The organism is Mesotoga sp. Brook.08.YT.4.2.5.2. (assembly GCF_003351125.1).
GTDB lineage: Bacteria > Thermotogota > Thermotogae > Petrotogales > Kosmotogaceae > Mesotoga.
The window spans coordinates 115,344-230,686 of sequence record NZ_JPGZ01000006.1; the positions used below are offsets into that span (position 1 = coordinate 115,344).

General features: G+C 44.9%; 103 protein-coding genes, 2 tRNA genes and 1 pseudogene (2 of these 106 cut by a window edge). 70 read left to right on the forward strand and 36 right to left on the reverse strand.

Translation table 11 applies throughout. From position 1 onward, the window contains the following. The 5 genes in view from Q502_RS01425 to gltX are tightly spaced (at most 20 nt apart) and all read left to right on the forward strand, a layout consistent with a single transcriptional unit that may run on beyond the window. A protein-coding gene (locus Q502_RS01425) for a 23S rRNA (pseudouridine(1915)-N(3))-methyltransferase RlmH (protein ID WP_099830648.1) crosses the window boundary here: on the forward strand, positions 1-27 show its 3' portion. It extends 441 nt beyond the left edge of the window; only the last 27 of its 468 coding nucleotides appear in the window; the start codon falls outside the window, past its left edge; it ends in the stop codon at positions 25-27. A gap of 20 nt (positions 28-47) precedes the next feature. After that, the gene (locus Q502_RS01430) at positions 48-1,415 is read left to right on the forward strand and encodes a hemolysin family protein (protein ID WP_099830649.1); all 1,368 of its coding nucleotides are present in this window, start codon (positions 48-50) and stop codon (positions 1,413-1,415) included. Beyond that, the gene (locus Q502_RS01435; protein WP_099830650.1) at positions 1,369-1,761 is read left to right on the forward strand and encodes a cytidine deaminase; all 393 of its coding nucleotides are present in this window, start codon (positions 1,369-1,371) and stop codon (positions 1,759-1,761) included. Before Q502_RS01430 ends, Q502_RS01435 begins: the two co-directional genes overlap by 47 nt. A 1-nt stretch (position 1,762) precedes the next feature. Further along, the gene (locus Q502_RS01440; RefSeq protein ID WP_099830651.1) at positions 1,763-2,299 is read left to right on the forward strand and encodes an NUDIX hydrolase; all 537 of its coding nucleotides are present in this window, start codon (positions 1,763-1,765) and stop codon (positions 2,297-2,299) included. Beyond that, positions 2,292-3,740 (forward strand): glutamate--tRNA ligase, encoded by a 1,449-nt coding sequence (gltX, locus tag Q502_RS01445; RefSeq protein WP_099830696.1) that lies wholly within the window; start codon positions 2,292-2,294, stop codon positions 3,738-3,740. Before Q502_RS01440 ends, gltX begins: the two co-directional genes overlap by 8 nt. A gap of 35 nt (positions 3,741-3,775) precedes the next feature. Here gltX and Q502_RS01450 read toward each other — a convergent pair whose 3' ends face one another. The 7 genes from Q502_RS01450 to Q502_RS01480 form a co-directional block, all read right to left on the reverse strand. Continuing rightward, positions 3,776-4,735 (reverse strand): ABC transporter permease, encoded by a 960-nt coding sequence (locus Q502_RS01450; protein WP_099830652.1) that lies wholly within the window; start codon positions 4,733-4,735, stop codon positions 3,776-3,778. Then, complete coding sequence (locus tag Q502_RS01455) at positions 4,732-5,787, reverse strand: ABC transporter permease (protein WP_099830653.1); 1,056 nt, start codon at positions 5,785-5,787, stop codon at positions 4,732-4,734. The genes Q502_RS01450 and Q502_RS01455 overlap by 4 nt, the downstream gene beginning before the upstream one ends. After that, positions 5,784-7,325, reverse strand: coding sequence for an ABC transporter ATP-binding protein (locus Q502_RS01460; RefSeq protein WP_180977928.1), 1,542 nt, complete (start codon positions 7,323-7,325; stop codon positions 5,784-5,786). The genes Q502_RS01455 and Q502_RS01460 overlap by 4 nt, the downstream gene beginning before the upstream one ends. 140 nt (positions 7,326-7,465) lie before the next feature. Next, positions 7,466-8,488 carry a BMP family protein gene (locus Q502_RS01465; protein WP_099830655.1) on the reverse strand — a complete coding sequence of 341 codons (1,023 nt, stop codon included), beginning with the start codon at positions 8,486-8,488 and terminating at the stop codon, positions 7,466-7,468. Beyond that, entirely contained in the window at positions 8,485-10,809 is a 2,325-nt protein-coding gene (locus Q502_RS01470) for a hypothetical protein (RefSeq protein ID WP_099830656.1), read from the reverse strand. The genes Q502_RS01465 and Q502_RS01470 overlap by 4 nt, the downstream gene beginning before the upstream one ends. 18 nt (positions 10,810-10,827) lie before the next feature. Beyond that, positions 10,828-11,433: a uridine kinase gene (gene udk, locus Q502_RS01475; RefSeq protein WP_099830657.1), complete on the reverse strand. Its 606-nt coding sequence runs from the start codon at positions 11,431-11,433 to the stop codon at positions 10,828-10,830. Next, a complete protein-coding gene (locus tag Q502_RS01480) occupies positions 11,433-12,086 on the reverse strand; it encodes a redox-sensing transcriptional repressor Rex (RefSeq protein ID WP_099830658.1) in 654 nt (217 codons plus the stop codon). The genes udk and Q502_RS01480 overlap by 1 nt, the downstream gene beginning before the upstream one ends. 149 nt (positions 12,087-12,235) lie before the next feature. Here Q502_RS01480 and Q502_RS01485 point away from each other — a divergent pair, with 149 nt between their 5' ends. The 25 genes from Q502_RS01485 to Q502_RS01605 all read left to right on the forward strand — a co-directional run bounded on the left by Q502_RS01485 (position 12,236) and on the right by Q502_RS01605 (position 37,283). Continuing rightward, on the forward strand, positions 12,236-12,571 hold the full coding sequence (locus Q502_RS01485) for a hypothetical protein (protein WP_099830659.1): 336 nt from the start codon (positions 12,236-12,238) through the stop codon (positions 12,569-12,571). Next, complete coding sequence (locus Q502_RS01490) at positions 12,571-13,107, forward strand: DUF4416 family protein (protein ID WP_099830660.1); 537 nt, start codon at positions 12,571-12,573, stop codon at positions 13,105-13,107. The genes Q502_RS01485 and Q502_RS01490 overlap by 1 nt, the downstream gene beginning before the upstream one ends. Continuing rightward, complete coding sequence (rimO, locus tag Q502_RS01495) at positions 13,104-14,405, forward strand: 30S ribosomal protein S12 methylthiotransferase RimO (RefSeq protein ID WP_099830661.1); 1,302 nt, start codon at positions 13,104-13,106, stop codon at positions 14,403-14,405. Before Q502_RS01490 ends, rimO begins: the two co-directional genes overlap by 4 nt. Further along, on the forward strand, positions 14,392-14,931 hold the full coding sequence (pgsA, locus tag Q502_RS01500; RefSeq protein ID WP_099830697.1) for a CDP-diacylglycerol--glycerol-3-phosphate 3-phosphatidyltransferase: 540 nt from the start codon (positions 14,392-14,394) through the stop codon (positions 14,929-14,931). The genes rimO and pgsA overlap by 14 nt, the downstream gene beginning before the upstream one ends. Position 14,932: 1 nt before the next feature. Continuing rightward, on the forward strand, positions 14,933-15,505 hold the full coding sequence (thpR, locus tag Q502_RS01505) for an RNA 2',3'-cyclic phosphodiesterase (protein WP_099830662.1): 573 nt from the start codon (positions 14,933-14,935) through the stop codon (positions 15,503-15,505). Then, positions 15,489-16,538, forward strand: coding sequence for a recombinase RecA (gene recA, locus Q502_RS01510; protein WP_099830663.1), 1,050 nt, complete (start codon positions 15,489-15,491; stop codon positions 16,536-16,538). The genes thpR and recA overlap by 17 nt, the downstream gene beginning before the upstream one ends. Then, a complete protein-coding gene (locus tag Q502_RS01515) occupies positions 16,538-16,975 on the forward strand; it encodes a regulatory protein RecX (protein ID WP_099830698.1) in 438 nt (145 codons plus the stop codon). The genes recA and Q502_RS01515 overlap by 1 nt, the downstream gene beginning before the upstream one ends. Before the next feature lie 55 nt (positions 16,976-17,030). Beyond that, on the forward strand, positions 17,031-18,566 hold the full coding sequence (gene rny, locus Q502_RS01520; protein ID WP_099830664.1) for a ribonuclease Y: 1,536 nt from the start codon (positions 17,031-17,033) through the stop codon (positions 18,564-18,566). Positions 18,567-18,610: 44 nt separating this feature from the next. Beyond that, positions 18,611-18,686 (forward strand) — tRNA-Thr (locus tag Q502_RS01525). 42 nt (positions 18,687-18,728) lie between these two features. After that, positions 18,729-20,120 carry a tRNA lysidine(34) synthetase TilS gene (tilS, locus tag Q502_RS01530; RefSeq protein ID WP_099830665.1) on the forward strand — a complete coding sequence of 464 codons (1,392 nt, stop codon included), beginning with the start codon at positions 18,729-18,731 and terminating at the stop codon, positions 20,118-20,120. Positions 20,121-20,124: 4 nt separating this feature from the next. Continuing rightward, entirely contained in the window at positions 20,125-22,026 is a 1,902-nt protein-coding gene (ftsH, locus tag Q502_RS01535; RefSeq protein ID WP_099830666.1) for an ATP-dependent zinc metalloprotease FtsH, read from the forward strand. A 13-nt stretch (positions 22,027-22,039) separates the two neighbouring features. Beyond that, on the forward strand, positions 22,040-22,447 hold the full coding sequence (locus Q502_RS01540) for a thioesterase, FlK family (protein ID WP_099830667.1): 408 nt from the start codon (positions 22,040-22,042) through the stop codon (positions 22,445-22,447). After that, positions 22,440-23,915, forward strand: coding sequence for a radical SAM protein (locus tag Q502_RS01545; protein WP_099830668.1), 1,476 nt, complete (start codon positions 22,440-22,442; stop codon positions 23,913-23,915). Before Q502_RS01540 ends, Q502_RS01545 begins: the two co-directional genes overlap by 8 nt. Next, on the forward strand, positions 23,887-24,606 hold the full coding sequence (locus Q502_RS01550; RefSeq protein ID WP_099830669.1) for a response regulator transcription factor: 720 nt from the start codon (positions 23,887-23,889) through the stop codon (positions 24,604-24,606). The genes Q502_RS01545 and Q502_RS01550 overlap by 29 nt, the downstream gene beginning before the upstream one ends. Positions 24,607-24,610: 4 nt before the next feature. Beyond that, entirely contained in the window at positions 24,611-25,861 is a 1,251-nt protein-coding gene (locus Q502_RS01555) for a cell wall metabolism sensor histidine kinase WalK (RefSeq protein WP_099830670.1), read from the forward strand. Continuing rightward, positions 25,858-27,159, forward strand: a complete 1,302-nt coding sequence (locus Q502_RS01560) for a thymidine phosphorylase (protein WP_099830671.1) — start codon at positions 25,858-25,860, stop codon at positions 27,157-27,159. The genes Q502_RS01555 and Q502_RS01560 overlap by 4 nt, the downstream gene beginning before the upstream one ends. 12 nt (positions 27,160-27,171) lie before the next feature. Then, entirely contained in the window at positions 27,172-28,845 is a 1,674-nt protein-coding gene (locus tag Q502_RS01565) for a phosphodiester glycosidase family protein (protein WP_099830672.1), read from the forward strand. Between the two features lie 28 nt (positions 28,846-28,873). After that, a complete protein-coding gene (gene fusA / locus Q502_RS01570) occupies positions 28,874-30,946 on the forward strand; it encodes an elongation factor G (RefSeq protein ID WP_099830673.1) in 2,073 nt (690 codons plus the stop codon). 106 nt (positions 30,947-31,052) lie between these two features. Next, positions 31,053-31,331, forward strand: coding sequence for a DUF503 domain-containing protein (locus Q502_RS01575; RefSeq protein ID WP_099830699.1), 279 nt, complete (start codon positions 31,053-31,055; stop codon positions 31,329-31,331). A 16-nt stretch (positions 31,332-31,347) separates the two neighbouring features. Further along, positions 31,348-32,574: a hypothetical protein gene (locus Q502_RS01580; protein ID WP_099830674.1), complete on the forward strand. Its 1,227-nt coding sequence runs from the start codon at positions 31,348-31,350 to the stop codon at positions 32,572-32,574. Beyond that, positions 32,546-33,139 (forward strand): bis(5'-nucleosyl)-tetraphosphatase (symmetrical) YqeK, encoded by a 594-nt coding sequence (yqeK, locus tag Q502_RS01585; RefSeq protein WP_099830675.1) that lies wholly within the window; start codon positions 32,546-32,548, stop codon positions 33,137-33,139. Before Q502_RS01580 ends, yqeK begins: the two co-directional genes overlap by 29 nt. Continuing rightward, the gene (locus Q502_RS01590; protein ID WP_243392416.1) at positions 33,126-33,836 is read left to right on the forward strand and encodes a hypothetical protein; all 711 of its coding nucleotides are present in this window, start codon (positions 33,126-33,128) and stop codon (positions 33,834-33,836) included. Before yqeK ends, Q502_RS01590 begins: the two co-directional genes overlap by 14 nt. Then, complete coding sequence (locus Q502_RS01595) at positions 33,836-35,038, forward strand: LCP family protein (protein WP_099830677.1); 1,203 nt, start codon at positions 33,836-33,838, stop codon at positions 35,036-35,038. The genes Q502_RS01590 and Q502_RS01595 overlap by 1 nt, the downstream gene beginning before the upstream one ends. Positions 35,039-35,042: 4 nt before the next feature. Beyond that, positions 35,043-35,993: a GAF domain-containing protein gene (locus Q502_RS01600; protein WP_099830678.1), complete on the forward strand. Its 951-nt coding sequence runs from the start codon at positions 35,043-35,045 to the stop codon at positions 35,991-35,993. Positions 35,994-36,119: 126 nt separating this feature from the next. Then, positions 36,120-37,283 (forward strand): type III PLP-dependent enzyme, encoded by a 1,164-nt coding sequence (locus Q502_RS01605; RefSeq protein WP_099830679.1) that lies wholly within the window; start codon positions 36,120-36,122, stop codon positions 37,281-37,283. Between the two features lie 31 nt (positions 37,284-37,314). On the opposite strand, the gene Q502_RS01610 is transcribed toward Q502_RS01605, so the two are convergent. Genes Q502_RS01610 through Q502_RS01660 form a run of 11 tightly spaced genes read right to left on the reverse strand, consistent with a single transcriptional unit; the run spans position 37,315 to position 49,630 of the window. After that, the gene (locus Q502_RS01610) at positions 37,315-38,163 is read right to left on the reverse strand and encodes a rhomboid family intramembrane serine protease (RefSeq protein WP_099830680.1); all 849 of its coding nucleotides are present in this window, start codon (positions 38,161-38,163) and stop codon (positions 37,315-37,317) included. Between the two features lie 14 nt (positions 38,164-38,177). Continuing rightward, positions 38,178-39,098, reverse strand: coding sequence for a hypothetical protein (locus Q502_RS01615; protein WP_099830681.1), 921 nt, complete (start codon positions 39,096-39,098; stop codon positions 38,178-38,180). Continuing rightward, on the reverse strand, positions 39,095-40,783 hold the full coding sequence (locus tag Q502_RS01620) for an NFACT family protein (RefSeq protein WP_099830682.1): 1,689 nt from the start codon (positions 40,781-40,783) through the stop codon (positions 39,095-39,097). The genes Q502_RS01615 and Q502_RS01620 overlap by 4 nt, the downstream gene beginning before the upstream one ends. After that, complete coding sequence (gene ispE, locus Q502_RS01625) at positions 40,765-41,634, reverse strand: 4-(cytidine 5'-diphospho)-2-C-methyl-D-erythritol kinase (RefSeq protein WP_099830683.1); 870 nt, start codon at positions 41,632-41,634, stop codon at positions 40,765-40,767. Before ispE ends, Q502_RS01620 begins: the two co-directional genes overlap by 19 nt. After that, positions 41,595-42,173 carry an NUDIX domain-containing protein gene (locus tag Q502_RS01630; RefSeq protein ID WP_099830684.1) on the reverse strand — a complete coding sequence of 193 codons (579 nt, stop codon included), beginning with the start codon at positions 42,171-42,173 and terminating at the stop codon, positions 41,595-41,597. The genes ispE and Q502_RS01630 overlap by 40 nt, the downstream gene beginning before the upstream one ends. Positions 42,174-42,187: 14 nt before the next feature. Then, positions 42,188-43,285, reverse strand: coding sequence for a hypothetical protein (locus Q502_RS01635; protein WP_099830685.1), 1,098 nt, complete (start codon positions 43,283-43,285; stop codon positions 42,188-42,190). After that, a complete protein-coding gene (locus Q502_RS01640; RefSeq protein WP_099830686.1) occupies positions 43,282-45,876 on the reverse strand; it encodes a CBS domain-containing protein in 2,595 nt (864 codons plus the stop codon). The genes Q502_RS01635 and Q502_RS01640 overlap by 4 nt, the downstream gene beginning before the upstream one ends. Beyond that, positions 45,851-47,197 (reverse strand): sigma-54 dependent transcriptional regulator, encoded by a 1,347-nt coding sequence (locus Q502_RS01645; protein WP_099830687.1) that lies wholly within the window; start codon positions 47,195-47,197, stop codon positions 45,851-45,853. The genes Q502_RS01640 and Q502_RS01645 overlap by 26 nt, the downstream gene beginning before the upstream one ends. Beyond that, positions 47,187-48,482 (reverse strand): PAS domain-containing sensor histidine kinase, encoded by a 1,296-nt coding sequence (locus Q502_RS01650; protein ID WP_099830688.1) that lies wholly within the window; start codon positions 48,480-48,482, stop codon positions 47,187-47,189. Before Q502_RS01650 ends, Q502_RS01645 begins: the two co-directional genes overlap by 11 nt. Further along, positions 48,469-49,251: an S-adenosyl-l-methionine hydroxide adenosyltransferase family protein gene (locus Q502_RS01655; protein ID WP_099830689.1), complete on the reverse strand. Its 783-nt coding sequence runs from the start codon at positions 49,249-49,251 to the stop codon at positions 48,469-48,471. The genes Q502_RS01650 and Q502_RS01655 overlap by 14 nt, the downstream gene beginning before the upstream one ends. Further along, on the reverse strand, positions 49,232-49,630 hold the full coding sequence (locus tag Q502_RS01660; RefSeq protein ID WP_243392417.1) for a DUF123 domain-containing protein: 399 nt from the start codon (positions 49,628-49,630) through the stop codon (positions 49,232-49,234). Before Q502_RS01660 ends, Q502_RS01655 begins: the two co-directional genes overlap by 20 nt. A 118-nt stretch (positions 49,631-49,748) precedes the next feature. Here Q502_RS01660 and Q502_RS01665 point away from each other — a divergent pair, with 118 nt between their 5' ends. The 4 genes from Q502_RS01665 (at position 49,749) to Q502_RS01680 (ending at position 53,000) form a co-directional block, all read left to right on the forward strand. Beyond that, positions 49,749-50,810, forward strand: a complete 1,062-nt coding sequence (locus Q502_RS01665) for an alanine racemase (protein WP_099830690.1) — start codon at positions 49,749-49,751, stop codon at positions 50,808-50,810. Further along, positions 50,807-51,622: a GNAT family N-acetyltransferase gene (locus tag Q502_RS01670; RefSeq protein WP_099830691.1), complete on the forward strand. Its 816-nt coding sequence runs from the start codon at positions 50,807-50,809 to the stop codon at positions 51,620-51,622. The genes Q502_RS01665 and Q502_RS01670 overlap by 4 nt, the downstream gene beginning before the upstream one ends. Before the next feature lie 337 nt (positions 51,623-51,959). Beyond that, a complete protein-coding gene (locus Q502_RS01675) occupies positions 51,960-52,184 on the forward strand; it encodes a hypothetical protein (RefSeq protein WP_099830521.1) in 225 nt (74 codons plus the stop codon). Between the two features lie 201 nt (positions 52,185-52,385). Continuing rightward, positions 52,386-53,000 (forward strand): hypothetical protein, encoded by a 615-nt coding sequence (locus tag Q502_RS01680; RefSeq protein WP_099830522.1) that lies wholly within the window; start codon positions 52,386-52,388, stop codon positions 52,998-53,000. Positions 53,001-53,020: 20 nt separating this feature from the next. On the opposite strand, the gene Q502_RS01685 is transcribed toward Q502_RS01680, so the two are convergent. From Q502_RS01685 to Q502_RS01695, 3 genes are read right to left on the reverse strand one after another with little or no spacing between them, the layout of a single operon-like run. Continuing rightward, positions 53,021-53,833, reverse strand: coding sequence for a carbohydrate ABC transporter permease (locus Q502_RS01685; RefSeq protein WP_099830523.1), 813 nt, complete (start codon positions 53,831-53,833; stop codon positions 53,021-53,023). Beyond that, the gene (locus Q502_RS01690; protein ID WP_099830524.1) at positions 53,830-54,759 is read right to left on the reverse strand and encodes a carbohydrate ABC transporter permease; all 930 of its coding nucleotides are present in this window, start codon (positions 54,757-54,759) and stop codon (positions 53,830-53,832) included. The genes Q502_RS01685 and Q502_RS01690 overlap by 4 nt, the downstream gene beginning before the upstream one ends. Before the next feature lie 54 nt (positions 54,760-54,813). Continuing rightward, positions 54,814-56,046, reverse strand: coding sequence for an ABC transporter substrate-binding protein (locus tag Q502_RS01695; protein ID WP_099830525.1), 1,233 nt, complete (start codon positions 56,044-56,046; stop codon positions 54,814-54,816). A gap of 294 nt (positions 56,047-56,340) precedes the next feature. On the opposite strand from Q502_RS01695, the gene aglA reads away from it, so the two are divergent. From aglA to Q502_RS14540, 5 genes and pseudogenes are all read left to right on the forward strand, one after another. Next, entirely contained in the window at positions 56,341-57,759 is a 1,419-nt protein-coding gene (gene aglA / locus Q502_RS01700; RefSeq protein ID WP_099830526.1) for an alpha-glucosidase AglA, read from the forward strand. A gap of 140 nt (positions 57,760-57,899) precedes the next feature. Next, positions 57,900-58,463, forward strand: a complete 564-nt coding sequence (locus tag Q502_RS01705; RefSeq protein ID WP_180977929.1) for a DNA-3-methyladenine glycosylase I — start codon at positions 57,900-57,902, stop codon at positions 58,461-58,463. A gap of 361 nt (positions 58,464-58,824) precedes the next feature. Further along, positions 58,825-59,106: pseudogene (locus Q502_RS14955) on the forward strand (DUF5700 domain-containing putative Zn-dependent protease). 12 nt (positions 59,107-59,118) lie between these two features. Beyond that, positions 59,119-59,295 (forward strand): hypothetical protein, encoded by a 177-nt coding sequence (locus Q502_RS14535; RefSeq protein ID WP_243392397.1) that lies wholly within the window; start codon positions 59,119-59,121, stop codon positions 59,293-59,295. A 2-nt stretch (positions 59,296-59,297) separates the two neighbouring features. After that, positions 59,298-59,513 carry a DUF5700 domain-containing putative Zn-dependent protease gene (locus tag Q502_RS14540; RefSeq protein ID WP_243392398.1) on the forward strand — a complete coding sequence of 72 codons (216 nt, stop codon included), beginning with the start codon at positions 59,298-59,300 and terminating at the stop codon, positions 59,511-59,513. 7 nt (positions 59,514-59,520) lie between these two features. On the opposite strand, the gene Q502_RS01715 is transcribed toward Q502_RS14540, so the two are convergent. Continuing rightward, complete coding sequence (locus Q502_RS01715; protein ID WP_099830528.1) at positions 59,521-60,708, reverse strand: anaerobic nitric oxide reductase flavorubredoxin; 1,188 nt, start codon at positions 60,706-60,708, stop codon at positions 59,521-59,523. Between the two features lie 414 nt (positions 60,709-61,122). Between Q502_RS01715 and Q502_RS01720 the strand changes: the two genes are divergently transcribed. Next, a complete protein-coding gene (locus Q502_RS01720) occupies positions 61,123-61,782 on the forward strand; it encodes an HAD family hydrolase (protein ID WP_099830529.1) in 660 nt (219 codons plus the stop codon). On the opposite strand, the gene Q502_RS01725 is transcribed toward Q502_RS01720, so the two are convergent. The 6 genes from Q502_RS01725 to Q502_RS01750 all read right to left on the reverse strand — a co-directional run bounded on the left by Q502_RS01725 (position 61,763) and on the right by Q502_RS01750 (position 67,679). After that, on the reverse strand, positions 61,763-62,407 hold the full coding sequence (locus Q502_RS01725; RefSeq protein WP_099830530.1) for a deoxynucleoside kinase: 645 nt from the start codon (positions 62,405-62,407) through the stop codon (positions 61,763-61,765). The two genes, Q502_RS01720 and Q502_RS01725, sit on opposite strands and share 20 nt — an antisense overlap. After that, entirely contained in the window at positions 62,404-63,018 is a 615-nt protein-coding gene (locus Q502_RS01730) for a deoxynucleoside kinase (protein ID WP_258001808.1), read from the reverse strand. Before Q502_RS01730 ends, Q502_RS01725 begins: the two co-directional genes overlap by 4 nt. Before the next feature lie 102 nt (positions 63,019-63,120). Beyond that, the gene (locus Q502_RS01735; protein ID WP_099830532.1) at positions 63,121-63,618 is read right to left on the reverse strand and encodes a molybdenum cofactor biosynthesis protein B; all 498 of its coding nucleotides are present in this window, start codon (positions 63,616-63,618) and stop codon (positions 63,121-63,123) included. A gap of 15 nt (positions 63,619-63,633) precedes the next feature. Next, positions 63,634-66,117, reverse strand: a complete 2,484-nt coding sequence (gene pulA, locus Q502_RS01740; protein ID WP_374704100.1) for a type I pullulanase — start codon at positions 66,115-66,117, stop codon at positions 63,634-63,636. 82 nt (positions 66,118-66,199) lie between these two features. Continuing rightward, positions 66,200-67,156, reverse strand: coding sequence for a hypothetical protein (locus tag Q502_RS01745; RefSeq protein ID WP_099830534.1), 957 nt, complete (start codon positions 67,154-67,156; stop codon positions 66,200-66,202). A 109-nt stretch (positions 67,157-67,265) separates the two neighbouring features. Further along, positions 67,266-67,679, reverse strand: a complete 414-nt coding sequence (locus tag Q502_RS01750; RefSeq protein ID WP_243392399.1) for an antibiotic resistance protein VanZ — start codon at positions 67,677-67,679, stop codon at positions 67,266-67,268. Between the two features lie 91 nt (positions 67,680-67,770). Between Q502_RS01750 and rpmB the strand changes: the two genes are divergently transcribed. The 11 genes from rpmB (at position 67,771) to Q502_RS01805 (ending at position 79,610) form a co-directional block, all read left to right on the forward strand. After that, the gene (gene rpmB / locus Q502_RS01755) at positions 67,771-67,962 is read left to right on the forward strand and encodes a 50S ribosomal protein L28 (protein WP_099830535.1); all 192 of its coding nucleotides are present in this window, start codon (positions 67,771-67,773) and stop codon (positions 67,960-67,962) included. A gap of 39 nt (positions 67,963-68,001) precedes the next feature. Continuing rightward, positions 68,002-69,138: an alanine racemase gene (alr, locus tag Q502_RS01760; protein ID WP_099830536.1), complete on the forward strand. Its 1,137-nt coding sequence runs from the start codon at positions 68,002-68,004 to the stop codon at positions 69,136-69,138. Next, a complete protein-coding gene (locus tag Q502_RS01765; RefSeq protein WP_099830537.1) occupies positions 69,110-70,162 on the forward strand; it encodes a 3'-5' exoribonuclease YhaM family protein in 1,053 nt (350 codons plus the stop codon). The genes alr and Q502_RS01765 overlap by 29 nt, the downstream gene beginning before the upstream one ends. Positions 70,163-70,180: 18 nt before the next feature. Beyond that, complete coding sequence (gene topA / locus Q502_RS01770; protein WP_099830538.1) at positions 70,181-72,400, forward strand: type I DNA topoisomerase; 2,220 nt, start codon at positions 70,181-70,183, stop codon at positions 72,398-72,400. Continuing rightward, positions 72,400-73,311, forward strand: a complete 912-nt coding sequence (locus tag Q502_RS01775; protein ID WP_099830539.1) for a D-alanine--D-alanine ligase — start codon at positions 72,400-72,402, stop codon at positions 73,309-73,311. The genes topA and Q502_RS01775 overlap by 1 nt, the downstream gene beginning before the upstream one ends. Positions 73,312-73,313: 2 nt before the next feature. Beyond that, entirely contained in the window at positions 73,314-73,859 is a 546-nt protein-coding gene (hslV, locus tag Q502_RS01780; protein ID WP_099830540.1) for an ATP-dependent protease subunit HslV, read from the forward strand. Next, positions 73,859-75,247 (forward strand): ATP-dependent protease ATPase subunit HslU, encoded by a 1,389-nt coding sequence (hslU, locus tag Q502_RS01785; RefSeq protein WP_099830541.1) that lies wholly within the window; start codon positions 73,859-73,861, stop codon positions 75,245-75,247. Before hslV ends, hslU begins: the two co-directional genes overlap by 1 nt. Next, entirely contained in the window at positions 75,247-76,266 is a 1,020-nt protein-coding gene (gene dprA / locus Q502_RS01790; protein ID WP_099830542.1) for a DNA-processing protein DprA, read from the forward strand. Before hslU ends, dprA begins: the two co-directional genes overlap by 1 nt. 63 nt (positions 76,267-76,329) lie before the next feature. Continuing rightward, positions 76,330-77,274 carry a class II fructose-1,6-bisphosphate aldolase gene (gene fba / locus Q502_RS01795; RefSeq protein WP_099830543.1) on the forward strand — a complete coding sequence of 315 codons (945 nt, stop codon included), beginning with the start codon at positions 76,330-76,332 and terminating at the stop codon, positions 77,272-77,274. A gap of 13 nt (positions 77,275-77,287) precedes the next feature. Then, positions 77,288-78,517 carry an acetate kinase gene (locus tag Q502_RS01800; RefSeq protein WP_099830544.1) on the forward strand — a complete coding sequence of 410 codons (1,230 nt, stop codon included), beginning with the start codon at positions 77,288-77,290 and terminating at the stop codon, positions 78,515-78,517. Positions 78,518-78,593: 76 nt separating this feature from the next. Beyond that, entirely contained in the window at positions 78,594-79,610 is a 1,017-nt protein-coding gene (locus tag Q502_RS01805; protein WP_243392400.1) for a cyclic nucleotide-binding domain-containing protein, read from the forward strand. A 3-nt stretch (positions 79,611-79,613) separates the two neighbouring features. Here Q502_RS01805 and Q502_RS01810 read toward each other — a convergent pair whose 3' ends face one another. Both Q502_RS01810 and Q502_RS01815 read right to left on the reverse strand, forming a co-directional pair. Further along, positions 79,614-80,453, reverse strand: coding sequence for an N-acetyltransferase (locus tag Q502_RS01810; protein ID WP_243392407.1), 840 nt, complete (start codon positions 80,451-80,453; stop codon positions 79,614-79,616). Then, positions 80,446-80,835 (reverse strand): DUF3783 domain-containing protein, encoded by a 390-nt coding sequence (locus Q502_RS01815; protein WP_099830546.1) that lies wholly within the window; start codon positions 80,833-80,835, stop codon positions 80,446-80,448. Before Q502_RS01815 ends, Q502_RS01810 begins: the two co-directional genes overlap by 8 nt. Positions 80,836-81,015: 180 nt before the next feature. Here Q502_RS01815 and Q502_RS01820 point away from each other — a divergent pair, with 180 nt between their 5' ends. The 7 genes from Q502_RS01820 (at position 81,016) to Q502_RS01850 (ending at position 88,776) form a co-directional block, all read left to right on the forward strand. Next, entirely contained in the window at positions 81,016-81,990 is a 975-nt protein-coding gene (locus Q502_RS01820; protein ID WP_165775397.1) for a fumarylacetoacetate hydrolase family protein, read from the forward strand. Beyond that, on the forward strand, positions 81,990-82,850 hold the full coding sequence (locus Q502_RS01825; protein WP_099830548.1) for a DegV family protein: 861 nt from the start codon (positions 81,990-81,992) through the stop codon (positions 82,848-82,850). Before Q502_RS01820 ends, Q502_RS01825 begins: the two co-directional genes overlap by 1 nt. 265 nt (positions 82,851-83,115) lie before the next feature. Next, the gene (locus Q502_RS01830) at positions 83,116-84,105 is read left to right on the forward strand and encodes a LacI family DNA-binding transcriptional regulator (RefSeq protein WP_099830549.1); all 990 of its coding nucleotides are present in this window, start codon (positions 83,116-83,118) and stop codon (positions 84,103-84,105) included. A 26-nt stretch (positions 84,106-84,131) separates the two neighbouring features. Then, positions 84,132-85,208 carry a carbohydrate ABC transporter permease gene (locus Q502_RS01835; protein WP_099830550.1) on the forward strand — a complete coding sequence of 359 codons (1,077 nt, stop codon included), beginning with the start codon at positions 84,132-84,134 and terminating at the stop codon, positions 85,206-85,208. Then, positions 85,205-86,071: a carbohydrate ABC transporter permease gene (locus tag Q502_RS01840; RefSeq protein WP_099830551.1), complete on the forward strand. Its 867-nt coding sequence runs from the start codon at positions 85,205-85,207 to the stop codon at positions 86,069-86,071. The genes Q502_RS01835 and Q502_RS01840 overlap by 4 nt, the downstream gene beginning before the upstream one ends. Before the next feature lie 125 nt (positions 86,072-86,196). After that, positions 86,197-87,465 carry an ABC transporter substrate-binding protein gene (locus tag Q502_RS01845; protein WP_099830552.1) on the forward strand — a complete coding sequence of 423 codons (1,269 nt, stop codon included), beginning with the start codon at positions 86,197-86,199 and terminating at the stop codon, positions 87,463-87,465. Between the two features lie 75 nt (positions 87,466-87,540). Then, entirely contained in the window at positions 87,541-88,776 is a 1,236-nt protein-coding gene (locus Q502_RS01850) for a glycosyltransferase (protein ID WP_099830553.1), read from the forward strand. A gap of 43 nt (positions 88,777-88,819) precedes the next feature. Here Q502_RS01850 and Q502_RS01855 read toward each other — a convergent pair whose 3' ends face one another. The 3 genes from Q502_RS01855 to Q502_RS01865 all read right to left on the reverse strand — a co-directional run bounded on the left by Q502_RS01855 (position 88,820) and on the right by Q502_RS01865 (position 94,067). Further along, the gene (locus tag Q502_RS01855) at positions 88,820-90,043 is read right to left on the reverse strand and encodes a 6-phosphofructokinase (protein WP_099830601.1); all 1,224 of its coding nucleotides are present in this window, start codon (positions 90,041-90,043) and stop codon (positions 88,820-88,822) included. Positions 90,044-90,349: 306 nt separating this feature from the next. Then, complete coding sequence (locus Q502_RS01860) at positions 90,350-91,549, reverse strand: pyridoxal phosphate-dependent aminotransferase (RefSeq protein WP_099830554.1); 1,200 nt, start codon at positions 91,547-91,549, stop codon at positions 90,350-90,352. A 487-nt stretch (positions 91,550-92,036) separates the two neighbouring features. Continuing rightward, positions 92,037-94,067, reverse strand: coding sequence for an Ig-like domain-containing protein (locus Q502_RS01865; protein WP_099830555.1), 2,031 nt, complete (start codon positions 94,065-94,067; stop codon positions 92,037-92,039). A 306-nt stretch (positions 94,068-94,373) separates the two neighbouring features. On the opposite strand from Q502_RS01865, the gene Q502_RS01870 reads away from it, so the two are divergent. Then, positions 94,374-96,134, forward strand: coding sequence for an NADH-dependent [FeFe] hydrogenase, group A6 (locus Q502_RS01870; protein WP_099830556.1), 1,761 nt, complete (start codon positions 94,374-94,376; stop codon positions 96,132-96,134). 48 nt (positions 96,135-96,182) lie between these two features. On the opposite strand, the gene Q502_RS01875 is transcribed toward Q502_RS01870, so the two are convergent. Next, positions 96,183-97,094 carry a sugar transferase gene (locus Q502_RS01875; RefSeq protein ID WP_099830557.1) on the reverse strand — a complete coding sequence of 304 codons (912 nt, stop codon included), beginning with the start codon at positions 97,092-97,094 and terminating at the stop codon, positions 96,183-96,185. Between the two features lie 101 nt (positions 97,095-97,195). On the opposite strand from Q502_RS01875, the gene Q502_RS01880 reads away from it, so the two are divergent. From Q502_RS01880 to Q502_RS01900, 5 genes are read left to right on the forward strand one after another with little or no spacing between them, the layout of a single operon-like run. Continuing rightward, entirely contained in the window at positions 97,196-98,488 is a 1,293-nt protein-coding gene (locus Q502_RS01880) for a hypothetical protein (protein WP_243392402.1), read from the forward strand. A 13-nt stretch (positions 98,489-98,501) separates the two neighbouring features. Further along, entirely contained in the window at positions 98,502-102,959 is a 4,458-nt protein-coding gene (locus tag Q502_RS01885) for a hypothetical protein (protein ID WP_099830559.1), read from the forward strand. Positions 102,960-102,983: 24 nt separating this feature from the next. After that, positions 102,984-104,477, forward strand: coding sequence for an ABC transporter substrate-binding protein (locus Q502_RS01890; protein ID WP_099830560.1), 1,494 nt, complete (start codon positions 102,984-102,986; stop codon positions 104,475-104,477). 14 nt (positions 104,478-104,491) lie between these two features. Next, positions 104,492-105,445: an ABC transporter permease gene (locus tag Q502_RS01895; protein WP_099830561.1), complete on the forward strand. Its 954-nt coding sequence runs from the start codon at positions 104,492-104,494 to the stop codon at positions 105,443-105,445. 10 nt (positions 105,446-105,455) lie between these two features. Continuing rightward, entirely contained in the window at positions 105,456-106,286 is an 831-nt protein-coding gene (locus Q502_RS01900) for an ABC transporter permease (RefSeq protein ID WP_099830562.1), read from the forward strand. Here Q502_RS01900 and Q502_RS01905 read toward each other — a convergent pair whose 3' ends face one another. Continuing rightward, the gene (locus Q502_RS01905; protein ID WP_099830563.1) at positions 106,287-106,829 is read right to left on the reverse strand and encodes a glycerol-3-phosphate responsive antiterminator; all 543 of its coding nucleotides are present in this window, start codon (positions 106,827-106,829) and stop codon (positions 106,287-106,289) included. Between the two features lie 179 nt (positions 106,830-107,008). Here Q502_RS01905 and Q502_RS01910 point away from each other — a divergent pair, with 179 nt between their 5' ends. The 4 genes from Q502_RS01910 to Q502_RS01925 all read left to right on the forward strand — a co-directional run bounded on the left by Q502_RS01910 (position 107,009) and on the right by Q502_RS01925 (position 110,182). Further along, a complete protein-coding gene (locus Q502_RS01910; RefSeq protein WP_099830564.1) occupies positions 107,009-108,451 on the forward strand; it encodes an NAD(P)/FAD-dependent oxidoreductase in 1,443 nt (480 codons plus the stop codon). Then, on the forward strand, positions 108,448-109,686 hold the full coding sequence (locus Q502_RS01915; protein WP_099830565.1) for an NAD(P)/FAD-dependent oxidoreductase: 1,239 nt from the start codon (positions 108,448-108,450) through the stop codon (positions 109,684-109,686). The genes Q502_RS01910 and Q502_RS01915 overlap by 4 nt, the downstream gene beginning before the upstream one ends. Beyond that, on the forward strand, positions 109,683-110,057 hold the full coding sequence (locus tag Q502_RS01920) for a DUF1667 domain-containing protein (protein ID WP_099830566.1): 375 nt from the start codon (positions 109,683-109,685) through the stop codon (positions 110,055-110,057). The genes Q502_RS01915 and Q502_RS01920 overlap by 4 nt, the downstream gene beginning before the upstream one ends. Before the next feature lie 50 nt (positions 110,058-110,107). Further along, positions 110,108-110,182, forward strand: a tRNA-Asn gene (locus Q502_RS01925). Between the two features lie 27 nt (positions 110,183-110,209). Here the strand turns inward: Q502_RS01925 and Q502_RS01930 are convergent. Further along, positions 110,210-111,148, reverse strand: coding sequence for an asparagine synthetase A (locus Q502_RS01930; RefSeq protein ID WP_099830567.1), 939 nt, complete (start codon positions 111,146-111,148; stop codon positions 110,210-110,212). Positions 111,149-111,416: 268 nt separating this feature from the next. Between Q502_RS01930 and Q502_RS01935 the strand changes: the two genes are divergently transcribed. Both Q502_RS01935 and smc read left to right on the forward strand, forming a co-directional pair. After that, on the forward strand, positions 111,417-112,430 hold the full coding sequence (locus Q502_RS01935) for an elongator complex protein 3 (RefSeq protein ID WP_099830568.1): 1,014 nt from the start codon (positions 111,417-111,419) through the stop codon (positions 112,428-112,430). Next, positions 112,417-115,343, forward strand: the 5' portion of a protein-coding gene (gene smc, locus Q502_RS01940; protein WP_099830569.1) for a chromosome segregation protein SMC. The gene runs 598 nt beyond the window's last position; 2,927 of the gene's 3,525 nt are visible here — the first part of the coding sequence; it begins with the start codon at positions 112,417-112,419; the stop codon falls past the right edge of the window. Before Q502_RS01935 ends, smc begins: the two co-directional genes overlap by 14 nt.

A 115,343-nucleotide genomic window follows, 5' to 3' on the forward strand; every position in this document is an offset into this window, starting at 1 on the left:
CTTGACAACAGACCGTATCATTATTGATTTGGAGGTGCAAATAAGAAGTGGAAGACCCTACTAGTAGCGGGGACCCTGTTTCGCTTATACTGAATCTGGCACTGCTTGGCTTCCTTCTCTATCTTTCGGGCATCTTCTCTGGAACTGAAACGGCTCTCATGTCGATGAGCAAATTGAAGCTACGCGATCTTATGGATGACAAAGAAAAGCGGTTCAGCAAGTCTGTTAGGTATTTCGTAGAGAACCCTAATTCGGTTCTTACGGCTATACTTGTCATGAACAATGTTGTCAACATACTATCTTCATCACTCGCAACCTTGCTTGCACTGCAGCTCCTTCCGAGCAACTCCGCAGGCATTGCCGCAGCGCTTGTTACGGGAGTTATGACATTCTTAATACTTGTGTTTGGAGAGATCACTCCGAAGATCTTTGCAAGGGAAAACTCTGAAAGACTCTTTAGAAAAATGATAACGGTAATTTCCGTAATCACGATGATTCTGAAACCTCTTTTGTGGCTTCTGTTACGCATCTCGAATTTCTTTATAGTCTTCATTGGAGGTAAGAAAGCCGATTTTGCTCCCTTCATAACCGAAGACGAGATTAGGTCGGCCGTCGATGCCGGCCATGAAGAAGGGGTTCTTCAGTCGGAAGAGAGAATGATTATGAAGAGGACGCTCGAATTGAAGGACATCTCGGTGAAGGAGATTATGACTCCAAGGGTGGAAATCGTTGCACTTGAAGAGGAAAAGCCGCTAATTGACCTAATGGAATTAGTAGAATCGGAAGGCTATTCTCGCTATCCTATTTACAGAGAAAACATTGATAGAATTGTCGGAGTTTGCTACGCGAAAGATCTGCTAAATTTCTTACTCGAAAGGAAGGATAACGATGTCCTGCATAGCATTAGTGTCGAGGAAATTATGAGAGCACCGTATTTCGTGCCCGAGACGAAGAAAGTCGATGATCTGTTAAGAGAATTCAGAGAGAAGAAGAATCATCTCGCGGTAGTTATCGATGAGTATGGCGGGACAGCAGGGATAATAACAATGGAAGATGTAATTGAAGAGCTTACCGGTGAGATCCTGGATGAGTATGACGAAGAGTCCGAAGAGATTATGATAGAGAGGCTAGGAGAAGGCGAGTTCATTGTTGACGGAATGACACCAATAAATGATATCGAGAGAGAACTTGAGCACCATTTTCCAGATACTGAGTTTGAGACAATAGGAGGCTATCTTCTGGAAGTACTTGAAAGGTTTCCGGAAGTCGGAGAGAAGATAATTGTTAATGGCTTTACTTTTGAGATCCTCGCTGCTGGAAAGAATAAAGTTGAGAAGATCAGGCTCATTGTTGACAGGAGGAAGGTTGATGAAAGACAAATCAGAGGAGATAATGCTAATTCAGAAAGCTATTGAGGCAAAGGATAGATCCTATTCGCCATATTCAGGGTTTCCTGTTGGTGCGGCCTTGCTTACTGAGGAAGGCGAAGTGTTCGTTGGAACCAATGTAGAAAACAGTTCTTATGGACTTTCCATCTGTGCCGAAAGATCTGCGATTGTCTCGGCTGTCTCACAAGGATACAGGAAGTTCAGGAGTATTGCAATAGTTAGTAACAGAAAGGAACCGACTTCTCCGTGCGGGGCCTGCAGACAGTTCATGGCAGAATTTGGCAATTTCGAAGTGATTCTAGTGGGCGATGGAATAACCAAGAGAACTACTTCCTATGAGCTCCTGCCACTGCATTTTGAGATGGAGAAGTAAGATGGAGCATTCGATAAGAAAGGAGAAAATCTTTTCGGGCAGAATTCTTGATCTTGAAAGACACACCGTCTCAATCCAAGACGGTACTACGGCATTTAGAGAGGTTGTTCGTCATCCCGGTGCCGTTGCTGTCGTTCCATTCGTAGATGATAAATTGCTGCTCGTGAAGCAATACCGTTTCCCCGTTCAGAAGTTCATGCTCGAGATACCTGCCGGAAAGCTTGATGCCGGTGAGAACCCAGAAGACTGCGCCAGAAGAGAACTGCTGGAAGAGACGGGATATGTTACAAGATACTTACGCAAACTGACTACGATTGAGACTTCGCCGGGATTTTCCGATGAGATAATTCATATCTACCTTGCAGAGGTGGAAAGGGTTCAGGATCCCTGTCCCGATGAAGGAGAGTTTGTGGTGCCGATTCTGATCGACTCAAGAGAGGCGATCAGAATGATTGTTGACGGACAAATAACTGATAGCAAGAGTATTTCGGGGATTTTACTTGCTTTTGCTGGAAGGGAAAGTGATGATGATGATTAGAGTAAGGTTTGCGCCCAGCCCTACTGGATACCTTCATGTTGGTGGTGCCAGAACTGCGTTGTTCAATTACCTGTTTGCGAAGCATTACGGCGGCAAGCTCGTCCTTCGTATTGAAGATACCGACGTTTCAAGATCCACAAAGGAATTTGAGGAGCAACTCATGGAGTCACTTTTGTGGTTGGGGATCACCTGGGATGAAGGACCCGATGTGGGTGGGTCCTTTGGGCCCTATAGACAAAGTGAAAGAGGAGAAGTTTACAGCGAGATGGTATTCGATCTCCTTAAAAGGGGGCTAGCCTACAATGTCTATGCTTATCCTGAAGACATTGAAGCGCTTCACGATGAAATGCTTTCAAAAGGAAAGGCACCTCATTATTCTCAAGAGATGCTGGAGGTCTTCAACTCGCCAGAAAGGGTTTCGGAGTTCGAAGCCAAAGGACTTAATCCGGTTGTCTTCTTTAACATGCCACGCAAGGAGTACAGGCTTCCCGATAAAATCAAAGGCGAGGTTGTTTTCAAAGAGGGAGCAATTGGAGACTTTGTGATAATGCGGTCCAACGGTCAACCAATATATAATTTTGCGGTAGTTGCTGATGACATTTCTATGGAGATTTCTCACGTTTTACGAGGAGATGATCATCTATCTAATACCCTAAGGCAACTTGCTCTTTATGAAGCTTTTGGAGCACCAATACCATCTTTTGCACACTTGTCGATGATTCTTGGGCCAGATGGAAAGAAGTTGAGCAAAAGACATGGAGATACATCTGTAGAGCAATTCAGAGAGAAAGGCTTTTTGCCAGAATCTTTCTTCAATTTTCTTACTTTACTAGGGTGGTCACATCCTGATGGTAAGGAGATCTTACGACACGAGGAGATAATCGAAAGCTTTTCGATTGAGAGAGTGAATACGAGCGCTGCAATCTTCGATGAGACCAAGGCAAGATGGATGAACGGGGTCTACATTCGTGAATGCGATGTGGATAGGATAACCGATCTGACGATTCCGTTTATTGTGAGAGCAGGTCTAATGTCTTCAGAAGAAGTCATCGCCAATAGGAAGTGGTTGAGAAGGGCAATTGACTCCGTTCGAAAGGGAGTGGAAACCCTATTGGAAGTGCCGGAGAAAATGCATCTTTATTTCGAAGAGCCGGAAATCTCTACCTTCAACCCCTCTAGTGATATCGATAGGGGAATCTATAGGGCTCTTGAGGCCTTCAAAGACAGAATAGAGTATCTTGATGCATGGAACAACGATGAAATAGTCGGGACGATCAGAGCAGTTCTCAACGAATTCAAACCCGATAGAAAGGGGTTCTACATGTCCTTGAGGCATATTCTAACAGCGGCCGATGAAGGGCCAGAACTTGTTGATGTTATCTTTCTTCTCGGTAGAAACAAGACTTTGAACAGACTTCAACAGGCTCTGAGATTTGTGTAAAACAAGAGGTCCCGAAAGGCCTCTTGTTTTTGTAATCAGGATTCTTTTTCGTAAGGTATTCCCGAAGCAGCAGGTGATCGCGTCTTGCCAATAAAACCGCCCACCACTATCAGCGTGACAACAAATGGAATCATATTGAATAATGGTTTCACACCTGCCGATACCGACACAATTGAACTACTCTGTAACTGCAGGTTCATCGCTTCCGCCGCTCCAAACAGTATTGCAGCCCACATGGCCCCAACCGGATTCCAGTTTCCGAGGATCATAGCGGCAAGAGCAATAAATCCCCTTCCATGAATCATATTCTCAACGAATCTTCCCAGTTCACCGACCGAAAGAAAGGCCCCGGCAAGACTTGCGAAAACTCCACTCATTAGAACTCCGAAATATCTGATCTTGTAGACGCTTATTCCTAGAGTATCAGCAGCTTCAGGATTTTCTCCGACCGCTCTCATTTGAAGACCAAGAGGTGTTCTGTACAGTAAGAACCAGCTGGCAACAACCGCAATTACTGCGATATACGTAAAAGGACTCATAGAGCCAAAAATCTCGCCTATGAAAGGGATACCCTTCAACCAACCTGCGTCAAGGTATGGAACTCTTCCAATGAAATCGGTCTGGCCTTCGTTTCCAAAGATCGGAATCATCAGGAATGAAGTTGTTCCCTGAGCGATTATCACAAGAGCGGTAGCACTAACTATCTGATTAGCCGACCACCTAATACTTGCCCATGCGTGGAACCAGGTGAACCCCGTTCCTATGATGACGGCCATTAGTACACCGATCCAGGCGTTACCAGAAAGTAGGGTGAAGACGATCGAGGTAAAAGCTCCCATGAGCATAATACCTTCAAGAGCGATGTTCGTAACGCCGGTGACTTCGCTGTAAGTGCCTCCAAGAGCGGCGAATATTAAAGGAGTCGCAGAGAGCAAAGTGAGTTTATAGAATAGGGGGTTGACAAGTATTGCGAAGATCGCTTCGATCCAGCTCATATAGCAGTCACTCCTTTCTTTCGCTTCCACAGAATAAGAGTGGAGACAATTCTCTCAGCAGCCACAAGGAAGATTACTATCCCCTGAATGATCGATACGATGTCATTAGGGATTTGGGCTCTAATCTGCATCGCGTTGGAGCCTGTTCTTAAGGCTGCTATCAAAAGAGCCGCAAAAATTATTCCGATTGGGTGGTTTCTCCCAATTAACGCAATGGTGATACCGTCAAATCCTCTTCCTCCTGTGAGTTCGCCGACGAATCTATGAGGAGGTACTCCAATGAGGTCGACGATTCCTGCCATACCAGCAAGAGCACCACTAATTGCCATTGTGAGAATTATGCTCTTTCTAATACTAATACCGCCATACTCAGCCGCATGCTGGTTGAATCCTACGGCCTTTAACTTGTAACCGATGGTGGTCTTCTCTATCAGGATGTACATTATGATCGCTACAGCAATGGCAATGAAAATCCCAACGCTTAGTTCAGTAGCCTGAACTTTTAGTATTACCGGAAGCTTCGATGCTTCTGCAACTTCCGGACTCTTCGGAGTACCGGAGCCGACCGCCAAGGGTCCGGTCACCATATAGGAAGCAAGGTTAGCTGCAATCCAGTTGAGCATGATCGTTGAAATAACTTCATGCGCTCCAGTGAAAGCTTTCAGAAAACCAGCTATTGATGCCCAGAAGGCACCTGCGAGCATTCCGACTATAATTGAAAGAGGGATGGCAATAACCGAAGGAATTCCCCCGATATTCATGGCTACTATTGCACCTATTAGGGCACCCATCGTCATCTGGCCTTCAGCGCCTATGTTGAAGACTCCTGCTCTGAATCCGAACCCGACTGCGAGACCGGTTAGAATCAGGGGTGTCATCTTCATAATAGTATCTGCAAGTGCTTCCTGACTACCAAACGCGCCGTCAATCATTATGGAATATGCAGTAATTGGGTTCTTACCGATCATGATAATAATCACGGAAGCTATCAGGAGAGCTATCAAAACGGAGACGATCGGTACTAGTAATGCGTAGATCTTGCTGGTATTCATCCTTCATCACTCCGTTCCCTAACGACTTCGGCCTTTTTATGCCCTGCCATCATAAGTCCTATTTCCTCTCTGTCGACTTCATCTGGAGTAACTTCTCCCATAATCTCTCCTTCATAGAAGACAAGTATCCTGTCAGAGAGAGAAAAAATCTCATCGAGTTCCATTGAGATCAGAAGCATGGCAATGCCCTTGCCGCGCATCGAAATCAAAGTCTTATGAATAAACTCGATTGCTCCGATATCCAGACCTCTGGTGGGCTGAGAGACTACCACAACTTTCGGTTCTATCGGAACAACGCTCAGTTCTCGGCCCACGACTACCTTCTGTTGATTCCCGCCCGAGAGGTTGCCAGCGAGCATGTTTATGTTCTTTGGTCTCACATCGAAAGCATCTACTACGCCTCTTGAGAATTCCTTTACGTTTCTAAGGTTTATGAACCCCTCTTGAGAAAAGGGCTCTTCGTCTTGTTTACCAAGGATGAGGTTGTAATAGACTGGATACTGGGCTATCATTCCCCTTCTCAGTCTATTCTCAGGGATGTGTGTCAAACCAGCTTCTCTTATTTCAAGCGCCGTTTGATTAGTAAGATCAACGCCACTCAAGTATATGTTTCCTTTCTCAACTTTCCTAAGACCGGTGATCGCCTCGATAAGCTCTGTCTGACCGTTACCTGCTACGCCGGCGATTCCCACAATTTCCCCCTGACGAACCGAGAACGAGACACCATTGACCGTATCTAAGTTTCGATTATCCTTAACATGGAGATCTTTGACTTCTAGAACGGTTTCGCCGGCGCGTTTCTCTTCCTTTTCGACTCTTAGGAGAACTTCTCTTCCGACCATCATGTTTGCAAGTTGTCTGGGATTTGTGTCTTTGGTGTTCACCTTACCGGTTACTTTCCCGAGTCTCATAACTGTCACCCTATCGGTAATAGCCATGACTTCATTTAGCTTATGAGTGATGAAAATAATCGTCTTTCCATTATCTCTTAACACTCTAAGTATTTTGAAAAGCTCTTCGGTCTCCTGAGGGGTTAGAACGGCTGTCGGTTCATCGAAAACGAGAATCTCGGCACCCCTGAATAGGATCTTCAGAATCTCAACTCTTTGCTGCATACCAACTGGAATGTCTTCAATAAAAGCATCCACATCAACGGCTAGTCCGTACTTTTTAGACAAGTCCGTAACGATCTTACGCGACTTGTTAGTGTCCATGAACATTTTGAAGGGACCGTACTTCGGTTCTGAACCTAGAACTACGTTTTCAGCGACAGTCAGGTTATCCACCAACATGAAATGTTGGTGGACCATCCCGATTCCTATGTCAATAGCATCCTTTGGCCCGTTGATAACTGTTTTCTTACCATTTATGAAGATCTCTCCTTCGTCAGGAGTATAAAGCCCATACAACTGATTCATGAGAGTAGACTTTCCTGCTCCGTTCTCGCCCACAAGCGCATGTATTTCGCCTTTCCTAACAAAGAAATCCACATGATCATTAGCAACAACGGAAGGGAAGGTCTTCACAATTCCTTTCATAGCTACTGCGATACCTGAGAGATCGAGGCTTTCAACGTAGCTTTCTTCCACACGCTCACCTCCATCGTTCATGATACGAAAGATCGGGAGAGGTCGCTCTCCCGATCTTTGATATCACACGATTGTGTGAATTAATTCCATTACGGAAGGGTTATATCTGGAACAACGAACGCATCGAGCTTCTCTTGAGTATCAGGAACAATAAGCGTTCCGGCTTTTAGAAGACCCTTAAGGAACTCAACTTCGCCGAGAATAACCGGTCCAACAACATCCTTAGTGTAGGTCATCGGACTAATTCCAACACCTTCATCCTTTATTCCGAGTGTCTTTGCTCCGGGTTCGAAAGTTCCGAGAGCGATACTCATAACGGCTTGATAGGAAGCCATGTCAACTCTCTTGACAGAACTTGTTAGGACTCTTCCAGGAGCCATGTAATCCTGATCAACATCGACACCAACTGCAAAGAAACCTTCTCCCTTTTCTGCCGCAGCTTCAATGACACCATTTCCACACGCGCCAGCTGCATGGAAGACAATGTCGGCGCCTTCTGCGAACTGAGCGATGGCAAGGTCCTTACCCTTCTTAGGATCGTTGAAATCCATAGTGTATCCCTGAAGCATGCTTATCGTTTTTCCGTGTATCTCTTCGTAGACTCTTATTCCGGCCTCATAGCCGTAGCGGAATCTTTCAACTGGAGGAATTGGAAGACCTCCAACGAAGCCTACCATGTTGGTCTCTGTCATGGCCGCTACCACATAACCTACCAGGAAAGCTCCTTCTTGTTCTTTGAAGAGATACGTTGCTACATTATTCGGCATGTTCTCAACAGGGTCAATGTCTATGCCTACGAAGTAAGTATCCGGGAACTGAGGAGCAACCTTATACAGCGCATCGGCCATCATGAAGCCAACTGCGAAGATAATATCTGCTTCCTTTGCTGCGTTTGACAGATTAGGGATATAGTCGGACTGTTCCTTTGATTGTACGACTTCTCTGTCAATTCCCAGGAAGTCAGAGGCCTTGACAATTCCTTCCCAAGTTCCATCATTAAATGACTTGTCTCCGAGCCCCCCAACGTCAGTAATCATGATTACCTTCATTGCCATTACTGGGAGAGCAAACATGAGAATAAGTGAGAACACCAACAATAGTCTTAGTTTCATTCAACAACACTCCCTTTCTTATGAGATAGTAAGATCCATAGAACTGATAACACAATTATACCCGCAAAAACTACCAAAAACAAAATGTTTATCGAAGGTTCAATAGGCACACTCAGCATCGGAGAACCACCTTGGACAAAGAGATTTAGATCGCTCAGGCCCGGGAGCTGTATTAACAGGAATACTACAATTACTGCAAGGTGGATATAAGAGATAACAGGTTTCTTTACAACAAATAGCGTAATCGTCAGCAAAAAAAGAGCAACTACTAGCGCCGCAAACTCTGGAACTCTGTAGACTTTGACCGGGATTGGCGAGGGTTTGCTTTCTAGCAGCGGATCGATTCTTTGATGGTAATCGTCCAAAGCGATGGAAAGCTCAGGTCTTGATCCTAGAGTATCTTCAAGTGAAGTGGTGAAATCCTTTCTCATTGTTTGTCCAGCGTATTTGACAATTGTCTCTGAAGTGTCCAGCAATTTCGAAACGGCATTGGCGTAACCTTTACTATTTCTGTTGCTGTCTCTTATGAAGCTATTGATATCTTTTGTGAGGTCCTGCAACTCGGATGCATATACGGCCTGGTTCTCAATAGACAAATACTCACTAAAGGCCGGGGCCGTTACCCTCAATCTTCCGTTGGCGTCTATACTGTAGGTCAATCCTGCCTCGGATGAAAAAGAGTTCAGTTTGTTGGTGATGATTATCCTCAGGACTCTTTTCAGAGTGTTCAACTCGCTCGAAACAAGTGAGTTCAACTCTCTTGTCTGCAGGCTGATCATCGACTCAGGAGCAAGAAACACATCGCTCTTCAGAGTCGAATAGTAAACTGAATCGTAGAATCCATCGAAACTGTCCATTGAAAGCTCTGTTTGCTCGTTAAAAAGATTAAGGAATGGCAGAATGGCTATGAGAACAAGCATTAGCAGTTTCAAGAGCTGAACTCTGTTTCTCTTTCTCCTATTCATTAGCGAAGAAACGGTCAGAATGAACGCGAATGCAAAGGCGGGCAATGCCACTATTGAATGCAGAGAAAGATCGAAGATGCCAACAGCAATGTTACCAATGAAGAATATGTACAAGGTTTCAAGAATGATGATAGTACCTAACAGATACTTCTTGACAGAGTTGAAGAGAGTGAATCCCAGAACAACCAGCAATGCGTAGGCAACAATTCTCAACCACCAGAGATCGATTTTCTTTTCAACGCTTGAAACGAGGTTGGCTGAGAGCTCGTTCCTTATCCGACCCATTATGTTTGTTTGAATGGGTATGATCTTTCTCACTTCACTGGTGATGTCATTCTCGATTAGGCCGACCGGAGTGAATTGCTTAATCGAAAGCAGCTGGGCGCCCATCTGAATCTTTTCAAAGACTTGAGCCTTTATTTCTGGATTCTCATCAAGGACGTCCATTAGTTCTCGATACTCAGAGTCATCTGGTTCAGTGCCAAGCTCAAACCCTGCCAATTCTTTCGGTTTCACCGGGATCGACTCCGGGAAAAAGGGAGCATAATCAATCAGAGCCATAGATCTTAGAAGCCATAGCCGAAAGAGTTCTCTCCCAGATGCCATCATCTCAGGACCGGAAATCTGAGCTAGATCCATAGCAGTCTGAATTGCCAATCTGTTTACTTCTTCATCAACAAGTGTGTCCACTCGGTACTCTTTCGAACTCAAGGTCGAGATCGTAGAGTTAAGGGCTTCAAGTATCCTGGTATCTGAAAGACTCAGAATTTCTTGTTCCGACTCTGCAGGAGCGTCTACTGCAAGGTTGAAGGAAGAAAAAGAGTTTGTTATAGTCAGTTCCTCGGGAAACGCTTCAGGTTTGCTCTTCACGAGGCCAAGAGCGAATGCTATCCACTCCTTATAGACAGTCTCTGCCATGCTCCTGACTCTTGTCGTGTAGGAGTTGAAGACCTCAAGATATGCCGGCATCTCATTTAACGTATAGGTCTCAAAGGGTTTTCCTGAGATGTCTGTTAGAACCCATGCAAGAAAGGCGCTATAGGCTATCCTGTCGTCGTTATCGCGAAAGTCGTCAATGTCTGTGAAAGCTCCGAGATGCCTGGTCAGCAACCCGGCGATAGTCGTTGAACTCTCTTTCTTTTCAATGCTCCCAACCATCTGGAGTTTGTACATCCTGTAGATTGACAGATAATCAAGGTCCTGATTGAGCCTGACAACTTTGGGCAGCTGCGGCTCTTGGCTTACATAATCACTAATGTAATTCTCGAAATCCTCAATGATCACTTTCTGGCTAAAGGAAAAGGAAAGAATTGCGATTACCAGAAACACAATGACCGAGAGTATTCTATTTGGCACTCTACACCTCCAGCCCGATCACTTGTTCAACATGTTCTCAATGGCGTTGATTATGACATTAAGACCGGTAGTGTTCGCGGCCCCGTCAGGTAAAACTATATCACAAAAGTACTTCTGGGGTTCAATGAAACTTTCAAAAGACGGAGCGACAAACTTTCTATACTGTTCTATTATGCTGTCTACGGATCTACCTCGCTCTTTAGTATCACGTTCTATCCTTCTAATAAGCCTTTCATCTGCCGGCGCATCTATGTATATTGAGAAGTCGAAGAGATCCCTCATTTCCCTCTTGAACATTACCAGGAGCCCTTCGACGATAATCAGCGGTTTAGGCCTAAACTCTCTACAGATTCCTTCTTCTCGCCTGTACGTGACCATGCTATAGACTGGAACCATAATGCTTTTGTTCTGCTTAACGGATTTGAGGTGCTGTTCAAAGAGTTCAAAGTCAAAGGCTTTCGGAGAATCGAAATTGAACTCTCTCGGATCAGTTCCGGGATCCAGGTTTTTGTAGTAGTCATCCATCGAGAGAACAGCCGCTCTTTCGTTGAAGTGATTGAAGATTACGTTGGTTACGGACGTCTTTCCGGCCCCGCTTCCTCCGATTATTGAAACAAGAACCATTAAGCTCTTCTCCCTTTTCTGGAAGAACCGAATGTCATATTGAAAGCAAGTGATCTGAATGAGACAGAAATGTCAATTTCCTCATTGCTTATGCCAGGAGGCAGAGTAAGGCGGATTGGAGCGAAGTTGACAATCCCCTTGACACCCGCATCTGCCAATAAATCAGCGATGATTTGGGCCGCGTTCGCGGGAACAGTGATTACACCAATCTCTATTTGCCTTTTCTTCACAATTTCCTCTAACACTTCTGTTGATTCTATTACAAGATCGTTCGGCATTGGAATACCGATTTTGTTTGGATTGTTGTCGAAGAGCGCTTTTGCAATGAAACCGGAGTTCTCAAGTCCGGGGTAGTTGGCCAACGCCATACCGAGGTTTCCCATCCCCACTATACAGGTCTTCCACTTCTTCCTTATTCCAAGGATTTCGCTAATACTATCAAGAAGAAGCTTTGTACTATAACCGACACCCCTCTTTCCGAACTCTCCAAAATATGAAAGATCCTTTCTCACTTGACTGGCTTTAATCCCGAGCCTTTCTGCCAGATCATTTGAGGATACGCTTGCCACTCCTGAGATAACCATGTTTTCCAGGCACCTGTGGTATACGGCGAGTCTCTTTATAGTAGGTTTTGGGATTTTTGTGTTATCCATTGCTGATCAACCTCCCGGCAGGCGTATTTGTGAAAATTATATCACGATTATTTACATACATCTTTTGATGGCGCCACTCAAAAAATGTGCCATAGCAACGTGCTATAATTATCCGTAGAATATCCATAATTTCGACTGGAGCGCTTTTTATGGGAAAGAGAGCAAGACTTAATAGCCAGGTAGCATCGGTAGTACTGCTGATAATTTCTCTCTTCCTATTTGTAGAATCGCTTTACATTTTTAGATACATAAGAGAATCGCAGTCTACCGAATTTGAAGTCGGTTTTTTCGACCTCTCGTCTCGTCTCAGAATTCTTCTCGGTGATGAGGGGTATGTTCTTGAACCTGGTGAGCATTTGGTACTAAAGATAAGACGAAATGATAAATTGGTTGTTGAGCAAGATCTGCCCGGAAGGTATACGGTTAGGGGCGGAGGCGAGATGGTGAATGTGAGTATTCCACTGGCGGAAGTGAGTGTAAAGTGATGGGAAGCTATAGAGAAACGGAAATGGTCAATCTCGTTGTCTTCGCTTTCGGTTCATACATAGATTACAGGCTTCAGGAAATTCAACCTGTTCTTGAGAAGGAGTTTGGACCGGCAGACTATATATCGAAATCGCTGGATTTCGATAAATACACATCTTATTACAACGATGAGATGGGATTTGGTCTTAAAGGCAAGCTGCTTTCTTTTAAGAGGCTCGTACACCCTCAACAACTTTCCCTCATAAAGAGAATTACAAACGATATTGAAGAGAAATTCGGACTGGAAGGGAAGAGAAAAGTAAATCTAGATCCGGGCTATGTTCATCACGCTCAGTTTGTTCTCGCATCAACTAAGCATTGGGCGAATCGTATCTATATTGGAGACGGCATCTCTGCTGAGATAACTCTCATTTTCGTCAATGGTGCTTTTACACCACTTCCATACACTTATCCGAACTATCGGGATCGGGAGTATATTGAAGAACTCATGCGAATCAGGGAGCTGTACCTCTTCAAAAGAAAGGAAAGACTATGAAGTTTGGAGTTCTCTCTCTGGGATGCTCAAAGAATATTGCCGATATGGATAATTTCATGGGCATTATGAGAAGCAGGGGCCATGAGATAGTAAAAGATGCTTCGCGTGCGGATTTACTAGTTATAGACACCTGCGGGTTTATCGACGATGCAAAGAAGGAGAGCCTGGAAGAGATCTTCAGGGCCCTTTCCTACAAAGAGCACAATCCGAATCTAAGAGTACTTGCAGTCGGGTGCCTTGTTCAAAGATATTTCGAAGAATTGAAATCTGAGATCCGCGAAGTTGATGGGTTAGTTGGAGTCACAAGCCCGGCAACGCTCGCTGATCTTATCGAGAGAAATGAGGTATTCTTCATTGGTGAACCTGATGGAGTCTACGAGTACTCCACCAGAGTCGCTGAAAAATATAGTGCTTACGTGAAGATTGGAGACGGCTGCAACAGAAATTGTGCTTTCTGTTCAATTCCCAACTTCAAAGGTTTTGCGGCAAGTCGTACTTCAGAAAGCATAGTTAAAGAGACTCTTTCTTTGGTGCGACAAGGTGTGAAAGAGATCGTTCTAGTATCTCAGGACTGTACGCAATATGGTTTAGATCTGGATGAGGGAGTCACTCTTGCCGGACTTCTCGGTAAATTGAATGATCTTGAAGGAGATTTCTGGATACGGGTTCTTTATCTTCACCCCGATCATGTGGAAGATGAACTGATAGATTCGATTCTCTCGCTTTCAAAGGTAGTAGATTATTTCGATATACCTGTTCAGAGTGGTTCCGATGAGATCCTGAAGAGAATGGGCAGGTCAAAGAACTCTAGACAGTTACGCGATTTGCTCCTTGGAATCAGAGAAAAAGCACCTCATGCTGTGTTGAGAACGACAATAATGGTCGGATTCCCAGGTGAGAGTGAAGCTACATTCAACGAGACTGTCGATTTTGCAAGAAGTGTTAGGTTCGATAGACTCGGAGGTTTTGTCTACTCAAGAGAGGAAGGAACGCCAGCATTCGATAAGAAGCTTACTGTAAGCAAGAATGCAGCAAAGGAGATGCTTGAGCTTCTGCTTGACGAACAGGATCGGATTTCAGCGGAGCGCCTTTCAGACTTTAAAGGAAAGGTAGTTACTGTGTTGCTTGAGGAGAGCGGTGAAAGTTACACGCTGGGAAGAGCATATAACAGCGCTCCTGATGTTGATGGAGTGGTTGTTTTGAAGGGCCATAAGCAGGAAGGAGTTTTCTTGAAAGCCAGAATCACAGATACTTACGAGCATGACATGGAAGGTGTTGTTCTTGATGAACTTGCCTAACATTCTTACCCTGTCGAGAATGGTGCTCGCTTTACCTACCCTTCTATTGCTAATGAGTGGGAATGTCGTTGGTTACTACTTTTCATTCCTTGTCTTCGGAATTGCTTCACTTACAGATTTCTTTGACGGGAGAATAGCAAGAAAGCGTGGTCTCGTTACGGATCTGGGGAGGTTTCTAGATCAGATCTCTGACAAGATCCTTGTTACATCAGTCTTCCTGGGCTTCATGGCGATTTCGAGAGTCAGTCTCTGGTTCCTTTTCATACTGATCTTTAGAGACACGCTTGTCTCAGGGATAAGAATGGTTGCCTCGAGCAGGGGAAAAGTGATCGCGGCTGATGCTCTCGGAAAGGTTAAGACGTTCTCTCAAATGATTCTCTTGGTAATTCTCTACATGAATTTGCTATGGGATTTCCCCTCTCAAGCATTGGTGCTGTGGCTTGAGGTCTTCGTCGCAGGTGTCACGGCAGCGAGTGGAGCCAACTACCTGTTTAAGAATCTAGACATTTTCAAAGGGGGGGATTGACTTGCGCTCTTTTATCGCAGTTGATACAGGCGACAGGGTTTCCGCTATGATAGACAGTATCTCGGAAAGGCTTAGAAGGATGGGGTTCAAGGCATCATGGGTGCCGGGAGTAAACTCTCACGTTACTCTTGCATTTCTTGACAACATAGAGCCGGAAAGACTCTCTTTACTGGCATCGATGTTGTCGCGTAGACTGAGAGGGTTTCCTTCATTCACTCTGGAAACTGGAGGCATAGGTTACTTCAAACATAAGGACTTGCCAAAGGTTATTTGGGTAGGAATTGAAAGAAATCAGAGTCTCATTAATCTACAGAGAGAGACGCGAGTAGTTCTTGAAGCAATGAATCTGCCTGTTGAAGATAATTTTAGACCGCATTTGACTGTAGGCAGGATGAAATTCAGTCCGCCAATGTGGCGGAAATTCTTGAGTACACTTGATAGTGAACGAGTGATATTTCCTGTCGGAGAAGCCACAATATTCGAATCGATTCTCTCCAGGGAAGGAGCTAGGTACAGAAAGGTCTTCACATGCAGCTTTGAAGGAGGACTGATTGAACATGCTGTCGAAGGATAAGAAAAACGCACTTGATAGAGCAATAAAAGATATCGAGAAACAGTTTGGCAAGGGTTCGGTAATGCTTATGGGAGATAAAGAAGATCAGAAGAGTATAGAAGTGATCTCAACCGGCTCACTTGCTGTCGACATTGCCCTTACAGTGGGGGGTTATCCAAGGGGCAGAGTAGTTGAGGTTTACGGTGCTGAATCGAGCGGAAAGACGACAATTGCCTTGCATGCTATTGCAGAAGTTCAGAGGCGGGGTGGGATAGCTGCCTTCATCGATGCAGAGCACGCTCTCGATATCCATTATGCGCAGAATCTTGGGGTGGATGTTGACAATCTCTTGATATCTCAGCCTGATTACGGAGAACAGGCTCTGGACATTGTTGATGGCCTAATCAGGTCTAGTGCGGTCGATCTAATTGTAGTGGACTCTGTTGCAGCTTTAGTGCCTCGCACCGAGATTGAGGGGGCGATGGGCGAACTGCAGGTTGGTCTTCAGGCTCGGCTTATGTCACAGGCACTAAGGAAGATTTCTGGGAACGTAAGTAGATCGAAGTGCATCGTGATTTTCATTAACCAAACAAGAATGAAAATCGGGGTAGTCTACGGTAATCCTGAAACAACAACCGGGGGTGTCGCACTGAAATTCTATGCTTCGGTAAGACTTGAGGTTAGGAGGGGCAGTGCTATAAGAGAAGGGAACACAGTTCTTGGAAACGAGACAACCATTAAAGTTGTGAAGAACAAAGTTGCCCCGCCATTTCGAGAAGCCAAGGTTGACATAATTTACGGGCAAGGGATCGAGCATGCAAACGAGCTATTCAATCTTGCGGTTTCTGAGAACATGATAGATAGAAAGGGAGCATGGTACGCTTACATGACCCCTGATAATAGTGAAGTAAGCCTTGGGCAGGGCAAGGCTAATGGAGTAGAATTCTTGAAGGAAAACCCTGAGCTGATGCTCGAGATTGAAAACAGGCTAAGGACGAAGTTTGGTTTGCCGCTCCTGGAAGTCAAGAAAGAGGAGAAGGAAGACGACAAGTGATGGGTTCAGATCCAATGAAAGATGCTTTGAGATATTTGAAATACAGGTTGAGGTCAAGAAGGGAAATCGAAGTACAGCTCTTCAAGAAGGGGTATTCTGAGAAGGAGATCAAAGAGGTCATTGAAAAGCTGGAAGAGCAGGGCTTAGTTAACGACGGCATTTTCGCCAGACTCTATGTAAGCGACGGACTGAATGTGCATTACAAAGGCCCGTTCAGGCTTCGACAGGAGCTACTTGGGTTAGGAATCTCAGAAGAGGTAATTGACGATACAATTAAATTAGAACTGGACAGTTGCGACTTGAAAGAGATTGGAAAAAGAGCTGCAGGCAACACAGAATTGACTGATCCTGATAAGATAAGAAGAAAACTCTACAGAAGAGGGTTTTCCTCTTCGATAATCGATGAGATTATTGAGGAGATCAAAGAGAAATCATGAAGGGAGGGAGCTGGTTTCCTCGAAGGCTAGGTGAAAGGACCAGCGATGAGAAACTATGATGCTACTGATTGGTATAATAGCCGGCCTGGCAGCGGGTATTGCGCTGGCTTATTTTATACTCACCCCTTTGGCTGTGAAGAAGGCAAAGGATGAGCTTGAGCTTCAACTGAAATCCGCAAAACAGGATTCAGAGTCGATAATCAAGAGGGCTCAGGAAGAGGCGGATCATCTTAAGAAGAAGGCACTCTTAGAAGGCCGTGAAGAACTCCACAGGCTTCGTGAGGAGCAAGAGAAGGATTTCAAGAGAGATCGAGAAGAACTGAAGCAATGGGAAGAAAGGATTTCCAGAAGAGAAGATAACATCGATAAAAAGGAAGAAGCTATTGAGAGGACTCGACAACAGTTGGATATCGAAAGGGCTCGTGTTGAAGAGATGAAAGAAGAAGCAGAGAAGAAACTGTTCAGCCTTGCCGACCTTTCGATGGAGGATGCCAGAGAGATAGTCCTGAGGAGAGCTGAAGAAATCTACGAACATGATCTTGCTCAGAAGCTTAAGGAGATGAAAGATCACTACGACGAAGAAGGCAATCGATACGCGAAATGGGTAATCGTCAACTCAGTCCAGCGCTATGCGGCAGATTATACGGGCGATATAACTGTAAGCGCGGTAAGCCTTCCTTCCGATGAGATGAAGGGAAGGATCATAGGCAGAGAGGGAAGGAATATCAGAGCATTTGAGAAGTTGACCGGTTCGGATCTCGTGATCGATGATACACCTGAAGTTGTTGTGGTATCCTGTTTCAATCCTCTTAGGAGGGCGATCGCAAAGATGACACTGGATAGGCTCGTTGAAGATGGAAGAATTCATCCTGCCAGGATTGAGGAAATGTACGAAAAGTCAAAAAAAGAGATCTACAGTGAAATAAAAGAAGCGGGTCAGGAAGCTTTGATGAAAGTAGGTATTCCCTCGATGCACCCAGAGCTTGTCAAACTACTAGGAAGGCTTAAGTTCAGGACGAGTTACGGTCAGAACGTATTGCAGCACTCTGTTGAAGTTGCACATCTTGCAGCTCTAATGGCTTCCGAATTGGGTTTGAACATTGACAAAGCGAAAAGGGGGGCGATCCTTCACGATATTGGAAAGGCAATTGATCACGAAGTTGAGGGATCTCATGCGATTATTGGGGGAGAGATTGCCAAGAGGTACGGGGAAAAGGTTCAGGTTGTCAATATGATACAGTATCACCATGGTGAGACGGAGGCTTTGACCCCTGAAGCGGTTCTTGTGGCCGCTGCAGATGCTGTATCTGCTTCAAGGCCAGGAGCTAGAAGAGAGTCGCTTGATATGTATATTAAACGACTTGAAAACCTGGAGAACATTGCGACCGGATTCAAGCATATAGAAAAGGCCTACGCAATTCAGGCAGGGAGAGAGATTCGGGTAATTGTAGAGCCAGAAAAGGTTGATGATCTGCTGGCCGAGAAAATGGCCGTAGATATTGCCAAGAAAATTGAAGAGGAACTCGAATATCCCGGTGTTATTAAGGTGACTGTTATAAGGGAACGAAGAAGCGTCTCTTATGCGTCATGACAGATTGACATAGGAAAAGCGGTGATATAGAATTGGAACCAGGTGCCAACGTAGCTCAACCGGTAGAGCGGCTCATTCGTAATGAGCAGGTTGGGGGTTCAAGTCCCTTCGTTGGCTCCAGATGCGCCCCTTACGGGCGCATTATTATTGGTGGTGGTGCAAATGAGTGATTTCGAGAAGGAAGTCCTCGAATTCATCAAGAAATGGGACCTAATAGAAAGTGGTCAGAAAATTCTTGTAGCAGTTTCTGGAGGGAAGGACTCAATGTGTCTTCTCAATGTTCTGATAAATCTTAAATCGGAGCTGGGAATAGACCTCTTTGCCGCAAATCTCGACCATGGTCTTCGAAGGAAGGGACCCGTCGAGGAAGCAGGTATGATTGGCGATTTCTGTCGGGCGCGGTCGGTACCCTTCTTTCACGAAAGACGAGATGTTAATGAGCTTTTGAAAAAGAGGCGCGGTTTGTCGATAGAGTCTGCGGCGAGGGAAGTAAGATATTGTTTTCTGAGAGAAGTTAAGATGTCTATCGGTGCAGATTTAATCGCCGTAGGGCATAATCGAGACGATCTTGTAGAAAATATCCTGCTAAGAATCGTGAAGGGAACTGGCATGAAAGGTGTGATTGGACTGCGCCCGTTAGGTGGCGATTTGATAAGACCTCTGCTATTCAGCGATATGCAACGTATTATAGATTATGTTACAATTAACAGGGTTACATTTATGGAGGATGAAACCAACTCTGAGGATGATTTTGAGCGCAATTACGTTCGTCTGAGAATCATTCCGGAGCTTAGAAAGATAAACTCAGCACTTAATGAGGCCGTGTGGCGGTTCTTTGAAAACATCAATGATGGATATGCACTGATCCATGAAAGGGTTGAAGAGGTTCTGGAGCAGATCGAATTCGCAGACGGTGTTTTTTTTGTGGAGGCCTTGAAGCTTAAAGAAGTTGAAAGGGCCGTTTTGTTGGAGATGGTGAGAGAGATCGTTTCTATTCTTAGTTCTGACAAGTATCCACCCTCCAGAGAGCGAGTTGTTGCCTTTTTCGATCTCCTGATTTCTAGTAGAGGAGGGTGGACTGTTGAGTTTAGAGAAGATATCAAGGCCTCGAAGATCGGCAGATATGTCTTCTTCTACGGGGGAGAACTTAGATTCAAGCGGATCGAAAGGCAAAGTATAGACTCTCTCCCTTTCAGCCGTGAACTAGAAGGATGGAAGATTTCCCTGGAATGCAACGAAGAGGTTCCGGAAGCGATGATCGAAAGATTGGACGGTGCCTTTAATAGCATATGTTCGGGTGATAAGCTCTCCTTCCCTTTGAGCTTGCGGCCGATGGATGAAAGAGACAAGATCATCCCGTTTGGAATGTCAAGAAATAAGAAAGTTATCGATGTAGTTACAGAGAAAGGTTTGAAGGGCTTCTCAAGCAGAATTATGGTTCTTGAAAACGCTTTTGGAGATATCCTCTGGATTCCAGGTGTTGTCACGAGCGAGCTTTGCAGAGTTTGCCCCTCCAGTCTCGACAGCGTAGTTTTTTGCCTTGAAAGGAGGTAGTTCTGTGGATCAAAAGCCCAGGATTGGAATGATTCTCTTCTATGTTGTTTTGGGCATATTCCTGCTAATTGCACTCAGGGGCCTATATCCAACTGAGACAAGTGTTGTAGTTCCCTACACTAAGTTCCTGGATGACTTTAATAATATTATTGATATAGTTGTTTACGATAATGGAAAAGTCGTGTACATAACAGGAGATAACCCCAGAAGATCACTTGAGACGTATGTCCCCTCTCAGACTCTTATGACTCAAACTTTTCAGAATCACATAGACCGATTGGCGGAGAGAGGAGTAAACATCACATTCGAAAGAGGAAGCGATTCTCTCTTCTGGGTGAATCTTCTTGGAACTATGATTCCTCTCGCAATAATCGTGTTCATCTGGTTCTTCTTGATGAGATCTATGTCTGGCCGCAATTCACAGGCCTTCACATTCACTAAGAGTCCGGCAAAGAAATATGTCAACACTGACAAACACGTGACTTTCAAGGATGTTGCGGGAGTTGAGGAGGCCCAGCAGGAGCTAGCCGACATTGTCAGTTATTTGAAGGATCCCTCGGTGTTCACAGAAACAGGGGCAAGAATGCCCAAAGGTATATTATTGGTGGGTCCTCCGGGAACGGGGAAGACGCTCCTTGCAAGAGCTGTGGCGGGAGAAGCTGGGGTTCCCTTCTTCTTCATAAGCGGATCGGACTTCGTCGAACTCTTCGTTGGAGTTGGAGCGGCAAGAGTTAGGGATCTTTTCACTCAGGCTAAGTCTTCAGCGCCTGCGATTCTGTTCATTGATGAAATTGACGCCGTGGGTAGACACAGAGGAGCAGGACTCGGGGGCGGCCATGACGAGAGAGAGCAGACGTTGAACCAGATTCTTGTCGAAATGGACGGATTTGATGCCAGGACCGGAGTTGTAGTTATTGCGGCCACGAACAGACCAGATATTCTGGACAAAGCTTTGCTGCGCCCAGGTAGATTTGACAAGAAAATCTCAGTTGATCCGCCAGATCTGAAAGGAAGAACAGAGATCCTGAAGATACACATGCGAGGTAAACCTATAGACCCTGAAGTTGATGTCCAGCTGCTTGCCAGGAGAACTCCAGGGTTTGTTGGAGCTGACTTGGAGAATCTGATCAATGAAGCGGCAATTCTCTCTGCTAGAAAGAAGAAAAAGATGATTGGAATGGTTGAACTTGAGGAAGCTATTGATAGAGTTCTTGCGGGACCGGCTAAGAGATCTCGGAGAATAAACGATCGTGAGAAGAAGATACTTGCCTATCACGAACTAGGACATGCCGTAGTAGGTTTGATTCTTCCAAAAGCCTTCCCTGTGCACAAGGTTACAATAATTCCTCGCGGCACTTCGATTCTCGGCTTCACGGAAAGCCTGCCACTAGAGGACAGGTATCTAATAACTAAGTCTGAGCTGTTAGACAATATGGCTCAGGCCCTAGGAGGAAGAGCGGCGGAAGATCTGGTATTTGGCGAGATTACCACTGGTGCTGCAAGCGATTTGGAAAGAGCAAGTGCGATGGCCCGGAGTATGGTCACTCAGTTTGGAATGAGTGAGAGATTGGGACCAATCGCTTGGGGCAAAGAGGAAGAGGAAGTATTTCTCGGAAGAGAGCTCACAAGGATGAAGAACTATTCTGAAGAAATTGCCAGTGAGATAGATTCAGAGGTTAAGACAATAGTTCTGACGTGTTATGAAAGGGCGAAGAGAGTTCTTTCGGATTACAGGAAGAAACTGGATGAAGCGGCCGACTATCTTCTTCAGAAGGAGACGATTTCCGGCAAAGAACTGGCCGAAATCCTGGGACTTGAAACCGGCAACTATTATAGAGATGATATTGAGACTGTAGAGATTGCTCCTGGGGCGACAGCAAGCGATCCCGAGATCACAAAGGAGTAGAGGTGAAAGCGAAATGTTGAATTTCGAGCGGCTGAAGTCGCTACAGGGTAAGACTTTCACGCTAGCAGTTACTCCATCGGATGTTTCGCTTAGGTGGTCGGAACGGTATGACTTTGAACTATTGAACCTGCTGTCGACTAGTGGTTTGATGAAGATTATCCATAACTGCGGCCATTCACTGATCTCCGATTTTGAGTCAGAATCGTTGATTTCAGTGGTTTCCGAGACCTTTGTCAGGCATCATTCTCCGATATTGATGGAAAGAGAGATGGTTGTCAACATAAAGATCGAATCTGTCTCCGACAATGCTGAAGTCTGCTTTTCGGGGTCAGTTACTCAGCTTGGTTCTGAAGCTGGTTCTTTTGAGTTTTCGCGTAAATTCATATCTGCTGATTTTCTCAGGAGAGCCTTTAGTGCGTAAACCGAGAGACAAAAGAAGCTGGAGTGAGTATGAGCAAGTCTCTAGTTTGAAATTCAGAGAGCGGTTTGTTAGTGAAGTAAGTGGATTTGGCGATGTTAGGGTAGCGCTTATTTACCCAAATTCGTACGAAGTAGGAAGTGCAAGTCTGTCTACGCACGTTTTGCTGAGAAAGCTTAACGAATTAGGCAGCGTGAGGGCAGAGAGGTTCTTTTACAATAAGGACTTTTTGAAGTATTATTCTTTTGATTCACTCACGCCCCTAGACGAGTTCAAGATTTGGGCTTTTTCTGTTCACTTTGAGCTTGATTTAATGAACGTCTTTGACATTCTTAATAAGTTCTCTGTTCCACTTAGAAAAGAGGAGAGAAATGAGTTTCACCCGGTGATCATTGCTGGTGGAGCCATGACTTACTTCAATGATAACCTCCTCACAGAAGTTGCCGATGTGGTTCACAGGGGAGACTTAAGTGAGGAGTTCCTTGATGGTCTATCCGCTGTTGACCACTGGATGCACAGAAAGGAGATAATTGCTTCTCTAGAGACGGAACATGTGACTCCTTTCTTTTCTGATGTTCTTGGTGAGAGTGTATTTATCAGTCCCGATTCAGTATTTGGAGACCGGTACCTAATTGAGGTAGGCAGAGGATGCTTTAGAAAGTGCAGGTTTTGTGTGGCTGGTCACAGATACGGAAGACCAAGATTCAGAAAGTCTGATGAGGTATTTGACCTGATGGATTCTGTAGCTGACTTCACGAATAGATTTGGACTTGTGGCAGCAACCGTTACTGACTATCCGGGCATCGATGAAGTAGCCGAACACTGTATTGAGAAAGGGTACGAATTATCAGTTTCTTCTCTTAGGCTCGATTCCGTTTCGGATACTCTAATGAAGTCACTCAGATTGTCCAATCAGAGTATTTTCACTATTGCCCCAGAAGGTGGAAGCCAGAGAATGAGAGATGCCTTTGCTAAAGGAATAAGCAGAGGAGATATCCTCAGCGCTTTGGAGCTAGGCAGAAAGCACGGTTTCCGTAGAGTGAAGATGTACTACATCTATGGAGCCGTCTTTGAAAGGCGTGAGGATAGACAAGAGATAGCCGAGATGGCGTTACAGGCTTCAAGCATGGGTTATACAAGTGTGGTTCTTAGTTTGAACCCTTTGATTCCGAAACCGGGTACTCCATTTGAAGAGATGCCGATGGAGTCTCTAAGCGGACTGAGAAAGTACGAGAAGGAGATCAGATCGGAGTTGTTGGTTGAGGGCGTAAAGCTTGACTTCGAGAGTTTGAAGGAATCTCAAGTTCAGTTTGCTCTTGCGAATATCGATAAGAGTCATTCCCGGGAGCTATTGGCACACGTGGAGCGTGGAGTTGATCCAACACCTATTCTGAAAAAATATGCAGAGGAAGTGAATTCGAAACGGAAGGAGTGGAAGAAGCATGGCAAAGAAGAGTATTCTGGTTGTTGACGATGAGCCTTCGATCGTGGAACTCCTTACTTTTAACTTGAAAAAGGAGGGCTATGACGTCCTGAAAGCATATGATGCTGAAGAAGCGCTTAAGATCGCCGAGGACAATGAAACTGATATGTTCATCGTTGATATTATGCTTCCAGGAATGGATGGGTTCGAACTGGTCAGAAACCTGAGAGCAACCGAAAAGTTCAGACAGACACCTGTTATATTCTTGAGTGCTAAGAGCGAAGAATTCGACAAGGTATTGGGACTCGAGCTCGGAGCAGACGACTATATTACCAAGCCTTTCAGCGTGCGAGAAGTTCTGGCTAGAATAAGAGCGGTTTTCAGAAGGATTCAACAGAGCGCACAGGCAAAAGAAGAAAGGCCAAAGAAGATACTTGCGAAAGACCTAGAGATCGATACCGAGAAATACGAAGTAAGGGTAAAAAACCGAATGGTCAGCCTTACTCCTCTGGAATTTGAACTTCTAAGATTCCTGGCAGAAAATGAGGGCAAAGTCTTCAGTAGAGACGTTCTCTTGGACAAGCTGTGGGGATATGATTACTACGGTGACACAAGAACAGTTGATGTCCATATTAGACGGCTAAGAACTAAGATCGAAGAAGATGCCTCTAATCCAAAGTACATAATCACCGTTAGGGGTAAAGGTTACAAGTTCAGAGATCCTGGAAAGGAAGATTGATCCGTTGTTCTATGCTGTCCTCGCTACTGTTGCGGTGATAGCTTTTCTCTTCTTGATTCTGTTCAGACATGAAAGACAGAAAAACAAGAGATTAGAAGCCGCCAAAAGGCGCTTTGCGGACCTTGTAGAAGTTCCGAGAAGCGCCGAGTTTATTTTCATCTATAAGAAGGTTCAGCAGCTTGTTTCGAGCATTAAAGAGGAAGTAACTTCTTTAAATGCAAGAATCGAAGATCTTGTGACGATTTTTGATAATCTGAGTGATGCCTTCTTGATAGTATCAGAGGATGGAAGGATTGATTACGCTAATAAAGCCGCGCAAGAGCTTTCGAGCAAGAAGCTAATTGGAAGGAAGATAAGTGAAGCGATAGACAATTATTACATTGGCGATTTGTTTGAAGATTCGGTAAGAACTAGAGAGAATCAGGAATCTGAGATAACGATCTACTACCCGAAGAGAACGATAAGAGAGTGTAAGATTATGAGAGTCTCCCTGAAGAACGATGTGAGATATCTCATCCTTCTTAGGGATATTACCAAGGAGAAGGAAGTTGAGGCGATGAGAAGGGATTTCGTTGCCAATGTCTCTCATGAGCTTAGAACCCCGCTAACATCTATTCATGGATATGCTGAAACGCTTGCAGAAGATGATCTTGAGGACAAAGATACAGTTTACAGATTTCTTTCAATAATCGAAAACGAATCGGCAAGAATGACAAGATTGATAAACGATTTGCTTGACCTTGAGAAACTCGAATCGGGCGAAGCCTCCTTCAGCAAGGAGGACGTAGAGCTCGGAGAAGTCGTCAAATATGTTATTCGAATTGTCGATCCTCTTGCAGGTGAGAAGGGTGTTATAGTAAATGTTGACGTAGAAGAAGGGATTTTTGTAGAAGGAGATTTTGATAGACTTGTTCAACTTCTTCTGAACCTGATCGATAATGCCGTTAAGTACACCTCCGCTAAGGAGCACGGGCCTAGAGAGATATGGCTAAGATCTTATGCTCAAAATAACCATGCAATGATTGAAGTTGAAGACACTGGTGTTGGAATACCTGAAGACTCTCTGAAGCACATATTTGAAAGGTTTTACAGGGTTGATAAGGCTCGATCAAGAAAGATGGGTGGTACAGGTCTTGGGTTGGCTATTACACGCTTTATAGTCGAAAAACACGGCGGAGTTATTTCCCTTGAGAGCGAGTATGGTACAGGAACGATTCTGAAAGTTAAGTTACCACTGAAGAAGGTGTTTAAATGAGAACTTACGACATAATCATCAAGAAGAGAAACGGCTATTCCAACACTAGAGATGAACTACGATCGCTGATACGGGGTTTTGTAGATGGCTATGTTCCAGACTATCAGATGGCGGCGTGGTTAATGGCCGTGTATTTCAATCATCTTGATGCAGAAGAAAGACTTTGTCTGACAGAGATCATGACTGACTCAGGAGAAAAGATCGATCTTTCGTCCATTAGTGGCATAAAAGTCGACAAACACTCTACCGGAGGAGTGGGCGACAAAGTGACTCTGGTAGTTGGACCGATCGTTGCGGCAGCAGGACTGGTTTTCGCAAAGCTGTCGGGAAGAGGTTTGGGTCACACAGGAGGAACGATCGACAAACTGGAATCGATTCCGGGCTTCAAGACTTCACTTGATATTGATGAATTCAAGCAGCAATCAGAACGAATAGGAATTGCTCTTGCAGGTCAAACCGCACAGGTAGCCATCGCTGACAAGAAGCTCTACGCTTTGCGAGACGTTACGGCCACAGTTGATGAGATTTCACTAATCGCCTCAAGCATAATGAGCAAGAAACTAGCTATCGATTCCGATGGAATTCTTCTTGACGTCAAGATCGGTTCGGGCGCCTTCATGAAAGACCTTGAAGAGGCTAAAGAACTTGCGTTGGCGATGATAGACATTGGAAAAAGAAAGGGAAGAACCACGAAGGCTGTAATAAGCGATATGAACCAGCCACTGGGAATCGCTGTAGGAAACTCGCTTGAGGTAGTGGAAGCAATAGAAACTCTTAAAGGGAAAGGTCCAAATGATTTCAGCTCGCTTTGCAGAGTGATTGCAAGCCAGATGTTGGTAGTTGGCGGTGTTGCAGACGAAGATGATGCACAAGTAATCGTTGATCGCATGATCGACTCTGGTGAAGCCATCGAAAAGTTCAACGAATTCGTCGATGCTCAAGGAGGACCAAAGGATTTCTCGGAGAACTATGAGAGTTGTTTTGACAGGGCCGCCATCATCGAAGAGGTGAGATCTCAGGTGAGCGGATATGTGAAATCGGTTGATGCCGAATCAATTGGATTGATCTGCATGAGGCTTGGCGCAGGGAGAGAACGAAAGGAAGATAGAATAGACCCGGCTGTGGGTATGAGAGTTCTTAAGAAGATTGGAGACAGAGTTGAGAAGGGGGAAACGATCGCCATAGTCTATGCTAATCAAAGGGATAGGTTTGAGAGGGAAACTGTAGCAATTCGCGATTGTTTTTGTGTTTCGGAGGAGAGAGTGCAGGCTCCTCCGATAGTCTACGAGGTACTGTAGGGAGTGCATTCAATGAGACGTATCCTGTTCATTTGTTTCCTGCTAGTTTCATTGGTAACTTCAGCAAAGAATCTGATCTACCTTGACGATAGAGGACAGACAAGGGTCTTCACCGATGCGGTAGTTGTTGAGCGTTCAATGGATTTTGTAAAACTGGACATAATTGGTGAGTTGATAAGGGGGATAGTTGTTTCTCAGTCTCTTCGCCAAGAAGAGACGATAATGATTCTTCCGTCAGGGATTATCGTCTCACTTTCACATGAGACAAAAAGAGCAACCGTGGAGTTTGGAAGCGAATTTGAGAACTCACTGATTATCAGAGATAGCAAGGTTCTAGTCAACGCAGAGTTGCTTGCAGCTATTACAGACAAATCTTTCTTCAGCGAAGCAGAGGCGCTGATCCTCTATTCTCAGCCGGTAACTGTGAAGGGTATTCAAAACACACAGGAAGCGATCTATGTGACCCTTGATAGAGATGTTCTCCCGGACTTTTTCACAATTTGGTGGACCGGAAGCGGATCACTTGCCCTCACTCTGAAGCCCGCGAAAGTAGATCCATTTCTTTCATACGAAGGGATATCTGTGACGACCGGGAGGGGATTTGTGAAAATCTCTGCTGAGAAACCGTGGTCGGACGTTGAGTATGAGATCAAAGGAATGACGCTGATTATAAGAGGTAAAAGTGGTATGGGAAGAACAATACAACAGGAGGCCAGCTTAGATTTCGACCTAAACGTATTCGAGTCTTACTCGGGCGGCCAGAAGTTCACAATGTCTTATCTCGAAATGGACGGCTCGAAGTTCTCTTTTGGAGTTGAACTCGCTAACAATGAAATTGCAGGTCTTGAGAAGGCAACGGATACTCTGAAAAGAAGCGGTGCAGAGATAATGATTAATGGCGGATACTTTGATCAGAATCATAATCTACCAATAGGTCTCCTTGTTCGGGATGGCAAAGTGCTAGGCCTTCCAACTCTCGGAAGACCGGCGATTTACTTCACTGAAGGTGGTGAAGTATATGTTTCAAGAATGGATGTATTCTACACGGCCAAGTTTGGAGACCGTTTTCTTCAAATCACGGGAGTTAACTCTCCGTATAGAGGAGAAGCCGTCTTGTACACAGATGAGTATCGAAACAGTATCCCTGATTTTGATGACTTCACCTATCTTGTAATAAGGGATGGCATGGTTACCAAAAAGGGTTTCGTATCCCGTGTGGAGAAGGGTTCAGATGTGTTGGTTCTTTCGCCATCTTCCGTACAGAAGATAGGGAATAAGGCTTCAGTTGGAGAATTTGTTTCATTTGAGTTGTTGAATTCATATGGAAAGAAGGTAACAGGAGCTGTTGAAGGAGGTCCGATGATAATACATGGAGGCGAGCCTGTAACCAGTTACGAGCGAAACTACTATTCAGCATCTCTGCTGGATGTTAGAGCTCCAAGAACGCTTGTTGGAGTTAAAGAAACCGGAGAAGTTGTTTTCATCGTAATTGATGGCTACCAGCAGACTAGCTATGGCTTAACCTTCAAAGAGATGATAGAATTCTTCAAAGACAAGGGATTTGAATCCCTCATGTGTCTTGATGGAGGGAAGTCATCGATACTATCTGTCAATGGTAAAATAATCAATTCGCCGTCCTCGGGAGTGCCTTCTCTTCCAGTAATTATAACTGGATCGCGAAAGTAGACTGAAATAGATTTGGAGGTGGTCAGATATGGACAAGATTCCTGTCGATGCCAAGAGAGATATTACACTAATTGGGCACCACGGGTCTGGAAAAACTCAAATTGTTGATGCGATGCTTTATAACGCTAAGTTGATTGATCGTATAGGCATCCTTGCAACCGATTCTGAAGAAGTTGAAAGAGAGAAGAAAGCAAGTTTCTCAATGGGGGTAACAAGTGTTCGCCACAACGATAGCAGGATATACGTCATCGATACTCCCGGTATGTCGGACTTCTATGCTGAGACTGCAAACGGAATCTTAGTGTCAGAGAACATCGTGGTGGTAATAAATTCTACTGCCGGGATTGAGATACAAACCGAAAGGTTTGGTTCGGTCGCCAAAGAGCATGGAAAAGGGATAATTGCATTCTTCAACATGCTGGACAAAGAGAGGTCCGGTTTCGCAGATACACTCGCCGATCTAGGAGACACCTTTGAGAGAACACCGGTTCTTGTGCAGCTTCCAATAGGCAGTGAAGCTGGTTTCAGAGGTCTGATTGATCTAGTGAAAATGAAGGCGTTCATTTTCGAAGATGGTGGCGTATTCAAAGAAGAAGATATCCCGGCAGATCTCAAATCAGCTGCCGAAGAGGCTAGAACAAAAATGATCGAGGACATCGTTCAGAACGATGAGGAGCTGATGATGAAGTATCTAGAGGGAGAACCCCTCTCGACAGATGAGCTTACCTCGGCTTTCAAAAAGGCCTATCTTGGAAATGAAGTGATTCCGGTTCTTCTTGGTTCGGCGGCAAAGAATATCGGAATTTCGCAGCTACTCGATTTTGTGATCGAAGTTGGAAAGAAGCCATCAGAGACATCGCCGAAGGCAGCCACACTTCTTTCCGGAGAGAAGATAGAAGTCAACGCTACCGAAGAAGAGCCGCTTGTGGCTTACATTTTCAAGTCAGTCGTCGATCCCTTCGTTGGAAAGCTGACTTTCATGAAGATACTTTCAGGGACACTCAAACAAGGAGACACTTTCATCGTGGTTGATCAAGAATCCTTGGAGAAAGTCGGACATGTTATGCTTCCCGAGGGTACAAAGGAGATTGAGGTAGATGAGGCTACTGTCGGGGATATCGTCAAGTTGAGTAAGCTCAAGAAGAGCGCTGCAGGTAATACGGTAGCTCACAAGGACAGACAGCTGAAACTCGAATTGCCGGAAATGCCTGAACCAATGATTTCTAAATCGATTCAGCCCAAGTCAAAAGGAGACATCGATAAGATTAGCGGAGGTCTCGCGAGACTTGCAGAGTCCGACCCTACGTTCAAGTGGGAAAACGATCCCGAAACCAATGAAACGGTTATCAGCGGTCTGGGTTCTGTGCATCTAGACATAATGATAGAGAGGCTGAAAAAACTCTTCTCCGTCGATGTCGAAGTAGGAAAGCCGAAAATCGCCTACAGAGAGACAGTGAGAAAGACCGTTGAGGCTGAGTATAAACACAAAAAGCAAACCGGTGGTCACGGTCAATACGGACACGTTCAGATCAGAATTGAGCCTAATGAACGTGGTGCCGGTTTTGAGTTCATTGATAAAATCGTCGGCGGAGTCGTTCCGAAAAACTATATCCCTGCAGTTGAGAAAGGTATCGTTGAGGCAATGAAAAAGGGCGTGCTGGCTTCTTATCCGGTAGTCGATGCAAAAGTAACGCTTTTCTACGGTTCTTACCACGATGTAGATTCTTCAGATATGTCTTTCCAGATAGCTGCCAGGCAGGCGTTCAAGAATGGTATGGGAGAAGCCAATCCGGTAATTCTTGAACCTTTGATGGATGTCGATGTCTTCGTCCCCGAAGAAGCGACAGGGGATATAATGGGTGAGATAACTTCTAGAAGAGGCAGACCGATGGGCATGGAACCTCAAGGGAAGGGCACTTCGAAAGTCGTCGCTCAGGTCCCACTTGCGGAAATGCTTGATTTTGCTAACAAGCTGAGCTCTATAACTAGCGGAAGGGGCTACTTCACCATGAGATTCAACTCTTATCAGGAGACCCCACCAGATGTCCAGCAGAAAATCATTCTTGAACGACAGAGGGAGCTTGAAGAACAGCAGAAGTAATGCTTTTCAGATTGACTAAGCGGGGGGGGGGGTTATCCCCCGCTTTCTTTTGAACGGCAGTCAAGCGCCAGATGTCATAGATTCGAGAGAACTTGGAGGAGACAAGATGCACGTAGGTTATGTGACCTATCTATTGAGACTTTACGGAATAAGTTCATTGAAGGAAAAACGGTCCATCATAAGGCCGATCCTTAGCGACCTTCGAAGAAATTTCAACGCTTCCGTTGTGGAGACGGGAAAACACGATTCGAAGCTGGAAGCAGAGATTACCGTAAGCATGGTTGCGTGCAAAAGAAGCGAGCTGGACTCTCTATTTCAGTCTGTTTGGCAGCGAATGATCTGGAACGGTGTCGAAGTCTATGGAGAGGAAGGAGAGATCTGGTGAAAACTGGAGGTGGGGTATGAAAAGGTTTCTGATTCTAGTTGTTTTCATTATCGGAGCATTTGTCGCATTTTCTGAGCAACTCTACATTTTCAATGGTTTCTCGATTCTCACCGGGGAGGTAGCTTTTGAGAAAGGAAGAGCGGTTATTGAGGTTCCTTATGGTGCCCAAGTTCAACCAGAAACCTTCTCTGTATTTGGGGTGCCTGAGTCTACTACGATCAACTTTGTTCCAGGTGACAGCGTGGAATCGCTATACGAAAGAAATCTGGGAAGACCTGTTAAGTTTGTTTATGAAGACGGTAGAGTTGAGAGACTTGAGGTTGTCTCGCCTCTTCCAGTATTCAGAAATTCATATGGCGAAATCATCGTGAATCCAAAAGGGTATCCCGTTTTCTCCGATGAGTTCAGCCCAAACGCCCGTTTTCTGTTGAACTCCCAGGATAGCTTCAGCGGTCACTCTTCATTTGCGTATCAAGTTAGGAACAACAGCTGGACCACGAGGTACTCGCTCTCACTTAAGGATTTCTCTCTAACGGGTCTTATGATAGTGCATCTTGAAATGGAAACCAATGAAAACGTGACTCTGGTCTCATCAAATCCAGGTTACGGTTATGCAACCAGGGACATGGCGGCAAAGATGGTAAATGAATCTTACTCAGTATCTCCTACTACTTCCGATGCTGAGACGAGACTTTACGAGATTTCCGTTCCTCTGAAACGTGGCACCAACTATATTGCGTTTCTCTCCGAACTCTTTTCTGGAGATAAGAGGCTAGTCTTCAGAGCAAGTAGAGGCGGAAGTAACTTCACCGGAGTTGAAATTGACGTTTATCTGAATGAAGTTCCAATTGATCTTCCGTCCGGCGTCATGGAGGTCTGGAGCGAATCTGTATACTTAGGTTCTGCAGGAATTGGAAATATTGCAAAGGGAGAGAGTGTTGTTCTTCAAAGCATAGCAAGATCAATAGAAGTTTCGGGTAGAAAGACGACTGTGACAACGCTTGGTGATTCAAAGTATAGATATTACAAGAACACTTATTACGTTAGGAACCTTTCCGAGGAGACTGTAACAGTTGAAATTGAAGACTACCTTGGTCAGAACGCCGAACAATTCCACCTGAATTGCGAAGATTGTGATTTCGACTACATAAAAGAAACAGGTATGTGGACTTACACGGTATCGGTCGATCCAGGCGAGGTAGCGGAGGTAGAGGTTGAATATAGGGTACGATATTCTAACTGAAGTTGTTCGTGAGAAGGCAGAAGAGACTTGCTCTCCTGAGAGACTAGAACACATTTCGGGGGTCGAGAGATTGGCAAAGAGACTCAGCGTTGTACATAACTCAGACCCTTTTAAGGCAGCACTCGCAGCCTTGTCGCACGATCTCTTCCGAGATGCGGATGGAGATGAACTTATGCGAAAGGCAGTCTCATACGGGATAGAGCCATCAGATATCGAGAGAAACTTCCCAATTCTTCTTCATGGCAAGGTTGCTGCCTGTTTTCTAAATGAAGAGTTCGGACTGGAAGGTGACGTGTTTGAGGCAGTGTACTGGCATGTCAGCGGGATTCCCGGTATGTGTGTGCTTGGAAAGATACTTATGATTGCCGATATTAGCGAGGAAAGTAGATCCTTTCCCGAGGCCCTCCAGATTCGTGTGGCGGCCGAAGCAGATCTGGAAAAATCGTTTGTTGACGTGATAAGATTGAAAATAACATGGGCCGTAAAGTCGGGCAGTCTCTTGCTTCCTGAGACTGTGTGGACGTGGAATGAATTACTTGGAGGTGCCAATCATGTCTCTAATTAAGCCAAAGAAACGACGTGGTCCGAAGTTGTTGTGGCTGATTATTCTTATCTTAGTAATCGTTGCTGCCGGTGCCGGTTATGTGTATTTCACAATCAGCTCAGTCAGCGGAAGCGATGAGATGAAGGCAAGTTATGTGGACTATCTCTTCCACTGGCAGGAGGGCAGTGAACACGTGTACTACTATTTGAGAACCACTGTGAGCGCCCGGACTTCTGTGGTAACTTTTCCGGTATTTGCAACGATCGAGAACTCCAAAGAGGTTCTTGATCCTCAACTTGGCGCAGAGGCAATGAGATTGGTGCATAGTTGGTTGAACACCAACAGTGACTTCTCATACTTCGTGAATCTTAGTCCTAAGCTGATAAGTGAACTCGCATCGGGATTAGGTGTGAATGCTTCGAATCCCGTTCAGTTAATTGATGCAATGGCCTTAAGAGGGTTCAAGCTGTTCGATTACTGGAAGATAAATGGACTTGCAGAAACAGTAAAGGAAAACGACGGTTCCACTACTCTTACATCTAGGGGGATTGCCGTACTTCTCGACAGACTTGGAAGCTCTTCAAGGATGGCGTATCAGCTGGAAACACTAACTCAGTTTCCTTTGAAGATCTCTGTAGGGGTTGGAGGAGAAACCGTTAGCCGTCTATATCTAAAGCCCGATTCTCTTGACAGTGTGAAGAGAGCACTCTCAAACTGATGAAGTCTGTTCACTTTACCCTTGCAACCATTTCGGTTCTTCAGGTCTTTCTCTTCTTCTTCCTAGTTTTTCTGGTTTTCAGGGATGCATACGGTTCTATGACTGGAAGAGACCTTGTGGGAGAGACAGTGCTGATAGTTGGCATAGATTCTGGAGGTAACTCAAAGGCTGCCGTTGGCGGAAGAACTGACTATATTTCCATAGTCTACTTTGGATCCTCTGGAAAACTTCTCTTGAAAAGTATTCCGAGAGATACAGTTATTTCTTATGGATCAGAGAAAAGGAAGATCAATTCACTATACAACTCATTCGGAATGGAGGCACTTATCAAGGGAGTCGAGGAACTCACAGAAAGAGAAATAACCGGTTGGGTAGTTGTTGATTTCAGCACTGTGACTGAACTGACAAGGTTCACCGGTCCTATAAGAGTTGAAGTGAATTCCTTGATGCATCACGATGACTTTCAGCAGGGACTCCACATTCACTTTGAACCTGGAATACACTTTCTTGAGGGTGAAGATTTGCTCAAGTTTCTGCGTTATAGGCAGGCGGATTCTGGGGATTTGGGCCGGATAGAGAGGCAGAGACTGGTGGTGGAGCAGCTCTTGAAGAACCTTGTTAACGCAGGACCCTCAAAGATAGTCGAGATGATTGACTTCTTGCTCGAAAAGACAGATATCAGCATCGACAAGAAGTCTCTCACGGATTTCGCCGTCGGCTTTTTCACTGGACCGAGGTCTGTCAGCTTTGCCCAGATAGACTACTACATAGATGGAGAAGGTCGGATAATACCTACAGGACCGGGAAGTGATGATCCAGAACCTACAAGGGGTGCAAGCTCTTCACCAAAAATTCTTGTGGTCAATAACATTCCTGATTACAGCACTCGTTTCGGAGATTTTGCCGAGACAATAAAGGCTCAGTGGTCTGCTCAGGCAGGCGTGAAGATAGATGCAACGGGTCTAGTTCCAGAAATAAATGGGATTGAAAAGAGAGGTACATATCTCTTCATTAATAATAGAGCAACGGAAATCAGGGAGCTATTCTCTAAGGCTCATGTATATCATAGACCTATAGTAATGGTTACTTCAAGCTTTGGGGGACTGGACTACTACTACGGCCTGATCGATTCGCTTTCTGAAAACAGATTCTACCCGTCCAATTATGATGCTTATGTATTGCTTGGCGTAGGAGGAAAGTAGCTAGATGAGGAGCATTTTCAGGGATTTCACTTATGACTATTTCAGTATTCTAAGCTATCCGAAGGAAAAGTGGGGAGACTTCTGGGCTGCATACAGAGAAAAGCATCCAAGGGTACTCGAAGAATACATGTTCAAGAACAATCTAGATGACAGAACCCTCTCAGGAGAGATTGAGAAACTGGAAAGAAGGGAGATAGACAGACTTTCTCATTATTGGGAAAGTCATGGTCCTATCGAGAAAGGGAGGGTCCTTAAAAATCTTGGAAAGATATCGTCACAGCTTCACCTGGAAAGGGAAGACTTTGTGATCCACATTCTGGGTGCTCTGGGAAAACAAGAGCATCTTATCGTTCCAACTTCAAAGGGAAATGTAGTAATGATAGATCTTCTTCATTGCTGGAGTGAAGGCAACATAAAAGACTTCTCTGCCGTAGCCATGAGGGCATTGGAAGACTTCATAGAGTATTCCGAAATGAACGTTCGCATTAGTATGTCTATGGAGGAGAAGGTACAGAGATTTGACCGTTTACTCAAGTACATAGAGATGAGCACTAAGGGATGCGGTTTCGATGAGAAGATGACGATTGTTTCGAAGCTTCTCGACAAGTATGTAGACTACTATAACTGGACAGGCTTCTATCTTTCCGATGGAGATAACTCCCTCATACTGGGACCGTATGTGGGCGAACCCACCGAACACGTCAGGATAGGCTTCGGTAGCGGAATTTGCGGCCAGGCGGCCGAGACGAAGAGTGTATTTCTCATACCAGATGTTTCACAGGAGACCAACTATCTTTCGTGCAGCGCGCGTACCAAGTCAGAGATCGTACTACCCTTGATTGTCGATGAAAGAGTCATAGGTGAACTGGATATTGACAGTCATTTTCAAAACAGTTTCGATGATCTTGATCGGGAATTTCTAGAAAAAACTTGCAGACTCCTCATAGAAAGCTGAAAGCGCCTATTATTGGGCAATATGGTTTTGTAACGTTATTAAACTATAAATGACATTTTATCTTTGGCATTCCTTCATAGTATCGATGCTACAATAACTTGATTATTTTATAGGAGGGATGCCGTAGTGCACATTACCCCTGAGGTAAGAAAGGCCGCAAGAGAAGTAAAGACACCATTCTTGATAATGGATATGGATTACGTTAGAAACAACTATTTCGACATTGTAAGCCATGTTAGGAATGTTCAGGTGTTTTACGCGGTTAAAGCGAACTCACACCCCAGGATTATCGAGACTCTTCGGGACCTCGGCAGTAATTTCGACGTAGCATCGCGCGGAGAGATTGAGAAACTTCTCTCACTTGGAATTGGTCCAGAAAGAATGAGTTTTGGAAATACGATCAAGAAAGTAGAGGATATTGCGTACGCTTATTCCGTTGGAATAGACTACTATGCTGTCGACTCGGAAATGGAAGTGGAGAAGATAGCCGCCCACGCTCCCGGAAGCAAAGTGTACGGAAGAATCGCTACGAGCGGGGGCGACTGCGACTGGCCTCTCTCAAGAAAGTTTGGAACCGATGTGAACCATGTCATTTCAATAATGGAATACGCCGATCAGCTTGGACTTGACGCTTACGGAGTAAGCTTCCATGTTGGTTCTCAGAATTACAACGTCAATAGCTGGGACGACGCCATAAGAGATGCCTCGGAAGTATTCAAGACTCTGCGCTCGAAGAATATAAACCTTCGCATGCTCAACCTTGGTGGAGGGATGCCCGTTAGGCATGTTAGAGAAATCAAGTCTGTTAAGTCATATGGCGACATAATTAACAAAGCACTCGACAAGTACATGTCTTCAGTTTCTAATCTCGAGCTCTTCATAGAACCAGGAAGATCGATGGTAGGAAATTCCGCTGTTCTCGTTAGCCAGGTTATTCTTAGAAGTAAAAAGGGTGAAGAAGAGTGGGCGTACATTGATGCCGGTGTATTTCACGGTCTTACCGAAACGATTGAAGGCTTCAGATACGAGGTGTTGACAGAAGGAAAGGTCGATGATACAAAGATTTCTTTCCATCTTGCAGGTCCCACGTGTGATTCCGTGGATACGATCTATCATGAAATCGATCTTCCGAAGAACATTGGTTACGGAGACATAGTATACTTCATCAATGCCGGTGCTTACACAACCGAGTATGCTACTAATTTCAACGGTATTGACGCTCCCCGAGTTCTCTTTGTAGAAGACTTTGTGGATGCTGAGATGCATATCGACGGCGACTTCATAGAATGAAAGAGCCCCGAAAGGGGCTCTTATTGTAATGTCAAAGAAATCTTCTCAAGCGTTCGAACTCCTCTTCTGAAAGTAGATCACGTCTGTAGAGCTCCCAGAGAACTTTTGAGGCTACTTCCTGATCCTTCAGACTGCTCAGCTCACTTCTCAACTGAACGATTCTCAACGTTCTCTCTTCTGATTTCACGTTTTTGAGATCGTTCAGAACAGGAATATACCTTACAAGAATATCTCTGGAGAACTCTTCGGGACTCTTCTCCTTCACTTTCGTAAAGACTTTTCTAGTACGGGCGAATCTAGCATAAGCAGGCTTTGCGAACCAACCGATTATCGCACCGGCCACAAGGCCACCAATATGAGCTGCGTTGCTTATCCCTGGAATACTGAAGCCGAGAAACAAGTTGATCAATATGATAGGAAGTAGGGAGTAGCCGGTTATCGAGCGTAGCGCGACAGGAGTGTCATCTTTAAGTCCCAAAGTGAAAAGGATACCTACGAGTCCGAAGATAGCGCTGCTCGAGCCAATAGTGAATGCATTAGAAAACGCAGCAGCACTCAGGCTCCCGCTAATTCCCGTAATGAAGTAGAAGATGAGGTACCACTTCATACCATAAACTCCTTCAACTATGTGTCCAAGCTGAAATAGAGCCCACATGTTGAAGAGAATGTGCATCAGATTTCCATGAAGGAAGAGAGCGGTCAGAGGGGTGTAAATGAGGCCATTTGAAAGAGCAAACCTGCTCACCCCACCATAAATCGTTATCAAGTCGCGATAACTGACGCCCATTGGGCCCCTGAAAAGCCCCATGATCATAACAAAAAGATATACAACGACATTTATTATTATCAAAGTTATGGTTGCACTTCTGAATCGGATCAATTTCCTTCCTCCTGCTAAACTAAAAGTCTTGTGAGCCTGTTGAACTCATTTTCCGTAAGTAACTGCCTCGAAAGTAGATTATTGAGCAGAGATAAAGCCTGGTCGGATTTCAGATCGCCCAGATCTCTGAATAGAGAAGCGATAATCTCTTTTCTTCTTTCGCTTTCGCCGGTCGTGGCAAGACTGGAAGAGTATTTCTCCAGGATTTCTTTGTCTTTCGTTTTTGGACTCTCTATTTCCTCTTGCTGATGCTCCTGAATCGCCTTTCCCTTAAATGAAATATCTAGCTCGTCAAGCTTCCTCTCGATCTGGTTGTGAAATCTTTGTATAGCGGCCAACCTGTATCTCATGAACCAGCTAAACAGGCCGTAGGTTACGAGCGTGAAGACTACCATCACAACTATAGACAGTGGCTTGACAATCAACTCAGGGATGTTCCTGTGTTTGCTCTCAAGTGACTGTATCTTCATCTCGTCGTTGTACAGCATTGTGATCAGCTTCCCATAAAGAAACAGAGAAGCGATTCCTGTCAAGAAGAACAACCAGCTGGAGAGAACGTAGCCAGTGCCGAGCAGCGTCATCAGTTCTTCCATGCTGGGAACATCGAGGTTGATGTCTATGTTTTCAACAATGGCCTTGACGATATAAAGACCCGTCAAGTTCATTGTCAAATAGCTGGCGGAGTACACAATTACCCAGACTCTGGAATTACTTGTGATTTTGAGCTCAAGAATTTGCTCCGGCCTAACGAGGCCCTTTGTTTTCATATTCTTTATGTGTCTATCGCGATTCCAGGCAAGAATATACCAGATATAGAGGCTTATTGTCATTCCGATAACCGACATCGTCATCGACACGGAAGCACTCGAAAAGAAAATCGAAGCGTAAGTTAGGAAACCCCCTAGAAAAAAGATATATGGAGGAAGCTTTATCATTTTTTTGGTAACACCTCTTTGGTGAGATCTACTGTAACTGTTTCCGATTTTTTATATAGAACCATCCCTGGCTTAGCTCCTTTGGGCTTTCTTATGTTTTGAACTTCGGTATATACTACTTCCACCTTCCCAGATTGCTTTCCTCTTGAATACATTGCTGCAAGAAAAGAGCCGTAATGGAGAGCATCTGAAGTGATCTCTTTTCCCGCTCTTTTAAGTATAACATGGGCTCCGGGAATGCCTCGGGCATGAAACCACAGATCATTCCTGGAAGCGTTTTTCGTTATGTCGTCATTCTGAAGATTGTTTCTTCCCACGAGGTACTTCATTCCATCTCTTTCGAAGACTCTCGGTCCGTAATTCTGAACCTTCTTTTTCTTCTTTCTTTCGCTCTTGCCTTTGTGAATTATTCCTGCTTCTTCCAATTCCGATGAGAATTCCTGAATATCGTCAATTGTTTCTGCCTGAACGATCATCTCTTTCAGCTGCTCCAAGTAATCGCTTTCAGCACGAAGTATTCTCAGCCGTTTCTTCACTTGAAACTCTTTCCGCCGTGACTTGCTGAAGTACTTGAAAAAGAGTTGCGCGTTTTCCGATGGCGTCAGTCTCTTATCGAGCGATATTTTAACCTTGCTAGAGCTTTCCCAGTCATCAAGCTCCACTTCTGACTGTCTTTCCTTCAACCGGTAAAGATTTGCGACGAGTAGCTCTCCGTATCTTCTGAATTCTTCATAGTTTTCCACTTCTGCAAGCTCTTTCTCAAGCTTCTCGGCTAATAGGAAGAGTCTCTTTGAAGCTCTCTCGATTTTTCTGAGAATCGTTGACTTTCTCCTGTCAATCTCGGTTTCAACCCCTATCGATTCAAGAGTCTTGCTGATCGCCAGGGATGCCGGAATCTTCTCACAATGACCCTTGAAATCAAGAGGGATTGGAGAAAGCTCAGTTCCGTTCTTGGCTTCAAGAGTGAAAAGAAAGTCGTCACTGGAGTTCTCTACCAGACTCTTCAAGAATTCGGCAGTCTCGCGGAGCCTTTCCTTTCCAAGTGCAAGAGGAGGAACGTCTTCAAGCTGAAGATATCCGACTATGTTTTCAGTTGTTGCTCGTGAGAGGCCAGTAAAGGATACGCTGATTGCCTTCGAAAGAATCTGATTAGACTCTTGAAGAGTGGAGACAATTTCTTCAGCTGACAGTTCTCTCAAACACCTTCCGGGGCTTTCGGGAGAATAATACTTAAGTCCTCTAACCAGAGACCTCTTAGAAGTAATCATCTCTTTGAATGTTTGCTCTATCATGCCTTCTTCATCAAGCACTATCATATTCGAGCCCGGGCCAATGAATTCAGTTACAATAGAGTACTTCGTCCTTTCGCCAAAGGCATCCCTTCCTTCGAAGTCTAGCCTCAGTATTCTGTCCATTTCCTTCTGCTCTATTCCTGTGACAAAGAAACCGTTCAAATGTCTTCTCAAGAAGATGCTGAAAGGGGTTTCTAGCGACGGGGAGTTCCGATCTCTTTCAGATGCAATTACATATGGAGAAGAGGGGTTTACGGAAATCTCGATTCCCATCTTTGACAGCTTAAGAAAGAATTCCGTCTTTCCAATCTGATATACCTGCCGAAGCTGCGTTCCAAGACCAGTTGAGATCTCTGCTAAGACTCTCTGAAGAGTCAACCCGTCGAATACCATACTCTATTCAGCTCCTCTGAACTAATGAACCTGTACTTTCCAATTCTGCCTTGAAAAAGTGAGAAGATGGTTGATCCTGATCCTGTCATCATCGTTACGACTGCATTAGGTTTCTCTGACGAGGATTTAGAATAATGCTCTTTGATCTCCGCAAAGCAACTGAAGATGGGATTCTGAAATGAATTTAGAGAAAGATTCTTTATCCCAAGGCTATCACGAGCTTTCAGGGCTTTATAGTATTGCTCGGCCCCTCTCTCATCAATTCCAGGAAAGAAATCCCGTTCATCTATTAATCTGTATGCCAGTACTGTCAAGACCTCAACCTCCGGAAAGCTCAAATCAACGGAATATCCCGTTACATCGCCAGGATAACTAAGAATCTCGCCTCTTCCCGAAGCTATTGCTGTTCCACCTCTAAGAAAGAAAGGGACATCGCTACCGACCATCGATGCCATTTCGATCAGTCTTTCAGGTTCGATTTCGAATATCTGAGCAAAGAATCTCAGTAAAGAAGCGGCATCTGAACTACCTCCACCCAAACCTCCTCCTGGAGGAATCCTCTTCTTCAGTTCCATTCCAATTTTGATCTTTCTCCCAGTCTGCCTTTCAACTTCAGTAAGCGCTTTGTGAAGAGTGTTCTCTTGATTCCAGCTAATGTCGGTATTGCATTTGAAGTAAGTCTCACTGACTCCTGGAGTAAGGATCAGCTCATCAAATAAATCTATTGTCTGGAAGACGGAGCTTATGTTATGAAATCCGTCACTTCTCCTCTTATCTACTGCAAGATACAGGTTTATCTTTGCCGGACATTTCAACGAGACAGAAGATATCCCAAAACGATTTGAGACCATGTTTCCATCTTCTCCCTATATTTGTAAAGCATTGCCAGGTCGACCATCTCACCCGTGAACTTTTCTACTTCGTTAAATCCGTTGAAATCCACCTCTGCCAAGTATACAATACCCATGTGGACCCTGCTTACAGCCGTCTGAAGGTCATTCAAGATTCCCAAGTATTCAATTGAGTGAATTTCCACCGAGACTTCTTCTCGGATCTCCCGTTCGAAGCCATTCTCAAATGCCTCCCAGGGATACGCTCCGTCTTCTGGATTGATGTGACCCCCGACACCTATCGAATACATGTCGTGAAGACGCGCCTCTCCTTGCTTCTTAGTTCTCTTCATGAGGAGGTGTTCATTTCCATTCTTGAAGACCGCATAAGGTATTATTTGCCTCATTGATTCATCATGCTCTGCATCGGAACGCGGTACGAACCTTCCGAATCTCCTGACGCGTTCTCTAATTTCATCCAAAGGAAGAGCCAACAACCCGTTACGGGTTGCCAGCTCTCCTAGACAGTCAACATCGACTACGAGAACTCTCTCTTCCAAGCCTTTCTCCTTTGCTACCAGATCATCTCGGCAGCTTTGATTACATATGGATCAGTTATTACCTGGGGTGCTACACTGTCATAATTCATAACTACAACTGCAAAATAATTATCCTCACTCCAAAGTGTTCCATATTTCGATTCGTGAAGGTACGCTGCGGGAACAATTGCCTCTTCTCTAAAATCGCCGCTTACTTCAGAAAGATAGAATTCATTTTTAATATTGTATATATGAGTTGCTCTGTAACTTGAACGATCGATTTTCACAAGATATATTAGAGTGTCTGGACTATCCAGAACAGCCTGAGAAACGTTCAGTGATACTATCCAGTCTCTTACTCTCCATCCTGAATCTAGTCCTACAAGACTCTGCGGCTCGATTCGCATCTTGAATCGGTTGTGATCAATATCCACAAGCTTAAACCAGTTCTCCATGGTTGTAGAAACAGATGTCGAGGTGCTGTTTACAACGTATTCAGCATCGCCATGAAACACCACTTGTGCAGCCGGAAGAATGCTTTCATTTTTAGGGTATACTCCCCAACCGATTCTGTTGTAGTAAGCAGTTGAGTGCAGAGCCTTGCTGAGTTTAAAAAACACAGGAGTCCTTACCGAACTTGATCTACTACCATCCAAATAATCCTCAAACCACAAGTCTGGTGTATTGAACCCAAGACTCTTCTCGAAGACCTCAACCAATACATCGGGTATTTCGCTTACGTGTTTCGTAATCTCTGAGCTGTAGTTCGCATGATCTCCACTTGCACTGGTTCCAGAGATTTTTGCGGTAATCTTGATTTCGAAGTTTTCGTAAACAGGAAGGTAAACGACAACTTTCGAGTTTCTGTCGCTCGGGATTACTTTGACCAGGTCATTTCTCGATATCCAGTTAGAACTCCCTTGAGGTTTGGCATCTACTGACCACTGGTAGTTCGACGATTGATCTGGCATGAATAATAGTGCGTTGGCTTCAATAACGACCGGCTTTCCGGGTTCCCATCCGATTCTCTGCGCTAGAAGCAGGATGGTTCCTTTAATTGGGAAACAAGAAGAAACTGTGAACGCAACTACTACTAATACACTCAATATCAAGAACAATTTCGCTCTTTTCATTTCGATCCCCTCCCTTTTAGGTATTTCCTGACAAATTCATCTTCCTCTTGTTCAGCAAGACCGTCCAGTCTCGCACAGAACAGTCTGTCAAGCGCTTCCCTGATCTCCGGTCCTTCTTTCATGTCGTATTTCTCTATTAGCGTGTTTCCGTCGACTGTCAATCTTGTTTCGCTCAGTCTCTTCAGATAAGAGAAAAACAGGAGGTCATAATCATCATCGAGGTGGCTGTCAACGAAGTTCAGGGTTTCCGGTTTCCTTGTTCTAAGCAAAACATGAAAATGAGAAGGCGTTTTGGGCTTCTCATTTACTATTCTACCAGCAGTGTCTATTGCATCAGTAAGCCTGTCGAGAAAGTTTCTCGTAAGTCCGTAGCGTTCGATACACCATTCAACAGCCTCATTATCGCTATTTCTTAGCATAATCATCAAGAGAGTGTAGAATATTTTGTCTTCTCCTATGATCGAAGCGTTTCTGTCTCTTCTGCAGAAGTACCTGTCAAGCATTATATCGGTTTCTCTATCAAATTTCGACTGTGGGAAGAGCTTCTCAGTTACGCCAAACCCCGAAAGCCTTCTCAAAGCCTTCAAAGGAAGAGGTTCATAGAGAGTCTTGATCAACTCATCCCTAAGCCGCTGACCTGTCACTCTATCAAGATAGCCTTCTGCAGCGCACTGCTTCAATAGTTCGGCAGTTCTCACTTCAATTTCGAATCCAAAGCGTTGTTCGAACCTGACGGCTCTGAGAATTCTGGTCGGGTCCTCAATAAAACTAAGTGGATGAAGCGCCCTTATCACTCCTTTTGAAAGATCCCTTCTTGAACCAAAAAAATCGATCAGAATCCCAAACTCTTCCTGGTTAAGTTTCACTGCCATTGCGTTTATTGAGAAGTCCCTTCTATATAGATCTTTCTTGATCGTGCTCATTTCCACTTCCGGAAGCATTGCAGGCTTCTTATAATACTCAGTTCTAGCGGTAGCTACGTCGATTCTCAGCCCATCGTTGAAGAACATCGAGCTTGCAAGGAACTCTCTGTGTTCTACGATCTTGATGTTGAAATATTTCTTGAAAGTCTCGGCAAAAGCGTTTGCGTTTCCCTCAACTACAACATCCAGGTCAAGATTCTGTTTGTTAAGAAGTAAATCTCTGACAAAACCCCCAACGATATATGTCGGCATATTCAATTCGCTCCCGACCGCTCCAAGAAATCTCAACATTGTTACTATTCGCTTTTCCACACGTTCCTCGATGAGATCTTCGATAGGAAACTTCGAATAACTCTGATCACTGTCATTGCCTCCAGGGTCGATTATCCTCTTTCTTCCAAAAGCGCTTTTCAGCAAATCAGTTCTAGTAACGATTCCAATTAGTATGCCGTTGTCGATAATCAATATTGCGGTTGTATCGTTCTCTACCATCTTGTCAGTCGCCGATTGAACTGAATCATCAGCAGACGCTGTAACGAAAAAGCGGTCCATGACTTCGATTATTCTTCTTGTTGCAAGTCCGTGGCGAACGGCTTTTTCAACGTTTCTGTACTTCGAGACACCCACTATCTTTTCGTGGTCTACCACTGGAAGTGTGTGATGACCGGTTCTGTGCATTATCTTGAAGACGTCCTCCACTTTCATCTCGGCTAGTACTGTTCTTACAGGAGAAGACATTATTTCCCTGACTTTTATAAGACGATCGATGTTGTCTTCGAAGTTCCTGATTATCTTTTCTTCGGCATCTTCAACAGAGCAACCTTCAAAGTAGCCGAGAGTGTAAGACCCGCCGCCGTTCCTTAGAACTCCCTCGAGTTTTGCCGTGTCTAGACTCATGTATCGTGATCTCATTGTGAAATAGACTCTGTTTTTGGTCTCGAGCAAGACCACTAGATTCTCGACCCCCAGAAACGACCAGAGCTTCTCCACAACGAGACTGAAGCCGCCGGGTAGAGAGTCTCTCTTTGCAGTTGCGATATTGACTTCCACGCCCCTGACGAGTTTGCTCTTCAAACCCAGGATCAGCGATTCAACAAGTCTCTGCTGGGCCGAACTTAACCTGTAACTGGAGTAAACTCCCAGGTCGTCCGGCTGGGCACCGATATCTATAAGCCACGCTGCCGTTCTGAGATCCTGTGCTTTGGTCGAGGCATGGGTGAAGTTTCCCGTTTCCCTGTAGATGGCCGTTGCAAATAGAGTTGCCTCATTTCGGGAAATCTCCTTTTTCTTCTTCCGCAATTGGTTGCACAGTAGAGTAGTGCAGGACCCCAGTTCTCTGAAAACCCCGATCTGATTGCCCGAAAGATTTGTCCTGTGATGATCGAAAAACCTTAATTCTGTGTTCTTTCCGATTATTCTTTGCAAAGAAGAGGGAATCCTCTTTATATCTGATGTGTCAACAATAACCACAGAGGAGAGATCGGAGATCTTCAGCTCGTTGATGTAGTAGAAAGACAGCAGAAGGCTTTTCGAAGAAAGGAAGCTCTTCAACGCAGGAACAAGCTGCCCTCCAAAGACGATAATGTGATCTGGATAGAGCTTCTGAGCTGCAACCGCAGATGCGAACGCATCGAAATCCGGATTACGGTGAGTTGTTATTACTTTCAAAGATGTTCCACCTCTTAAGTTTTTCGTAAAGCGTGCTCTTGCTTATCCCGAGAATCTTCGCAACTCTTGTTTTGTTTCCTTCGTTTCTCTCAATTAGCCAGTAAATGTAGCGCCTCTCCAGCTCGTCGAGAGATACTTCTTCGAATCTAAAATCGTCTTCGAGAGCATGCTTACGTTCGGGAGTTGTCGAACGGGAGAGGCTTTTCAAGGTACCGTTCACCGCAAGGATTGACAACAGCCTGTTACGTAGTTCACGCACATTCCCTGGCCAATCGTAGTCCTTCATGCTTTCGGTAAACTCTTCGGGTACTTTTGAGATCCTCTTCATGCCAAGCTCGTCACAAAGCGTAGGCAAAAAGTGACTAATCAGAAGTGGGATATCTTCTCTCCTCTCCCTTAAGGGGTCAATCTTCAGTCTCACGACGTTCAGTCTGTAGAAGAGGTCACTTCTGAAGACACCTTCAGCCACGGCGATCTCCAGGTCTCTGTTCGTTGCCGCTATTACTCTCAAATCAAGCTTGCGAGAATTGGTACCTCCCAGTCTCTGGCTGCTAGATGTCTCAAGCACTCTCAAGAGCTTCACTTGCATAGGAAGAGGCATCTCCGATATCTCGTCCAGAAAGAGTGTTCCGCGATGAGACTCCTCGATCAAGCCGGGTTTTGAGTTCATTGCTCCGGTGAAGGCTCCTTTCTCATAACCGAAGAGTTCGCTTTCGAATAGATTCTCAGGAATAGCACCGCAGTTTATCGGAACGAACTTCTTTCTTCCGCTTTTTTGATGAATGGTTCTTGCAACGACTTCCTTTCCGGTACCGCTTTCGCCTTCAAGGAGGACTGTCACCTTCTTTGGAGCAATCATTTCAATCGTTTCCTTCATGCGAATAACGCTTTTGCTATTTCCAAGTATCTCTACGGGTGGTTCCGCAACTACCATTTCTGCAAGGTTATCTCTCTCCCGAGAAACCTCCGAGAACTCTATTGCTCGCTTCACTTCAAGGAGTGCGTGAGTCAAGTCGAAGGGTTTCTCAAGGAAATTGAAGGCGCCATTTCTTACGGCTTCAATTGCAGTGTTGATGTCTCCGTGTGCTGATACTACTATTACAGGTGTATTCGCCGAGGCCTCAGGAAGAATTTCAAGTCCCGAACCGTCGGGCAGTCTCACGTCAAGAATCAGACAGTCGAAGATTTCTTCGGATATCTGCTTTTTTGCCTGCGCCAGGTTATATACCTGTACAACTTCGTATCCCTCTTCTTCCAATGCTGCACCCAGCAGTCCGTTGAAAGCGAGATCGTCGTCAACTAATAGAATTCTACTCCTCATTTACTTGCCTCCTGAAGGTCAAAGCAAATACTGTTCCCCTTCCGGGTGAGCTCCTCATTTTCAATCTTACATCGTTCTCTTCGCAGAAACTGTGGACGAGGTACAGTCCGAGCCCCGATCCCTCTGACTTAGTTGAGAAGAAAGGTTTGAATATCTTTTGCTGAGCCTCTGAGTCTATCCCCTTTCCGTTGTCGGCTAGAATCAGCGTCAGAAGTTCTCTTGATGCCCTTACTTTTACGAGGATCAGACCTTTTCCATGAGTAGTTGCTTCTACAGCATTCATGAAGAGGTTTTTTATCACATTCTCGAGTCTACCTTTTTGTATCAACACAGTTCCCTTATCAAGAGAGACTAAACTAAGCTGAATCTTTTTTTCGGAGAAGATTGATGACATAAAGCTGGCGATTTTGCTCACCTGCTCTGACAGATCGACTCTTTCAAACTCTTCTCCATATCTGAAGATCTGTAGAATACCCCCAACCCTGCTTTGAAAAGAATTTAGCTCTCTCGACAGAGTCTCAATGTATTCAGCTTTATTTGTTCTCTTGAACAGATCAAGTGCCAGTCTAACATTTGCGAGAGGTTGTTTGAGTCCATGTGCAAGGTCGGCGACTGTCTGAGCGTCTACTGCGTATCTTCTTGTCTTTTCAAGAAGCTGTTTTGTCTTCCACTGACTGGTCTTGTCGGTAAGAGTAAGCAAGAAACCGCTCTTTTTCTTATGTGCTACTGAAACTTGGTAGCGTTTTCCGAGTTTCTTACTGTAAACTTCGTACTGCCCTTCTTGAAGAGGAAAGACTAGGCCTGTTCTTCTTGTGAATCTGTCGATTCGCAGATACCTGGCACCCTGGCTTCCATAGGAAAAACTCTTGATGAATGCCTCGTTCACTAGGTCGAAATTCCCTTTCTCGTCAACCGAAACAACGGCAATATCGAGAGTATTAAGGAGTTCCGAGTAATCCATGTATAGTTTCTCATAGTAGTTTCTCTCTTCTTCCACCTGGAGAGAGAGATTCCTGTAGAAACCATATATCTCGTTGAACTGACCATCAAGCTCTCCAATAGTCTTTTTCTCACCTGTACGGACAAGCCTTATTAGCCTTTCGAGTTGCCTAACTAGTGTGAAATAAACGGTAACGGTCGATGTGGCCGCCAAAACAACTACTAGAAAAACTCTCTCGAGACTGAAACCGTATAAGAGGGAGAACAGGAATCCTGCGCCCAGCACTACTCCGCCTACGATGTAGTGATAGCCTGGTTTGAACAGACCTCTATCAGACTTTGACAAGCGTTATGGGTTCTCCTTCTTCAATAGAAAGGAAATGCTGTGCGCTTCCCTTGTTCACAGTTATCTCCAAAAAACCGGCTGAATCGAAGTGAGCCATCAGGTTTCCCGGGTTGACATCGTAATAAGTGTTTCCAAAGGTCAGCTTGAAGGGTCTTCTCCCTTTAACTATCTCAAGAGTATCGCCTTCTTCCAGATCCTTTCCAAGAGATGCTGGAATATTGGTCTCGAGGTTCCCAAAGTGATCATAGAAGGCGGTCTCTCCCATAATCGTATTTCCATCTCTGACAGGCTTCTTGTATTTCAAGTACTCGAAGTTCATAAGTCTTGAACCAAGCTTTTCTGGCTCGACTCCCGCATCCACATAGGCAGCCACTGGAGCGAAGATATCTCTACCGTGGAAGCTTCTCGAACTGCCTCTGTGGTATTCTCTGTTTTCCAATTCACGAATCTCGTGAATACCATACTCTTCCCCAACAAATGTGAACAAACCGTTGTCGGGACCAACAAGCCGCCTTCCATCCTTAAGAATCATCATTATTGGCTTTCTCGAAGTTCCCACGCCGGGATCGACAACTGCGAGGAAGACTGCATCCTTGGGAAGATCCCTTATTACTCTTTGCACGACGTATGCTCCGTGTTTAATGCTGAAAGGTTTGATATCATGGCATATATCTATTATCTCCGCCTTTCTATTTACTTCTTTAATCGCGGCTTTAGCTACACCAACATAGTAGCTGCTTAGTCCCCAGTCACTCAAAAATGCTATCACAGTTATCCCTCCATAATAGGACGATAGAAGAGAACACTCTTTCTACGCCTTCTGATTCCAGCTTATAAAGATTTGAATCGGTCTTACAGTCTGTGGCTCCGAAGCCGGGAACTTGTTTGCCGTAATTCGAGACGAACCGGGAAAGCTGTTCTTCTCTACGGTGCTCAGATGGAAGTAGCAACACTGCAACAACCTCTGCCTTTTCTCTCAGGAAATCGATGTGCCAGTGCCGTTTCTTTCGCTCAACGAGGTGCCTCTTAACTCGTTCTGAAAGAGATTTCATTGCCGATCCAACGTAAAGATAGTATCCCGTTTCCAGAGACCAGGCCTTTCCACGAGAAGAAATCTCTTCCGGCTCCTTCAAAAAAAGTAGAATCAAATAGCTTCCCTTATTTTGATACATGATGTAGATATTATACGACAACAAGTTAGTCAGATAAGGAGATGGCAGCGAACGGAAGAGGAGCATAATATATAATTTACTAGAGGTGATTTGAATGGCTTTTGTTGAAGTGATGAGGGACAGTATCGCAGAGAATGTAAGAAGGATTAGGGAACTGGCTAAGAACAGTGGGGTAGAAATTGCCGGAGTGACTAAGGTCGTGTGCGGCGATCCCAGCATAGTAGATGTACTGTTGAAGAACGGCATTTCTGAAATTGGCGAGTCAAGGCTGGAGAACATATCGAGGATTAAAGGCTCTGGAATGAAGGCCGATTACCTCCTGCTCAGACTTCCTGAACAGGCTAGATTCAGGGAAGTAGTGGAGCTAGTAGACACGGTTCTGATAGGGAATTTGGAGACTTTGGTCAGACTCAATGAAGTATCGACTGAAAGCGGCAAAGATTTGAAATTCATATATATGATCGATACCGGAGACCTCAGAGAGGGAGTCATGTATTACGAGGCTGAGGCAATTCTTATGAAGGCATTCGAGATTGCCGGAACGAATCTCGATGGAATTGGGACAAACCTCGGGTGTTTCGGCGGAGTGATAGCCTCTCCCGCCAAATTCGAGATACTTTTAGACCTGGGAGAGTCGCTTAGAAAGGCAACCGGATACTCCATGAGGAGATACTCAGCAGGAAACACCGCTTCGCTTCCTCTTCTCGAAGATGGAACGCTTCCCAGAGGCATAAATCACTTCAGATTGGGTGAATCTATCATGTGTGGAACAGATGTCACTAACAACCGAAGAGTTCCGGGAACCCTACAGAACACATTCACTCTCGTAGGAGAGATTATTGAACTTGCAGAGAAGCCTTCCATACCAATTGGCGATATCGGTCATGATGCCTTTGGTCGGGTTCCAAGGTTCGTAGATAAAGGGAAGAGAATGAAGGCAATACTTGATCTTGGTGAACAAGATGTGGTTCCCTCCGGATTGACACCTTTGGTAAGTGGATGTGAAATAATCCATGCTTCGAGCGACCATCTGATAGTGGATGTAACCGATTCCGAGAAGTCCTTTGCTGTTGGTGACTCGATTCCCTTCAGAATGTCTTACGGAGCTCTGTTAAGAGTTATGACATCTCCCTATGTGAGGAAGGTGTACTTATGATAAAGCTTCTGAAAAAGAGCGATCGGAGCAGAGTTGAGGAGATCGTAAAGACGATCTGGGAAGGAGATGACTATATCCCCCTGGTTTTTGACAAGTGGGTAGACGACCCCTTTTGCTATTTCATGGGTTTTTGGAGTGAAGGAGGATTAATTGGAATAGATAATCTAAGGCTCTTCTCCGACAAAGTGGGCTGGATGGAAGGGATGAGAATAGACCCCGCCTTTCAGGGAAGGGGATACGGGAAAGAGTTGGGCAAAGAGATGTTGCAGTTGACCAGAGATCTGGGGCTTGAAAGGCTTTATTTTGCAACTTACTTTGACAACACGGCTTCGATCAAGATGAACGAAGCTTTTGGCTTCGAACGAATAGCTGTCTTCACAAATCTGGAGAAGGAGATTGACGAATTGACTCCCTTTTCCTTCAATCTTCTGGAAAGCGACGAGATTCCGGAAATCGATGATCACATCAGCGAAGACTGGTCATTTATTCCAAAAGAAGTTCCAAACAAGACCAGTTTCCTGATACATCCTGTGCAACTTTCAGATGGCGCTAACTGGGCGGTTTTGTCGATAAACTCCAAGTTCAATGATTGTCTTGACATCAATTTCATTGAAATGGAGGACAGGGAGAGTATTGAGGTTTTCGTGAAGGAGCTTGTTTGTTACGCGAAGGCGAGAGGTTTCGGCCGTATGCATACCATGGCCAGCGAGGATTTTGATCTAGAACCCTTTCTAATGAATGGATTCAAACCTTTCGAGAGAACAAAGGATGTATTCCTTTATTACGCCGATGGTTCAACTCTTCAAATCTGATCTCCATAAGTCATTTTAGACTGTATCTGGTGATCGTGGTTCTCGACGATCTTGGATAGTTTTTTCATTTCGAGAAGAGACGGTGTTGAGCTGAGTGTGGAGCTGAATGGCTGTTACAAACTCTGATTGCGTCAGTTTCGGATCTAGAGCCCGGGATATCCTACAATTACCAGGATGGTTTTTGATGGCGTCAATTGTCGGGACTCAATGCAGTAATGAAATCTACACAAAGAGTCAGTTTTGCTTTGATTGCAATCTTTGGTATGATTCGATAATTGGTGTCTGTATCAAGATTCTTTCTGTTTCATAAAGACACACTCTGAAGATGAGATGGAAGATGAAGGTCGAAAGTGACAAGCAGATCCAAGTGATGGCAATAGTCCTTATGACATCAGAGCTGAATCAAAGTGCAAATCAGAAGCCCCACAGACACCACCCTCTCTGTTTGGATACAGAGAACTTCATTCTAGGCAATAAGGTACGCTTTCATGAGCTTGAAAGGTTATTGAGAGATGGAACACCGTCCTATTTCTTCTTCACTTACATTCTTAGCCATTCATGACCTGGTCTCAAGCCAATTGGATTTCCGCCATTTCTCGAAAGATACGAACCGGGTTTGCATAGGAGCGGTTTGAACAGGGAGATTAGGGGGTTCTCGAGTTCGGAACTCTGGAGAAACTCCAGGAAAGCCAGAAGACGCTATAGAATGAGGTTGAGAAAGACGCTATCGAAGCTTTGATCGGTAATAGTATTGAGAGAGTTAGTGGCGGTTTTTTGGAATAATTACAAAGAACTTATTTTCGCTCCAAATCCGCTTTTCCCTGAACTTGTTTCTCTTGGTGCATCTGGATCTGACTGGCTCTACAGTATTGCAAGATATCCAGGTAGAGCGACCGAGAAGTGGCCCTATGAGCCAGGGGTCACGGCGCCCGATGAAGAATTCTCCAGTTATCTTGAGAACTTCGTCTGGTCTAGAATCGTTGCTTTTAACGAGTTCTGTCACCCGCTTGCAGACCTCTTTCTCTCGCGGATTGCCGAACTCGTCAAAAGACTCGAGCACTCACCTTTCGCACTTGGAATTCTCGAGTCTTACGGAGAGAAGCATCCTTCCCGGGAGGATATGTTCGCCGAGTTTCTTATCTTCGGGATGACATATGCCCATCTGCTGGACGAATTTGGAGAGGAAGTTACAGAAAGCTTCCGTAAGACCATGGAAGACAAAGCAGGCTTCACGATGAGCAATGTTGTTGGAAGACAGCTTCACCTTTACCTGAAAGCTTCAAAAGATGGTGAGGAATGTGGATTTGAAGATGAGCTTGCCGAGATTTCGGCACAGAATAGACAGCATCTTCTCGACAGAGCTCTGAGTGTTAACTGAGAAGGATCGCCTAGAGTTCTCTAGCCTTTGACAGAGCCCGCAAGAAGTCCTCTCAGGAAGTATTTACCAAGCAGTACATAGACAACCAGCGTTGGTAGAGCAGCCAGCAGCGCTCCAGCCATCTGAACATTCCATTCAACAACCTGACTCCCGGCAAGATTGACCAAAGCGACTGTAATTGGCTGCTTTGTGGGATCACTCGTTACAGTTACCGCGAAGAGAAACTCGTTCCAGATATTAGTGAACTGCCAGATCACAACTACTACGAAGCCGGGTAGAGAAATTGGAAAGAGAACTTTCAGGTAGGTCCTGAATATACCGGCGCCATCTATTCCAGCCGCTTCAATTAGCTCCGTAGGTACTTCACTGTAGTAATTGCGGAAGATCAAAGTTGTTATTGGCAATCCATAAACTACATGGACCAAAATCAATCCCCAAAGTGAGCCGTAAAGACCTATGTCTTGCAGGAAACGAATAAGAGGGAAGAGGACACTCTGGTAAGGAATAAACATCCCGAAGAGAACTAGAGCGAAAAGCAAATCGGAACCTCTGAATTTCAGTTTCGATAAAACGTAACCGTTAATAGAGCCAATTATGGCTGATAAGAGCGTTGCAGGAATCACCAAAATGAATGAATTCCTCAGGTTAGGAGCGAGACGGTTGAAAGCCTTTGCGAAGCCATCAAGAGAGGGTTCCTTAGGCAGGAACCACATTTTCTCCAGGCCGACTTCTCTGAGAGGTTTGAGACTTGTCGCCAGAAGGACATAGATTGGCATCAGAAAGAACAATGCAAATACAACCAGAAGAATGTAAGTGACGATTTTCTTGATCATACCCTCTTCTCCTTTCTGAAAGCCGAGGCAAGATATGGGATAATTACAACGGCTACCAACAAGAGCATAATGATAGCTATTGCCGATCCAGTTGCGTATTTGTTTGCTCTGAAAGTCGTTTCAAACATATACAGCGCAGGCATATCGGTTACGTTGTTTGGCCCGCTTCCGGTCATCGCATAGACCAGATCAAATATCTTCAACGATATGTGACCGAGAATGATCATCGCACTCAAAGTGATCGGCCTGAGAATAGGAAATTTGATTTTCCAGAAGATCTGCCAGCCCGTCGCTCCGTCCACTTCAGCTGCCTCGATCAGATCTTGCGATATTCCGCGCAACCCTGCAAGGTACATTGCCATAGTATATCCTGACATTTGCCAGACAGCGGCAACTATTACAGGAATAAGCGCAACATTGAAGTTCAGGAAGCTCTCCGTACTTGTGAACCACTTCCACTGCAAGAGATCGAGCCCAAAAATATCGAGAAGAAGGTTCATGCCCTGAGGGCTATTTGGAAGTATTCCAGGAGCGAATATCCATCTCCAGACGGCACCGGTTACTACAAACGATAGCGCCATCGGGAAGAGATATATGTTTCTGAAGATACTGGATGCCTTGAGGTTTCGATCGATGAGTGTAGCAAGAATTATCCCTAGAATCAAGCATCCCAATATGAAGAAAAGAGTGAAATACAGGGTGTTCCATAGATCCGTCTGGAACCTCGGATCTTCGAAGAGTCTCAAGTAATTTCTTAATCCGACAAATTCAAATTCGCCTTTAAGGAGTCTCGCGAAACTGTTCCAGTTGGAAACAGATGTTCTGATCGTCTGACCGATGAAAAAATAGACGAAGATTCCTATTGCTGCGAATGTTGGTGAAAGAATCAGGAAGGAGATAATTCCACGTCTTGTCTTCCTCTTGATTTAGAACACCCCCAAATAAGGGGCCTGCTACTTGCAGGCCCCTACTAACAAGGATTAATCAATATAGTCTTCAGCGGCATTTCTTATTGCTCTCATCAAGGCCGCTCTGTCCTTTGTGGTTATGAAGATGTTCACTGCATCGTTCAACTCCGTTACGAACCCTTCCGGAGCGGCTGATCCATGGGCAATAGAGGGACATAGAGCGTTGGTCGAGAAATCCTCCATCGACCAGATTAGATAGGGATCATAGAGAGACTTGTCTGCATCGAGTCTTGCCGGAATCGAACCCTTTATCGGGTTGAAGGCATCCTGCCCTTCTACCGAAGCGACAATTTCTAACCACTTGAGAGCATTCTCTCTATTTGGTGCGTTCATAGGCAGTCCAAAAGTATCCGTAACAACCATGAAGGAGCCCTCTGTTCCTGGAACTGCCATCCAGCTGAACTCTACTCCCGGTGTCCAGCCAAGCGTCTTCAGGTAACCTTCTGCCCAGTCTCCCATTACATTGAACGCTACCTTTCCTTCAAAGACCATTCTTGTTGCGTCCTGCCAGGTGAGAGCGGCATGATCTTCATTCACATACTTGATCAATTCTTCAAACACGACTATTGCTCTTTCAACCCCTGGGTCACTGAAGCTTGTCGCGCCGTTCCACAAACCATTATAACCATCAGGTCCGAGAGTTGAAAGCAAGATCGTCTCAAAGAGATGCCCAGCTTCCCACTTGTCCTTGTCTCCTAGCGATAGGGGTATATACCCTGCTTCCTTAATCTTTGCACATACTTCAAGGAAGCCGGGTACATCGGTAGGCACTTCGTCGATTCCAACCTTGTGGAGGATTTCATTGTTTATGAAGACCACGTTTCCTCTGTGCACGTTAACGGGAATCGAGTAAACCTCGCCTTCGTAGCTACAGATGGTCATAATGTCCTCAGGGAACTTGTCAAGTATTCCCCAGCTTTCGAGAATGGCGGTAAGAGGTTCCATCATTCCCGTAACAACGTACGTGTCGATCAATTCCATGCCCCCATGGACCTGGAATGAATCGGGAGGATTACCACCGAGCATTCTGGTCTTCAAGACTGCCTTAGCATTCGTCCCTGCTCCGCCGGCAACCGTTGCGTTGATTATCTCTACGTCTGGATACTTAGCTTTGAAGACATCGTAGATTGCGGCTAGTCCTTCCTCTTCCCCTCCACCGGTCCACCAGCTGAAGATCTCAACACTTCCCGAAGAAAAAAGCAGACTTACGGACAAAAGAAGAACTGCCAACAAACACTTTTTCATCTAAACACCCCCTGTTATTCGGCATAAAGCCGATTGATAGTCTTCTTCGTCCCTCAAACCGAATACAGCTCACTAGATATTATACTACGGTTAATATTGCAATAAGCATTTGCTTTGAAAAAGGTTTTAAAAGGTCCTGAATGAGACACGTCTTTCTGGAACATCTACAGCAATTTGACCGAGCGACGCATTTGTTTGTTTAACTGTCCATAAGTTGTCTACATGGTCTTGAGTTTCTGAGCAGCAGTTAATTAGTGGTATCATTTATCTAAACGACGACTGGGAGGGATTGGTTTGTCTGCAGTGAATATCTGCATAATAGGTGCAGGAAGCGCAGTGTTTTCGCTTAGGCTAGTGAGCGATATTTGCAAGACAAAGGGACTTCACAAAAGCAAGGTAACTCTAATGGACATTGATGAGGGAAGACTTGAAGCGGTGCATGTTCTAGCCTCGAAATTAGCTGCAGAGATGAAAACTGATCTCAACTTTTCGAAGACAACGGAGCTAGAAGAAGCGGTCGCGGGAAGCGACTTCGTGATTAATACGGCTCTAGTAGGTGGACACGGATTCCTGGACAGAATCAGGACAATCGGAGAGAAGCATGGTTACTATAGAGGGATAGACACACAGGAATTCAACATGGTTTCAGACTACTACACACTGACAAATTGGAATCAGCTTTCGTTCTTTTTGAAGATTGCCGAGACCATGGAAAGACTGGCGCCGGAAGCATGGATGCTTCAGGCGGCTAACCCGGTATTCGAAGGGACCACGCTCATAAGAAGAAAATCAAAGATCAGAATGATCGGATTCTGTCACGGTCATTACGATGTTATGGAAGTTGCAGAGACCCTTGGTGTTCACAAAGATGAATTAGACTGGCAGGTTGCCGGTGTCAACCACGGAATATGGCTCAATAGGTTTAGAAGAAGAGGAGAGGACTTGTATCCATTATTCGAGAAATACGCTTCGAAATTCGATGCGAGTGAGTTCAGGCCGTCTAATCCTTTCAATGTTCAGATGTCTCCCGCGACGATTGACATGTATTCATTCTATGGTCTGGTTCCTATTGGAGACACGGTTCGAAACAGCAGCTGGAAGTACCATTATGATCAAGATACTCTGGAGAAGTGGTATGGAAGTCCGTGGGGCAGTCCCGACTCAGAACTGGGGTGGAAGTGGTACAAGGAGCAGCTGGGTGAAGTCACGAACGCAACCATAGCGCTTTCGAAAGCTATCGAACAGTTTCCCGGAGCGAGTCTGGAGAAGCTTATAATCGAGGGATCGAAAGGTCTTTCGGGCGATTTCACAAGAGAAGCTGCCCAACTATATGATAGGAATTCAATGAGCGGTGAGCAGCATATACCTTTTATTGATGCGATTGTCAACGGAAACTCTGCGAGATTCATTGTCAACACTCTTAATCAGGGTGCGATTAAAGGGATTGATGACGATGTTGCCGTTGAAGTTCCGGCAATCGTTGATAGTGATGGAATCCATATAGAAGAGATTGAACCTGCCTTGCCTGAGAGAGTTGTTCAATGGTATCTGAAACCAAGAATACTGAGAATGGAGTGGGCACTTGAGGCATTCAACGAAAGAAATCCCGAACTTATAATCGAAATACTGTTGAGAGATCCTAGAACGAAATCCTACGAACAGGCCAAAGCGGTTGTCGGGGAGATATTCGATTCAGAAGGTGAATATGTATAGATAGATGAACCTGTTCTTTCAAAAACTAGATGATCACATGAAAATGATCTCTTCTCTTCTTGGCGTGAATCTTCAACAGATGCCCCAGCCGAGTCATTTGGAAAAAGTATTTGGGTGACGGAGTGATTACTATGTCGGAAATTGAACGCTGTCCATGGTCAGAAGTAGACGAATTGTATATTGAATATCATGATAGAGAATGGGGAGTTCCAGTTCATGACGACAAGAAGTGGTTTGAGTTCTTAATTCTTGAAGGGGCCCAGGCTGGTCTTAATTGGCACACTGTGCTCAAAAAGCGAGAGAGCTATAGAGAAGCCTTTGCTGGATTCGTTCCTCGTGTGGTGGCTGATTTTGGAAGTGGCGAAGTCGAAGAGTTGTTCAAGAACGCGGGTATAATCAGGAACAGGAGAAAGATTGAATCGGCAATAAACAACGCAAAGAGATTTTTAGAGATTGAAGCTGAATTTGGCGCTTTCGATACTTACATCTGGGGTTTTGTCGGAAATAGACCTATAGTCAACAAATGGGAAAGTCTTTCTGAGATTCCGCCTCTTACTGAAAAGTCCGCTGAGATATCTCGCTCACTCAAACAGCGCGGATTTACTTTCGTTGGGCCGACAATCGTCTATGCTCTTATGCAGGCAACCGGGTTGGTGAACGATCACTTAGTGCATTGTTTCAGGTACACAGAGGTGTGGGACTGACCCGCTAGCTTCTATGCCTCGCCAAGATTGATGGTATAGTATCTCTTGCCTATTGACGACTTCACGGGGGGGATTCAATTGAGCTGGATTCATACAGAGGAGATCTTCGCTCTCATTGATCTGGTAGATTCCGGTAGAGGTTCTTGCAAGGAGAAAGCGAGTAAGGTTCTCGATTCACCTCTTTCGAACATGTTTACACAGTTTCATGTGCACGCTTCTGAGACAAAGGAATGCTTGCTTGCTGCCATTTCCCGGAGGGAGGACACTTTCGGGTCTTTCGAAGGATTGCACAGAGCTCATAACATAGTTGGACAAGATCAGGGAGAGAAGGCCCGAGTTGAGGGTCTTTCTGGACCTAATTGTGAAAAACGAATCAAAGATAAGATCTTCAGCCATCTCAAAGGCGAAGATGTACCTTCCGGATCAAGTGTCTTTTGAGGGTTTTAACGTCTATCTCATTCCGATGCCTTACAATGCGAATGCCGATCATAGGGGAGTCTAGTTCGATCCTGTTTTTGCCTTGGATATAGGTTTCGATGCGATTGAGGAAGTTTTGGCTCATGAGGCACATCACATCGGAAGAAACTCTATCACTGACGAAAGGATTGTGTTTGACGAGACTCCTCTTGATCAGCTCGTGTAGAGATTTGTGAGTATGGAGTACGAAGAAATAGCGAACCTTGTTAGTGATTCATCGAAGATACCTGCGATGAGACGTGTTACACTGTCGAGATCGAAAGTCATGGAAGGTTTTGAGAAACATCTCGAGTTGCTTCAGGAAGTCTTCCTTAGTCTTGTGCAGAAGAGTATTTCGACGATGAAGCTAGAATGATTATGGAGAGAAGTTGGTTCGGTATCGGTAGTTTGGTTCCGGTGGGGATGAAAATGGCCATGGAAATAGAGAAAGAGGTAGGCAAGAAAAGACTTGTGGAGACAATTGGCGACGCAGTCGCATTTCTAGAAGCATACCAGGAGGCGGCACTGAAAAAATCTTACTACCTCCTGGAAGACGAAACGTTTCACAAATTGAGAACACTACTCAAAGCTTAGGGGTATATCAGAGCTTAGAAGCAAATTCAGAACCGAACTCTCTGCAGTCGGTCAAGTTTGCGTCGTCGGGGGACCACATTTTCTTCAGGCCAGCCTGGACTACTTCAAATCCGGCTTCTTCCACCATCTTTCCCAGGACTTCTACTGATTCTCCACTCCATCCATAAGTGCCGAACACCGCTGCCTTCTTGTTCTTAAAAGCCAGTCCCTTCACTTCATGAAGCATGCCGGAAAGAGGTGCGAGGATTCCCTTATTGACTGTCGGAGAGCCAAAGAGAACAGCCTTCGACTTGAATATCTCTGTTACAATGTCGTTTTTGTCTGTTTTACCAGCGTTGTAGAGTTTCAAAGCCGTGTTTTTGCTTACTCTTCCTATACCATCGGCAATGGCTTCAGCCATCATCTTCGTGCCTTCCCACATAGTATCGTAGACGATAGTCACCTGATCTTCCTGGTAGTCGTTTGCCCACTGCAGATACTTTTTGACTATCTGTGTCGGATCTTCTCTCCAGATAATCCCATGGCTAGGGCATATCATGTTCACCGGTAAATTGAAGGAAAGAACTTCTTCTATCTTTCTGATTACGAGCTTGCTGAAAGGAGTTAGAATGTTGGCATAATACTTCACTGCCTCTTGATACAGCTCGGCTTGATCCACAAGATCGTTGTACAGAAGCTCTGTGGCGTAGTGCTGTCCAAATGCGTCATTACTAAACAGTATCGCATCTCCGTCAAGGTACTCGAACATTGAATCTGGCCAGTGAAGCATAGGCGCTTCCACAAAGGTTAGGGTCTTCTTGCCGAGAGTGAGAGTGTCGCCCGTCTTCACTGTCACGAAATTCCAGTCCTTATGGAACTGCCCTTTAAGAGACTTCACCGCATTAGCCGTGCAGTAGATTGGCGTGTCTGGAATCTCTCTCATTAGTGCAACGAGACCGCCGCTGTGATCAATCTCCCCATGGTTCGCAATGACATAGTCAATCTCGGACAGATCAATCTCCTTCTTCAGGTTCTCCACAAATTCCTCTGCAAAGGGTGCCCATACTGTATCTATCAGGGCTGTCTTCTCGTCCCATATTAGGTAAGAGTTGTAACTTGACCCTCTGTGAGTCGAATAATCTTCTCCGTGAAACTTCTTAAGTTCCCAATCGATCTTGCCGACCCATGTAACGCTATCTGTTATCTTCCTTCCCATATCGACACCTCCCGTTTGTTCATTAATACTCTACCAAAAGTGACAGCTTTACTCGGTAACATTTGTTACGTGTATTTGAGTCATACGTTGAAGGAACTCTTCTCCTATATTGCTCAGAAAGAGTGATGATGCCATTATCTGAGAGCATGAATGAAGTTACTCGTCTCTTGACTGTGTCACTCACTTCAGCTTGCTCAGCGAAGAGCTCTGTTCATTATCCTCTATTCTTGCTGGTCTTGCCGGGTCAATGTCTGAACTGAAAGTGAAGAGATCTTCACTGTCAAGGTGGAAGGTCTGGCAGTATATGTCCGATCATGATAATCTTAAAATGTGAAATGTTTCTATAGGGACTGCCGGAAATTGTGATTTCTTACAGGCATTTGCGAAAAAGAAACTTGCGATAGGAGTGGAGATTTGAAAAGGTTAACAACATATCTGTTTGATCTTGATGGGACGCTAAGTTCTGTTTCTGACGAGGATTTTGCCAGACGTTATTTTCAGCTAATAGCAGACTTTGCTGAGGGTAGAGTCGATTTCGAAAGATTCATGGCATCTCTGCACACATCGCTGAAGAGTCTTTTCGGTGAAAGAGACGGACTAGTAAATAACTACGATCATTTCATGGAGAAGTTCACCGATTCTATGGGGCAGTTTGACAGGAACAGGAAATGGTATGAACTGTTCTTCAACAACTTCTATGACAGTGAGTACAATAGGCTTCAGGAACTGATTGTACCGCGCGAAAGGGTTGTTAAGTCACTTAAAAACCTGAAAAGGGCAGGAAGCGAGATTATTATCGCTACAAATCCGATATTCCCCGAGAAGGCTATTAACAAAAGATTACAGTGGGTAGGATTAGAAAGCGGATTCATCGATTATGTAACTACAATGGAAAACTCTCATTATGTGAAACCCGATGTTAGATACTATCGTGAGATTCTTGAGATAAATAACCTCGAGGCAAAGAACTGCGTGATGATTGGGAACGATATTACCATGGACGGTGTTTGCACGGCTGCAGGAATAGAATACATAGATGTATCTTCAATTGAAGCTATCTGGAAAACAACCTAGACTGCACTCCTGCCACAAGCTCAGCCGTGAACCTTGAAATCAGGTGAAGAACGTCTTCTCTGTCTTGAGGACTCTCTATGAAATCATATCTATCTCCGTCAATAACTAACTTACGACAGAAGGTGACGCTGTTGATCCATTCGCTGTAAAGACCATTCAGTCTTTCGATGTAGTCCTCGCTGACACCACTCTCGAAACCACGCCCTCTCTTCCTTATTCTCTTCAACAACACGTTCTTCGAGCACTTAAGATAGACAATTCCGTCTGGGGCCGTCAGATGTTCAGAAAGTGTCTGGTAAGTGTCCATGTATAATTGCCAGTCCCTTTCATCGATATAACCCATAAGCTGAAGATTGCGAGCAAATATCTCAACGTCCTCATATATAGTTCTGTCTTGAAGAATCACTGCGCCCTCTGTCACGACTCTCTTGAGGAAGTCGAATCTCTTTATCAAAAAAAATAGTTGCGAGTGGAAGGCCCATCGCTCCATGTTGGAGTAAAAATCCTTCAGAAACGGGTTTTCATCCACTGCTTCGTAGACCCCTCTGAATCCCAGAGTCTCCTCAAGAAGCGAGGTGAGAGATGATTTTCCTGCTCCAATGTTTCCGCAAATTCCAATAATCATAAACATGCCTCTATTCTGTTGAAAATAGTGTTAAGGTCATCATGGTTCCTCACAAAGTCGATGTTTGACGTATCTATCCTGAGCACTTTGCTTTCCTTCACGTCTTTCATATATTCTTCATACGCGTCTCCAAGCATTGCTATGTAAGTTCTGTCCATTCTTCTCTCGAAGGGTCTGTCCCTCAAAGCGATTCTGTTCATCAAAATGTCTACCTCAGCAAAGAGATAGACTATGAGGTCGGGATGGAGGACCTGCTCTTTAAGAGCATTGAAGATCTTCTCATAGAGTCTTAGCTGTTCGCCTTTCAGAGTTAGCGAAGCGAACAAGTGATCCTTCACAAATGCATAGTCGGAGATTACTCCTTGGCCTTGAGAAGCCGCCTTTTTCAGTAGTGACTGTTGATCAAATCGGCTTATCAAGAAGAAGAGTTGAGTTTGAAAGGCCCACCTGTCCATGTCTTCGTAGAAGTTCGTGAGAAAAGGATTTTCCTCGACTACTTCCAGTACAGTGGGCATCGTGTACTTCTGAGATAGCAATTTGACCAGGGTAGTTTTACCAACCCCGATTACACCCTCAACAGAAACGTATTTTCCACTAACTTTTGAAAACATCATATGAATTCAGTACTCCCTTACACTCAAGACTTAGTAAAGATCTATATCAAAAATCCGAAATGACAATAAGAAGCGATTTTCTCGTGATTGCTCACCGTATCACAAATTTACATTGACATCATTGCCAAGAATCTTCTCCGGCGCCCTCAGTCCATCAAAAAAAGGTTTCAGGTAATCCAGAACAGCCTCCAGATAGTAATGAACTGTCTCATGATATCCTGGTACAGAAAGTACTATTGAGTCTTTTATCGTTCCTGCTCCCACCCTGTAAAGACACAGAGATGGATCGGCAACAATTGCGTTTCTCAACATGGCAGTCTCGATTCCTGTTGCTCTCTTGTCTACAAGAGATAAGACAACCTCAGGACCAATGTCTTCTCTGTATAGACCAGTTCCTCCAAGAACCAGAACAACATCGTTTGAACAGGAGTCTGCATATATCGCTTCTTTCAGGTCGCTCATTACTGGAGCGACATCAGTGGAGCCGGTATACGTGAAATCATGGTCTTCAAGAATTCTCTTTGAGATTTCTATTGACCGAGAGATTTCCTCAAAGAAGCCTGACTCAAGTATTCTGATTATCTTGCAGCTGTACATAACACACCTCCGAAATCACTTGTGAAGGATATAAGTGGATACCGGTGCAAGTATTACCTTTCCGGACAGCCTTTCAAACGCATCTTCTGAGACTCTGTCTTTGTCAGCAACAAGATTCCAGCTTTCATCTGGTAAGTTTATCTCGCTTGGTTCAAGATTACCGTTGAAGATTACGAGAATTTCATCCCAAGAATCGCCTACCGCTCTGCCATCTATAGTGAAAGCGACTATGTTCCTAGGAGCGTCTAGGAATTTGAGATTTTTGCTTATTTCTTCGGCTGAGCCCATCCTGAATGCGGGATGATTGTTCCTCAGGTGTATCAGAGCCTTGTAGTACTCGAACAGGTCAATGAATTCCGCTTTTCTGGAATAGTCCATCTTGTTCAGCTCTACCCCAGCGTTGTAACTGTTCTCGTTTCCGTATTTCGTGCGCGCAAAATCAACTCCTCCATGTAGGAACGGAATCCCCTGCGAAAGAATAACAATGGCGTTTGAAAGCTTCTGAGCACTAATCAGGAGCTCTTTTGGGGCATCGGGCATCGCTGCACTGTTCTTGTCCCAGAGTGTCTGATTGTCATGAGCCGAAACATAGTTTATTGTCTCTGCCGGGTCATCAGCAAAGTCCTTAATATCGTTGCTGTAATCAATACTACCTACAATTCCACGCATTATCCTTCGTTCTTTTGCGCGGCTTCCAAGTGCAAAACCCTTTACCTTTGGATCGAAAACGCTACCTCTTATCGCATCGCGAAGATTATCATTGAAGACCGCTACTCCGGTACCCCTCTGATCTCCCTTGCCAAAGGTGATCGTTGCTCCCCAGCCTCCCCAAGGTTCACCGTATAGGAGAATCGATTCATCAATAGCATGTAGTTCTCTGTCTATTGCAAGAACAGTGTCGCGGTCTATCAAACCCATCAGATCAAACCTAAAACCGTCGATTCGGTAATCTTGGACCCACATCTTTACTGTATCGAGAATATGCTTCCTCATCATCGGCCTTTCGGTAGCTATTTCGTTTCCAACCCCAGTTCCATTAAGATAGTCGCCTGTTCTGTCCGTTCTGTAGAAGTAATAGGGAACAGTCTGGTCAAATGGTGAGGAAGAACCTGTTGTTGCAGTATGGTTATATACTGTATCAAGAATCACCCTGATTCCATTATCGTGGAAGGCTTTGATCATCATTTTCGACTCAGCAATCCTGCTTAGTGGGTCATAGGGATCTGTGCTATAGTGTCCTTCCGGAACCATGTATAGATATGGATCATACCCCCAGCCGTATTGTCCGTCAACGCCCTCATCGATATAGTGAATGTCATTGAATGGCATAATATGAACGTGAGTTACGCCAAGTTCAATTATATGATCCAGTCCGGCGGTGACCCCATCAGGCCCAGTCTTTCCTCTTTCGGTTAGTCCCAGGTACTTTCCTTTACTCTCTATGTCGGTATTTGAGTCTGATGTCATATCGCCAACATGGATCTCGTAAATAACCGCGTCCTCCGGCTTCGCAAAAGGCGGGATTTTATGGCCTGTCCAGCCATCGAACACTGCCTTGTTATGATCGATTACGACTGATCTCTCGCTGTTTCTAGTTACTGCTCTAGAGTAGATGTCTACAGTCTCTCTTTCCTTACCGTAAGAGAAAAACCGGTACTTGTAGGCTTTTAAATGCTGATCACCCTCAACCGTCGCTTCCCACACACCTGCCTCGATTTTGCTCATGGGGACCTCTGTGTAGACTTCGGAATAGAGGTCTTCAAAGAGTATGACTGTAGCCGAAGAAGATACGGGAGACCAAACTCTGAATACTGTTTTACTCTCCGAGTAGATTGATCCAAGTTCTTTGTCGTAGTAAAACTGTGGATCATCCAGCGCCTTTCTAATGATCACTTCGCTTGACAGAAACCCTTCGATCTCTAGAGAGAGTTGTTTGTTCACGTTTTCAGCGGCAATCGGTTCGGAAAGCACAATCTTCACGTAGTTTGTGGTTGATATGTCTGTCGGATCAGCCTTCTCAAACCTCTCGATTTTGAGAACAGAGCCGTTCAAGGTAACTTTTGGAGCTGCCGTTTTAGTGTCAACCGGGGCGGATAGAGAGGCCAGAATCTCAGTCAATGAATCCAGGAAAGCGATCTTAACTTTTGGTGTAAGATCTATCTTTTCCGGATCGAACAAGAATTCTTCTTCACCCTCAACTACCCAAATCTCTACTACACCGGATTCAGGAATATCTACAAATCTATCAACGGCTATGTCCTTTTTTTCCCACTCGCGAAGTCTAACAATGAATCCGAGTCTCGAATGTTTGTCGGGAAGCCTTACTATCGAAGTGACTCCGAAATCGTCGATTTTGTCGAAAGAATATGACTTTCCATCCATGCTCTTTGGTTTATCGGGCCATACCCAGAGATTCCAACCGTCGTAGTTGTTATCGTACCTATGATAGTGGATTATAATTACAGTTTCTGCGCTGTAATCAGCTGAACTTTTCCCCATGCTTTCTCCTGTAAAAGCAAAAATCGTTGTTCCGAAGATAATTACCAAGAAGAACAACACTCTTTTCATTATAAAGCCTCCCTCAGTTAAGTGGGGTTACAATGAAGCCACTAATTCTTCTATCGTATTCATATTCGAAAAGGGTTTCGCTACCACTTGGAGCCCTTACCCTCAGGTAGCCTCCTCTAGGATCAAGGAAGCTTTCCCAGAGAAAATCATACTCATAAGAAACGGTTCGTGATCTGTCAAGTGTTACAAGTATTGTTATTTGCTCGTGGACTTCAGCCTCTTTTCCTGAAGCGAAGAAGAAGACATCCTCATCAACACTTCTATCTGACTTTGAGACTATCGAGATTGAATAACCTTCTGAACTTCCTCTCTCTTCAGCGGCTAGGACTATAAGGGCATACTCGCCGTTATCGAAGATCTTGATTTCTGAAATCACGAGTTTTGCATTCTGGACTGACGAGTCTTGGACAGGCGGCTGATCTTCTTGCCCATAATCTTCTTCTATTCGTGATTCCAGAGAGTTTGCTTCATCTGCCCAGATACCCAGTTTCTCCTTGGAAGCGTATTCCTCGGCATAACTCAGTTCGATTTCTCCATCTGCAACGGAAATAGCAAGACCGCTTGATACGATTATTGATTGAAGTAGATAGACTTCATCTTCGATCGAGATCCATACGTAAGCAGAAGAAGGTTCTTCAGAAGATATCTTCTGGATCCTTGCCCAAGACCCTATTGTACTTCTTAGAAGACTAAGAAGCGCTCTGCTATGAAGTCTTGACCAGTCATACTTCGGAATCTCGATTCCTTCCAAAACTACTCTTTCAAGAAGACCTTCTTTCAAAATAAGGAGATCAAAGTTGTTCACAGTCCCTACTATGAGGGCTGGAAACCCGGAAGGTGTAGCATCCGGAGAAACATAATGAGTATTAACCATAATAGATGGCTCTGCCATAACGACCATGGGCGAAAGGCTTATCATAAACGATATCAGAAAGATTGATAGCAACTTCACTGAGTTTCTCTCTTTCAAGAATTACACCTCCCCTCACGATCAAAAAGAAGTATATCATCTTAGCTTATTAGAAGAATAATTTGAAGGTCTGCGTTGAAAGTTGGACGTTGCTGATCAAGTGGTTTTATCAATGAGAATCTCTGTTTTTCAGTAGAACCATGCAGCGTTCAACAATCGAAAAAACGGTTGCAGGAACAATCCAGCCAAGGTAGTTGAACAAGATATCCAGAGTGTCGAACTGTCTGTAAGGAGATATGATTTGAAGAGATTCGAGGACTAAAGGTCCAATCACCAAGAAGAACCCAAGGGCAAGCCTGTTCAGACGGCTGGCTCCGATTCTTGAAATCAGAATCAGAAGAACACCTCCGGAGAAGAATCCTACGAAATGAAGGAACTTGTCGCTTCCAACTACAAAAGTTTGTACTCCCGGTCTCAAATAAAAGTAGACTGTTGCAATCACGTATGTGATTGACAGAATCGCAGGTATTATCTTCTTCATAACTAAGATTATGCTTGTGACAAACATGAAAGTCAACGACATTTCAAGAAGTGAAACCTCCCAAGCGAGTTGAAAAGCTGATCTTTCTTTACTATAATGAATTGTATTGCGAATCGAGAGGAGGACAAATCAAATGTCCAAAGTTTGTGAAGTTTGTGGTAAGGCACCAAGAACCGGAAATATGGTCTCTCACTCAAATAAAAAGGCCAAGCGCTGGTGGAAGCCGAATGTTCACAAAGTCCGTGCCGTAGTTGATGGTGAGGTAAAGAGAATTAATGTTTGTGTGAAGTGCCTTAAAGCTGGGAAAGTCACAAGAGCAATTTAGTTATAGCATACCGAGCGTGTTTTGCCAAAAAGGTATTCCATGAATAGTAGAAAGACCTACGCCTTAGTAAATCTGTCTGCCTATAGACAGAATCTTCTTTATTTAGCTGGGAAAGCATATCCAGCGAGACTGATGGCAGTTGTGAAAGCAGATGCGTACGGCCATGGCGCTGAACAGCTGTCCAAAGTAGCCGAGGAAGCTGGCGTTGAAAGGCTTGCAGTTGCTTTTCTTGAAGAGGGGATAAAGCTTCGAGAGAGCGGAATATCTCTTCCGATTCTTGTCCTGAACTATGTGGATAATGAAGAGATACTTGCTGCAAAGGAGTACGGTCTTACATTGTCGCTCTTTTCCTCCGGTCAGCTTGATAGCATTTCTGGCCTCAACGAAACCCTTCCTGATTTTGAGATTGCAGTAGATACAGGGATGAGACGGCTTGGGATGAAATGGGAAGAATCGATCAAGTTATATGAGTCGGCGGTCGCTAATGGAATTAAGATAACGGGTGCTTACACACACTTTGCTACCGCCGATGAAAAGGATAGCGATTTCGTTTCCGAGCAGAGTGAGGAGTTCAGAAAGTTCCTCCAGGGCATTGGTAAGAGCAGGGGCAGGGACTTCGTGGTTCACATTTCGAATAGTGCCGGTACCATCTTTCTTGATAACAAAGACTACGATTATGTTAGAGTGGGTATTGCAACATATGGTCTTCAGCCATCGAGCGTTATTGACTACAATCTCAAGCCGATAATCGAGTGGAAAACCTGCATTTCCTTCCTAAAGAAGATTCGAGCCGGTGATTCGGTTAGTTATGGAAGAACCTTTGTTGCCGGACGAGAGATGCTTGTTGCCACTATTCCTGTTGGCTATGCAGACGGCTTTAATAGACTGCTCTCTAACAGAGGTTGTGTTATTATTGCGGGCAGGAGATGTAGAGTCCTGGGTAGGGTTTGCATGGATCAATTTGTGGTTGACGTATCACATGTCGATAGTAAGCTGTCGGTGGGAGACGAAGTAGTTATAATCGGTTCACAGAAAGAAGAGACGATAACTGCGGAGGAAATTGCAGAACTGTGCGGTACCATAAATTACGAAGTGGTTTGCTCTATCACTTCTAGAGTTCCCAGGATCTATTGGAAAGGAGAAGATTATGAAACTCCGCGACATAATAGGAAATGAGATTCTTAGTCAGATAAATGACGACCAGGATAAAACTAATAAGGACGGTCTTCCGTTTGTTTCAGACCTGCGCCCGGGAAGTTCTGTCCTTTCAATATTTAAGGTTCATTCTAAGAGAATTCAGGAGGCTCGAGATGGGAAGAAATTCCTTCTTCTCACTCTTTCTGACAAGACAGGCGCGATAAGAGCTATCGATTGGTTCAACGCAGAGCACAACGATGACACTCTGGAACAGGGAACCGTTGTAAGAATCTCGGGGCGGGTAGTTGTATATGAAGATAGGCAGCAGCTGAATCTTGATTCGGAAGGTATTCAAGTTCTAGAAATCGGACAGTATGATCCCGAAAGATTCATGGCTGTAACAACCAAAGATATCCCGCAGATGTATGATGAACTTTTGGGTCTTATAAACAATATGAGTGAAGAGCATATCAAGGCCTTGCTGAGAGATATCTTCGAAAACGATAAGAAGTTCATTGAGAAGTTCATTATCTCCCCTGCAGCGGCAAAGGTACACCATGCTTACAAGGGTGGTCTTCTGGAGCATACAATGTCTGTTGCAGAGCTTTGCGTTTTCTTCGCAACGAAGTACAGTGATTCTATAGACGGGGATCTTCTGATAGCAGGTGCATTGCTGCATGATATAGGCAAAGTTTATGAATACGCGGTAACGCCTGCCGGAATCGATCGAACTAACGACGGTGAGCTTGTTGGTCATATCGCTATGGGAATTGAGATGGTAGGCAGAGCAATAGCGAAGATACAGGGCTTCCCGCGCTATCTTCAAACCGAGATCAAACATCTTCTTCTATCTCATCACGGAGAGATGGAGTGGGGTTCCCCTGTTATTCCAAAGACAACTGAAGCGATTGTTCTTCACATGGCCGACGACCTCGATTCCAAAGTTGCCCAGTTTCGTGAGATTGAAGAGAGAGAATTCAACGGGTCAACGGCTTCTTGGAGCAACTATGATCGTTTTCTGAATAGAAGGGTCTTCATGAAGAACAGAAGATCAGGTGACTGAGGAATTGGGAGTGATATCTTGCCTGACAAGCTTGTTATAGTTGAGTCGCCCGCAAAGGCGAAGACGATTGGTAGATACTTGGGAAAAAACTACGAAGTTGCAGCTTCAAAGGGACATGTTAGGGATCTCCCCGAATCTAATCTCGGATTGAATCCTGAGAATTTCGAACCCACATATGAAGTCCTGAAAGGGAAGGAAAAAGTTGTACAGGAACTCAAAAAGAAGTCAAAAGGCAAGAAAGTCTTTCTGGCTTCTGACCTTGACCGTGAAGGAGAGGCTATTGCGTGGCATATTTCAGAGCTTCTTGGCCTTCCCAGAGATGAAAAGAACAGGATAGTCTTCAACGAGATTACTGAATCTGCAATAAAGAGCGCAATTCTTAGTCCAAGAAATATCGACATGTCAAAGGTTGAAGCTCAAGTAGCTAGAAGGGTTCTGGACAGAATTGTGGGCTACAAGATAAGCCCGCTTCTATGGAGAACTATGACTAAGGGTTTGAGCGCCGGCAGAGTTCAGTCGGTGGCTCTGAAGTTAATGGTTGAGCTTGAGAAGAAGATCGCAGTCTTTGTTCCGCACAGATTTTTCAAGATTTTTGCTAAGACTGCCGAGGATCGGTTCGCTCTTTCGCAAATTGAAGGAAAGAAGTTTAACAACAAATCCGTGACTACTGAAGAAAAGAGAGATGAGATCATTGAAGAGCTCTCGAAAAGCGTTCTCCGTGTTAAGGATGTTAAGAAACGAACTTCCAAGAGAAGCGCTCCGATGCCTTTTATTACTTCAACTCTTCAACAAAGCGCGAATGGGGAGCTAGGATGGAGCGCCAGCAAGACCATGAAAGTTGCTCAACAGCTGTATGAAGGAATTGAGACGGATCAGGGCCAGATAGCCTTCATCACATACATGAGAACAGACTCCACAAGGATTTCGAGTCAGGCAAGAGATAAGGCAGTAGAGATAATCAGCAACAGCTTCGGAAGCGAATACGTCGGTCCCGTTAGATCAGGCGGTAAAGGTAAGAAAATTCAGGATGCTCATGAAGCGATCAGACCAACATATCCCGAAAATGATCCGGAGATGGCCAAGAAGCTACTGTCAGGAGATAATCTCCGTCTCTATGTCCTAATATGGAATAGATTCATTGCTTCTCAGATGGCGAGTGCAGAGTATGCGGTGACAGATGTTGAATTGGCTGACGAAAGCGGCAAGTACATTCTGAGTTTGACCGGAGAAAGAAAACTATTCGACGGGTTTGAAAGGATTATCTCAAGATCCTCAAAGAGCGAAATTGGCCACGACTACAAAAAGGGAGAATTAGTCAAGCCTTCCAAACTAGAATGGGAAGAGGATACAACCAAACCGCCTTCCAGATTCAGTGAGGCCTCCCTGGTTAAAGAACTTGAGAAGAGAGGTATAGGGCGTCCGTCAACATATGCAACGATAATTTCCACACTTCTCGACAGGAAATATGTGCTGAGACAATCTAGAGAACTAAGACCGACATTGCTGGGCTCTATTGTTAATGAGTTCTTAAACGAGTATTTTCCGGATGTTGTTAACACGAATTTCACAGCAAACATGGAAGAAGAACTCGATGGTGTTGAAAACGGATCAAAAAAGTGGCGAGATGTTGTTCACGATTTCTATGAAGGTTTTAGAATAGATCTTGATCAGATTGACAAGAAGATCAAGAAGGGAGAGCTAAGAATCGAATTCGAGACCGATAGGGAGTGTTCTTGCGGCGGAGCCTTCAAGGTTGTATTCGGAAGGTACGGCGGATATCTTAAGTGTCAGTCTTGCGACAAAAACGAGTCTGTGGACATGACGTCCTTCACCTGTGTTATCGATGGAAAAGTTCTTCTGAAAGATGTTGCCCCGAATCAGAAATTAGAAGTTGAGATAGATGAAAGCTGTCCCGAATGCGGATCCAATTTGGTTAAGAGAAAAGGAAGATACGGAGAATTCATTGCCTGTTCTGCCTATCCGAAATGCAAGTACACAAGGAACGTCAGGATTGATGCACATTGCCCGAAATGCGGCGGGGTTGTTGAAAAGCTTAGAAGCAAGAAGGGGAAAAACTACTACAAGTGTTCCAGTTGTGGGGAAATGTTCTGGAACGAACCTACAGAAGAGAAGTGCGAGATCTGTGGCTCCAATCTCTTCCTCAAGGTGAAGCGAGGCGGAAAGAGAGTCAAGTACTGTGAAAACTGCAAGAAGGAATTCGAGGTGGGAGAAGCTTGATGCAGCGAAGGGTTGCCGTTGTTTACGGCGGGCTTTCTAATGAGAGAAACGTTTCGATTAAGAGCGGAATGAACGTAGTAACTTCTCTTGAGAAGCTCGGTGTGGAAGTAGTGCCCTTTGATCTCAGAAGGGAGACGATTCCTGCTCTTCTTACTTTAAAGGTAGACCTCATGTTTTTGGCTCTACATGGTAAGTTCGGTGAAGATGGGACGCTTCAGGGTATGCTAGAGCTGGCAGAAATGCCCTACACCGGCTCTGATTCCAGGACCAGTTCAATTTGCTTCGACAAGGAGATTACATACAGGCTTGTCAGGGATATCGTCGATCTGCCCGTATGGAGAAGAATTGGCGGCGAGGTCGATCTTGAGGGGTGGGAGACATTTCCCTGTGTGGTGAAGCCGGTAAGAGAAGGATCGAGCATCGGCGTATTCATCTGTGACGACCTTGCGGTATTGAAGGAAAGAACAAGGGAACTTCTTGGCACTTACGATTTTCTTCTCCTTGAAGAATACGTAGAAGGAAGAGAAATCACCATATCTATCATTGATTCGGAAGATGACCATATGGTTCTTCCGATTCTAGAGATAAGACCGAAGAGACGTTTTTATGATTATGAAGCTAAATACACGGCAGGGTTGACGGATTTTGTGGTCCCGGCTCCAATGAATAATGACGTGTATGAAACGATTATCGAAAAGTCTGCTGCAATCTACGATCTTCTCGGATGCAAGGATCTTGCCAGAATTGATGGAATACTGAGGGATGAGATTTTCTTCTTTCTCGAGGTAAATACTATACCTGGAATGACTGACCTGAGCGATCTTCCTATGTCTGCCAGGGCTGCGGGTATGTCTTTCGAGGACATTGTTCGGGGAGTGATTGAGTCTGCTGAGAAGAGGAACAGGAGGTAATCATGAAGACGATGCACGGTACAACGATACTGGTTCTGAGAAGAAACGGAAATACTGTTATGGTAGGAGATGGTCAGATCACGATCGGAGATACAGTGATGAAAGGCACAGCCAGAAAAGTAAGGAAGCTTGGCGATGGAGCGGTATTAGCGGGTTTCGCGGGTTCTGTAGCCGACGCAATGACTCTCTTCGAGAAATTCGAGGAAAAGCTCAAGGAAGTCAACTCAAATCTTAAGAGAGCAGCCGTGAATCTTGCTAAGGAGTGGAGAACAAACAAGATTCTTAAGAACCTTCAGGCTCTTCTACTCGTTGCTGACAAAGAGAGCATTCTTCTCGTATCTGGAAATGGCGAAGTGATAGAGCCCGACGAAGAAGTGCTGGCAATTGGTTCTGGCGGTTCTTACGCACTTGCTGCTGCAAGAGCTCTGATGAGGAATAGCGATCTCGATGCAGAAGAGATAGCAAGGAGGTCAATGACTATAGCCAGTGAGATATGCATCTACACCAACACGAATTTCACTCTGGAAACACTTGGAGGAGATAAGTAATGAAGAGAGAAGAATTGGATGAGTTGACTCCAAAGAGAATAGTCGAAGAACTCGATAAGTATATAGTAGGTCAAGACAAGGCTAAGAGAGCTGTCGCAGTAGCCATGAGAAATAGGATCCGTAGACAGAAACTTCCTGAAGAGATGCGAAAAGACGTAATACCAAAGAACATACTTATGATGGGCCCTACGGGGGTTGGCAAGACTGAAATAGCAAGAAGACTGGCGGAGTTGACTGGTTCTCCGTTTACTAAGGTCGAAGCAACTAGGTTCACGGAAGTTGGTTATGTTGGAAAGAATGTTGAGTCGATAATAAGGGAGCTCGTTGAAGTCGGGGTCAATATGGTCAAGCAGGAGAAGATCAGCGAGGTTGAGGGGAAGGCGATCTTCCAGGTTGAGGAGAGAATCCTTGAAGCCCTGGTTCCCGGTCCTCAGACGAAAGGAAGTGGACCGAGGAACATTCTTGAGTTATTTCAGGGACAACAGCAGTCTAAACCCAGTCAGGAGGAACTTGAAAGAATAAAGGACCGCAGGGAAGACTATAGAGAGAGATTGAGAAGCGGAGATCTTGAAGATCTCGATATTGAGGTTGAGATAGAGGATCACAGTCAACCGATGATAATGATTCCCGGTATGGAAGACATGGGAATCGATATGTCGGGTGTTCTGGGAGGTATGGTGCCGAAGAAGACGAAAAAGAGGAGAATGAGAATTGTCGATGCTCGAAGGGCACTCTTACCGGTTGAAGCTGAAAAACTTCTTGATATGGATAAGGTCATAGCAGAAGCGATTGAAAGAGTTCAAAATAGAGGAATTGTATTCATTGATGAGATAGACAAGATAACTTTCCGAAGCGGTTCCCATGGACCAGATGTCTCTCGCGAGGGTGTTCAGAGGGATTTACTGCCGATCATTGAGGGAACAACTGTCACAACCAAACATGGCCAGATAAGAACCGATTACATACTTTTCATTGCGGCAGGAGCTTTTCATGCGGCAAAACCCTCTGATTTGATACCTGAATTTCAGGGAAGGTTTCCTATAAGAGTTGAGCTTGACGCGTTGACCCAGGGGGATTTCTTAAGAATCCTGGTTGAGCCTAAGAATGCAATAACGAAACAATACGTTGCTTTGCTGGAAACTGAAGGTGTAGAAGTAAAGTTCACCGAAGATGGCCTCAATGAGATAGCCAGGGTATCCCACAATCTTAATGAAAGTATAGAGAACATAGGAGCTAGAAGATTATACACGGTTGTTGAGAAGGTTCTAGAAGAGGTATCGTTTAAGGCTCCGGACGTTAGTGATGAAGTTCTTATTGATTTGAAGTATGTTGATGAAAGAATCGGCGAAATCGCGGCCGACGAGGATCTCAGTGCTTTCATTTTGTGATGGATAGACTAGAATATGCTGCAATTGCGCTTTCGGGCGACTTCAACCCTTCTGAAATGGAGAAGATAGAGAGTTCTGGATTCGATAGCTCTCTGCTTTTTCGTTCGCCAATAGAATTGAATAGAAACAAACTGAAGAATTTCGCAAGGAATTTCTCCAGTGTTATTAGAACTCTTTCAACATACGGCAACTTCATAACTCACAGGGATGAGGAGTATCCCGATTCTCTGAAGCACATCTTCGAACCGCCTTCAGTGCTTTTCTTTCGGGGAAAAGTCTCATTGCTCGATTCAAAAAGCGTCTTAGCGGTTGTCGGATCAAGGAAGGCCGACAAGTACGGAACTTCAGTTGCCAGAGAGTACTCAAGGTTGCTTTCCGAAAGAGGAATCACGATAGTCAGCGGTCTTGCTGTCGGAATAGATGCCGAAGCTCACATTGGTGCTCTTGACGGATCTGGAACGACTGTAGGTGTTTTGGGAACGGGAATCGACGTCTATTACCCTGCGTCAAACAGCTCTCTTATCAGATCGGTCATGGAAAAAGGTTGCGTAATTTCGGAGTATCTGCCTGGAACGCCCCCCTTGAAACAGAATTTCCCAAGAAGGAATAGAATAATTGCCGGTCTAGCTAGGGCGGTCTTAGTGGTACAGGCGACTATACGAAGTGGCTCCTTGATCACCGCTAGGCTCGCGCTTGAAAATGGAAGAGATGTCTACGCTGTTCCCGGGGATATCAACCGAAAGAACTCTGAGGGAACAAACTGGCTCATAAAGAATGGTGCAAAGCTCGTTGCGGAATTCGGTGACGTAATTGAAGAATTCCCTGAGATTGACATTGGAGAGTTACACGAAGGGAGTGTAGATTCAGAGGTTCTAGAAGTTCTCGGAACCGGTTCCCTAACGTTTGGAGAGCTTCTTCTCAAAACGAAACTACCTAGCAAAGATTTGATAGTTGAGTTAACGAACCTTCAACTCGAAGGTTACGTTTATGAGGAAAACGGGCGATGGAATAGAACTTAGCCGTTTTGAGCTGGTATAATCTTGATGAAATGTTGATCTAGAGACGAGATTGGAGGGAGAAAAATGCCTTACGTTAACACAAAACTGATACTTGATAGGGCTAACAAAGAATCCTACGCGGTACCAGCACTAAATATCAACAATCTAGAATTCCTTCAAGCGATTATCGATGCTGGAGTTGAAGAGCGCTCTCCAGTGATAATCGAAACCTCTGAAGGTGCAATCAAGTATGCAGGAAACGGCAATGTTATGCTGGGAGCAAGGCTTTTTGTTTCGATGGTAAGGAGTTATGCGGAGACCGTCGATATTCCAGTTTCACTACATGTCGATCATGGAAAGAACTTCAAAATACTCATGGCCGCCATTCAGGCAGGCTATTCTTCTATAATGATTGATGCTTCCGAATTTCCCTTTGAGAAGAACGTTATAGAGACGAAGAAAATGGTGGAAATTGCCCACAGTCTTGGAGTATCGGTTGAAGCGGAACTCGGCAGATTGGTTGGGATAGAGGACAATGTTGTGGTTGAGTCCCATGAAGCGGCTCTTGTCGATCCCAAGGAGGCAGAGCAGTTTGTTAAAGAGACTGGGGTGGACTTTCTTGCTCCTGCTATAGGAACTAGCCATGGGGCCTTTAAGTTCAAAGGAGAAGCGAGACTTGACTTTGAGAGACTGAAGATGGTTAAGAAGCTTACCGGTATTCCTCTTGTTCTACATGGAGCTTCGAGCGTTCCCAAGGAGGTCAAGGACCTGGCCGAGGAGTATGGAGCTGACTTCAAAGGGGCAAAGGGAGTTCCTGGCGAGATTCTTGCTGAATCAGTGAAATTCGGAATAAACAAAGTTAACACAGATACAGATTTGAGAATGGCTTTCATCGCTTCGTTGAGAGAGTTTCTTGCAAAGAATCCTGGGGAGTTTGATCCGAGGAAATACTTCAAGACACCGAAAGAACTGGTCAAGAATGTGATAAGGGAAAGGTTGAGACTTCTAGGATGTTCTAATAAAGCATAAACGGGGGTGTCAAATGAAGATTCTTGTAATCAATTGCGGCTCGTCCTCAATCAAGTACCAGCTTCTCGATGCCGCAAGTGAAAATGTTCTGGCAAAAGGTCTACTCGAAAGAATAGGAATTCCTGGATCCAAACTGACTCACAAGAAGAGCGACCAGAAGTTTGAGTTCGAGAACGACATTGCCGACCACACTGAAGGCCTAGAACTTATAATAGAAGTTTTGCAGGCTGAGAAGACTGGAGTTGTGAAAGACATTAACGAGATTGAAGCGGTAGGTCATCGTGTAGTCCACGGTGGTGAAAGATTTGCTTCTTCAGTGCTCATTGACGATGAAGTGATAAAGGAAATAGAATCCAACAACTTCCTTGCACCTCTTCATAATCCGGCGAACATAGAAGGGATCGTTGCTGCAAAGAAGATCCTTCCATCGGTTCCTCAAGTGGGCGTCTTTGATACGGCATTCCATCAATCAATGCCCGAATCCTCTTACCTTTACGCAATACCTTATGGTCTGTATAGGAAGTATAAAATAAGAAGATACGGCTTCCATGGCACAAGCCACAGATACGTTTCGGAAAGGGTTGCATCCATTCTAGGGAAACCACTCAAGGAGCTAAAGATAATAACTGCTCACATAGGCAATGGCGCTTCGATCACAGCCGTTAAGAATGGCAGATCTTTCGATACTTCAATGGGGTTCACGCCTCTTGAGGGATTGGTTATGGGAACTCGCTCTGGAGATATTGATCCTGCAATAGTGCCTTTCTTGCAAGAACAAGAAGGGCTCTCACCTGGCGAAGTCAACAATCTGCTAAACAAGGAAAGCGGTATGTACGGACTCACAGACAGGCAGTTCAGTGATATGAGAGACATTGAGATGCGCGCAATTGATAATGAACCTCTGTGTAAACGAGCTCATGACGTATATGAGCACAGATTGGCTAAGTACATTGGTGCTTATGCAGCCGCTATGAACGGAGTCGATGCAATAGTCTTCACAGCTGGAGTCGGAGAAAACAGCGCATATCTGAGAGCCAATATCATAAATAAGTATCTTGGCCACCTTGGGATATCTCTTGACGAAGAAAACAACAGAGCCAGGGGAAAGGAAGTAATGATTTCAACTGCAGACTCTAGAGTCAAGGTTTTTGTGATTCCTACGAACGAAGAACTCGTTATTGCAAGGGATACAAGTAAGATAGTTAAGAACGGACTTAAGGAACTGAAACTTTGGGAAGACTGAAAGGCGATGAAGGATTATAAGGGAAATTGTTCTAGAGGGAGATACGAAACTTGCAGGTCGTGGTGAGAAGGCAGACTTGTATTATATTGTCTCGTCAGGTGGCCTTATTCTTAAGGGATTCAATTCGGATGACAAGGTCTATATGGAAGGAGATCTAGCAGACCCAATGTCTATAGTTGGTGAAAAGTACAGCGGAGATCTTCTTTCCATAGGGGATTCTTCAATTCTTGTTGGCGATAGGGATGAGCTCAGAGAATATCTGGTTGCCAGGCCGGAGAGACTCGAGAAGTTCCTTCAGAATGTCGAAGAAGATTTGAGATCATGTTCCGAATCGAAGGGTCTTGATCTTGACGGTTTGGTTTCGATTTTGGTATCCATGAAGCAGCACTGGTTGAAGGAATACCCTCCACTATTGTTCGGCGAAAAGTCTCTTTACAGAAAGGGCATAAAGCTGATAGAGAGGAGGGAATACCCATCTGCTCAGGAAGTTCTGAAGAGTTATCTGGAACAGTATCAGAACTCACCTTTGTCAAGACCGGTGAAACTCTACTATTCATTAAGCTGTTTTCTAAATAACTCTTTAGATCTGGCATTGACATCGATTCTGGAGATTGTTGAAGGAGAGGCAGACGAGATAGCTGGAATAGCTAGGTTCTTTGCTTGTCGCATGGGACTTCTAGAATCGGGATTCAAGTTCCTCTATAAGGGACCCGATTACAGTTCAAACCTCTTCAGGAATTTGAGAAGGGACTCACGGAAAATCAGAAAGACCGATTCGGACAAGATTGTTGTTGAGGAGGGGAAAAGAGCCGGCAGTGCTATCTTTCTTCTCAAAGGAGAGATGATTCTCTCGAAAAGAAGAGAGAATGAAAACTCTGTTCTATTCTCGCTTAAATCTCCAAATTCTATCGGCGAAGTTCAGTTGCTGGCGAAGAGTAAGTGGGACACGACAGTTGTTGTTCGGAGAAATTCCGAGTATGTGCTCTTGGACAGAAGCCGGCTTGTTCAACACCTGATACACAAATCTCCTCAAGACGGATTCAAGATGGTGGAGTATATTCTCGGGTATATGAGGCAGTCACTAATTTCATGATGTTCAATGAATCTTGTAAATCATCTCGCTCTGCTTTAGCAAAACCTCAGGATCGAGTTCTGTTGCTTCCAGAAATAGCGGATCGTCATCCGGAACGGTAGGAAAGAGAGGAGTGAGCCCTTTGTCCTTAGCGATTCCGCAAAGCCCTCCTATTATTTCCCTATATGAGGAACTCTTTACTGGGCCAGCGTCTCTCACATAGAAGAGAGAATCCTTTTCCTGCCAGATGCAGTAGCCTCTTTCCTTTCCCTCGGAATTCTCAACGAAGTCAAAGTTGTACTGCTCTAGATGAGTGAAGCTAGAAGGCTCTCTTTCCCACTCGGGATTTCTCTTGAAGTTGCTAATTGCAGAAAGAGCGCACTCTATAATTCTGCTTGAATCGGATTTCTTGAGTGAGAATCCCTTTGTGCCGGGTCTTTTGATGAAGAAAGTGATCAGATTACGTTTGTGCCTGAAGCCATACTTTTCATAAAAGGCGATTGCTGCAGAATCCTTTTCCGGGACCTCCAGAACAATTTGCTCACAACCATTCCACTTTGCGATTTTAAGTGCCTCATCGACCATTCGGAAGCCAATTCCTTCTCTTCTGAAAGAAGACAAGACTCCCATCAGGTCGATTTTTGCTCTTTTGCCCCTGAAACTCAACAGCACAACTCCCGCATACTCTCCCTTTACTTCCATAACGAAGGATTCCGAAAGCGATATGTTGTTCTCTCTCACATCTCTCTCGAAACTCTCCAGAGTCCAGTGCATTCTGAGAACATAGTCCGAAAAAATCGAATTCAGAAGATTTACTAATTCAACTTTTGAGAGATCCTCAAGTTTATGGAACAAGTTATCCATCAAGTTTTTCCCGCCTCGCTTTCACAAAGTAGTTGTGTTCCTCCGCCAATTCAGAAAGTAAATCACTCATCTTCCAGTTCATATTCGATTCAGTGGTGGTTGCGAATACCAAGTCTCTCCCAAGATACCGACGGATTTGTTTAATGATCTGACCAATATAACTGTTCTCAAACCCACTAAAAATCACATAACATAGAACCTCGCCGGAAGTCAAGGGAGCCTCCTTCTTTGGACATTCCGAATTCAGAATTTCCTTCAGAGTTAAGTTCTCCAACCCACGGCAGTCGATTACCGTGGTGTCCTTGAATGATTTTCGAAGGACCTCTGTTGCCGCTTCGTCACAGTGAAGAAGGACCGCACGCTGGAGCTCGAAAGTACTCATTCAATCACCTCAGAACAATTCTAGCACAGCCATACCCGCTCAAAGCCAACGGTTACCTATGGGCTAACTTTGTGAGCTGCTCGCTGTAAATCCGTGCAGACTGTTATTAATGGGAAGCCAATGGAAAAACGGAGACATTGATCGAAGCCTCAGGTTATAATAAATGAGGGAGGCGGGCTTGTGATAGTCCATGTTGGAAGATTTAGAAGTAGCAAGAGACAAGAATTCTGGGGAGTTGTTGAAGAGGGTTTTGTCCGTCCTCTGGATGTGGAATGTTCAACGACGGGTGACTTTCTTAGCTCGGTATCTGAGGATCTCAAGCAACTCAAGGACCTTGCTTCCGAAGAAAAGATCGTTCTCTCCGAGATTGAGGTTCTATCTCCTATAACAAAACCATGCAGGGTTATTTGCCAGGGAAAGAACTATCTGGATCATCTTCTGGATACGGGAACAAGGCAGAAAGACAAGAAGTACAACATGTTCTTCAACAAATCCTCTGCTTCAATATCAGATCCTTGTTCACCAATTGTTAGGCCACTTGGGGTACGGCTTCTAGATTATGAAGTGGAGCTGGGCCTTGTCATCAGAGCTCAAATAAGCCGAAGTATCGATGTTGACTCATCGCAACTCACTACTTACGTAGGTGGAATCGTTATGGCGAATGATGTTTCAGCGAGGGATGTCCAGTTACCTCAGTCTCAGTTCTTTAAGGGTAAAAGCTATCGTACTTTCTGCCCTATAGGTCCGTTCATGGCGATGTTTGATGAAGAGGAGACGGAATGTGTCGCGAATCTCAATCTCGAACTGAGTGTAAATGGTTCCGTCAGGCAGAGTGCTTCGACATCTAGCATGATTTATAGCCCTGCAGAGACGATTTCGGAGCTGAGTCGGTTTTCAGATCTTTACCCTGGAGACGTTATTCTCACGGGTACTCCGAAAGGGACCGCACTCAGTACAAAAAAGGGGTTTCGTTCGTGGTTCATTGGTCAGCTTTCTGAGTCCAAAAGATGGGAGATCTTTGTTAGAGATCAGCAGAAGAGCGGGAGATATTTGAACCCCGGGGATGTTGTTGAATCCAGGATATTCTCTTCAGATGGCAGAATAAGTCTTGGTTTGCAAAGAAACGTGGTTGTTGGTGAGGAGGAAGCGTATTAATGATAGGAATTATTTGTGACTCAATCGTCGATCTTCCTTTGGAGCTGGCTGAAAGAGAAGATGTGTACATCGTTCCTGTGATGGTTGTTCTGGGAGAAAAGTCCTTTCGCGAGGGCGTAGAAATAAGCAAGGCCGAAATTGCGGACTTTCTTGACGACAACTTTGCCAGAACGTCACTCCCTAGCCCTGGTGACGTGATGAAGGCCTTCGAGACAATGTATGCAAGAGGTTACGATGAACTTCTTGTTGTCAATCTTTCCGGTGGGCTTAGCGGAACTCATAATTTATTCAAGACGATAGGTGAACAGTTTGCTAGCGAGCGCAAGTCGGTTGTCATAGAATCGGTAGATTCTTTGTCACTTTCGGGCGGAATAGCCATGCTTGTCTACAAGGCAATAAAGATGAAAGAACGTGGAGACTCTTTGAGAGTAATCGCATCAGACCTTAGAAGTTGCGCAGGAATCAAGAACATAGTCTTCTTCACTTTGCCGACATTGAAGTATCTCAAACAGAGCGGGAGAATAGGAAGGCTTGAGGGTTCTGTAGGAGAAATACTCAATGTGAAACCTATAGGAACAATCGACAGTAGTGGTGTTTTCACCCTCTCCGGCAAAGCCAGGGGGATGAAAAAGGCCGTTGAAAAGATGGTAGATCGTCTGCTAGACACAGTCAAAGGAAAGAAAGTCCTTTGTGTTGCTCTGTATCATTCTGGAGATGACAGCAATACGGTCTCCCTGGTTGATTGGGTCAGAACGAAAATCTCTTCGCTTTCTGAGAATTTGCTTGCAGGAGAGTTATCCTCTGGAATCCTGGTCCACGGAGGGAAAGGAATTATTGGGATAGGGGCCTTGATTGCGTAGGAATAATAAGATCCAGTAATCTTAACTAATGCACTGAAATCGTTGGAAGAAGCGTATCAAGTAAATCGATTGCCCAACAAGAAGCAACAGTGAGCAACGGAAAGATCTCAGGATTTATCTGCAGGATACAACAGCTAATTTGCCTTTTTCTTCGATATTTATTCTTCATTCACTCAAATAAAGGATATTCACGTTTTGACTGACTTAATTGAATTGTTATAATGGAAGCGATTCCAAATTCCTATTGATTATAGGAGCGATCTCTTTGAAGAAGCCAACTATTAAGGATGTTGCAGCTCTTTCCGGAGTTGGAACCGGTACCGTTTCGCGTGTACTAAATGGCGGTTCTGTTAAAGAGGCAACCAGGATTAAGGTTGTTAGAGCGATTGAGAAATTAGGTTATCAACCGAATCAAACGGCAAGAACACTGGCGGGAGGCAAGACAAGAAGAATTCTCTTCCTGATGCCGGAAGTCAGGACTGAGTTCCATTGGAGAGTTATGAAGTCGTTTGATGACTATCTCGACATGAAAAACTACGAGATGGTAATTTATCCTGTGTTTTCGGAAAGGAGACTGAGCAGACTTAGGAGAGATCTTGCTTTGCTTCATGACTCAGATGGGGCTGTAGTTTGTACAATGAACACAGAATTCTTGCTTAAGAACGGTATTGACTTCGGAACAAACATAGTCTTTTTTGAGGCTCAATCCGAGGAGTACGACTGTGTTTATCTGGATAATGTCATGGGCGGAAGGATGGCTGCCGAGCTGCTCATTGAGTGTGGCTCATCAGATTTCTTTGTGATCTCTTTTGAGGAAGAAAACACTATTCTAGCAACTGAGAATTTCGAAAAGAGAATTGAGGGCTTTATCGACATTCTCCGGGACAAGGGATATGATTTTGACCCAGAGAGGCTCGTCTACACATCGTTCTTCTTCGAAACGGCTCACGAAAAGATTGCACGGATCCTTTCTGAAAACACTAAACCCGGCATTTTCGCATTGGCCGACAATTTTGCCCTTGAGGTTCTTCAGACTGCTGCTGCTATGAAGAAGATTCCTGGAAAGGATTTTTTCCTTGTGGGATATGATAATCAGAGTTGGACTCAAAGAGCTGGTTTGACTACAATCGAGCAGCCAATGGAAGAAATGGGGAAGAAAACAGCGGAGCTGATAATCCAAAAGATAGAAGCACCAGGACAGTATGTTCAGCCGGTTAGATTCCTGCCCAAGCTAAAACGCAGGAGGACGGCCTGATTTATCTCTAATAGTGAGGAGGATTTATGGCCAGGAAAGATAAGCTATCACTTGCTCAGAAGGAACAGAGAACCGCTTACAAATTGCTTATTCCAGCTCTGCTGATCCTAGCGGCCGTTGCTTTTTATCCCCTGTTTCAGGTTTTCTACACGAGTCTCACCGACAAGGTCTTCGCCTCGGGAAAGGACGAGGCGCCTGAGTTCATAGGGCTAGAAAACTATAAGAGTCTGCTCGGGCTTACAATACGGGAACTACCTGCAGTGTTAGATGATTCAACCGGAGAAACATTGATTGACGAGTCAACGGGTAGACCAGTATATGAAAGAGCGATTAGAGTCTTGCCCAGAAGTCCGATCAGGTACAGAGAGTGGTTTCAGTTTTCTTTTTTCGGACGGCGTTATGTAGTAGGTGCGAGAGATCCTGAGTTCATGAAGGCGATCTGGAATACGCTGGTCTTCACTGTTATTTCGGTCTTTCTAGAGACTATTCTTGGTCTTGGAGTTGCACTTGTAGTGAACAGCAACTTCAAGGGGAAAGGAATTATGAGAGCTACAATGCTTGTTCCCTGGGCCGTTATTACCGTTGTCTCAGCAAGGATATGGGAGTGGATGCTTCAACCAACGAGAGCTGGTCTTTTCAACATGGTCATTAGTAGACTGGGCTTGGGCGATGGAGATCTTTCGTTCCTCAGTATGTCAGGTCTGCAAATGCCCACTCTCATAGCTGTAGATGTTTGGAAAACAACGCCGTTCATGGCGCTTCTGATTCTTGCGGGATTGCAGCTTATCCCGAGAGAACTCTATGAAGCTGGAAGGGTTGATGGAGCAAGTAGAATTAGACAGTTTCTCTCTATCACAATGCCGCTTTTAAAGCCTACGTTAGCTGTAGCGCTCATCTTCAGAACGCTTGACGCCCTAAGAGTGTTTGACGTATTTCAGGTCTTGATGGGCAACCGGATGTACTCTATGGCCTCATACAATTATTATCAGCTGATCGGGAACAGGAATATGGGACTAGCTTCGGCAATAGGCGTAATAATATTCTTCCTAATCGGTATCTTCGCTGTGATTTACATGAGGCTTATGGGAGTTGATGAAGAATGAAGAAGAATAGATTGCTCTGGTTCATAGGGAGAGTAGCTTTCTGGGTACTCGTACTGTTCATATTCTTTTACATGCTATTTCCGTTCTACTGGGCAGTTAACTCCTCGCTGAAGTCTGAGGCTCAACTACAGATGACCCCCGCTACTTTTGTTCCTGTGGACGGAAATGGAAAGTTCTCGCCGACACTTCAGAATTATGTTGCTGTGTTCAATGACGGGACCTTCGTTAGAGCTTTGTGGAACAGCACCATAGTTGCAGGACTAACTACAGTTCTTGCTCTAGGAGTTGGGTCTTTTGCGGCCTACGCAATGGGAAAACTTAGGTTCAAAGGGAAGAAGATAACACTCTATCTAATCCTTTCGCTAACCATGTTTCCTCAAATCACTGTACTCTCTGGGTTATACGCGGTAATCACAACGCTGAATCTAGGTGCTAGATTGAGTTTGATCCTCTCTTATATGATTTTTACTTTGCCTTTTACAACATGGGTTCTTACAGCTTTTTTCAAAGAGCTTCCTACGGAGATTATGCAGTCGGCATGGGTCGACGGTGCAACTCCATTCCAAACTTTCTATATGATCTTGCTGCCTTTGACAGCGCCGGCCCTAGTAACAGCAGGATTACTGGCATTTATAGCTGCTTGGAACGAGTACATATTTGCTCTTACATTCACAACTATTGCGCCTCAAGCAAGGACAATTCCCGTCGCGATTTCGTTGTTCACAGGGAGTGTCTCGAGACAGGTTCCCTTTGGCGAGATCATGGCTGGCGCAGTAGTGGTTACAGTACCGGTTGTAGTTCTTGTTTTCATCTTCCAAAGACGAATTGTGCAAGGATTGACTGCCGGGGCGGTAAAGGGATAGCGATGCTGAAATTATATGAATGTTTCGTTTCAATGCTAACGGGAGGTGATTTGAAGAGTCAAAGTAACTAAATGAGATTTGAGGATTGATGAAACTCAAAAAAACTCTTTTGAAGGAGGGGTATTATGAAAAAGGTACTTTTAACTCTCATGGTAGTATCATTCGCGTTAATGGCCATTTCCCAAACTGTGATTACGGTAGCCGCAGGAGCTGTCGGTCAGGAACTCGAGCTAACAAGGAAGGCTGCTGAGATGTATATGGAGATCCATCCGGATGTCACGGTAAGAGTTCTCGACACTCCAGATATGGTACAGGACAGACTAGGTCTCTATCTCCAGTTCCTCGAAGCAAGAAGTCCCGAGATTGACGTTTATCAGGTGGACGTAATCTGGCCCGGCGACCTCGCAGAACACTTCGTAGATCTTTACGAGTACAACGCCGACAAGGTTGTATCGATGCACTTTCCGGCAATAGTTGAGAATAACACAGTAGATGGAAAACTGGTTGCCATTCCATGGTTCACGGATGCCGGACTTCTCTACTACAGGACCGACCTTCTTGAAAAGTATGGGCTTGCTGTGCCGAAGACCTGGGACGAACTGGAAGAGACAGCAAGAATAATACAGGAAGGCGAGAGGAAAACAAATCCCGACTTTTGGGGATTTGTTTGGCAGGGAAACGCCTATGAGGGCTTAACATGTGACGCTCTTGAATGGCTTGCTTCAAACGATGCAGGTACGATTATCAGCGCCGACAAGAAGATAACAATTGCCAATGCAAACGCCGTTGAGATACTTGAAAAGGCCGCCGGCTGGGTAGGCACGATTTCTCCAAGTGGTGTCTTGACATTTGCCGAAGAGGATGCAAGAGCGGTATGGCAGACAGGGAACGCTGCTTTCATGAGAAACTGGCCATACGCTTATTCACTAAGCAGAGGCGAGGACAGCGCCGTAGCAGGAAAGTTTGACGTCTCTCCTCTACCTGCAGGAAAGAGCGGTAGCGGAGCGGCAACGCTTGGCGGTTGGCAGCTCTCGGTTAGCAAGTACAGCAGAAATCCGGAAATTGCAGCCGATGTGGCGCTCTTCATGGCTGGATATGAAGTTCAGAAGATGAGGGCAGTAGAAGGCTCCTTTAACCCCACAATTGGGGCTCTTTATGCGGATTACGAAGTGCTAAAAGCCAATCCGTTTTTTGGTTCATTGTATGATGTGTTTATAAATGCCGTTGCTAGACCTTCAACGGCGACCGCGCCACGATATAATGAAGTGTCTACTCTCTTCTTCAAGGCGGTTCATAACATCCTCTTGGGTACAGCAGATGCTCAGAACGCTCTTGAAGAACTCGCTCTTGATCTGGAAGATCTAACAGGTTTTGAAGTAGTTTGGGGCTTCTAGTAACTGTCTAACTTGGTTAGCTGGTCCCAATCGGGACCAGCTAACCTTTTGCCAAAGCAGAAAGAAGGTGTGGACGTGAAGACTACGCAAGTACAGAGAAAGAGTCTGAAGGACTATGAGCCTTTTATAGAAAGTGATCTATTGGAGAGTATTCTTAAGCTTTCGAGCGAACTCAGGGGTCTGAGAGTTTTGCATGTCAACGCAACATCTTTTGGAGGAGGCGTGGCGGAAATACTACACACTCTGATTCCTTTAATGAAAGACTGTGGCCTCAATGTCGATTGGAAAGTAATTGACGCTCCTTCTCGGTTTTTCGACCTTACAAAAAGGATGCACAACGCACTTCAGGGTAAGGAGGATCGACTATCAGATGAAGATAGGGACCTTTTTGAAAACGTTTCAAAAGACAACGCGAGTTTCATAAAACCAGGTGAATACGATATTGCGGTGATACATGACCCTCAACCGGTAGGTCTTCCTGCCTTTGCAGACTTCGGAAGTTGCAGGCTTGTATGGAGATGTCACATAGATACTTCCTCACCCAATCGGGTCTTCTGGGATTATCTAAACGGCTTCCTGTCTTACTATAATGCAGCTGTATTCACACTCAAAGACTATGCTAAAGACGGGATTTCAATCGACAAGATCTACGAAATTCCACCTTCAATTGATCCTCTAAGCAACAAGAACAGGGAACTGTCGAAGGAAGAGATGCAACAGGCACTAAGAAAACTCGGAATCGAGAGTGGAAAACCCGTTATAACTCAAGTATCAAGGTTCGATCCGTGGAAGGATCCGTTGGGAGTTGTAGATGCGTATAGAAAGCTGAAGGAGAGGTTTAGAGAGCTTCAGCTTCTGCTAATAGGGTCGATGGCTTCAGATGATCCTGAGGGCTGGAAGATCTATGAAGACCTTCTAAGATACAGTGGAATGGATTACGACATCAAGGTTCTCTCGAACTTCCAGAATATCAGTGATATCGAGGTGAACGCAGCTCAAAGAGTAAGCAAAGTCGTTCTTCAGAAATCACTTCGCGAGGGTTTTGCTTTGACTGTGAGCGAGGCAATGTGGAAGAAGACTCCCGTAGTTGGGGGAAACGTTGGAGGCATTCCTCTTCAGGTTCACCACGGAATTAACGGCTATCTCGTTGAAAGCGTTGAAGATACCATTGAGTACACTGGAAGAATACTTGATGATCCCGGTCTTGCAAAGGAAATGGGGAACAAGGGATATGAAATAGTGAAGAAAGACTTCCTAAGTACGAGACATCTACATCAATATCTTCAACTTTTCCGAGATCTTACGAATTGAGAAGGCCCCCGTCCCGGCCATATGCGGAACGGGGAGCTTCATATCAGAGGAGCTTCTCCACCTTTCTTCTTTCAAGATTCTCGTATATGGGCAGACCATGTAGATAGAGATTTGGAGCTTCACCCTGTATGAGCGGTAGTGCATAGGATCTGAACTCCTCAGTAACGTGAAATCCGTCTTCCGAGATGAATTCTTTAGGAAGGTCTTTCGTTCCGTTGGCGATCCTCTCCAGATCAACTGTGCAGTATTTCTTCAGATAGGGCCTATTACTTAATCGGCGAATTGAGACCATCACTCCGCTTACCCCTTCTAGTGCTTCCCTGACTGCTAGTGCTCCTACCTCAACTGCTTCTTGCCAATCTATAAGGCTTGCAATGTGTCTTGAAGACCTCTGAAGATAATCCGGGATAGCGACATGCACTTTGCACTTCAAGGAATCGCGAATTGTCTTTTCGAGGTATTGCCCTATCTTCCCGAGCTGCACATTTCCGAAGGAATCGTAGTATCCGGCAGTAGATATGTATGATCCATCAGGCCTCTTAAGAGCCTCTGACGCAACGATCGAACAATAGCCCTCTCTTACGATTACATCATCTACTTTTGCAATGAAGGCATCTTCGTTGAAGGGTACTTCCGGGAAAAGTATGATCTGAGGACCGTGGAATCGGTCACTACTTGCAAGTGAACCTGAAGCAGCAAGCCAGCCTGAATGACGCCCCATAGACTCCATAATGAAAACCTTTGTGGAATCGCTGTACATTGATCTCTTATCTCTCGTCGCCTCCATTATCGAAATCGCAGTGAATCTTGCAGCGGAACCATATCCAGGACAGTGATCGGTTTCCATGAGATCATTATCAACAGTCTTGGGTATTCCTATCACTTGCAATGGAATGCCGAGTTCTTTTGCTTTGTTATCGATCTTGTTGGCGGTATCCATTGAATCATTGCCCCCGTTATAGAAGAAGTAACGGATGGAATGAGCGTCGAAGACTCTGAACAATCTATCGAAGTCCTCATCGCTGTCGATTTTCGTTCTGCAAGAGCCGAATACCGCGCCAGGAGTGTAGGGAATCCTGTCTATCTCACTCCGTGTTTCTTCCGTCAAGTCAAGAAGCTCTTCGTTGAGGATTCCTTTGATACCATTTATTCCGGCAAATATCCTGTCGATTCCTTCACTCTCAAGCGCCGCAACAATCGTCCCATAAGCTGATGCGTTGATTACGGATGTAACGCCCCCGGATTGAGCATATAACGCGTTTTTCACTTTCATGATCCACCTCCCCCCATCATTTCGTAACTATGATATCAGACACACTAAACCGGAGGGAAGTTGCTCACTCGCTGTAGCATCAACTAGTAGGGTTGAAAAGAGCTCGTGCCAGCTTGCTTTGTCTGAAATGCTTCATACTCATAGATTAGATCTATGGCATCTTTCCTGTAAAAAATTCTCGTAATAAGCAAGGACAAAATGCTTACCGCAACGCTAAAATGAGAAAAGGAATCCATAACTGCCATGGACTCCTTCCTTTGTTCTGAAATAGTCGATAGAGCTCGATTTTTGGAAAGTCTACTAGACAGAAACGAACAAGCGATTATATTCCTTTAGACCTAAAGCCAATACTTCAATGGCGATCTTCATCTTTTCTGAAGAAAGAACATAAGCAATCCTAACTTCTTTTCGTCCAATGCCTTCACTCGAATAGAATCCCTCCAGCGGCGCCACCATTACAGTGCTTCCATCATAGGAAAAGTCTGTAAGCATCCATTTGACGAATTCTTCAGCGTCTTCAACAGGAAGCTTGACCGAGATATAGAAAGCACCAGAGGGTTTTTGCATCTCTATTCCATCGATTTTGCTCAGTTCTTTAAAGACCACATTTCTTCTGAGTTCATACTCTCTTCTCACCGAATCAGTGTATTCTTTACCAAGCGTTAGAAGGCCAATTGTTCCAAGCTGAGCAATGGTTGGAGGAGATAATCTTGCCTGAGCAAACTTCATCATTGTTCTGTAAAGCTCACTGTTTTTTGTTGCCACACAACCAATTCTTGCGCCACAGCTGCTGAATCTCTTAGAAATACTATCAACGATAATTATGTCCTGTCCTGAATCAAGCGTCATTATTGAAGAAGGCTTTATTTCATCAAAAACGATTTCTCGATACACCTCGTCGCAGATAATATATAGATCATTTCTTCTTGCGAAGTCGATAAGTCTCCTTAACTCACGCTCTGTATAAACTACTCCCGTGGGATTAGAAGGATTTGAGAATAGAATCGCCCTCGTCCTTTTTGTCAAGGCCTTTGATAGTTCTTCGTCAGCGGGCAGCCGATATCCGTTTGATATTTTCGACGTAGCGGACCTCACATTGAGTCCCAGCATGTTGGCAAAGCCTTTGTAATTTGCGTAGAATGGCTCGATCAACATAATCTCATCGCCAGGATCAGCGACAGCAGCAAGGGCGAAAAGAATCGCCTCGCTGCCACCCGAAGTGACAAGAAGCTCATCGGCCGAAACGTCTATTTCCCATGACTGGAAATAGTCTGAAAAAGCTTGCTTTAGCTCTCTTATTCCATCTGAAGGCGAGTATGAGACTACAGAATCTGATAGCTTATTCATGTAATCATAAAACACTCTTGGAGTTTCAATGTCAGGCTGACCGATATTGAGATGATAGACTTTCACACCTTTCTCCTTCGCTTTCTGTGCAAAAGGCACTAGTTTTCTTATAGGAGAAGATGGCATAAGAATTCCGCGTTTCGATATTTCCATGATTTGCCCCCTTAAGTCAAAATGATAACCTTTCTGAATCATTATACAATAAGTAGATCTGAGCATAAAGGGTAACGTTAGCCCTTCAGAAGGCGTTAGTTGGATTTCCAGTTGCATCATCTAGCGAAAAAGGCTGCATACGCAGCCTTCGTTATGAATAGCATCAAAACCTGTTTTCTAGTGACAAGAACAAATGATTATTTTCTTCTGTCCTCGAATGATACCTCAACTAGATTAAGGGTTCTATCTGTCTCGAGTTCGAGTCCCTTCTGATCTCCTGATGGAGTTCTCTTCAATTCTTTTTCAATCATGTAACAAACCTCCTGTATTCATCTTCTCCCCCGCTACCAAACTTATTATAGCATACTTCAGTACTAAGCGAAAGGAATAGAGAGCGCCAACAAGATAATAGCTCATAATCAAGTCTAGTTGGTATTAATATCCCTTGAACCCGAAAGGCAACCTAAGATGGCAAACAGTGAGTATATTATCTTACGGTTATTGTAAAAGCAGCTGTAGCCTCCCCGCCTTTGAGATCACTAGCTCTAAGCATAACTGTGCTTGATCCAAGTGTTTCAGGAATGAATGAGTAGATGCTACCGGTCAACACTCCAGGTCCATAGATTAGTTCGTATCTAAGATAGTCTCCGTCGGGGTCGCTGCTGAACTGTCTCAAGTCAAGCCGAAGAGTTCTTGAGATTATTGTGGTTTGATCTGGAATATTGAATTCGGGCGGCCTGTTCGTATCTGTAACGAGCACGTCAAAAGAAGCATTTGCCGTACCTCCCTTACCGTCTGATGCACTTACGACGAATGTGTAGAAGCCGTAATCCTCGTACCCAGGTTCAATTATCAGCCTGCTTCCTTCAATCGTTCCCATTCCCTGAACGATCTCAAATGATAGATTGTCATTGTCCGGATCAGATGAGTATTCATTCAGATCAACAACAAGTCTAGAACCTTCTGCTATCGTGAACCCTGGTATGTTCAAAACAGGGGGTCTATTGCTCTCTCTGACATCAATTCTTACCGTTGCTCTTGCCGATCCGCCCTTTCCATCGCTCACTGAAACAACCGCTTCGTAGCTTCCCGCGCTGCCATAGTCTGCGTCAAAAGTGTAAGTTCTTCCCTGAATTGTTCCCGGACCTGAAACTAGTGAGTAGTTAAGCGGGTCATTATCTGGATCGGAAGCGTGATCTGAAAGGTTAATCGTCAGCCTTTCTCCCTCAGAAATCCTCCTCGGAAGAATTGAGATCACAGGCGGGTTATTTGTTTGACTTACATTGAATGTCACTGTTCTGTCTACCGATCCGCCCTTTCCATCGGAGGCTCTGATAGTTGCTGAGTATCTTCCTGGATCAGATGATTGAAAAGTATACTGACTACCGGCGATTCTTCCGGAACCGCTGACAAGCTGGTATGAAAGTATGTCTCCGTCAGGATCTGAGAAGTAATTGCCGAGGTTAAGCGTAAGTTGTTCATTAACTTCAATCGTTCTCTCGGGAATGTTCGAAGCTACCGGTACTCTGTTTTTAGTGGCGATACTGATTTGAAAGCTATCTTCAACAGTATTTAAACCGTCCGAAATCTGTAGAACAACGGTCTTTATGCCTGAGTCATTCTCGGTACTTGTGTATGAATAGAGTGATCTCTCTACCTCACCAGGGCCCGAACTAATTCTTATCGAAACTGGATCATTTTCCGGATCCCTTATGAAGGTTCGGAGATCCAGAACGAGTGTATTGCCCTGGTCCAGAGTCTGATCAGGGATGCTCGACACCGGTGGAAGATTTCTTGTTTCAGCTGTTACTAATCGCGAAGAAGCGTCTGTTCCTTCGGGAGTAATGGTGACTGCTGTTGCTGACTCGATTGTTGTGGAGTCAGCTGATGGTGTTGATGGAGTTGTAATGAACGCCTTATTCAATATCAAGAATGTTGAATCATCATTTCCTCCGCGACCGTCAAGAACTGTTATGGTTATACTTTCCTCTGTTCTTGTTGCAAAGTCCGGTTTGTATGTGTAACTGCTGCCAATTATCTGACCGTTGCCAGAAGAGATTCTGTACGTAAGAGGATCCAAATCTGGATCTTCTGCGAACTCATCAAGATCTATGGAAACGGTTTCGTTGTGCGCAATTACCTGATCCGGCACTGATAGCACTGGTGGACGATTCACTTCCCTAACGGTAATGACAAATGTGGATTCGGCAGTTTGCTCTTTCTGGTCAGCAACCGAAATCGTAACTGTGTGTTTTCCAGACTGCTGATAACTCGGCGAGAATGTATAGAATGTGTCCCTGATTTCTCCAGGGCCCGCTAACTTTCTGTAGGTGAGAGACGCCATCTTTTCGTCGCTTGAGTAATCGTGTAGATCTATAGAAAGAATATCACCCTCGTTGATTATCATGTCTGGAATGCTCATCACAGGGGGTTTGTTAAGCACATCAGGAAGCAATCTGATGGCAAATACGACTGCTACCACGACCATCAACAACGCCCAGAAGAACCATTTTCTCATACCGCATAACCTCCATAGAGACCATAATAGTAATCAAGTCTATTATAGTCTTATTCCTGTTCCATGCCCAAATGGAATGGGTTCTGAATACCTTTAGTGAGAACTCCTCCCAATCGTTAGTCGGAGACTCGCATACTGTTTAACACGTCTAACCATGTTGCCTTTCATTTGTTTCCCTGTGGGTAAATTTTAACCTAATACCTGGCATAAGGGGCGATCAATATGCTAGAATCTATTTGATAGAAAAATCACAATCTAGTTTCTTCTCTCTCAATAACTGAAGATTTCGAATGGAGGTGCTGTTCGGTGCCCGTGACAATTACCATTAACGGCAAGGACTATTCCGTGAAAGAGGATCAGAGTATTCTTGAGGCTTGCCGTGAAGTTGGAATGGATATTCCAACGCTCTGTTATCACCCTGCCCTCTCTGTTGTTGGATCATGCAGGGTCTGTGTCGTCGAGGTTGAGGGAGCTCGTAGTCTCTCGCCCGCATGCGCAACTCAGGTCGCTGATGGAATGAAGATTAAGACGAATTCTGAAAGAGTGAACAAGGCCGTAAGATTCAACCTTGGTCTTCTGCTTTCAAATCACCCCAATGACTGTATGACCTGTGATGTGAATGGTAGATGCGAGTTTCAGGATCTGATATATCAATACGATGTTAAAGACATGTTCCCGAAGACCCTCAGAAATGTTTCTTATGACACTTCCAGTCCATCGCTGTTCAGAGACATGAACAAGTGTATTGATTGTGGAAGATGCGTTAGAGCATGTGATGAACTCCAGGGCCTATCAATTCTATCACCTGTAAATAGGGGATATCATGTTCTGCCTTTACCCGCTCTCGGAGCCCCTATTGCAGCTACTGACTGTATAAATTGTGGTCAGTGTTCAGCGGTATGCCCGGTTGGAGCTATTACCGAAAGGATGGAGTTCAGAGATGTTGTTGCCGAACTGAAGAGACATGATAAAGTTCTCATTGCGCAGACGGCTCCTTCAGTGCGCGTTGCGTTGGCTGAAGAGTTTGGAGAACTTCCCGGAACCGTTAGCACCGGCAAGATGGTTGCTGCACTCAGAAAGCTAGGGTTCGACTATGTGTTCGATACGAATTTCTCTGCTGACCTGACAATTCTGGAGGAAGGCTCTGAACTACTCGAAAGAGTTAAGGAAGGTGGAAAGTTCCCGATGTTCACCTCTTGTTGCCCTGGATGGGTTAACATGATGGAGAAACTATACCCGGAGTACACCGAGAACCTTTCAACTGCCAAGTCTCCTCAAGAAATGATGAGTGCTCTTGTCAAGACTTTCTTCGCGGAGAAGATTGGTAAAAGGCCGGAAGACATTTACCTGGTCTCCATCATGCCTTGTACTGCTAAGAAAGATGAGAAGGGGAGAGATACACTTCAAGTAAGAGGTGCCCAATCGACGGATGCAGTTCTGGTAACCAGGGAGCTCGGGAAACTTATCAAAATGCATAAGATACCCTTCGAGTCGCTTGAAGAGGAAGAATACGACAATCCTCTTGGGATCTCAACAGGAGCTGCAGCTATCTTCGGAGCAACTGGAGGCGTCATGGAAGCGGCTTTGAGAACCGCGTACGAGGTATACACCGGGGAAGAGTTGCCCAGACTTGACTTCGACTTTGCTCGCGGATTCGAAGGTGTGAAGGAAGCTGAAATAGAAATGAAGGGCACTAAAGTAAAAGTTGCGATTGCTCATGGTGGAAGCAATGTTGTCAAGTTGATGGACAAGATACGTTCAGGTGAAGCCTTCTACCATTTTGTCGAGATAATGGCATGTCCAGGTGGCTGTATAGGTGGCGGCGGTCAACCGAAATCGAGTGTTCCTGGTTATTTGGAAAAGAGAATGGAAGCAATATATAGTATTGACAAGTCTTCCAAAATCAGGAAATCTCATGAAAATCCGGGAATTCTAAAGCTTTACGAAGAGTATTTGGAGAAGCCCCTAGGACACCTCTCACACGAACTACTCCATACTCATTACAAGAACAACAGCAAGAGCGTAATTGAGAGAAAGAAGGAGCTTGAGGAAATCGCCAAAGGGTAGCTATGATGAAGAAGGTAATCCGAGGGGCCAGGTGCCCCTCGTTTCTATTCAGCCATCGCTTCTCAGCAGAGCCAGAAACACTGCAAAGGGTGTTTTCAAGAGACACCTGAAGTCTAGCATCAACGACCTGTTCTTGACATAATAGAGGTCGTAAGCAGTTTTTACTTTGTACTCTTCAAGTGTTGTTGTGTACTTGTAATTGATCTGCGCCCAACCTGTGAGTCCGGGTTTGACTAAGAGTCTTAGTGGGTAATCGGGTATGTTCTCCATTCCGAGGCTGTGAAATGATGGGAGCTCTGGCCTTGGCCCGACTAAGCTCATGTCTCCCTTTATGATGTTGATTATCTGAGGAAGTTCATCCAATCTTAGAGGTCTCAAGAATCTGCCTAGGCGAGTAATCCTATCTTTACCCGCCTTTGTTTCAAAAGTTCTAAACTTATACATTTCGAATTCCCTGCAGTCCTTTCCGATCCTCTTCTGGCAAATAAATACAGGTCTTCCGCTAGAGATAACTGAGGTCAGCACAATTACTCCGATGACAGGGCCGAACAGGACGAGCATCGCGACTCCGAGGACTATGTCAAGTACTCTCTTGATTCTGTCGTAGGTTTTCTTGGTTTCTATTGGTTCTCTTTCAATAAGCATCAACTTCTCTTCATTGAAGCTCTCGTGAGAAAGCCTGTATAGAAAGAAGTATCTCAGAGCGGTAAGTGTCAGAGTAGGTAGGGCTATCCATGGTGATAAACGAATCAACAAAGCCCCGAATAAGCAAGACAAAACAACGGATCCAAGGGAAGAAGCCTTCTGCTTATCTGGATCGGAAAAAGTGATTCCCTCGTAACCGCGCATAGAAAAGCTAATAAAGACACATACACCAAGAGCTGCGATAAACGCATCAAAACCGTTCAATAAGAGCGGCAAAGCTAGAGAAAGATCCAGCAAATACCATAGCCTGTCCATCGTTATATTGTCTCATCTTTACAACGATATTGGAACCAGCAATTTCGCGAAATATTGAATCTTGAAAGAGGATTTGCGGTATCATGTAAATTAGGAGGTCCATGGTGAAAAAACTATATCTGAGTGATCTTCACATAGGTGACGGAACGTTAAAGGATGACTTCAAGTTCGATTCGGATCTCATCGAGCTGATACTCAGCTCCAAGGACAAAGGTTTCGGCGAGATCGTAATTGTTGGTGATGGTCTTGAGTTGCTGATGTCAGAGTTTATTAGAAGCAGACGGATGTTGCCTTTTGACAGATTGCTGAAAGAGATCGATGTATCGATTGTCGATGCTATTGAGAGCAAACATCAGGAAGTGTTCAGAGCATTCAGAGAGTTCGCCGAGAGTGGAAGAGTGAAATACGTTGTTGGAAACCATGATTCCCTTTTGCTTTTCAGTGAGAGACTCCGTCACAAGTTGAAGGAGTTACTGGGAGACGAAGAGAAGGTTGAAATCCTGCCTTATTATCTTGACAGAGAGTTCAAGACTTTGGCCATTCACGGCAATCAGTACGACATTGTGAACAGATTCTTCAGAGATAGGAAGAACGGCAATCTTATGCAGCCTTTTGGTGACTATATGGCCCGGTTCATGATGGAGAACTTTGACAAATGTCTCATGAGAACCGAGCTTCCCGAGCAGGTGGTAAGGGATTATCAGAATGTGCACCCTACTCTCGATGTATTTCAGTGGCTTGAATACTTAAGGAGAGTGTATGAGGTCGACTCGGACTTACAGGCGGAGTGGTCAAGGCAATTTCTTATTCTTTTGAAGAGCCATGATGCACAACGTTGGATAGATGCTAACTGGCCGGTTTTGAAGGTCGTTGAGGGGTTGTTTGTGAACAGGCACGGCGGTATGAAACTCGGAAGTCTGATGGTGAGAATCGTGATGGCAGTCAGAAAGTTGAAGAAGACTGACAATCTATATAGGCAAGGGAGAAGACTGCTTGGTGCGGAGGGAAAGAAAGGCTTTCAAAAGGCCATGAACAGTGAGTTCTTTCTGATGTATGGTGACAAAGCCCCGCCTATCGTTCCAGGTGAACTGAAAGGTGTTGTGATGGGTCATAATCACCGCCACGTATTGCGGATGATTTCGAGCAACGGAGAAGAGAAATTCTACGCTAATGCCGGGACATGGAAGCCCGTCGTAGAGATGATTGATGATAATCCTAAAAACGGTTTTGCAAGAAGAGTTGAGCTGGGGTACATCACTATAGAGATGATTTCTAACGAGTTTCTTGTTCAGTCGAACCATATCAAGAAACTTAGTGGCCTGCGGTTATCCGAGGATACAATAGAGCGGAATGCCGACAATTCTATTTCGCACGAGATTGGACTAAGAGTCTGAGGAGGGATTCACGTTGCACTATTACAGAGGTTCCACGATAGTGCCGATTATCATTACTTTGCTCCTGGTAATTGTAGCTGCCGTAGTTGCAGCATTTTTCCTCTGGCCCGTTCCAGAACCGAAAATACTTATCTCGAATGTCTCGCCAATTCCGAAAAATGCAGAGAGAATCCAATATGCTGAAAAGGTAGAATTAAGATGGGAAGCTGTATATGAACGTCCAAGGCATGGCCTCTTAGCAGAAGTCTTCGCTGGCAAGGACAGAAATAGTTTGACCAGATTGGCACTTGACCTTCAGGGTGATCTGACCTCCCCTACTGAGGGGATATTTTCCTTCTCTCATGAGTTTGAGGTTGACCCTCATTCTCAGTATTGGTGGAAAGTAAGGGTTTACACAGAAGGCGGAAAATCTGCAGAAAGTGAAATCTGGACGTTCGTACTCATGAATACTTATCCTAGAAGACCAGAGCTAATTCCACCCAGCAGAAACCTGGGAAATGTCCCCCTAAAAGATCTTACACTTAACTGGAGTTCCAATGATCCTGATGGAGATGAGTTAGTATACGACGTGTATTTTGGCAGAGAGCCAAGATTAGATGAGAAGGACCTTCTCATTAGAGGAACGCACGAAACGATGGTTGACGTTTCGTTACTAAAGAGACTTGATTACTCGACGAAGTATTACTGGAAAGTCGTTGCGAAGGACTCGTATGGAGGTGAATCTACTTCTTATACTGAGAGTTTCACAACACAGATGAGGGCAGATCTTCCTGCAGTTACGCCGGAAAACCCAAGAAGCGGAGCTAGCGATTTCGATGCTGGAAGGAGGAGCCTCTCATGGAAGACCTCACTTCCTCTCGAGTACTATCCCGAACCACTTTATTTCGATGTCTATCTTGCGGAAGGTCAGTCGAGGCATTCCCTCATCGGAACCACGAATTCAACGGATATAGTTATTCCTTCTCTTAAAGGACACACAACTTACAGCTGGTATGTTGTAGTGAGGGACGCATCAGGTAAGGAGAAGAAGAGCGAAGAGTGGATCTTCCGGACTTCAAACAGAGCTCCTGTAATTGATATGAAGTATCCCTTTGCGCCTCCCGGGCAGTCCTCAATACCGGTAACTTGGAGCGTAGTGGATCCCGATGGGGATAGTGTTACAACCGAGGTCTTCTTCGGGGCTGAAGATGAAGAACCTGTCAGGATTGCTTCGGGCAGAATGACATCCGTTTTTCTTTCAGCTCTGGACGAGGGGACTAGTTACAGTTTAGTCATAAAAGCCAGTGACAATCATGGTGGCGAGGCAAGCAAAGAGATGCAAATAGTACCGGGAAACCGAGCTCCTAGTGTAGCCGTTGTTAACCCGGTTTCTCGGGAAGGGGTAGAGCCATCGGCTGTCTCTTTCAGGTGGGTCGGCGAGGATCAAGATGGCGACTCGATAAGCTATGAGCTTCATCTGAAGTCGCTAGATGATTCTAGAGTAATTGGACCTATAGATTCTCAAGAACGTGTAGTACGAGATCTTGGAGAAAACGAAGAGTACAGTTGGTATGTTGTTGCGACTGACTCTAGGGGCGCATTTGTCAGAAGCGAAGAAGCGGTCTTCAGAACGGGAGATAAGTCGCTGGCAGTAGTTCTACCGGTATCGCCCAGACCTGGAGAAGAAGAAGTACCCCGTTCGCACACCCGTTTCATTTGGGAAATCGATGGAGAGAGAGAGGGCCTTTCTTACAGGTTTGTTCTTGCAAATGACATCGAGATGAACAACACAGTCATCGAACGCGTCCTCGATAGACCGGATATTGAGCTTACTCAGGATATATTGAGCAACACCAGGTACTTCTGGCGGGTAGATTTGATCAAGGACGGTTCCGAGATTGCAGGAGAAATCTGGTCTTTTGAGACCGAAAACCTCCCACCCGAGGTTCCGCGCCTCATATTCCCAATGGACGGTGCTTCGGAAGTCTCTACAAGGGATCTGACCCTGAGATGGGAAGGTAACGACCCGGACGGGGTAATCGTTTCAACAAAGATCTACTTGCGCGGAACCGAATTCGTTGAGAAAGTGTATTCTGCCTCAGAGAGTTCTTTCACTATCGGTGAGCTTGAACCTGGGCGAAGATATGAGTGGGCCGTGGAGATTATTGATGATGGTGGGAAGAGCTCCAAGAGCAGGTACTCATCGTTTGTTACAGGCAACCAGAAGCCAGTCATTAAGCTTCTTCAACCTTCTCGCATGTTCCTGGAGGGGGCAACGACGCCTCTTGTTGTTGAATGGGAGCTGGACGATCCTGAAGGAGAAGACCTTGAGGTGGGAGTATATGTCGACCTTGCCGAAGAGTCGTTGGGGCGCCCGGTAGCTATCGGAAATAACCTTGAGAGATATGTCATAACCAATCTCATTTCCGGAAGGGATTACTTGTTGACAATCGTGGCAGAGGATCCCGGAGGTGAAAAAGGGATTCTCGAAATACCTATAAAAAGCCGTGTTTCGGGACTAGACTACATTTATCCTTCCGGTGGAGTATTCGAGAACGACAGAGAGTTCTCTTGGTCATATTCACAACAGAGTTCGGGATACGTCTTCCGACTTTATGATTCAGATCATAACCCCATTGTCAGAAGAGTTGTTCAGGACAACAAATACAGACCCGAACTATCTTTTGAGGACGGTAGACAGTACTTCTGGGCTGTATCTGTCTTGAGAGACAACGTCGAGTATGCAGGCGAGCCGGTCAGTTTCATTTCCGGACAGCCGTTTGGAGTGTTGCTTGAAGCGCCGAGGAACGGAGAAAAAGTGTCGGCTTCGGGAGTAACATTGAAATGGGTTTTAGACGGTGATACAGAAATGATAAGGCAGAAGGAAGTCTATTTTGGAGAACTGGGTAGCCTTTCACGTTACACGGTTTCGAGCGACAGTTATCAAACAGGAAGGCTTCTTCCGGGACGAACATATGAATGGTTCGTTCAGTTGACAGACAATAGTGGAGCCACAATAAGAAGCGAGACTTTCCGATTCTCAGTTGAAAACAGACCTCCAGAACTGTCTTTAATCAGTCCCGTCGATGGAAGGGCGATCGGTGAAACCTATGTTGATTTGACATGGTCAGGCTATGATCCTGACGGAGATCAGCTCAGGTATTCGGTGTATTTTGGTTCGGGATCTGATCTTGAGCTTTATAGAGAGTCAATGCAGACAAATCAAATCAGAATATCCGGTCTAATCATGAATCGAATCTATAGATGGTACGTTGTGGCAACGGACGGCGAAAACACAGTTACCTCAGAGACGAGGACCCTTTATGTGGTAACGAGTCAAGTCGATCTGCAGGTAGAAGCTCCAGCTGCAGATTCAGTTGCCGATATCAGACCTGTCTTCTCATGGAAGGTTACGGGAGCGCAGGCGGGAGAGTTCAGAATTTATCTGGGCGAGTATCAAGATCAGATGTCTCTAGTAGCTACGACAGCGGGTAACTCATTTCAGTATCAGGACCGACTGAAGGAAGACAGTACGTATTACTGGAAAGTTGAACTGTGGAGGGACGGGAGTCTGCTTGCATCAACTTCAACAGTTCAGTTCAGAACGCAGTCTTCTGGAGAACCGGAACTTCATGATCAAAGAAGTGTAACAGCGATCTACTTCGGAGAGGCATTGAATATAGTTTCTTTGGATACTTCGGGCCTCGATATCATGGAGGTTCGTTATAACTATGATGGTGAAGTGCCTGTTGTGGTTAAAGGGAATCTTGTCTACGTGATAGAAGGGACGGGAAGACTAACAACCATTGATTATAGTTCGGGTGAGGCACAGGTTATTGGAACGATCGCAACAAATACCTCTCCGGTCAAAATAGTGCTTGAGGGAGGTTACCTTTGGATTCTAGACAATAAGAGCGCTGGAGTCGTTGTCAGAGTCTCCCTTAATAGCAGCGGAATTCCCGAAGGGATGGATGTTGTTTACAGAGATTGGACAACGCCGGTAGATTTGTTCGTTACTGAGGACCTTTCAAGAATCTATTTGGCCGATGCTCTCTCAGGAATAAAGATTCTTCAGAGAGAAGGGACGGGATACGTCGATCGCACTTCAAGCTTCGATCTTTCTCTCGAAGGTTATTCTAGAGCCGTTGCCGAGAAGAACGGCATTGTCTTTTCCGGGGAAGCGGGCATAAACGGTGGACTGAAACTTATAGATACTTTGAGATCGCTGAAGAGCACCGTTGGAAGGTACTACATTGTCTTGAAGATCGAAGTCTCAGACGATATTCTCTACGCTTCAACCGACAAAGGAGTAGCGATTGTTGACATAAGCACTCCGGCATCACCAGTTGTGCTAAGAGATCTGGAGCTTACGCAGGTCGATGAAATCTCAGTCTCGGGGAGGCTTATGATAGTGAAATCGGGAAACAGGATGTTAATATACGACGTAGAAAGACCAAATGATCCTATTTTGTTGGAAAGTAGAAATCAATAGCATCTAAACTTGGGAGGTGTTAGTGTGAGAAAGTATCTGGCATTGCTTCTAATAACTGTATTGTCTGTAGCGCTGTTCGCAGTAAGCGGCGTATTGGTGATGGCTATCGAAACCGAACCTGTAGGATTCGATCCGACTCTTGTGACTGCTTTTGCTTCGCACAGAGTTCTTGAAAACGTCTATGACGGTCTCCTGAAGTACGATGAGAACATGAACCTAATACCTAACCTTGCTGTAGACTTCGAAGTTGTCGATCCTTATACCATCGTGTTCGAGATCAGAGAAGGAGTCAAATTCCACAACGGAGAATCCCTAACTGTTGAAGATGTTTTGTTCACATTTGAAAGGATTAGAGACCCGGAAGTGAAAGCTCCCGCAGCCACTTACTATGGTGAAGTCGAATCTATAAAGGCCATAGAAGGCAACAAAGTCGAGTTCAAGTTAAAGATTCCAATGGCCTCTTCTCTCTTACCTAACTTTGCAGGTGTCAATAGCGCAATACTTTCGAAGAGTTTTGTAGAGTCAGGAGCAAATCTTCAGCTCGTGACGAATGGAACAGGCCCGTTCTTTATGGCCGAATTTGTAGCAGGTAACTACATAACGCTGAGAAAGAACACCGAGTACTTTGTGGAGGGACTTCCTTATCTAAGCGAAATAAAGATGATGATCATGCCTGAGGAGGTAACACGGGTCTCCGCGCTAAGAAACGGAGATGTCGATCTGGCAAAGATTAGCGAGCCGCTTAGTTTGAGACAACTGCCCTCAGATAGATTCAAGATATATAGAACACCTGTTCTAAGCTATTACTTGTTGGGGTTCAACACAACCAGAGGTCCTCTAAGTAAGCCAGAGGTTAGGAATGCTCTGAATTATGCAGTAAACAGAGAGATGATCGTCAAGGCGGTTGCATTCGACGAAGCAACTATAACAGGTCCTCTAAACCCGGAACTTGATTTTTGGGCGCTCCAGCCAAATGAGTTTGAGGAGTACACTTACAACCCAGCAAAGGCGAAACAGCTGCTAACGGAGGCAGGCTATCCAAATGGTTTTGAGTTTGAGATAGTTGCTGCCCAGAGATATAACTTCGACAAGGTTGCCCAAGTTATTCAAGCTCAGCTTGCGGAAGTTGGCGTCACAGCAAAGATAAACATTGTGGAATGGGGTATCTTCATTAGCAAATGGAGAGAAAGCGATTTCGATTCTTTCATTTCCATGAACAGTGGTTCTATTGATCCGGATATTCAGTTCAACAGGACCTTCAGAACCGGTGGATCAACCAATGTATTCCTTTACAGCAATCCCGAGGTCGATGAACTCCTTGACAGAGGAAGAAGCGAGTCGGATATTGTTGCAAGACAGAAGATCTATGGAGAGCTCCAGAAAAAGCTTGTGGAAGACTCACCGATTCTGTTCCTGTATTCGGCAAACACGATATTCGCTTCGAATAACGCTGTTCAAGGGTTCAGATCTCTGGCTAACGAGAGTCTTGTTTTCTTGAGAGAAACTCGCAAAGAGTAATAAGCAGGTAGAGAATGGAGTTCGGATACATTGTCAGGAGGTTGCTTTCGGCAATCCCCACTGTTCTCTTAGTAACATTTTTGGTTTTCATTGCAATCCACATAGTTCCCGGCGATGTGGTGGACATGATGCTAGGAACTCAGAACTATCTTAGTGAAAGCCAAATAGAGCAGCTCTATACTGAATATGGTCTAGATAAGCCTTTAGTCGTTCAGTATGGAATATGGGTGAGAAACCTCCTTTCTTTCAATCTAGGAACTTCACTTAGAACGGGAAGAACCGTAACCGAACTAATAAGAGAGAGATTTCCCGTTACTCTTGAACTGTCATTATTCTCTCTTGGATTCGCTATGTTGTTTGGTATTCCAATGGGAATCATATCTGCAATCAAAAGAAATGGTTTCATTGACAATTTCGTAAGGATAATCGGCCTCATCGGTCTTTCGTCCCCATCCTTTTGGGTGGGGGCGATCTTCATAGTTCTCTTCTCAGGTACCTTTCACGGCTTCAATCTCTTTGGCTATGTAAGACCGGGAGTAGATCTAATTTCCAATCTTCAAGTGATGTTTCTTCCTTCGCTCACATTGGGTTTGATGGTTGCTGCCCAGATCTTAAGGATTACGAGAACCTCGATGCTGGACGTGCTGAATCAGGATTATGTTAGGACGGCAAGAGCAAAGGGGGTAAGTGTGCGAAATGTTATTTTTAAGCATTCACTGAGAAACGCTCTGGTTCCTGTGGTAACGCTTTCCGGCATTCAGCTTGGATATCTTCTTGGCGGGACAATCGTTATTGAGAATATGTTTGCGCTTCCGGGAATGGGAAGACTTCTTCTCAATGTAGTGAATGAAAGAGACTACCCAGTTGTTCAGGGAATTGTTCTTTTTATAGGTATTCTGATAGTTATGTTGAACATAGCGGTAGACATAATATACACACTCATCGATCCTCGTGTTGAACTTCGGTAGGTGAGAGAGATTGCTTAATGTATTCAGAAGACTTATCAATAATCCAATTTACATAGTGAGTATGGCGATTATCATAGTTATAATCATGGTGACTCTGCTTCCTGGTTTGTTTGCTCCGTACGATCCGTATAAGATGAATATGGATTCTTTCATGAGCAAACCCACCTGGAGTCATCTGTTTGGTGGAGACCAGTTTGGAAGAGACGTGTTCTCAAGATCAATATATGGAGTTCAGAAGAGTGTGATCATTGCGTCCAGCGCAATAGCACTATCTGCTATTATAGGGACCTTGTTGGGACTCCTTTCCGGCTACATAGGCGGCTGGACTGATCTGATAATCATGAGGATCATGGACAGTTTTTTTGCCTTCCCTTCGTTAATACTGGCTCTCTTCATTATTGCACTATTTGGTTCAAGCATGGCCAATCTGATATTCGCAATAGGGTTGGTCTACGTCCCGATTTTTGCAAGGACTGTTAGGGGAGCCACTTTGTCTCTGAAGGACAGTCTGTATGTAAAGGCATCAAAGGCGTTGGGAAAGAAGGGTATTTCAATAATGTTGACCGACATCCTTCCAAACATCTCCTCTATACTCATAGTCACTTTCACAACAAACGTATCAACTGCCCTTCTTACAGAAGCATCTCTTGGGTTTCTTGGTCTTGGTTTACCTCCACCAGAACCTACTTTGGGAGGTATGGTAGGTCAAGGCACATCTTATCTACTTAGCGCACCATGGATCGTCCTCTTTCCCGGTCTTATGATCGCCATAATCGTACTGAGCCTGAATATTCTCGGAGATGGTCTTAGGGATGCGCTTGATCCAAGAATCAGCAGATAATTACCATCTGTAGGACCATAGGGTCGTGGAACTTGTGGAAACGGCATCCACGTGTTTTTTGAGAGTCTCAATCTCTTCAGCGGTATCTATGAGTCCAGCGGCGACAATCGTTATGTCGGGTGCGTGTGCTCTGATCTTTGGGGCGATTTTCGCCGCAACAATTCCAGGGAGTATCTCAATATTTCTTATACCATTAGATACGATTTGCTGTATTCCTTTGTCAACGGCCCTCGAGTCAAGAACGAAGAACCTCAACAAGCTCTGATTCAAACCAACGTTAACGGCTTGCTTAAAAATCCTTAGTTTAGCCGTGATTATCCCATCTACCCCGCTCTTCTTAAGGTAGATAACGCTGTCTTCATCTCCAGAAAGTCCAGACACGAAATCGATATCAACAAATACCCTTTTGCCAGCAGATTTGAACTGGTCTATTCTCTCTTGAACTTCAAACAAACCTCCATTGAGAAAAAAAACCGTCTCCGGTATAACGGCTTCCGGCCTCTCTTTTCTATCCCATAAAGCTGCAATGATTCCCTTAAGCATAGTAAACCTCCCTTAATCGATGATACACCATGTTCTGTAGATCGCTTATGTGCTCTTTGCTTTTCAGGTATCCGTAATCTGAAAAAACATTTGTGATATAATTCGAGTAAACGTGGTAGAGTTTATGAGAAAACCACGCCATAAGTTGATGGCGTGGTTTTCTTATTGGAGGTGCCGGAATGCAGGCGGTGGTTATTGGTGGTGGAGTTGTCGGTTCGCTAATTGCCCGAGAACTCACAAGATACAAAATTGAAGTCGTTCTGGTTGAGAAGTCCGAGGATATAGGTCAAGGCGTTACCAAGGCGAATTCGGCGATTTTGCATGGTGGTTACGATGATCCGCCAGATACTCTAAGAGCGAAACTTTGTGCCGCCGGGAATTCGATGTTTACCAGGCTTTCTGAAGAGCTAAAGTTTCCTGTTAAGAGGACAGGGTCACTTGTGGTCGCCAGAGGCAGAGACGAACTGCCAAGACTTGAGGAGCTCCTTGAAAACGGCATCAGAAATGGTGTGGAAGGACTCAGAATTGTTGAGAAGAGTGAACTGAAGAGTCTAGAACCATACATTTCTGATGAGTTCAACTTTGCACTTCTTTGCAGCAGTGCCGGTATTACCGAGCCATGGATGGTAGCTATCTCTTCATCGATAAACGTCTCTGAAAACGGAGGCAAAATAATCACAAGCGATGAGGTAGTGGGCGGTACTATGAGAAATGGGAGGATTGAGAAGGTTCTTCTAAGATCGGGAAGAAAGCTAAGGGCTGATTTAGTGATAAACGCTGCGGGGGTATTCTTCGAGAGAGTTGCATCAAGCTTCGGAGTTGATGTGCCTTCCGTTAAATTGAGAAAGGGAGAGTACATTCTTTTGGATAAGAAAGCAAGTTCGCTTGTAAAAAGGATTATCTTTCCACTCCCAACTGCCGAAGGGAAAGGAAGACTCGTTGTTCCAACGGTTGATGGAGGTGTTCTACTTGGTCCCACTTCTGTCGAGTTGCCGGGATTTACTCCTGAAGATGTAAGTACTACTTATGAGGGGCTGGTCTCTGTTAGAAATTCCGGGGAGTATCTGATTCCCGGAATAGACAATCCAGGCTGGTATGTCAAGTCCTTTGCCGGACTAAGACCGGAGACAGATCAGAAGGATTTCTACATAAGAAAGGCAGAAGAACTAGAGAACTTCATCACGGTTGGAGCCATCAGGTCTCCCGGATTAACTGCAGCACCGGCGATTGCAGAATATGTTGTGACTAGAATAGTCCCCGAAACAGGAATTCGCCTGGTCGAAAGAGATGATTTCGTTTCTAGCATCAAAGAGAGAGAGAGAATAAAAGAGCTTTCGTTTGAGCGAGCATCACAACTCATTGACAAGGATCCCGCCTATGGAAGGATTGTATGCCAGTGCAACGAGGTATCTGAGACAGAGGTGATTCAGGCAATAAGAGATGGAGCGAGGACTGTGGATGGAATTAAGTTTAGAACAAGAGCTGGTTTTGGTAGATGTCAAGGCGGATTTTGCAGTTCAAGTATTGCCAGAATTCTGGCCAGAGAGCTGAAAAAAGACCTGTCGGAGATTAGACAGAACAATGAAAGAAGCTGGATAGTAAGCGAGAAGGTGAGACAATGAAGAGACTCATCACAGACGTACTTGTAATTGGCGGGGGAGCCGCAGGAATGGCCGGTGCCTTCAGCGCAGCGAAACAGGGTGTCAAAGTAACCCTGCTCGAAAGAGAGGCAGTAGTTGGCGGCGTCTTGAATCAGTGCATTCACAATGGTTTTGGACTTCAGTTTTATCATGAAGAACTTACTGGTCCGGAGTTTGCAGCTCGACTACAGAGTGAGATGAGTCAGGAAAGGGTAGATGTGATAGGTGAATCATATGTTCGGGAAATTGATGTCCGGAGGAAGGAAGCTTTGGTGTTGTCACCACAAGGTGCCTTCAAAATAGAGTCAAGGGCTCTCGTGATTTCGACCGGTGCAAGAGAGAGACCATTTGGGTCATTGCTGATACAAGGAGATAGACCTTCTGGGGTTCTGCCAGCTGGACTGGCACAGAGATTTGTCAATCTGGAGAACTATCTGCCGTCAAGACGTGCAGTTGTACTTGGTTCGGGGGATATTGGGTTGATAATGGCCAGAAGACTAACCCTTGAGGGTGTCGAGGTTGTGGCAGTAGTTGAGCGAATGCCGTATCCAGGTGGGCTTACGCGAAACATTGTTCAGTGTCTAGAGGACTATGGTATCCCGCTTCTTCTGTCGACAACGGTTACTGGCATTTATGGCAACGGAAGGCTTGAGGAAGTTGAGATCTCAAGAGTCGATGAGAAATTCACGCCTGTTCCTGGCACCTCGAAGAAATTGAAGACAGACACGCTGATTCTATCGGCAGGATTGTTGCCACAGGTTGAGGATTTCGATAATGATTTGATGATAGATCCTGTTAATCGAGGTTTCATCGTTTCCAATACCGGTGAAAGTAGCATAGAAGGTGTCTTCGCTGCAGGAAACAATGTGGCTGTGTTTGACCTGGTTGATTATGTGGCAGCTGAGGGTTGGATAGCTGGCCGACATGCTGCTCTTTTCTCACTTGGCGAGAACACGTCAGGTGACCGAGTTCCGGTCATAAGAGGAGAAAACGTGGGAGTACTGGTTCCAAGCATTGTCGATATGGAAGAACACTTGAGATTGTACATAAGACTGAGGAAGCCCATGGATGAGGGAAGAGTAGTACTAAAGGAGTTGAACTACGAAAAGGGTTTTTCTTACGGAGTTCCAAGTGAGATGATCCAAGTGGTCATAAACAAGGATAAGCTGGCTCCTCTCCTGGATGCAGGACAACTGACTGTAGAGGTGTTAACATGAAACGACATATTACCTGTGTGATCTGCCCCGTAGGTTGCAAGATATCTGTAAGAAAGAAGGATGAGAAATACGAAGTAACTGGTAACAAATGCCCAAGAGGTCAGGAATACGCACTCAATGAACTCGTAATGCCGAAACGAATACTTACGACCAGCGTGAGAGTTTTGAACGGAGAACTCCCTCTTGCTTCAGCGAAGACCACAGGCCCAATTGACAGAGCCCTAATACTCGAAAAGATGAGCTTAATCAGAAGAATAGCCGTTGAGGCGCCGGTGAAGATAGGGGACGTTTTGATAGATGACATCGACGGTGAGGGAACTTCACTTGTCGCTACTCGACCAGTCGGAAGAATCGAAACCTCCAATCAGTAGCTTTGGCTACTTGAAATAACTTTAGATTCGAGTTACAATAATCAATGTGTTCCAGCGTGGCTCAATGGCAGAGCATCCGGCTGTTAACCGGACGGTTGGGGGTTCGAGTCCCTCCGCTGGAGCCAGAACTCCCCCGTAAGGGGGAGTTTTCGTTATATCCAGCTCTGCCCTGGAACTTTCGGGAATAGCCTGGTTTTCAGGACGTTGTCAAGAGAGCATACATATCTGGCAAGTCTTTCGACTCCAATTCCACAACCCGCTGTTGGAATGAGTTCTCTCATTTCTGCTATCTCCATGTACCAGGCAAGTTCTTCGGGGTCAGTACCTTTGAATTCCATTCTGTTAATAATCCTTGGGTGTTCCCACTCTCTCTCTCCACCAGACAAGGTCTCTCCGAATCCTTTTGGAAGAATCAAGTCCATGTCTTTGAGTGTCTTTCCATCATCAGACAGGAGGTCGTAGAACTCCCTCTCCCAAATTGGGAAGTCTATCAACCAGAAGGGTTCAGTGAAGCTGGAGGACAGAACGGTTTCGAAGTCTTTTCCATACTGTTCGTAAGCATCCATGAACTTCACTTTTGCGAATGGTCGGGAGGGTACTAAAGGGTCTGAAGACAGATACTCCAGTTCCCTTCTACAGCTCTCTTTAATTGTTGTAATTACGCTGGCCAGCAGATCTTCAACAAGTAACATCACGTCATCTCTGGACGCGTTCTTGATTTCCAGATCGATCTGACTGAATTCGAAAAGATGTTTTCCCGACAGCGCCTTCTCAGAAGTCTCTAGTCTCACGTTAGGAGATACTATGAAAATCCTGTCAAATGACTTGCATGCCAACTGCTTGTGGAAAATCATAGACTGCGTTAGACGATACTCCTGATCGTAATAATGAAACTTCGCGTTATGAACTTCATGGTTCAGTGGATCGGTTATCGGAGATACAACGGTGGGAAGAAGTTCCACAAAGCCTTTTCCCCGAAGGAAGTTGTTTGCTTCTCCCAGCAGTGCGGACTTAACTCTAACTGCCGATTTTACTAGTGGGTCGCTCAGGTGTTCCAGTATCCTTGTGCTTAGTCTCCCTGTGCTTTCCATTCTCTCACCCCTTATAAAAAAAGAAGGCCGATGGTTATCCATCGGCCTTTTAATCTTCTAAAAGCTACAAAAGCAAAGATTAACTGACCGATCCCGGCCAGGAATTATTATCGACTACTCTATTCCCATATAAAGACTCATTATGAACCATAATCATTCCTCCTGATTGTTTGATTGTACCACCTGAAAAGTAACACGAAAAGCACGCTGTTTAAGATTTGTTGAAGTATCTTTGTTAAATAGCGCTCGATCGGTTTATAATATTAGCATGAATATCATTCCGATTTTCGTTCCACATGAGGGTTGCAGAACGCGGTGTACTTTCTGTAATGAACATTCGGCTACGGGAGTAAGTAGACTTCCCGATGAAGCCGAGGTCCATGAAACTGTCGAGAGATACCTTTCGTTTTTCAGGGATCCCCATAAGGCAGAACTGGCTTTCTATGGCGGCACCTTTTCAGGTGAAGGCCGTCAGCAAATGTACCTTGAAATTGCAGACAGATTATTCAAGAAAGGAATCATTGGAGGTATAAGATTCTCCACGTCGCCGGGACTGCTTACTGAAGAGACGATTAATCGTATGAGATCTTACCCAATAACCTTTGTGGAATTAGGAGTTCAGTCATTCGACGACGATGTTCTGAGAGGGTGTCACAGAGATCATGGCGCAAACGAGATTTACGAAGCCGCTCGATTATTGAGAAAGAATGGAATTGATTACGGGATCCATTTGATGACAGGATTATCTGGAGATTGCGAGGCGAAGGACATGTTCTCGACAAAGGAAGCAATCAGAGTCGGTGCATCTTGTGTGAGGCTTCATCCAGTCGTTGTACTGAAAGGATCGATTCTCGAAGAAGAGTATCATCTTGGAGCATTCACGCCGAAAGGAATTGAAGAGTCACTTGAGATTCTATGGAAGATGTACCTTTTGCTTTTGCTGTCTGAAGTGAAAGTTAGTAGAGTAGGGATCTGTCTTTACGGAAGACAGGTGGCAAATGTAGTTGCAGGTCCTTTTCACCCTGCTCTTGGGGAACTTGTCAGAGATAGGCTGATGTTTGAGATCTTAAGAGAGTTCTGCGTGCAGAATAATCGTCGCTCTCTTTGCCTTGATAGATCGAACAGCAAATGGTTCACAGGCCATAAGAAGGGAATTCTCGCAAGAGCATTTAGAGAGGGGATTTCAATCTCCTTTGTCGAGAATGGAGAGGATGTCGATTTGCCTTTCTACATGAAGTCTATCGGGGAAAGGATTCTGGGGGGAGTCTATGCTCAAGCTTGATTCAGTTTATATCAAGGGGTTCAAGAGCTTTGCCATGCCGACGAAATTTGATGTATCATCGGGAATTACAGCTGTGGTCGGTCCGAATGGAAGCGGCAAGTCGAACGTTGTGGATGCAATAAGATGGATGTTCGGAGAACAGTCGATGAAGAACATCCGTGCTGACAGTAGAGAGGATGTGATCTTCAACGGTTCGGAGAGGTTTCCGCCATCAAACTCTGCTGAAGTAAGACTGGTGTTCGAGTCGGAGGAAGGGACCTTCTCAATAGCAAGAGAGATTTCCAGGGACGGGCAGTCGATGTATAAAGTTAACGACAAGCAGTCTAGGCTGAGAGATATCAGAGAGTTGTTCCAGGGGACAGGAGTAGGGATGGATATCTACTCGATTGTTGGTCAGGGACAGGTTGATAAGGTCGTGACAGCCTCACCTTACGAGTTAAGGGCTCTCATTGAAGAGGCCGCAGGCACGGCTGTTTACAAGGAGAGGAAAAAGGAAGCACTCGGGAAACTGGCGGCAACCGAAGAGAATCTGAGCAGGCTTGAAGACATTATCTTTGAGCTTGGCAAGCAAAGGAAGTCGCTATATCTGAAAGCGAAGAGGGCAGAAAAGTTTGTTGAGTATTCTGCGAAACAAAAGGAACTCAAGAACCTTTACTTTGGCAATATCGCAAGACTGGAAGAAGAGAAGCTTACTAGTCTGAGAGAAAGATTTGACAAAGCACGAGATGAACTGAAGGATCTTCAGAAAAAGCTAATTGAAGGTGAATCGAACTGGTCGGCCCTGAGGGCGGAGTTTTCTGAGGTCGACAAGGAGATTGAGGGTTTTACGAAACTTCTTGAAGAATATAAAAAACGTCAGAATGACTTGCTCGAGCTTAAAGAAATGTACACTCGAAGATTGAGTGAGAAAGAGAACCGACTAATTGAAGTCTCCACTAGGATAGATAATTTCAGATCGGAAATCGATGATCTCGATAAGAGAAAGGATGAGATCAAACTGATTATTGATAGTCTTGAGCAGCAGATCTCTGATGAAGAAGCCGCCCTTTCCTCTTCCGAAGAGGAGAGAGACTCGCTGGTGAAGAATTACAGTGCGCGTGAACGAGAATGGCTGAAACACCAGGAGAGTTTTGAGTCAATCTCGAAAAGGCTTTCCAAGATAGAGAATGAGCTTGAGAGACTCGATAACAACCGTGAGGATACGGGCAAGAGGCTAAGGTTAATCGAGAGTCAGCTTGAAGCTAAGAGCGCGAGGTTTGAGACTCTCAAAGATGAGACTGAATCACTCGCCAAACAAGGTAAGGAAAGCACCGAGAAGCAGCGCAAAGTTGAGAGAGATATTGGTGCGTCAAGAGAACGCCTGAATGAACTAGATACGGAGCTTGAGAAAGCAAGAGAGAAACTCTCTAAAGATGAAAATGAGTTAAGGCGTTCTCAAATGGAAAGATCCCTACTTGAAAGACAACAGGAAGAGTATCAGGGTTTTTCCAAGGCTGTGAGAGAGGTATTCTCGAGAAAGGATAGTTTTGCAGGCCTGAGAGATGTGGTTGCGAATCTTATCCAGGTACCAGAATCATACGAAACTGCGATAACTATTCTTCTCGGTTATAGAATGCAAGATATCGTGGTTGATGATTCCATAACCGCAAAGAGAGTCATCGAGTTTCTCAAGACATATAAGATCGGCCGTGTCACACTGCTTCCTATGGATATGATTGAAGGGAACTTCAGGAACTTCACCAGAGTGGAGTCGCATCCTGGATTCATAAACTACGCAGCCAGATTGGTTGATATTCCCTTTGGCTTCGAGAAGCTCCCGGTGTATCTCTTTGCGAATTCAGTTGTCGCCAGAAGTTTGGATGATGCAATCGAGATGAGGAAGGAAGCAGGCTTCTCGGGAAGAATAGTCTCTGTTGACGGTCAATTGTTGAGTGCTGGCGGTTCGATTACTGGTGGCTTCATTGGGGAAGAGACGAGAACCGATTTGCTTTCGAGAAAACGAAGAATTCAAGAGCTTCTAGAGAGAGAAACGAAACTCGAGAAAGAGATCCAGCTCGGTGGTAAGCAGATAGGTAGACTGAAAGATGAAACTATTGAAGTTCGCGGCTACCTTAAGACATTGCAGGAAGAGCTGAACGAACTTGCCTCCAAAGGGGCCGCGATAAACAGAATGATTAGTGAGCTCCTTAAATCTGCACAGGAAGTTGAAGAGGAGATATCGGAACTAACTAAGCTCGAAAATGAGTATACAAGAAGGTTGGAGGAGAATTCGAGAAAGAAGGAGATTCTTGTTGGAGAGCAGACTTCTCTGAGAGAAGAACGATTGGATTTGGAAAGGAAAGTCGAGGCCGAATCCGAAGAGTTGAAGAAACAGAAAAAGGCTCTTGAACAGCTCCAAGAGACAATAGTAGACACTAGATTAAGGCTTTCAACTCTATATGAGAAACATGAACAGTATACGAAGGAACACGCATCTCTAATTCAGAAGAAGAAGAACGATCAGGAAAGTATTGAGCTCCTGTCTAGGGAGGTAACTGAGCTTGAGTCGGAGACAGAACGCCTAAGAAAGCAAGTAGCCGATCAGGAACGGGAGCTTTCATCGGTCAAGAAGGAAACAGAGAATCTCTTCTCTAGCATTAGATATCAAAGAGAGGGAAAGGAGCAAAGACTATCAGCCCTTCAGGAGGTTGAAGAAGAGATTAACAGGTTGAAGGATGAAAGAGAGAAGCTTCGTGAGCAATCTCATCAAATCGAAATGCATATTCAAGAAAGTGAAATGAAGCTCTCAAGGGTAAGAGAAGAGTTTGAAGAAGATGCGAGCGAGATTCAGATCCTGTCAGAAGAGAACCTTAAAGATGTAAAAGTGGAGCTTGATGATTACGAAAACAAGCTGAAGTTTCTTGGCAGTGTTGA

What these genes read in the sequence shown, in the direction of transcription:
- Q502_RS01435 (WP_099830650.1), top strand. Translation starts at nt 1,369, where the DNA reads ATGAAAGACAAATCAGAGGAGATAATGCTAATTCAGAAAGCTATTGAG.
- Q502_RS01440 (WP_099830651.1), top strand. Translation starts at nt 1,763, where the DNA reads ATGGAGCATTCGATAAGAAAGGAGAAAATCTTTTCGGGCAGAATTCTT.
- gltX (WP_099830696.1), top strand. Translation starts at nt 2,292, where the DNA reads ATGATTAGAGTAAGGTTTGCGCCCAGCCCTACTGGATACCTTCATGTT.
- Q502_RS01450 (WP_099830652.1), bottom strand. Translation starts at nt 4,735, where the DNA reads ATGAGCTGGATCGAAGCGATCTTCGCAATACTTGTCAACCCCCTATTC.
- Q502_RS01455 (WP_099830653.1), bottom strand. Translation starts at nt 5,787, where the DNA reads ATGAATACCAGCAAGATCTACGCATTACTAGTACCGATCGTCTCCGTT.
- Q502_RS01460 (WP_180977928.1), bottom strand. Translation starts at nt 7,325, where the DNA reads ATGAAAGGAATTGTGAAGACCTTCCCTTCCGTTGTTGCTAATGATCAT.
- Q502_RS01465 (WP_099830655.1), bottom strand. Translation starts at nt 8,488, where the DNA reads ATGAAACTAAGACTATTGTTGGTGTTCTCACTTATTCTCATGTTTGCT.
- udk (WP_099830657.1), bottom strand. Translation starts at nt 11,433, where the DNA reads ATGGTTCTTGTTTCAATAATCGGAGGAAGCGGGGCCGGAAAGACGTCC.
- Q502_RS01480 (WP_099830658.1), bottom strand. Translation starts at nt 12,086, where the DNA reads ATGGATAACACAAAAATCCCAAAACCTACTATAAAGAGACTCGCCGTA.
- Q502_RS01485 (WP_099830659.1), top strand. Translation starts at nt 12,236, where the DNA reads ATGGGAAAGAGAGCAAGACTTAATAGCCAGGTAGCATCGGTAGTACTG.
- Q502_RS01490 (WP_099830660.1), top strand. Translation starts at nt 12,571, where the DNA reads ATGGGAAGCTATAGAGAAACGGAAATGGTCAATCTCGTTGTCTTCGCT.
- rimO (WP_099830661.1), top strand. Translation starts at nt 13,104, where the DNA reads ATGAAGTTTGGAGTTCTCTCTCTGGGATGCTCAAAGAATATTGCCGAT.
- pgsA (WP_099830697.1), top strand. Translation starts at nt 14,392, where the DNA reads ATGAACTTGCCTAACATTCTTACCCTGTCGAGAATGGTGCTCGCTTTA.
- recA (WP_099830663.1), top strand. Translation starts at nt 15,489, where the DNA reads ATGCTGTCGAAGGATAAGAAAAACGCACTTGATAGAGCAATAAAAGAT.
- Q502_RS01515 (WP_099830698.1), top strand. Translation starts at nt 16,538, where the DNA reads ATGGGTTCAGATCCAATGAAAGATGCTTTGAGATATTTGAAATACAGG.
- rny (WP_099830664.1), top strand. Translation starts at nt 17,031, where the DNA reads ATGATGCTACTGATTGGTATAATAGCCGGCCTGGCAGCGGGTATTGCG.
- tilS (WP_099830665.1), top strand. Translation starts at nt 18,729, where the DNA reads ATGAGTGATTTCGAGAAGGAAGTCCTCGAATTCATCAAGAAATGGGAC.
- Q502_RS01540 (WP_099830667.1), top strand. Translation starts at nt 22,040, where the DNA reads ATGTTGAATTTCGAGCGGCTGAAGTCGCTACAGGGTAAGACTTTCACG.
- Q502_RS01550 (WP_099830669.1), top strand. Translation starts at nt 23,887, where the DNA reads ATGGCAAAGAAGAGTATTCTGGTTGTTGACGATGAGCCTTCGATCGTG.
- Q502_RS01560 (WP_099830671.1), top strand. Translation starts at nt 25,858, where the DNA reads ATGAGAACTTACGACATAATCATCAAGAAGAGAAACGGCTATTCCAAC.
- Q502_RS01565 (WP_099830672.1), top strand. Translation starts at nt 27,172, where the DNA reads ATGAGACGTATCCTGTTCATTTGTTTCCTGCTAGTTTCATTGGTAACT.
- fusA (WP_099830673.1), top strand. Translation starts at nt 28,874, where the DNA reads ATGGACAAGATTCCTGTCGATGCCAAGAGAGATATTACACTAATTGGG.
- Q502_RS01575 (WP_099830699.1), top strand. Translation starts at nt 31,053, where the DNA reads ATGCACGTAGGTTATGTGACCTATCTATTGAGACTTTACGGAATAAGT.
- Q502_RS01580 (WP_099830674.1), top strand. Translation starts at nt 31,348, where the DNA reads ATGAAAAGGTTTCTGATTCTAGTTGTTTTCATTATCGGAGCATTTGTC.
- Q502_RS01590 (WP_243392416.1), top strand. Translation starts at nt 33,126, where the DNA reads ATGTCTCTAATTAAGCCAAAGAAACGACGTGGTCCGAAGTTGTTGTGG.
- Q502_RS01595 (WP_099830677.1), top strand. Translation starts at nt 33,836, where the DNA reads ATGAAGTCTGTTCACTTTACCCTTGCAACCATTTCGGTTCTTCAGGTC.
- Q502_RS01600 (WP_099830678.1), top strand. Translation starts at nt 35,043, where the DNA reads ATGAGGAGCATTTTCAGGGATTTCACTTATGACTATTTCAGTATTCTA.
- Q502_RS01615 (WP_099830681.1), bottom strand. Translation starts at nt 39,098, where the DNA reads ATGATAAAGCTTCCTCCATATATCTTTTTTCTAGGGGGTTTCCTAACT.
- Q502_RS01620 (WP_099830682.1), bottom strand. Translation starts at nt 40,783, where the DNA reads ATGGTATTCGACGGGTTGACTCTTCAGAGAGTCTTAGCAGAGATCTCA.
- ispE (WP_099830683.1), bottom strand. Translation starts at nt 41,634, where the DNA reads ATGGTCTCAAATCGTTTTGGGATATCTTCTGTCTCGTTGAAATGTCCG.
- Q502_RS01635 (WP_099830685.1), bottom strand. Translation starts at nt 43,285, where the DNA reads ATGAAAAGAGCGAAATTGTTCTTGATATTGAGTGTATTAGTAGTAGTT.
- Q502_RS01645 (WP_099830687.1), bottom strand. Translation starts at nt 47,197, where the DNA reads ATGAGGAGTAGAATTCTATTAGTTGACGACGATCTCGCTTTCAACGGA.
- Q502_RS01665 (WP_099830690.1), top strand. Translation starts at nt 49,749, where the DNA reads ATGGCTTTTGTTGAAGTGATGAGGGACAGTATCGCAGAGAATGTAAGA.
- Q502_RS01670 (WP_099830691.1), top strand. Translation starts at nt 50,807, where the DNA reads ATGATAAAGCTTCTGAAAAAGAGCGATCGGAGCAGAGTTGAGGAGATC.
- Q502_RS01675 (WP_099830521.1), top strand. Translation starts at nt 51,960, where the DNA reads ATGAAGGTCGAAAGTGACAAGCAGATCCAAGTGATGGCAATAGTCCTT.
- Q502_RS01685 (WP_099830523.1), bottom strand. Translation starts at nt 53,833, where the DNA reads ATGATCAAGAAAATCGTCACTTACATTCTTCTGGTTGTATTTGCATTG.
- Q502_RS01695 (WP_099830525.1), bottom strand. Translation starts at nt 56,046, where the DNA reads ATGAAAAAGTGTTTGTTGGCAGTTCTTCTTTTGTCCGTAAGTCTGCTT.
- Q502_RS14535 (WP_243392397.1), top strand. Translation starts at nt 59,119, where the DNA reads ATGGAGTACGAAGAAATAGCGAACCTTGTTAGTGATTCATCGAAGATA.
- Q502_RS14540 (WP_243392398.1), top strand. Translation starts at nt 59,298, where the DNA reads ATGGAGAGAAGTTGGTTCGGTATCGGTAGTTTGGTTCCGGTGGGGATG.
- Q502_RS01715 (WP_099830528.1), bottom strand. Translation starts at nt 60,708, where the DNA reads ATGGGAAGGAAGATAACAGATAGCGTTACATGGGTCGGCAAGATCGAT.
- Q502_RS01725 (WP_099830530.1), bottom strand. Translation starts at nt 62,407, where the DNA reads ATGATTATTGGAATTTGCGGAAACATTGGAGCAGGAAAATCATCTCTC.
- Q502_RS01730 (WP_258001808.1), bottom strand. Translation starts at nt 63,018, where the DNA reads ATGTTTTCAAAAGTTAGTGGAAAATACGTTTCTGTTGAGGGTGTAATC.
- Q502_RS01735 (WP_099830532.1), bottom strand. Translation starts at nt 63,618, where the DNA reads ATGTACAGCTGCAAGATAATCAGAATACTTGAGTCAGGCTTCTTTGAG.
- pulA (WP_374704100.1), bottom strand. Translation starts at nt 66,117, where the DNA reads ATGGGGAAAAGTTCAGCTGATTACAGCGCAGAAACTGTAATTATAATC.
- Q502_RS01750 (WP_243392399.1), bottom strand. Translation starts at nt 67,679, where the DNA reads ATGTCGTTGACTTTCATGTTTGTCACAAGCATAATCTTAGTTATGAAG.
- rpmB (WP_099830535.1), top strand. Translation starts at nt 67,771, where the DNA reads ATGTCCAAAGTTTGTGAAGTTTGTGGTAAGGCACCAAGAACCGGAAAT.
- alr (WP_099830536.1), top strand. Translation starts at nt 68,002, where the DNA reads ATGAATAGTAGAAAGACCTACGCCTTAGTAAATCTGTCTGCCTATAGA.
- Q502_RS01765 (WP_099830537.1), top strand. Translation starts at nt 69,110, where the DNA reads ATGAAACTCCGCGACATAATAGGAAATGAGATTCTTAGTCAGATAAAT.
- Q502_RS01775 (WP_099830539.1), top strand. Translation starts at nt 72,400, where the DNA reads ATGCAGCGAAGGGTTGCCGTTGTTTACGGCGGGCTTTCTAATGAGAGA.
- hslV (WP_099830540.1), top strand. Translation starts at nt 73,314, where the DNA reads ATGAAGACGATGCACGGTACAACGATACTGGTTCTGAGAAGAAACGGA.
- hslU (WP_099830541.1), top strand. Translation starts at nt 73,859, where the DNA reads ATGAAGAGAGAAGAATTGGATGAGTTGACTCCAAAGAGAATAGTCGAA.
- dprA (WP_099830542.1), top strand. Translation starts at nt 75,247, where the DNA reads ATGGATAGACTAGAATATGCTGCAATTGCGCTTTCGGGCGACTTCAAC.
- fba (WP_099830543.1), top strand. Translation starts at nt 76,330, where the DNA reads ATGCCTTACGTTAACACAAAACTGATACTTGATAGGGCTAACAAAGAA.
- Q502_RS01800 (WP_099830544.1), top strand. Translation starts at nt 77,288, where the DNA reads ATGAAGATTCTTGTAATCAATTGCGGCTCGTCCTCAATCAAGTACCAG.
- Q502_RS01810 (WP_243392407.1), bottom strand. Translation starts at nt 80,453, where the DNA reads ATGGATAACTTGTTCCATAAACTTGAGGATCTCTCAAAAGTTGAATTA.
- Q502_RS01815 (WP_099830546.1), bottom strand. Translation starts at nt 80,835, where the DNA reads ATGAGTACTTTCGAGCTCCAGCGTGCGGTCCTTCTTCACTGTGACGAA.
- Q502_RS01825 (WP_099830548.1), top strand. Translation starts at nt 81,990, where the DNA reads ATGATAGGAATTATTTGTGACTCAATCGTCGATCTTCCTTTGGAGCTG.
- Q502_RS01835 (WP_099830550.1), top strand. Translation starts at nt 84,132, where the DNA reads ATGGCCAGGAAAGATAAGCTATCACTTGCTCAGAAGGAACAGAGAACC.
- Q502_RS01840 (WP_099830551.1), top strand. Translation starts at nt 85,205, where the DNA reads ATGAAGAAGAATAGATTGCTCTGGTTCATAGGGAGAGTAGCTTTCTGG.
- Q502_RS01845 (WP_099830552.1), top strand. Translation starts at nt 86,197, where the DNA reads ATGAAAAAGGTACTTTTAACTCTCATGGTAGTATCATTCGCGTTAATG.
- Q502_RS01860 (WP_099830554.1), bottom strand. Translation starts at nt 91,549, where the DNA reads ATGGAAATATCGAAACGCGGAATTCTTATGCCATCTTCTCCTATAAGA.
- Q502_RS01865 (WP_099830555.1), bottom strand. Translation starts at nt 94,067, where the DNA reads ATGAGAAAATGGTTCTTCTGGGCGTTGTTGATGGTCGTGGTAGCAGTC.
- Q502_RS01875 (WP_099830557.1), bottom strand. Translation starts at nt 97,094, where the DNA reads ATGGACAGGCTATGGTATTTGCTGGATCTTTCTCTAGCTTTGCCGCTC.
- Q502_RS01880 (WP_243392402.1), top strand. Translation starts at nt 97,196, where the DNA reads ATGGTGAAAAAACTATATCTGAGTGATCTTCACATAGGTGACGGAACG.
- Q502_RS01895 (WP_099830561.1), top strand. Translation starts at nt 104,492, where the DNA reads ATGGAGTTCGGATACATTGTCAGGAGGTTGCTTTCGGCAATCCCCACT.
- Q502_RS01905 (WP_099830563.1), bottom strand. Translation starts at nt 106,829, where the DNA reads ATGCTTAAGGGAATCATTGCAGCTTTATGGGATAGAAAAGAGAGGCCG.
- Q502_RS01910 (WP_099830564.1), top strand. Translation starts at nt 107,009, where the DNA reads ATGCAGGCGGTGGTTATTGGTGGTGGAGTTGTCGGTTCGCTAATTGCC.
- Q502_RS01915 (WP_099830565.1), top strand. Translation starts at nt 108,448, where the DNA reads ATGAAGAGACTCATCACAGACGTACTTGTAATTGGCGGGGGAGCCGCA.
- Q502_RS01920 (WP_099830566.1), top strand. Translation starts at nt 109,683, where the DNA reads ATGAAACGACATATTACCTGTGTGATCTGCCCCGTAGGTTGCAAGATA.
- Q502_RS01930 (WP_099830567.1), bottom strand. Translation starts at nt 111,148, where the DNA reads ATGGAAAGCACAGGGAGACTAAGCACAAGGATACTGGAACACCTGAGC.
- Q502_RS01935 (WP_099830568.1), top strand. Translation starts at nt 111,417, where the DNA reads ATGAATATCATTCCGATTTTCGTTCCACATGAGGGTTGCAGAACGCGG.